Annotated in this window: 95 protein-coding genes and 2 tRNA genes (1 of these 97 running past the window's edge); 54 read left to right on the top strand and 43 right to left on the bottom strand. The window is 33.5% G+C overall.

The genetic code is table 11. The features are described from left to right. Window positions 1–18 precede the first annotated feature (18 nt). The 4 genes from GWR14_RS01840 (at window position 19) to GWR14_RS01825 (ending at window position 3426) form a co-directional block, all read left to right on the top strand. Window positions 19–384 (top strand): response regulator transcription factor, encoded by a 366-nt coding sequence (locus GWR14_RS01840; protein WP_163407242.1) that lies wholly within the window; start codon window positions 19–21, stop codon window positions 382–384. Between the two features lie 36 nt (window positions 385–420). Beyond that, window positions 421–1242: a hypothetical protein gene (locus tag GWR14_RS01835; RefSeq protein ID WP_163407241.1), complete on the top strand. Its 822-nt coding sequence runs from the start codon at window positions 421–423 to the stop codon at window positions 1240–1242. 38 nt (window positions 1243–1280) lie between these two features. Then, the gene (locus GWR14_RS01830; protein WP_394367932.1) at window positions 1281–2693 is read left to right on the top strand and encodes a glycosyltransferase family 2 protein; all 1413 of its coding nucleotides are present in this window, start codon (window positions 1281–1283) and stop codon (window positions 2691–2693) included. A gap of 103 nt (window positions 2694–2796) precedes the next feature. Further along, entirely contained in the window at window positions 2797–3426 is a 630-nt protein-coding gene (locus GWR14_RS01825; RefSeq protein WP_163407239.1) for a response regulator, read from the top strand. Here the strand turns inward: GWR14_RS01825 and GWR14_RS01820 are convergent. Further along, window positions 3423–6446, bottom strand: a complete 3024-nt coding sequence (locus tag GWR14_RS01820; RefSeq protein ID WP_163407238.1) for a ligand-binding sensor domain-containing protein — start codon at window positions 6444–6446, stop codon at window positions 3423–3425. The genes GWR14_RS01825 and GWR14_RS01820 overlap by 4 nt on opposite strands. Before the next feature lie 192 nt (window positions 6447–6638). Here GWR14_RS01820 and GWR14_RS01815 point away from each other — a divergent pair, with 192 nt between their 5' ends. Beyond that, window positions 6639–7193, top strand: a complete 555-nt coding sequence (locus GWR14_RS01815; RefSeq protein ID WP_163407237.1) for an NAD(P)-binding domain-containing protein — start codon at window positions 6639–6641, stop codon at window positions 7191–7193. A 692-nt stretch (window positions 7194–7885) separates the two neighbouring features. After that, window positions 7886–9580: a phospholipase D-like domain-containing protein gene (locus GWR14_RS01810; protein WP_163407236.1), complete on the top strand. Its 1695-nt coding sequence runs from the start codon at window positions 7886–7888 to the stop codon at window positions 9578–9580. Between the two features lie 133 nt (window positions 9581–9713). Here GWR14_RS01810 and GWR14_RS23830 read toward each other — a convergent pair whose 3' ends face one another. From GWR14_RS23830 to GWR14_RS01790, 5 genes are all read right to left on the bottom strand, one after another. Further along, window positions 9714–10127, bottom strand: a complete 414-nt coding sequence (locus tag GWR14_RS23830) for a Rossmann-fold NAD(P)-binding domain-containing protein (protein WP_246236258.1) — start codon at window positions 10125–10127, stop codon at window positions 9714–9716. After that, complete coding sequence (locus tag GWR14_RS23825; protein WP_246236257.1) at window positions 10093–10353, bottom strand: Rossmann-fold NAD(P)-binding domain-containing protein; 261 nt, start codon at window positions 10351–10353, stop codon at window positions 10093–10095. Before GWR14_RS23825 ends, GWR14_RS23830 begins: the two co-directional genes overlap by 35 nt. 376 nt (window positions 10354–10729) lie before the next feature. Further along, window positions 10730–12115: a T9SS type A sorting domain-containing protein gene (locus GWR14_RS01800; protein ID WP_163407235.1), complete on the bottom strand. Its 1386-nt coding sequence runs from the start codon at window positions 12113–12115 to the stop codon at window positions 10730–10732. Between the two features lie 398 nt (window positions 12116–12513). Further along, window positions 12514–13302, bottom strand: coding sequence for an anti-sigma factor (locus GWR14_RS01795; RefSeq protein WP_163407234.1), 789 nt, complete (start codon window positions 13300–13302; stop codon window positions 12514–12516). Beyond that, window positions 13302–13832: an RNA polymerase sigma factor gene (locus GWR14_RS01790; protein ID WP_163407233.1), complete on the bottom strand. Its 531-nt coding sequence runs from the start codon at window positions 13830–13832 to the stop codon at window positions 13302–13304. Before GWR14_RS01790 ends, GWR14_RS01795 begins: the two co-directional genes overlap by 1 nt. A 767-nt stretch (window positions 13833–14599) precedes the next feature. Between GWR14_RS01790 and GWR14_RS01785 the strand changes: the two genes are divergently transcribed. Further along, on the top strand, window positions 14600–15184 hold the full coding sequence (locus tag GWR14_RS01785; RefSeq protein WP_163407232.1) for a glutathione peroxidase: 585 nt from the start codon (window positions 14600–14602) through the stop codon (window positions 15182–15184). 49 nt (window positions 15185–15233) lie between these two features. Here GWR14_RS01785 and GWR14_RS01780 read toward each other — a convergent pair whose 3' ends face one another. From GWR14_RS01780 to GWR14_RS01770, 3 genes are all read right to left on the bottom strand, one after another. Beyond that, the gene (locus GWR14_RS01780) at window positions 15234–16181 is read right to left on the bottom strand and encodes a tRNA dihydrouridine synthase (protein ID WP_163407231.1); all 948 of its coding nucleotides are present in this window, start codon (window positions 16179–16181) and stop codon (window positions 15234–15236) included. A 67-nt stretch (window positions 16182–16248) separates the two neighbouring features. Then, window positions 16249–16746 carry a GNAT family N-acetyltransferase gene (locus GWR14_RS01775; RefSeq protein ID WP_163407230.1) on the bottom strand — a complete coding sequence of 166 codons (498 nt, stop codon included), beginning with the start codon at window positions 16744–16746 and terminating at the stop codon, window positions 16249–16251. A gap of 13 nt (window positions 16747–16759) precedes the next feature. Beyond that, window positions 16760–17935: a thioredoxin family protein gene (locus GWR14_RS01770; protein WP_163407229.1), complete on the bottom strand. Its 1176-nt coding sequence runs from the start codon at window positions 17933–17935 to the stop codon at window positions 16760–16762. Window positions 17936–18111: 176 nt separating this feature from the next. Between GWR14_RS01770 and menD the strand changes: the two genes are divergently transcribed. Both menD and GWR14_RS01760 read left to right on the top strand, forming a co-directional pair. Next, window positions 18112–19773, top strand: coding sequence for a 2-succinyl-5-enolpyruvyl-6-hydroxy-3-cyclohexene-1-carboxylic-acid synthase (gene menD, locus GWR14_RS01765; RefSeq protein WP_163407228.1), 1662 nt, complete (start codon window positions 18112–18114; stop codon window positions 19771–19773). Window positions 19774–19886: 113 nt separating this feature from the next. Beyond that, window positions 19887–20741, top strand: coding sequence for a CvfB family protein (locus GWR14_RS01760; protein WP_163407227.1), 855 nt, complete (start codon window positions 19887–19889; stop codon window positions 20739–20741). A 50-nt stretch (window positions 20742–20791) separates the two neighbouring features. Here the strand turns inward: GWR14_RS01760 and GWR14_RS01755 are convergent, their stop codons facing one another. Further along, window positions 20792–21664, bottom strand: a complete 873-nt coding sequence (locus GWR14_RS01755) for a lysophospholipid acyltransferase family protein (protein WP_163407226.1) — start codon at window positions 21662–21664, stop codon at window positions 20792–20794. Between the two features lie 112 nt (window positions 21665–21776). On the opposite strand from GWR14_RS01755, the gene GWR14_RS01750 reads away from it, so the two are divergent. Then, window positions 21777–22415: a rhomboid family intramembrane serine protease gene (locus tag GWR14_RS01750; RefSeq protein WP_163407225.1), complete on the top strand. Its 639-nt coding sequence runs from the start codon at window positions 21777–21779 to the stop codon at window positions 22413–22415. Between the two features lie 52 nt (window positions 22416–22467). Beyond that, a complete protein-coding gene (locus GWR14_RS01745) occupies window positions 22468–23160 on the top strand; it encodes an SIMPL domain-containing protein (protein WP_163407224.1) in 693 nt (230 codons plus the stop codon). A 131-nt stretch (window positions 23161–23291) separates the two neighbouring features. On the opposite strand, the gene GWR14_RS01740 is transcribed toward GWR14_RS01745, so the two are convergent. From GWR14_RS01740 to GWR14_RS01730, 3 genes are all read right to left on the bottom strand, one after another. Next, window positions 23292–25391: a T9SS type A sorting domain-containing protein gene (locus GWR14_RS01740; RefSeq protein ID WP_163407223.1), complete on the bottom strand. Its 2100-nt coding sequence runs from the start codon at window positions 25389–25391 to the stop codon at window positions 23292–23294. Window positions 25392–25493: 102 nt separating this feature from the next. Continuing rightward, the gene (locus GWR14_RS01735; RefSeq protein ID WP_163407222.1) at window positions 25494–26144 is read right to left on the bottom strand and encodes a response regulator transcription factor; all 651 of its coding nucleotides are present in this window, start codon (window positions 26142–26144) and stop codon (window positions 25494–25496) included. Next, window positions 26131–27765 (bottom strand): sensor histidine kinase, encoded by a 1635-nt coding sequence (locus tag GWR14_RS01730; RefSeq protein WP_163407221.1) that lies wholly within the window; start codon window positions 27763–27765, stop codon window positions 26131–26133. Before GWR14_RS01730 ends, GWR14_RS01735 begins: the two co-directional genes overlap by 14 nt. Before the next feature lie 421 nt (window positions 27766–28186). On the opposite strand from GWR14_RS01730, the gene GWR14_RS01725 reads away from it, so the two are divergent. Further along, the gene (locus GWR14_RS01725; protein ID WP_163407220.1) at window positions 28187–29149 is read left to right on the top strand and encodes a YheT family hydrolase; all 963 of its coding nucleotides are present in this window, start codon (window positions 28187–28189) and stop codon (window positions 29147–29149) included. Window positions 29150–29169: 20 nt separating this feature from the next. Here the strand turns inward: GWR14_RS01725 and GWR14_RS01720 are convergent, their stop codons facing one another. Genes GWR14_RS01720 through GWR14_RS01690 form a run of 7 tightly spaced genes read right to left on the bottom strand, consistent with a single transcriptional unit; the run spans window position 29170 to window position 34530 of the window. Then, window positions 29170–29673 carry a 4'-phosphopantetheinyl transferase family protein gene (locus GWR14_RS01720; protein ID WP_163407219.1) on the bottom strand — a complete coding sequence of 168 codons (504 nt, stop codon included), beginning with the start codon at window positions 29671–29673 and terminating at the stop codon, window positions 29170–29172. Further along, a complete protein-coding gene (locus GWR14_RS01715; RefSeq protein WP_163407218.1) occupies window positions 29670–29924 on the bottom strand; it encodes an acyl carrier protein in 255 nt (84 codons plus the stop codon). The genes GWR14_RS01720 and GWR14_RS01715 overlap by 4 nt, the downstream gene beginning before the upstream one ends. A gap of 1 nt (window position 29925) precedes the next feature. Then, window positions 29926–31194 (bottom strand): beta-ketoacyl-[acyl-carrier-protein] synthase family protein, encoded by a 1269-nt coding sequence (locus GWR14_RS01710; RefSeq protein WP_163407217.1) that lies wholly within the window; start codon window positions 31192–31194, stop codon window positions 29926–29928. After that, the gene (locus GWR14_RS01705; RefSeq protein ID WP_163407216.1) at window positions 31191–31628 is read right to left on the bottom strand and encodes a 3-hydroxyacyl-ACP dehydratase FabZ family protein; all 438 of its coding nucleotides are present in this window, start codon (window positions 31626–31628) and stop codon (window positions 31191–31193) included. The genes GWR14_RS01710 and GWR14_RS01705 overlap by 4 nt, the downstream gene beginning before the upstream one ends. 12 nt (window positions 31629–31640) lie before the next feature. Continuing rightward, the gene (locus GWR14_RS01700; protein WP_163407215.1) at window positions 31641–32693 is read right to left on the bottom strand and encodes a type III polyketide synthase; all 1053 of its coding nucleotides are present in this window, start codon (window positions 32691–32693) and stop codon (window positions 31641–31643) included. Beyond that, window positions 32690–33403, bottom strand: coding sequence for a methyltransferase domain-containing protein (locus GWR14_RS01695; RefSeq protein ID WP_163407214.1), 714 nt, complete (start codon window positions 33401–33403; stop codon window positions 32690–32692). Before GWR14_RS01695 ends, GWR14_RS01700 begins: the two co-directional genes overlap by 4 nt. Further along, on the bottom strand, window positions 33400–34530 hold the full coding sequence (locus tag GWR14_RS01690; RefSeq protein ID WP_163407213.1) for an NAD(P)/FAD-dependent oxidoreductase: 1131 nt from the start codon (window positions 34528–34530) through the stop codon (window positions 33400–33402). The genes GWR14_RS01695 and GWR14_RS01690 overlap by 4 nt, the downstream gene beginning before the upstream one ends. A 168-nt stretch (window positions 34531–34698) precedes the next feature. On the opposite strand from GWR14_RS01690, the gene GWR14_RS24000 reads away from it, so the two are divergent. The 3 genes from GWR14_RS24000 (at window position 34699) to GWR14_RS01680 (ending at window position 36894) form a co-directional block, all read left to right on the top strand. After that, on the top strand, window positions 34699–35274 hold the full coding sequence (locus tag GWR14_RS24000; RefSeq protein WP_223150948.1) for a DUF1593 domain-containing protein: 576 nt from the start codon (window positions 34699–34701) through the stop codon (window positions 35272–35274). Window positions 35275–35317: 43 nt separating this feature from the next. After that, window positions 35318–36151 carry a nucleoside hydrolase-like domain-containing protein gene (locus tag GWR14_RS23995; RefSeq protein ID WP_262888202.1) on the top strand — a complete coding sequence of 278 codons (834 nt, stop codon included), beginning with the start codon at window positions 35318–35320 and terminating at the stop codon, window positions 36149–36151. Between the two features lie 416 nt (window positions 36152–36567). Next, a complete protein-coding gene (locus GWR14_RS01680; protein WP_163407212.1) occupies window positions 36568–36894 on the top strand; it encodes a hypothetical protein in 327 nt (108 codons plus the stop codon). A gap of 113 nt (window positions 36895–37007) precedes the next feature. Here the strand turns inward: GWR14_RS01680 and GWR14_RS01675 are convergent, their stop codons facing one another. The 10 genes from GWR14_RS01675 to GWR14_RS01630 all read right to left on the bottom strand — a co-directional run bounded on the left by GWR14_RS01675 (window position 37008) and on the right by GWR14_RS01630 (window position 48116). Next, on the bottom strand, window positions 37008–38507 hold the full coding sequence (locus GWR14_RS01675; RefSeq protein WP_163407211.1) for an FGGY family carbohydrate kinase: 1500 nt from the start codon (window positions 38505–38507) through the stop codon (window positions 37008–37010). A 32-nt stretch (window positions 38508–38539) separates the two neighbouring features. Next, entirely contained in the window at window positions 38540–39829 is a 1290-nt protein-coding gene (locus tag GWR14_RS01670) for a nucleoside hydrolase-like domain-containing protein (RefSeq protein ID WP_163407210.1), read from the bottom strand. Between the two features lie 238 nt (window positions 39830–40067). Continuing rightward, the gene (locus GWR14_RS01665; RefSeq protein ID WP_163407209.1) at window positions 40068–41042 is read right to left on the bottom strand and encodes an ABC transporter permease; all 975 of its coding nucleotides are present in this window, start codon (window positions 41040–41042) and stop codon (window positions 40068–40070) included. 14 nt (window positions 41043–41056) lie between these two features. After that, window positions 41057–42547 carry a sugar ABC transporter ATP-binding protein gene (locus GWR14_RS01660; protein ID WP_163407208.1) on the bottom strand — a complete coding sequence of 497 codons (1491 nt, stop codon included), beginning with the start codon at window positions 42545–42547 and terminating at the stop codon, window positions 41057–41059. A 1-nt stretch (window position 42548) separates the two neighbouring features. Then, complete coding sequence (locus GWR14_RS01655; protein WP_163407207.1) at window positions 42549–43163, bottom strand: DUF2291 domain-containing protein; 615 nt, start codon at window positions 43161–43163, stop codon at window positions 42549–42551. A 2-nt stretch (window positions 43164–43165) separates the two neighbouring features. Further along, window positions 43166–44086: a D-ribose ABC transporter substrate-binding protein gene (locus GWR14_RS01650; RefSeq protein WP_163407206.1), complete on the bottom strand. Its 921-nt coding sequence runs from the start codon at window positions 44084–44086 to the stop codon at window positions 43166–43168. Then, window positions 44083–45039 carry a transketolase family protein gene (locus tag GWR14_RS01645; RefSeq protein WP_163407205.1) on the bottom strand — a complete coding sequence of 319 codons (957 nt, stop codon included), beginning with the start codon at window positions 45037–45039 and terminating at the stop codon, window positions 44083–44085. The genes GWR14_RS01650 and GWR14_RS01645 overlap by 4 nt, the downstream gene beginning before the upstream one ends. Then, on the bottom strand, window positions 45039–45878 hold the full coding sequence (locus GWR14_RS01640; protein ID WP_163407204.1) for a transketolase: 840 nt from the start codon (window positions 45876–45878) through the stop codon (window positions 45039–45041). Before GWR14_RS01640 ends, GWR14_RS01645 begins: the two co-directional genes overlap by 1 nt. Window positions 45879–45929: 51 nt before the next feature. Further along, window positions 45930–47333 carry an L-fucose/L-arabinose isomerase family protein gene (locus tag GWR14_RS01635; protein WP_163407203.1) on the bottom strand — a complete coding sequence of 468 codons (1404 nt, stop codon included), beginning with the start codon at window positions 47331–47333 and terminating at the stop codon, window positions 45930–45932. Window positions 47334–47354: 21 nt separating this feature from the next. Then, window positions 47355–48116 (bottom strand): DeoR/GlpR family DNA-binding transcription regulator, encoded by a 762-nt coding sequence (locus GWR14_RS01630; RefSeq protein ID WP_163407202.1) that lies wholly within the window; start codon window positions 48114–48116, stop codon window positions 47355–47357. Between the two features lie 508 nt (window positions 48117–48624). On the opposite strand from GWR14_RS01630, the gene GWR14_RS01625 reads away from it, so the two are divergent. The 6 genes from GWR14_RS01625 to GWR14_RS01600 all read left to right on the top strand — a co-directional run bounded on the left by GWR14_RS01625 (window position 48625) and on the right by GWR14_RS01600 (window position 57263). Then, complete coding sequence (locus GWR14_RS01625; protein ID WP_163407201.1) at window positions 48625–52002, top strand: pectinesterase family protein; 3378 nt, start codon at window positions 48625–48627, stop codon at window positions 52000–52002. Between the two features lie 240 nt (window positions 52003–52242). Further along, window positions 52243–52941 carry a DUF1826 domain-containing protein gene (locus tag GWR14_RS01620; RefSeq protein WP_163407200.1) on the top strand — a complete coding sequence of 233 codons (699 nt, stop codon included), beginning with the start codon at window positions 52243–52245 and terminating at the stop codon, window positions 52939–52941. 102 nt (window positions 52942–53043) lie between these two features. Then, the gene (locus GWR14_RS01615) at window positions 53044–54471 is read left to right on the top strand and encodes an amino acid permease (RefSeq protein ID WP_163407199.1); all 1428 of its coding nucleotides are present in this window, start codon (window positions 53044–53046) and stop codon (window positions 54469–54471) included. A gap of 58 nt (window positions 54472–54529) precedes the next feature. Continuing rightward, window positions 54530–55207 (top strand): hypothetical protein, encoded by a 678-nt coding sequence (locus GWR14_RS01610; protein ID WP_163407198.1) that lies wholly within the window; start codon window positions 54530–54532, stop codon window positions 55205–55207. Window positions 55208–55544: 337 nt separating this feature from the next. Continuing rightward, entirely contained in the window at window positions 55545–55988 is a 444-nt protein-coding gene (locus tag GWR14_RS01605; RefSeq protein WP_163407197.1) for a hypothetical protein, read from the top strand. A 261-nt stretch (window positions 55989–56249) separates the two neighbouring features. Next, the gene (locus GWR14_RS01600) at window positions 56250–57263 is read left to right on the top strand and encodes a hypothetical protein (RefSeq protein ID WP_163407196.1); all 1014 of its coding nucleotides are present in this window, start codon (window positions 56250–56252) and stop codon (window positions 57261–57263) included. 145 nt (window positions 57264–57408) lie between these two features. On the opposite strand, the gene GWR14_RS01595 is transcribed toward GWR14_RS01600, so the two are convergent. Next, complete coding sequence (locus GWR14_RS01595) at window positions 57409–57816, bottom strand: helix-turn-helix domain-containing protein (protein ID WP_163407195.1); 408 nt, start codon at window positions 57814–57816, stop codon at window positions 57409–57411. Between the two features lie 229 nt (window positions 57817–58045). On the opposite strand from GWR14_RS01595, the gene GWR14_RS01590 reads away from it, so the two are divergent. Beyond that, window positions 58046–58606: a hypothetical protein gene (locus GWR14_RS01590; RefSeq protein ID WP_163407194.1), complete on the top strand. Its 561-nt coding sequence runs from the start codon at window positions 58046–58048 to the stop codon at window positions 58604–58606. A 134-nt stretch (window positions 58607–58740) separates the two neighbouring features. Here the strand turns inward: GWR14_RS01590 and GWR14_RS01585 are convergent, their stop codons facing one another. Next, the gene (locus GWR14_RS01585) at window positions 58741–58983 is read right to left on the bottom strand and encodes a hypothetical protein (RefSeq protein ID WP_163407193.1); all 243 of its coding nucleotides are present in this window, start codon (window positions 58981–58983) and stop codon (window positions 58741–58743) included. Window positions 58984–59639: 656 nt separating this feature from the next. Here GWR14_RS01585 and GWR14_RS01580 point away from each other — a divergent pair. The 12 genes from GWR14_RS01580 (at window position 59640) to GWR14_RS01525 (ending at window position 83131) form a co-directional block, all read left to right on the top strand. Next, the gene (locus GWR14_RS01580; protein WP_246236256.1) at window positions 59640–63842 is read left to right on the top strand and encodes a hybrid sensor histidine kinase/response regulator transcription factor; all 4203 of its coding nucleotides are present in this window, start codon (window positions 59640–59642) and stop codon (window positions 63840–63842) included. A gap of 423 nt (window positions 63843–64265) precedes the next feature. Then, window positions 64266–67457, top strand: a complete 3192-nt coding sequence (locus GWR14_RS01575) for a SusC/RagA family TonB-linked outer membrane protein (protein ID WP_246236255.1) — start codon at window positions 64266–64268, stop codon at window positions 67455–67457. Between the two features lie 17 nt (window positions 67458–67474). Continuing rightward, window positions 67475–69253, top strand: a complete 1779-nt coding sequence (locus tag GWR14_RS01570; protein WP_163407192.1) for a RagB/SusD family nutrient uptake outer membrane protein — start codon at window positions 67475–67477, stop codon at window positions 69251–69253. A 25-nt stretch (window positions 69254–69278) separates the two neighbouring features. Then, window positions 69279–70451 carry an IPT/TIG domain-containing protein gene (locus GWR14_RS01565; protein ID WP_163407191.1) on the top strand — a complete coding sequence of 391 codons (1173 nt, stop codon included), beginning with the start codon at window positions 69279–69281 and terminating at the stop codon, window positions 70449–70451. Window positions 70452–70521: 70 nt separating this feature from the next. Next, entirely contained in the window at window positions 70522–71799 is a 1278-nt protein-coding gene (locus GWR14_RS01560) for an alginate lyase family protein (RefSeq protein ID WP_163407190.1), read from the top strand. A gap of 244 nt (window positions 71800–72043) precedes the next feature. Continuing rightward, window positions 72044–73447, top strand: coding sequence for a DUF1593 domain-containing protein (locus tag GWR14_RS01555; RefSeq protein WP_163407189.1), 1404 nt, complete (start codon window positions 72044–72046; stop codon window positions 73445–73447). Window positions 73448–73714: 267 nt separating this feature from the next. Next, window positions 73715–75160 (top strand): glycosyl hydrolase family 28 protein, encoded by a 1446-nt coding sequence (locus tag GWR14_RS01550; protein WP_163407188.1) that lies wholly within the window; start codon window positions 73715–73717, stop codon window positions 75158–75160. A gap of 11 nt (window positions 75161–75171) precedes the next feature. Continuing rightward, the gene (locus GWR14_RS01545; RefSeq protein WP_163407187.1) at window positions 75172–76368 is read left to right on the top strand and encodes a DUF4861 family protein; all 1197 of its coding nucleotides are present in this window, start codon (window positions 75172–75174) and stop codon (window positions 76366–76368) included. A gap of 24 nt (window positions 76369–76392) precedes the next feature. Beyond that, entirely contained in the window at window positions 76393–78042 is a 1650-nt protein-coding gene (locus GWR14_RS01540) for a glycoside hydrolase family 43 protein (RefSeq protein WP_163407186.1), read from the top strand. A 59-nt stretch (window positions 78043–78101) separates the two neighbouring features. Then, entirely contained in the window at window positions 78102–79523 is a 1422-nt protein-coding gene (locus tag GWR14_RS01535) for a hypothetical protein (RefSeq protein WP_163407185.1), read from the top strand. A 42-nt stretch (window positions 79524–79565) separates the two neighbouring features. Beyond that, on the top strand, window positions 79566–81170 hold the full coding sequence (locus GWR14_RS01530) for a hypothetical protein (RefSeq protein ID WP_163407184.1): 1605 nt from the start codon (window positions 79566–79568) through the stop codon (window positions 81168–81170). Between the two features lie 2 nt (window positions 81171–81172). Then, window positions 81173–83131 carry a glycoside hydrolase family 97 protein gene (locus GWR14_RS01525; protein WP_163407183.1) on the top strand — a complete coding sequence of 653 codons (1959 nt, stop codon included), beginning with the start codon at window positions 81173–81175 and terminating at the stop codon, window positions 83129–83131. 166 nt (window positions 83132–83297) lie between these two features. Here the strand turns inward: GWR14_RS01525 and GWR14_RS01520 are convergent, their stop codons facing one another. Then, window positions 83298–84185 (bottom strand): T9SS type A sorting domain-containing protein, encoded by an 888-nt coding sequence (locus GWR14_RS01520; protein WP_163407182.1) that lies wholly within the window; start codon window positions 84183–84185, stop codon window positions 83298–83300. A 601-nt stretch (window positions 84186–84786) separates the two neighbouring features. Between GWR14_RS01520 and GWR14_RS01515 the strand changes: the two genes are divergently transcribed. From GWR14_RS01515 to GWR14_RS01480, 8 genes are all read left to right on the top strand, one after another. Next, on the top strand, window positions 84787–86724 hold the full coding sequence (locus tag GWR14_RS01515) for a glycoside hydrolase family 127 protein (protein WP_163407181.1): 1938 nt from the start codon (window positions 84787–84789) through the stop codon (window positions 86722–86724). After that, window positions 86724–87986 (top strand): glycoside hydrolase family 88 protein, encoded by a 1263-nt coding sequence (locus GWR14_RS01510; protein ID WP_246236254.1) that lies wholly within the window; start codon window positions 86724–86726, stop codon window positions 87984–87986. Before GWR14_RS01515 ends, GWR14_RS01510 begins: the two co-directional genes overlap by 1 nt. A 35-nt stretch (window positions 87987–88021) precedes the next feature. Beyond that, entirely contained in the window at window positions 88022–89395 is a 1374-nt protein-coding gene (locus GWR14_RS01505) for a sugar porter family MFS transporter (protein WP_163407180.1), read from the top strand. Continuing rightward, a complete protein-coding gene (locus GWR14_RS01500) occupies window positions 89382–90164 on the top strand; it encodes a gluconate 5-dehydrogenase (protein ID WP_187356518.1) in 783 nt (260 codons plus the stop codon). Before GWR14_RS01505 ends, GWR14_RS01500 begins: the two co-directional genes overlap by 14 nt. Before the next feature lie 394 nt (window positions 90165–90558). Beyond that, on the top strand, window positions 90559–92841 hold the full coding sequence (locus GWR14_RS01495) for a heparinase II/III domain-containing protein (protein ID WP_163407179.1): 2283 nt from the start codon (window positions 90559–90561) through the stop codon (window positions 92839–92841). A 575-nt stretch (window positions 92842–93416) separates the two neighbouring features. Beyond that, the gene (locus GWR14_RS01490; RefSeq protein WP_163407178.1) at window positions 93417–94292 is read left to right on the top strand and encodes a helix-turn-helix domain-containing protein; all 876 of its coding nucleotides are present in this window, start codon (window positions 93417–93419) and stop codon (window positions 94290–94292) included. 319 nt (window positions 94293–94611) lie between these two features. Next, window positions 94612–95277 carry a hypothetical protein gene (locus GWR14_RS01485; protein WP_163407177.1) on the top strand — a complete coding sequence of 222 codons (666 nt, stop codon included), beginning with the start codon at window positions 94612–94614 and terminating at the stop codon, window positions 95275–95277. 186 nt (window positions 95278–95463) lie between these two features. Further along, window positions 95464–95811, top strand: a complete 348-nt coding sequence (locus GWR14_RS01480; protein ID WP_163407176.1) for a hypothetical protein — start codon at window positions 95464–95466, stop codon at window positions 95809–95811. A gap of 268 nt (window positions 95812–96079) precedes the next feature. On the opposite strand, the gene GWR14_RS01475 is transcribed toward GWR14_RS01480, so the two are convergent. Continuing rightward, window positions 96080–96160 (bottom strand) — tRNA-Tyr (locus GWR14_RS01475). A 648-nt stretch (window positions 96161–96808) separates the two neighbouring features. Between GWR14_RS01475 and GWR14_RS01470 the strand changes: the two genes are divergently transcribed. The 6 genes from GWR14_RS01470 to GWR14_RS01445 all read left to right on the top strand — a co-directional run bounded on the left by GWR14_RS01470 (window position 96809) and on the right by GWR14_RS01445 (window position 103995). After that, on the top strand, window positions 96809–97717 hold the full coding sequence (locus GWR14_RS01470) for a LamG domain-containing protein (RefSeq protein ID WP_163407175.1): 909 nt from the start codon (window positions 96809–96811) through the stop codon (window positions 97715–97717). A gap of 698 nt (window positions 97718–98415) precedes the next feature. Beyond that, a complete protein-coding gene (locus tag GWR14_RS01465; protein WP_163407174.1) occupies window positions 98416–99249 on the top strand; it encodes a 1,4-dihydroxy-2-naphthoyl-CoA synthase in 834 nt (277 codons plus the stop codon). A gap of 123 nt (window positions 99250–99372) precedes the next feature. Continuing rightward, window positions 99373–100335, top strand: a complete 963-nt coding sequence (gene menA / locus GWR14_RS01460) for a 1,4-dihydroxy-2-naphthoate octaprenyltransferase (RefSeq protein WP_163407173.1) — start codon at window positions 99373–99375, stop codon at window positions 100333–100335. A 25-nt stretch (window positions 100336–100360) separates the two neighbouring features. Continuing rightward, on the top strand, window positions 100361–101038 hold the full coding sequence (locus GWR14_RS01455; protein ID WP_163407172.1) for a metal-dependent hydrolase: 678 nt from the start codon (window positions 100361–100363) through the stop codon (window positions 101036–101038). A 171-nt stretch (window positions 101039–101209) separates the two neighbouring features. After that, entirely contained in the window at window positions 101210–102547 is a 1338-nt protein-coding gene (locus tag GWR14_RS01450; protein WP_163407171.1) for a DEAD/DEAH box helicase, read from the top strand. Between the two features lie 185 nt (window positions 102548–102732). Beyond that, window positions 102733–103995, top strand: coding sequence for an NAD(P)/FAD-dependent oxidoreductase (locus GWR14_RS01445; RefSeq protein WP_163407170.1), 1263 nt, complete (start codon window positions 102733–102735; stop codon window positions 103993–103995). 63 nt (window positions 103996–104058) lie between these two features. On the opposite strand, the gene GWR14_RS01440 is transcribed toward GWR14_RS01445, so the two are convergent. Next, on the bottom strand, window positions 104059–104349 hold the full coding sequence (locus GWR14_RS01440) for a hypothetical protein (protein WP_163407169.1): 291 nt from the start codon (window positions 104347–104349) through the stop codon (window positions 104059–104061). A 231-nt stretch (window positions 104350–104580) separates the two neighbouring features. Next, window positions 104581–105792, bottom strand: coding sequence for a multidrug effflux MFS transporter (locus tag GWR14_RS01435; RefSeq protein ID WP_163407168.1), 1212 nt, complete (start codon window positions 105790–105792; stop codon window positions 104581–104583). Between the two features lie 417 nt (window positions 105793–106209). On the opposite strand from GWR14_RS01435, the gene GWR14_RS01430 reads away from it, so the two are divergent. Further along, complete coding sequence (locus GWR14_RS01430; RefSeq protein ID WP_163407167.1) at window positions 106210–108126, top strand: DUF294 nucleotidyltransferase-like domain-containing protein; 1917 nt, start codon at window positions 106210–106212, stop codon at window positions 108124–108126. A gap of 2 nt (window positions 108127–108128) precedes the next feature. Then, a complete protein-coding gene (locus GWR14_RS01425) occupies window positions 108129–108725 on the top strand; it encodes a 3'-5' exonuclease (protein WP_163407166.1) in 597 nt (198 codons plus the stop codon). A 39-nt stretch (window positions 108726–108764) separates the two neighbouring features. Here GWR14_RS01425 and GWR14_RS01420 read toward each other — a convergent pair whose 3' ends face one another. Beyond that, window positions 108765–109277, bottom strand: a complete 513-nt coding sequence (locus GWR14_RS01420; protein WP_163407165.1) for an adenine phosphoribosyltransferase — start codon at window positions 109275–109277, stop codon at window positions 108765–108767. A 114-nt stretch (window positions 109278–109391) separates the two neighbouring features. On the opposite strand from GWR14_RS01420, the gene GWR14_RS01415 reads away from it, so the two are divergent. After that, a tRNA-Arg gene (locus GWR14_RS01415) sits at window positions 109392–109465 on the top strand. On the opposite strand, the gene GWR14_RS01410 is transcribed toward GWR14_RS01415, so the two are convergent. The 5 genes from GWR14_RS01410 to GWR14_RS01400 form a co-directional block, all read right to left on the bottom strand. Beyond that, entirely contained in the window at window positions 109463–110980 is a 1518-nt protein-coding gene (locus tag GWR14_RS01410) for a recombinase family protein (protein ID WP_246236253.1), read from the bottom strand. The genes GWR14_RS01415 and GWR14_RS01410 overlap by 3 nt on opposite strands. Next, window positions 110977–111141 carry a hypothetical protein gene (locus GWR14_RS23700; RefSeq protein WP_187356517.1) on the bottom strand — a complete coding sequence of 55 codons (165 nt, stop codon included), beginning with the start codon at window positions 111139–111141 and terminating at the stop codon, window positions 110977–110979. The genes GWR14_RS01410 and GWR14_RS23700 overlap by 4 nt, the downstream gene beginning before the upstream one ends. A gap of 73 nt (window positions 111142–111214) precedes the next feature. Beyond that, a complete protein-coding gene (locus GWR14_RS23820) occupies window positions 111215–111502 on the bottom strand; it encodes a hypothetical protein (protein WP_246236252.1) in 288 nt (95 codons plus the stop codon). 10 nt (window positions 111503–111512) lie between these two features. Then, window positions 111513–112571 (bottom strand): hypothetical protein, encoded by a 1059-nt coding sequence (locus GWR14_RS01405; protein ID WP_163407164.1) that lies wholly within the window; start codon window positions 112569–112571, stop codon window positions 111513–111515. 26 nt (window positions 112572–112597) lie between these two features. Then, window positions 112598–112768: a hypothetical protein gene (locus GWR14_RS01400; RefSeq protein ID WP_163407163.1), complete on the bottom strand. Its 171-nt coding sequence runs from the start codon at window positions 112766–112768 to the stop codon at window positions 112598–112600. A gap of 39 nt (window positions 112769–112807) precedes the next feature. Here GWR14_RS01400 and GWR14_RS01395 point away from each other — a divergent pair, with 39 nt between their 5' ends. From GWR14_RS01395 to GWR14_RS01385, 3 genes are read left to right on the top strand one after another with little or no spacing between them, the layout of a single operon-like run. Beyond that, entirely contained in the window at window positions 112808–113353 is a 546-nt protein-coding gene (locus GWR14_RS01395) for a hypothetical protein (protein ID WP_163407162.1), read from the top strand. Then, entirely contained in the window at window positions 113350–114063 is a 714-nt protein-coding gene (locus GWR14_RS01390) for a PRTRC system protein B (protein WP_163407161.1), read from the top strand. The genes GWR14_RS01395 and GWR14_RS01390 overlap by 4 nt, the downstream gene beginning before the upstream one ends. After that, window positions 114060–114863: a PRTRC system ThiF family protein gene (locus GWR14_RS01385; RefSeq protein WP_163407160.1), complete on the top strand. Its 804-nt coding sequence runs from the start codon at window positions 114060–114062 to the stop codon at window positions 114861–114863. Before GWR14_RS01390 ends, GWR14_RS01385 begins: the two co-directional genes overlap by 4 nt. 239 nt (window positions 114864–115102) lie before the next feature. Here the strand turns inward: GWR14_RS01385 and GWR14_RS01380 are convergent, their stop codons facing one another. Next, window positions 115103–115343, bottom strand: partial view of a hypothetical protein gene (locus tag GWR14_RS01380; RefSeq protein WP_163407159.1) — the final stretch only. Its footprint extends 266 nt past the window's final position; only the last 241 of its 507 coding nucleotides appear in the window; its start codon lies off the right edge, out of view; it ends in the stop codon at window positions 115103–115105.

Genomic DNA, 115343 nt, shown 5'->3' with positions numbered 1-115343 from the left:
TCAAAAAATACAATACCGATGAGAATAATTTTAGCAGAAGATAATGATATCTTACGCAAATCATTGTCTTTTTTTTTAGAATCCAAAGGATTTAAAGTAGATCAGTTTTCAGATGGCAAAGATGCACTGGAGGCTATTGAAAGCGATAACTATGACCTGGTTTTAACAGATATTAACATGCCAGGTGTAAGTGGCATGGAAATCACACAATATATCAGGCAGACTCTTAATTCTGAAATTCCTATTATTATATTTACTTCATCAAGTGTAGAACAGACAGAACTTGATTCTTTTGATTTAGGCGCTAACGAATTTATGTCAAAGCCTGTAAGCCCTGCTGTACTTTTAGTAAGGATTAACAAACTACTAAATACACGTGTTTAATGAAGATTTCATGTTCCTTTAAAAGATTCTAAATTTATGACAAAGATATGGGAGCTTTATAGAGATAAGCATTGGGTAGAGCCCTTCCTTATTTTTTCAATTTGTTTTTTTGTGGGCGTATCAATCGTTTTATATCTTTTTATTATTGGCAGCAGAAATAAAAATATAAAACGGGAGAAGCTTAGGAAAGAACACGACCAACAGATTGCAGAATTAATATTTTTGGTAGTTTTTGAGGATACTCCTTTCGCTGAAATAAAGAAAAGACAAGAATATATGATGCTATTTGGATCTCTTTTATTTCGAAAAGTCTTAATAGAATCAGTCATAAATCTTCATAAAAATTATGATGGTGTTTATGCAAAAAAACTTGAACATTTTTATAAAGAATCAGGATTGATTAATGATTCTTTCAAAATGCTCAAAAGCATGAAATGGGAGGTGAAATGCAAAGGAATTACTGAGCTTGCTGAAATGAATATTACAGATTCATTTGAAAAAATCCTGACATTTTCTAAAGCACGAAACAAAACTTTGAAAATTACAGCAATAAATGCCTGCATCAAACTGGCAGGAACAGAAGGTATAACACATCTTAAAGCACATCCTTACCCGATTGACGACTGGACACAGCTAAATATTATTGCAGCATTTAAAAAACATGATATTGGTGACACAAAAGGGGTTGAACACTTACTTGAATCACATAACACAACCGTTGTTACACTTGGTCTTAAACTCATAAAAGAACTTAAACTAACACAAAAAGTCCCTTATGTAGCACAATTGGCAGAGCGAACTCCCAATGCATTGATACAATATGAGGCACAAAACGTATTACAGGAATTAACAGTTTAACTTTACTTTACAGACAAATGGCTTTTTTAAATGAGGAAATGATATGGTTTATAGATGTCTACTTATATCTTATACTTGGTTACGCCATATTAATCATGTCTTCTTATCTTATTTTAGCTTATCTCTCCATGAAAGAGCTGAGAAGCTATCTCAAAAAAAACAGTTTTGTAGATTATGAAGTGCTTCTTACAAGTGAATTTGCTCCTAAACTTTCCTTAATTGCACCTGCTTATAATGAAGGTTTTACTATTGAAGAAAATGTAAAATCGCTGCTTTCTTTAAATTATAACAATTATCAGGTCATTGTAGTAAATGACGGGAGTAAGGATAACTCTATGGAAATCCTTATTAAAACTTACGATCTCGTTTTAACCGAGCTTGATATCCATTCTAAAATTGAAACAAAAAAGGTTAAAGGAATTTATACTTCCAGAAATGCAGCTTTTAAAAAATTAATCGTAGTCGACAAGGAAAACGGAGGAAAAGCCGATGCATTGAATGTTGGGCTTAATATTGCACAAAATCCTTATGTAGTTTGCATAGACGTTGATTGTATCCTTGACAAAGATTCACTTTTGAAACTGGCCAAACCTTTTTTAGAGTCTCATGGTAAACGCGTTATTGCTACCGGAGGTGTTGTCAGGATTGCCAATCAGTGTATCATAAAAAATGGACGTTTGGTTGAAGTAAATATTCCAGACGCCATAATTCCGAGGATTCAGGTTTTAGAATACTTAAGAGCCTTTCTGTTGGGAAGGATGGCGTGGGGCCGACTTGATGGTCTGCTGCTTATAAGCGGAGCCTTTGGTGCTTTTGACAGAGAAATTGCAATATTGGCCGGTGGTTACAATATAAAAACAGTAGGAGAGGACATGGAGCTGGTCGTACGCATGCGTCGTTATATGCTCGAAAACAAACTACCTTACACGGTAAGTTATATTCCAGATCCTCTTTGCTGGACAGAAGCTCCGGAAGATTTTAAGATATTCAAAAAACAAAGAAGCCGTTGGATGAGAGGGACAATTGAAACATTGAGCTTTCACAAAAAAATGTTCCTGAACCCTAAATATAAACTTCTGGGTATGATTAGCGTACCTTACTGGACTTTATTTGAATTTCTTGCTCCGGGAATAGAATTTACAGGACTTATAATTACAATTTTATTTATCATTTTCGGTTTATTAAACTGGCATTTCTTTATTTTACTTGTTCTTTTTGTTTATACATTTGCTGTTTTCTTTTCGGTTATCGCTCTTTTGAGTGAAGAACGTACTTTTCATAAATACCCTAAACAAACCGATTTTTTCAAGTTGTTATTAGCTGCTTTTATAGAACCAGTTTACTTTCATCCATTAGCTGTATATGCTGCTTTGATTGGATATAAAGAAAAAATTAAAGGAACTCATGGATGGGGCGAAATGACGAGAAAAGGATTTACCAAAAAAGAATAATTTTTTTATTTGACTATTCTGAGCTAAAATTTATTAAAAAATAAGATATCAAAATTTAAAATGTTTCAATTTTAGTCCGTTATTTTGTAGTAATTAATTTACTATGACTAAGAAAATTTTAATAGTTGATGATCATTTAGTTGTGCGAAACGGAGTCGCAATGGTTTTAGAAAAACAATTTGAAGATGTCTCAATTTCAAATGCAGAAAATTTCTTTGAAGCCATTGTACTTTTAAAAAACATTTCTTTTGACCTGGTCATTCTGGATATTAATATTCCGGGGGGAAGAAGTACAGAAATGATTACCAGTATAAGGGAGATTCAGCCTGAAATTAAAATACTTGTTTTTTCAGCCCATGAAGAAGAGCAATATGCTTTAAAATACATTTCTTCTGGTGCCAATGGTTATCTGAACAAACTATGCAGTGAAGAAAAAATGATGTTTGCTATAAGTTCAATTCTTGAATCCGGAACTTATGCTTCTCCTGAACTCGTTAACAAACTGCTTGAAATTCAAACAGGCAGAAAAGCTGTAAATCCATTGGGTGTTTTATCAAAAAGAGAACTTCAAATTGTTGAATTACTCATCAACGGCAACGGCAATCTTGAAATTTCAAATCAACTAAACCTTCACATGTCTACTGTAAGTACTTATAAAGCCAGGGTGTTTGAAAAACTTAAAATTAGCAATATAGTCGAGCTTATTAATCTCTGTAAAACTTCTGAAAACTAATTATATTCTACCATTATTTCAATAGTTGTCCCTTCATTAATTGCGCTTGCAATATTGATATTTCCTTTAATAATAATAAGAAGTTCTATAATCATGTGTAAGCCTAAGTGATAGTTTTTTACAATAGGCTTTTTATAAAAATCAAGATAATAATCAATAAGTTCCTGGCTCATCCCTTTTCCATTATCGATAATCTTTAGCGTAAGAATGTTTTTTTGAGTTGAACAAAGCAGTTCTATTGTTCCGTTTTTTGTATTTTTTATAGCATTGTCTATCAGGTTATGAATGATAATTGACAGTGCTTTTTTATTTGTTCTGATATCCAGATTTGGATTTATATTATTAAGGATCTGAATGTTTTCTGCCTCTGCAATTTTTTCAAAAATCTGAATCTTTTGTTCAATCAGATCATATAAAAAATAACTTTTATCCTCAAGTTTTTTTCCTTCCATAAAAATAGAAGAATATTTTATCAGGTTTTCAACAAATTCATAGAGCTGCTGCGTTGAAGCCTGTATTGTTTCTACCTTTTGTTTTAGTTTGATATTATCCTGGATCGTTTCATTTATAAACAAATGGTTTATAGAAGCAGAAAGGAATTTTAAAGGGCTTTTTATATCATGACTCATACTTTTCACCAACGTTTCATGCTGTTTAATTTCCTGTTTTAAATCGTTTTCAGCTATTTCCAGCTTGTGAATTGCAGTTGCTAATTTTTTAGTTTTTTTAGCAATAATATACTCCAGTTTCTTTCTTTTTAATTTGATATAATGCAATCTTACATACCAGATAAATATTATAAATAAAATAAACAGAATAACACAAAAAATAGCAAACCAAATGGTCTGATAAAATTTTGCCGGAACAATCAGTACTACTTTTTTGTATATATAATTGGTATCAAACCCACACAGACTTCGAATAGTCAGATTATATTCTCCCGGGGGAAGAGTAGTAAAAGATATCGATTTTTCATCTTTAATCCGTTCCCAGCGATCAAGCCCAATTTTGTCCATTTTTGCTTCAATCGTCATGTTTTCAGGATTTCCATAATAAGGATAAGCAAGTAAAAAGCTTACCCTTTGAAAATTGTTTTCGAGCACAATCGTATCTTTTGGAACGAGTACTTTTTGGTCTAAGATAACCTTGTCAATAAAAAGTTCTTTGCCAGGCAGTATTGTTGAGACATTATAGGGATTAAAAAAAACAAAACCATTCATTGATGGAAAAACAATATAATTATTTTTAAGCAAATTACCGCTTGGCTGGCATCCGCCATTGAATTCATTGGTTAAAAAGCCATCCTGTTTATTGTATTGATGATAATAGATATTGCCTTTTTTATTTTTGCTATAATTAAGTAATACTTTTCGGGATACCTGGAAAAGACCTTTATTGGTAGGAATCCAGAAGAATCCTTTTTTATCTTCTATAATGCAATGTGAAGAATTGAGGTAATGATCTTCATCAGCAGGGAAACTATTTAAATGGTTATTATCGTAGAGAAAAAATCCTTTTTCGTAAGTTGTCAGCCATACCTTTTTTTCACTGTCAACAAAAATACCCCTGATATTTATTTTTTCGGATTTTTTTACAAAATATATTTTCCCTGTATTTTTGCTAAACCTTAATAAACCTTTTTCTGTTCCTAAATAAAGTGTATTCTGATCATATTCTGCTATAAAATTGATATTATTGTTAGAAATTGCAGCAAGAGAAATTATGCTGTTTTTTATAGAATATAATTTAGCTTTATGAAATTCATCTTCTCCCATACTTATCCATATCGTGTTGCTATGATCTTTGAATAACGTTTTTGGATTTTGACTAAAATGATAGGTTTTATATTTTTTGTAACCGAATTTTTTTAAATAGCAATATACTTTACGTCTTCTGCCTAGCCATATATTATTGTCATCATCCTTAACAATACTTAGTTTTTCCTCTAAAAAATCACTTTTTACAAAAGAAATACTATCAATAACTTTTCTGTTGTTTAAAATTAGTCCTTCTGTTGTAACAATTGTACTGTCATTAAATGCGGTGGCACCATAATAAACCTCATTTTTCTCAGGATCTTTTTTAACAGTTTTGAATTCAGGAAAAGAAATTATACACAGCCCGTTTGTACTGCTTCCTAAATATAACTTTAGGTTTTTACGATCATAATAAATAGAAATAATATTACTTTTCTCAAATTCTCTGAATTCGACAATTGGTTCTGCAGTCAACTGATTGTTAGCTCCGGATAAAAAGTAAAGTTTGTTTTGTACTAGTAAGAAAACCTGACCTGTAGTGATATTCCAATATAACTTATATTTCCCTTTGTTTACAGGCAGTTTTAATTTTCCTGAAGATTTTCTCCCTTTAGTAAAATAATCGTAATTCCCATTATCATAGAGATAAAAAAGAGTATTATTTAGTGAAAAAAAATTAAAAACACTATTGTGCTTAAAAGCATGTTTATAAATGCTTCGCAATTTCACATCGCATAATTCTATTTTTTGAGTGTCAATAAAAAATAGATTTCCATTTGCCAATCTAACGTAATAAGGCTCAAATGAATTGATAGTGTAATTGGAAGGCAGACCATCATGAAAGAAAAAACGTTTTTTGTTACGGATAATCTTATAGACCGGTTGATCTTTTTTTAAAACCTGCACCTTTCCTTTTTTAATGAGTACAAGTTCTTTTTTACTTTCGTTAAAGCTTGACAAACTATCTTTTTGGATGTTTCCAAAAATATCAGTGAAACGACTATGTTTTAAATTTGTTGTAGATGCATTAAAAGGAAGGAAATTATTGCCATCGTAACGAACCAGCCCATTTTCGGTAGTCATCCATATAAAATTGTATTTATCCTGAACGATTGCTTTTACACTGCTCTGAGGTAATTCATTATTATCAGCTGTAAACCATCTCGCAATATAATTTTGCTGGCAAATTCCTTTTACTGTTGTCATCAATATCAAAAAACAACAGTAATAATGAAAAGAAAAGAAAACTCTTGTTTTTGACATTTGACTAATTTTAAACGCGCAAACTTAACAAACATAAATTATAATTTGCAATTTGTAGTTTTAAATCTACACATATGTAGGTTTATTTGGTAAAGCTTTATATGCTTCTAGATATTCTATACTGCTATATTTGTTTTTAAATCAATTTACGAAAACGATTGAATTTTAATACATCAAAAGTAGATTAATAATATGAGAATAGGAATTATAGGTATATGCAGTCTTACTATAGATTTTGCTTACAGAGCTGCTAAGTCGGGACATCAGGTGCTAATTAGTCATTCCCGGGAGAATTCTCATTTAAAAGATCTTATACAAAAAATGGGGCCTAAGATAAAACTGGTTGCAAAAAATGAAGCTGCAAAAGCAGGAATACTCATATTATTTATCCCACGGGAAGATCTTCAGCTGTTTTTGACTGATCTACCCGATATGACTGAAAAAATATTAATACATGCCAGTAATCCTATTTTTAGTTTAGAATGTTTGGAACCAAATTCAAAAGTAAAATCATCAAGTGAAATAATAGCCTCACTTTTACCTGAAGCCCATGTGATAAAAATTCTTAACATAGCAAATCAGGACATGCTTTCGTTCTTAAAGCAAAATGAAAATGAAATTTTTTTTACAGGAACAAACAGTCAGGCTAAAAATAAAGTAAAAACTTTTTTTAAAACTCTTGAACTTACAGGGGTTGATTTTGAAGAACTCTATCTGCCACCTATATTGACTTATTCGGCAAATTAAATGATTTAGAAAATTATATGACAGTTGATCGAAATTCATAAAACTTATTTCTATTAATCAATTTTCATACAATACATTTGTTGTTTTAACCAGCCCCAAGGATAAGACAACTATATTAGGGACACTTCTGAGGGAGTGCCCCTTTTATATATTATCTATAATAAGAAATAAAGAGATAAATTTAAAAAACACAAAATAATAATATTTTATTATTAAAAATACAAATTAAATAATTAAAAACTATTAAATAAAACTTTAATAATTGCGATTTAGGACCTGTTTTATTATTTTTCGATACATTAATCACTTTTTGAATTATCTTTCTTTAAAAGGCTTAATATTTATTATTTAAATTTTCAAAATAAAAAAACTAATTAAGATTAAAAAAACAGATTTATTTTTATTCCACTTAAATTAATACTTATAAAAAATACTGTTCATCTATTACATCAAAGTTTAGTCACAAAATCAGAACTTTAGATTGTATCATATTAAATTTGTGTTACTAAAAGAAAAACACGTAAAACTACTCATTGTCAGTATTTTATAGTTGCGTAATTTAGAGTTTCTGTATTACTGCAGCGTTTTTTTACTGTACGCCTTAGACCTTTTTTACTCACATACCACATTCTTCCCATTATATATTTTAAGTTTAAGTTAAAGTATTGATTTAATTAATAAAAAATAAAAAAATGCGCAAAAGAGCAAAACAAAACGGACTGGAAATAACGGCAGTAATTGGCACTTCAGCTGTTCTGCTTTCCTTTGAAATGGAAAAAAGCCTGACTGAAGGACTTCTTGGATTTGCGATCGAAAGAGAAGATCATACAGAGAATGAAAAATATTATCTCAAGGGATTTAAATATTTTGAAGAAACTGCCGACAATACCCATGAAGGTCAGCTTTACAGTACTTATGAACATCCGGTACAGTCATTTTTGTGGGAAGATTTCAGTGTAAAATGTAATCATGATTATTCTTATATCGTTACCCCTGTCTACGGAAAACCTAAATATCTTATTTATAAAGAACCATGCTTTATAAGATTCACAACACCTACGGAAGATACAGGAGAACATTCAGTTTATTTTAACAGAGGGGTTGCAGGAAGCCTTGCTTATGCCAGAAGGTTCAAAAATAAAAGACCCGGTTCGAATGATATGACCGAAACAGAGACTGCAGAAGCATTAAAATGGCTTTCTAGAGGTCTGGAGGAGGCTTTACTCGGTTTTATTGATAAGGCAGAGGATAGTTCATATAAGCTTCGGGCAGCTTTTTATGAATTTGAGTATCTGCCAGTATTGGAAAGTTTTAAAGCAGCATGTGAGGAGCGGGGAGTTGATGTCAAAATAATTTATGACTCCAGAGGAGAAGAAGAAGCTAATAACACTGCCATAAATGAAGCCGGTTTGCTAAGAAAAATTATGATTCCACGTAAAGCAGAAACTGAAAAAAAATATATTGCGCATAATAAATTTATTATTTTATTAAAAGATGATCAGCCAATTGAAGTTTGGACCGGGTCAACAAATATTACTCCTAAAGGAATTTTTGGGCAGTGCAACGTTGGACATATAATACGAAACACAAAAATTGCAGAAAAATATTTTAAATATTGGGAAGAATTGGTAGAGGATCCTTTGAATGATATCCTTGACAAAAAAACAGTCCGTATTCAGCCAGATCTTGATTATGACGAAATTCCTAAAAATAGTGTGACTGTTTTCTTTAGTCCACGTGAAAAGAAAAATATTCTACAGACTTACGCCGATTATATGGATGCATCCAAACAACTGATATGTGGTATGTTTCCCTTCTCTTTCAGCAAGAAAATGAAAGAAGTAATTATCGATACCACAGATAATCTAAAGTATATCATAATTGATAAAAAAGATAAAAATACAAGTCTGGTAACAAACGATTTTGATAATGTGATTGTTTACGGAACATACCTCAAAGACGGACTCTATGACTGGCTGGAAGAAACTCATGCGGGATTTCTATTAAACTCAAAGCCAGGAAATATAGGAACTAATTTTATCCATAACAAAATCCTTCTTATTGATCCACTTAGTGAAGACCCTATAGTTATTACCGGTTCTGCGAATTTTAGTGATAATTCTATTGCTAATAATGATGAAAATACACTTGTTATTAGAGGAAATAAAGAAGTTTCTGATTTGTACTTTACAGAATTCATTCGAATATTCAATCATTACTATGCAAGATATACAGCTCTAAAAATGTCTGAAAAACCTGGTACCGAGAATCCCATACATTTAAAAACCGAATCTTCTAAATGGGTGTCTTCATTTTATAACCCAAATGGACTCAAATATAAAAGAAAAAAAATGTTTATAGATATGAAAACCGATGACATAGAATAAAATCAAAAAACTTTAATTAAAAATTGAAATATCCCTATTTAAAACACTAAAAAACAACAAGTTTTAGATATTAAATATATTTAAAACACTGGTTTTATCAAGCCATTATTCGACAATAAATCAAAAATCAACATCAAAACCTGAAGATATTATCTAATTCTATTATATGTTTTCCGGACTGTAAAATTTTGGGAGACTTCGCTAATTTTTCTGCGAGTAGAGAAGTTGGCATTGGCTGAAATTTACGGATTAAACCTAATACATTTAAAAATTTTAGTACCAATGCACTTATGCGTTCACCCATTCGGTTTGTGTCTTTACGAAGCAGTAGTCCGGGTCTGAAAATAATATAAGAATTAAAAGCCAGGCTGGCAATCTTGTCTTCCAATTCTCCTTTTATCCTGGAGTAAAATACATTGCTTGTAGAGGAAGCTCCGTATGCGGACAATAAAACTGCTTTCAAAACACCGTTAGCTTTTGCTATTTCTGCAAATTTCAACGGAATTTCATAATCAATATGCCGCTGATTTTCTTTTGTGCCCGCCACTTTTAGCGTAGTTCCTAAACAAGAAAAAAAAAACATCTCCATTAATGAATGATGATACTTCTTCCAGTTTATCAAAATCGGTTAAAACCTCAGTCAATTTTGGGTGTTTTATTCCACTATGGCGTCGAACAAAAAGCACAATCTCTTTATAATCAGAATCCTGCAGCATAACGTTTACAAGGTCTTTTCCTGTAGCACCTGTGGCCCCAATGACTAATGCTTTCATATATTGGTTTTTAATGAATAATAAAAATAAGCATTTTTTATCACCTAAAGGATCCGTTCAGAGAGTTAGGAAAATAGATTTTTTCCTCTTTAAATTATCTAATCTTTTTCGTAATCCAAAACTTTGAACTTTATTTGAACAAAACCAAATAACCTACACGCCTGATTAATACTGAATTGACCGATGGAATTTATTAGTCTCAGGTTTGGGTTTAAAACCCTTCAATTTATTGCAGCACTTTAGTACACAATAAAATATAATCTTTGATTTTTTATCATTGATAAAAGTTTTCAAAATTGAAATACTTTCAGTCATTCACCAAAAAAACCACCCTGTACTTTCAGTTCAGAGTGGTTTAATTATTGATAGTTTAAAACTAATTTTTTAAAACCTTAAAAGTTTTAACTCTGTTATCAATTTGAACTTTACATACATAAATTCCTGTAGAAAGGTTTGCAACATTTAATTCTAATTTCTCATTAGCTGTTACACTTTTTGAAAGGGTTAAAACTTTGCTTCCGTTTGAAGAAAATATATCAACAACAGCTTTACCATTTTCTATACTTGAAAATTCGATGTTTAGAACATTATCTAAAACAGTTGGGTAAATTTTAACTTCTAAATTAGCTTCATTATTATCAACTCCTAAATTTGTATCACAACCTGAAGATATTACACCAGTAGCTGTAACCTGCAGTGTAGCACCTGCACCGCAATTAGCATTTCCTACGTAAGTTGCTACATCCTCAACATTATCAAACGTAGTGTAGACATAAGATGGTTTTGAAATAGTTTTGCCATAACTTGGATTTACAGCTACAGATGGTATTCCTTTTACACAATCAACAGCAGTTAGTCCTACATTTGTAGGATCCGTACCCTCAGAAACAGGGCTTGATAGCGTTGCTATCTGCGCAAAGTCACAACCTTCTACATAACAGGTAGTACCATTATTTCCTGCACCAAGACCAATTGCTTTAGCACTTGAAACGGATGTTTTGTAATAACAGTTTAATAGGTGTAATTCTGCATTTCTGGCCCTAGGCATTCTCTCTTTGCAACCGTCAGCCCAATAACAGTTTTTAAAGGTAACACTAAATCTTCCATCTGTTGTTGGGGCATCAGTAACACTTGATCCTACTAAATCTGAAAAACGGTGATCAGCAGAACCTCCAGAACCTCCAGCTGTCGGAGCTTTAAGATAAGTAAATTTACACCACGAAACAGTTATATTATCAGCTGCTCCTTTAATATCAAAATTACCATCCATTCCATCCTGAAATTCACAGTGGTCAACCCATACATTTGTGCCTTCGTTAGTAAGATTATCTTCACCATCAACATCATAGGCACCAGGGCCTTGAAAAATAATATTTCTAATAATAACATTGTCAGAAGTTTTTTGGATATAAAGGATTCCGGAAACGGCTTTTGACGCTGGGGAATCGCCAACGATAATCTGAGTATTTTGGAATCTTGCTCCTGGTAGCCCTATTATTGTTTTGTTAGAAAGTGTAACTTTATATAATTTAGGAAAAATGATAGTGCCAGAGACCAAAATTACTGAATTAGCAGTTGTTTTGGAGCTAAGAGCGGCTGTTAATTGATCGTAATTAGTAACAGTAACAGTATTAGCAGCAGTTGGAGTTCCGCCTCCGGTTGCAGCAGCACCAAAACCTTCAGGTGCAGACATGTAGTAATTCTGAGCAAAAATGCCCGAAAAACTAAGTAGGAAAAGAATTAGGGGTAGTGTTTTTTTCATTGTTAAAAAATAAATTTTAGATTGTTTTAATTTGTTTACAAGTGGTTAATGTAATCGATTGCACAAATTTAATTCTAATAAAATTTATAATAAATATTTTTATAAAATAATTATGATTGCAAAGTACAGTTTTGAGTTAATATATGGTTAACTCAAATATTTATAAGAATAAATTAATTTTAGATAACCTTTTTTCGAAAAGCTACAAAAAATGGGTAAGGTACTGATAGCCGAGAAAATAATATTCACTTTGCTTAAACGATTTAATTAATTTTTAAATCATTTTGGAAAATTGGGAATCTCAAAAACACCTTTGATTGAACAAAGATTTTTTCTAAATAAAAAATCCCCAAACTTTTCAATTTGAGGATTAATTAAAGACTTTATTTTTTCTAAAATTATACTTTTCCTAAAGTATATAATTGTTCCATTGTTGGACTGGCACTTCCGCCTTCGGGTTCCAGTGTAATACCAAAAGCTTCTGCATAAACAGTCTGATCTACAGCAAATATTTTTTGGTTATTACTGTCAAAATTACTCAGTAAACCAATACTAGTTGGTGTTAGTACCGGGCTTAATTTAAGCGCCCAAACCTGATAAACCTTTCCTTTTGGAGGTTTTGGCAGACCGGCAGCGTCAATATAGGTAGTTTTTGTGTCTTTATTCCAATATACTTTTGCAAAAGATGTTGGAGAAACAGCCTGACCTCCTAATGTTACTCCTGTGTTTTTAATATCTCTAACGATTGTCAGATTTTTTTCGGTTTCTTTATTTTGTTTATCTAAATAAGCAAATTCCCGTTCAATTTTGTTTTTTTCATTGCCAACAGTTGCAATAACGCCCTTAGTTTTTGTCAGCTCTAAAGTCTGATAACCTAATCCTAACAATAATAATACTGCTGCAGCCCAGCCGATATATTGTGTTCGGCTTGAAGTTGGCTTGATTTCGACAACTTTACCATGTTTCAATTCTAATCGGGCTTTTATTTTTTCAAAATTCGCTACCGAATGGAAAGGTGAAAAACTGGATGACAAGGCTACTATAGCTTTTTCAATCGAAATAATTTCGTTATCAACTTCGGTATTATTCTTTGCCATTTCGGCTATTTCCAGATTTTCAGTTTCGGTCAATAAACCATATACATAAAGTTCCAGAATTCCTGATTCTATATATTCTTGTGCTTCCATTATATTTTTAGATAATTACGTAAATCATTAATACAGTTTCTGTTTTGTGTTTTGATAGTTCCCAGTGGCATTGCCAATTCTTCTGAAGCTTCTTGCTGGGTATATCCTTTAAAGAACAACAAATCAATAATCTCAATGCATTTTGGTTTTAGTTTTTTTACAAATTCCTGAATTCCAATAATGTCAATTTTATTATTGATTTTGTTATTGTCGTCTAACAGATGTACGAAATTATCTGAGGAAAGGTTTTTTTGTGAGTTATTAAAATTTTTAGACCTGAGTTTGTCGATAGCAGTATTTCGGGCAATGTTAAGAATCCAGGTGTAAAAACGCCCTTTTCCTTCATTATAAGTATCTATGTTTTTCCAGATTTTTACAAAAACTTCCTGCAAAACATCTTCGGCTTCTTCACGGTTTTTTATTAAAACGTTGATGACCGAAAACAAACTTTTCGAATACATATCATACAAGTGGGTAAAAGCCCTTTCGTCTTTCTTGTAGATTAAAGCTAATAATTCTTCCTGACTCATAAAATTTAGATTTAAAGTTTTAACAAAGTTTAATTTACTTTTTACTGACTCATTATAAAGATAATTTATTTTTTCTGTTATTTTTTATTTTTTTTATCGCTTAAAAGCCCTGTGAAATAAGGGATATTGAAAAAAACGAGATTTTTTTTACTTTTTTTAAAACCAAAAACAAACCTTTTACGTAAATGCTATTACAACATAGATTTTAATATTGACCTTAATAGCAGACTAAATTAATTGAATGCAAAAAAAACTGTGGAGGAATATAAAATTGTTTCAATAAATATATTTTATACCTATAAGTTTTAAAAGATTTTATTTTAAGCAATAAAGCCTTAGTTGATGTCTTCGGACTCCAATGAAAAGTTATAATAATGAATAAGGCATGTGTTGATAAATTGGGTATTTGCCAAATACCACTTATGTAAATCACCTGAATACAAATGTCTCAGTTATAATAATTTTTAACATCCGAAGCATCAACTATAAGAAAGTTTATAAAATTAAAAAAAATAAAAATTTTGGGGACGGGAGCAGAACAGTTCAGTTTAATGAGTAGTGCTGGACTGTTTAGTCTTCCGTAATTAAGAATATTTATTATGTACTTAGTAATAATAAATTTAATTTCATGGTTTGATTTGTTTGTAAGTAAAGCCTAACGCCTGATTAACGTTAGGCTTTACTTTTTTAATCTTTCTACATTAAAAAATGAATATTAGGGTTCTTGATTTCAGTTAGAATTGATTAATTTTATAAAAAAATAAGTGATGAATAAAATAGCATTTTTAGTTTGTAGTGCAGTCTTTTTAATAGCAGCACAAGTTCAGGCTCAAACAAGTATCAAAAAACCTAACACAGAAAAAGTTATGGGAAAACAAACCATTTATCAATTTAAAGTACAGGATTTATCAGGTGATACTTTTGATTTTTCTTCTCTAAAAGGAAAAAAAATCATGATTGTAAACACGGCTTCAAAATGTGGATTGACTCCTCAATATAAAGAATTAGAAGCTTTGTATAAAGAATATCAATCCAAAGGTTTTGTAATTGTAGGTTTTCCTGCTAATAATTTTGCTTCTCAGGAGCCGGGAACAAACAAGGAAATCGCAGCTTTTTGCCAGCAAAATTATGGTGTAACTTTTCCAATGATGGATAAAGTTTCTGTAAAAGGTGATGATATGTGTGAAATTTATAAATTCCTGACACATAAATCACAAAACGGCCTGCAGGATTCTGAAGTAGAGTGGAACTTTCAGAAATATTTAATAAACGAAAAAGGTGAATTGGTAAAAGTGATTAAACCAAGAACGTTGCCTACAGATCCTGAAATCGTGAATTGGATAAAAGGATAATATTTAAGGAAAAATAATTTGAAATGAGATTTTTAGGAAACTGAAAATCTCATTTTTCGTTTTTGAAAATAGAAGCAACAGCTGCTTCGTAATTTCGAAAGCTTTTGGCTTTTTTTATTAGTTTCAATACTTTATGCGGATTTGAAAAAGTTTCGGCAAAATATTCCCATAAATGATACATCTTCAATAGAATATGGGTTTGTCCGGATAATGATTCACCGTAAATAGCATATAGTGTATCATGAAACTCACTGAATAATTCCATTTTGTTTTGAGGATATTCAAATGTGTTATTTTTGATCATACCAGGTAAAAAAGGATCAGAAATCAAACCACGCCCTATCATCCAATAATCTATGGTTGGAAAACGTTCCTGCATTTCATGAAATTTTGCTACAGAAGTAATATCTCCGTTATAATACAATTTATGCTTTGTATTGTCGATACATTGCTGAAATGCATCCAGATGTACACCACCTCTATATAATTGTTTGCCAATTCGTGCATGAATAGCAATATTCTTAATTGGATAAGTGTCTAAAATTGGCAAGACATCCAGAATTTCTTCCGTTGTATCATATCCTAAACGCATTTTCATGGATACAATAATATCAGTTTCTGAGTGTGCTCTGTCTAGAATATGATTGATCTGGTCTGTATTTTTAATTAAACCCGAACCCATTCCTGATTTGGTGACCATTGGGTAGGGACAGCCCAAATTCCAGTTTAACTCTTTATAACCTAATTCGCGGACATATTTTGCTACAAATAAAAATTCATCTGCATCATTTGTTATTACCTGCGGAATTACCTCTAAACCAATATTGTTTTCGGGAAGTAGATCTCTTTCATAAGATGATTTTATAACCAACTTTCCATTCAGACGAATATAAGGAGAGTAAAAAGTATCAATTCCACCAAAAATTTTGTTTTGGGCATTTCTGAAACGAAAATCGGTAAATCCTTGTAAAGGCGAAGAGAGCAGGGTAAAGTCCATAATATTTGCAAAGGTGCGAAGATACTATTTGTTAAGCGTTTATTATTTATTTAAAAATTGAAATTAATTATTCTAAAATTAATTGCATAAAAACAAGGTCAAGCCAATGATCAAATTTATAACCGACTTCACGAATTGTTCCGGTAGTGACAAATCCGAATCTTTCATGAAAAGCAATGCTTCCGGCGTTGTCTGCATCTATAGCCCCAATCATAACGTGATAACCTTGTTTTTTCGCCAGGCTGATTAATTCAGTTAAGAGTTTTGAACCGATACCTTTTCCAATTACATGATCTACTACATAAACAGAATGTTCTACTGTATATTGATACCCAATTTTTTCGCGGAATTGCCCATAACTTCCAAAACCTACAACTTCTCCGTCTAAATCAGCTACAATAACAGGGAGATTTTTAACCAGTTTGTCTTCAAACCATTTAGTCTGGACTTCAATAGTCTGAATGTCATAACTATAATTTGCTGTGGTATGTAAAATCGAATGATTAACAATTTCAAGAATTTTTTCTAAATCTTTGTTTTCTGCAGGTCTAAGTTTCAGGTTCATTTTTTAGTGTAGTTTATTTTGCGTTTAATTCTGTCAGTAGAGTGTCAACATCCTTGGTATTCCAGCCCATTTCTTTACCAATTGCTTTGGCGTCTTTTGCATATTTCAAAGCTGATTTTTTGTCTTTAATTTTATTATAAAGTTGGGCGGCCAGTAGATTTCCATCGTATGAATTATTTAATTCTAAAGAATGTTTGATCCACAAAATAGATTTCTTAAGACTTTCAGTATCACTAATATGTTTTAAATAGGTTTGACCGATTTCTTTTAGGAAACTGGTATCATTCCAAACCAGTTTTTCAGTATTTTCAAGAGTTGTTTTTTTATAAAAATCCCAGTTATTTGTGCGTTCAGCAAGTGTTACGTCAAATTTAAAAACTAATGAATCTGTTTTTTGAAGACGGATTGATTTTGCAACCTCTCTTTGTTTGTAGTAGTTTATGGTATCTAAATTATCTACAAGAGGGCGAAGCAGTTCGTTTACAATATTTTCATTTTTTTTATCAATACGATTTTGAGATGCTACTGCAGCAAATTCTTTCTGATGTTTTAAAACATACTGAAATTCACGTGAATTAATATCTGTAACACCATTTGCAATAGCGCGCCAGTTTGTTTCACTTATCAATTGCTGATCAGATTGGGTATTAAGGTAAATATGAGTTGGAGCAGACAATTCTGTTCTTTCTTTCCCTTTTTTTAATGTATTCAGATAAGTAAAGAACTTTGTTGAATTGCCTGAGTCAGCCAAGAACTCTTTTTCTAAATATGGCAGCTGAAATTTAGGATTCAAAGCATAATTTGCTTCGGCTAAAAATTCAGGTGTTTTCATTTCGCCTTTTAATGCATATAAAAGTGTTTCATTAGAATTTAAAAACAAAAAAGCAGGAAGAGATTTGGTACTGAATTTATTTTTAAGAGCACTACCTTCTTCTTTTTCGATGTTTTTCCAGATGCATATGTAATTTTTATTTAAAAAGTTCATAACATTCGAATCGCTGAAAACTTCTTTTTTCATCTGATTGCAATGTGGACACCAGTCAGCGTATAGCATAACAAAAATTGGTTTGTTCTCTTTTTTAGCATTTTCTAAAGCAATTTTATAGGATAGCCCATCAGTATTAAATTGATTTTGAGCAGTTATAACCTGTAGAGAAACAAAAAGAAAAAGTAGATATAAGAAACGCATAAAGTGTTTATTTTAACAGAGAAAATTCAATTTTACAAATATATTCCGTTTTTCTAAAAACAGTCTTAATATCTTGCTAAGATATAAGTTAAATCAGGCGTTAAGTTTGTAACTTTGTGTTCAGAAAAAAGAAAATTTCAGTAGTTGGTTTTCTTAAATAATAATATGTCATTAGAATGATTTACCCCAAAATACCGCTTGCTCAAAGTATTATCGAAATTTGTTCAGCAAAAGGAATCCATAATATCATAATTTCTCCGGGATCCCGAAATGCTCCTTTAACAATTGGTTTTGCACAAAATGATGCTTTTAAATGCTACAGTATAGCAGATGAGCGTTGTGCTGCATTTTTTGCATTGGGAATTGCCCAGCAAACTAAAAAACCAACGGCAATTGTCTGTACTTCAGGATCTGCATTATTAAATTATTATCCGGCCATAGCCGAAGCATTTTACAGCCAGATTCCGCTAATTGTAATTTCGGCAGACCGCCCGCAAAGTAAGATTGATGTTGGTGATGGACAGACAATCCGTCAACAAAATGTTTTTCAGAATCATTCGGTTTTCAATGCCAATTTAACAGAAGAAGCTTCTAAGGAAAATGATTTAAAAATAAACGAAGCCATAGAAACAGCCATTCTTCAAAAAGGACCTGTTCATATCAATGCTCCTTTTGAAGAACCTTTATATGAAACAACAGAAACGCTTTCTGTTAACCCGAAAATTATCAGTTTAGAAAAAATTGCAGAGACAAAAACAATCGAAAATATTGATGAATTTGTTTCTGTATGGAACACCGCTAAACGAAAACTTATTTTAGTTGGTGTAAATGAAGCAGACTTAATTGATGAAGAAATAATAGAAAATCTGGCAAAAGACCCGTCTGTAGTGGTGCTTACAGAAACGACTTCTAATTTGTATCATCCTAATTTTGTTAATAGTATCGATACTTTAATTACACCTTTTGATGATGCTGATTTTAAGGAGTTTGAACCTGAAATTTTAGTGACTTTCGGTGGAATGGTAGTGTCAAAACGTATTAAAGCTTTTTTACGAAAATACAAGCCGCAACACCATTGGCATATAGATACTTTACGTGCCTACGATACATTTAATGCATTGACAAAACATATTTTAATGCAGCCAAATAATTTCTTCAAAGATTTATTTTCTAAAACTATTTTGACAGAAAGTGATTATTTTGAGCAAATTAATGCCATTTATAAGCAGCGAAAAATTAAAAAGAAAAAGTATTTAGATAAAATTCCGTTTTCCGACTTTAAAGTATTCGAAAAGGTAATTGAATCTTTGCCAAAAAACAGTCAACTTCAGATAAGTAACAGTTCTGCCATTCGGTATGCACAATTAATTGATATAGATTCGTCTATAGAAGTTTTTTGCAACAGAGGAACCAGCGGAATTGATGGTAGTACATCGACAGCAGTAGGAGCAGCGGTGGGAAGTTCAAAACAAACTGTTTTTATTACCGGTGATATTAGTTTTCTATACGATAGCAATGCTTTGTGGAACGCTTATATTCCTAAAAACTTCAAAATTATCCTTATCAATAATGGAGGAGGGGGTATTTTCAGGATTTTACCGGGTCATGAAGAAAAACCTGTTTTTAATATTTATTTCGAAACTTCACATCAGTTAACGGCAGAACATCTGGCAAAAATGTATCAAATAAATTATTTTACAGCCACAGATGCAGCTTCATTAGAGAAAAATATAAAATCTTTATATGCAGCTAATGATGCTCCGGGCATATTAGAAATCTTTACCCCAACTGCTGAAAATGATGTTATCCTTAAACAGTTTTTTAAAGAACTGATTTAAGTTTATATAAAAATAATTTATAGTGTTTAGTCAGGAATAACTTTTTTGGCTAAACACTTTCAAACTTCGTACCTTTGCAGCTTAAAGACTTAGTTGTTTAGCACTCAAAATATATGATTGAAATAGGAAAATATAATACACTTACCATTTTACGTGATACCAAAGTTGGTTTATTTTTAGGAAATCCTGAAAAAGACCCTGAAGGAATTCATGATGTTCTATTACCTAATAAATATGTTCCGAATGAATTTGAAATAGGAGAGGAACTTGTCGTTTTTATATATCTGGACCATGAACAGCGCCCGGTTGCTACTACGCTTGAACCGTATATTTTACTAAATGAATTTGCTCTTTTAAGAGTGAATTATATCAATCAGGTGGGGGCTTTTATGGATTGGGGAATGGAAAAGGATATTCTGGTTCCTTTTAAAGAGCAGGCTCGTCCAATGGAAAAGGGAAAACGTTATCTGGTTTATCTTTATATGGATGAAAAGACAAAACGTTTAGTAGCTTCCAGCAAAACCAATCAGTTTTTGAGTAATGATAACTTGACGGTTGAAAAAGGAGAAGAAGTTGATTTGATCGTTTCGCATATTACTGAAATAGGAATCAATGTTATCATCAATGAACAACACAAAGGATTGTTGTATAAAGATGAAGTATATGATGATTCGATAAGAACCGGTGATAGAATGCGCGGTTACATCAAAAACATTCGTCCTGATCATAAAATAGATGTTGCTTTACAAATTCAGGGATACCAAAGTATTGAACCAAATGCAGAGAAAATTTTAGATGAATTAAGAGCTAGCCGTGGTTTTTTACGTTTAAATGACAATTCGCATCCTGAAGACATTAAGACAGTTTTGAAAATGAGTAAAAAAACGTTCAAAAAAGCAATTGGAGCTTTATACAAAGAAAAACTCATCGAAATAAAAGAGGATGGAATTTATTTGGTAAAAGAATAAGTTAACTCCATAAAAAAAGCTCAAAAGTCATATTAACTTTTGAGCTTTTTTTATTTTTTTCGGTGTTTCCACCTTTTGTGCGTCCATAAATAATATTCAGGTGCCTCATAAATTTGTTTTTCGACTTCTTTTATATACATTTCTGTAATTTTAAAATCTTCAAAATCTTTTGGGTTGTCGGCAAGAGAAAGAAAAGTAGCTTCATAATAACCTCTCTTTACTTTTTTTACTTTAACCATTATGACGCTTAAATCATATTTTTTAGCAAGCATTTCAGCACCGGTATGAACAGGAACTTCAATTCCCATAAAATCATTTGAATGAAAAATGCGGTCCAGTTTAGGAGACTGATCACTTGCTAATCCGTATAAACTCAATTTTCCTTCACGCTGATTTTGTGCCATCAGCGGAATTGCATTTTTTGTTGGAATCAATTCGGTATTGTATTTTGAACGGATTTTTCGAACCAGTTTATCAAAATAAGGATTGGCAAGTTTTTTATAAACAGCAATTCCCTGGAAACCAATTTTTGGATTAATTGTCAAAAGCCATTCGTAACTTGCATAATGAGAAGCTACCAATATAACGCTTTTCCCTTTTTTTGCATAATCTAATATCAGGTCAACATTAGTGACATGAAATCTTTTTTCCATCTCCTCAGACGAAATACTCATTGTTTTGATCATTTCTAAAAACATGTCGCACATATGCTGATAAAATTTCTTTTCAATCTTTTTTCTTTCAGCATCATTCAAATGAGGCAAGGCTAGAGCCAGATTCTCGCGTACTACTTTTTTTCTATAGCCAATAATATAATACACCAGAAAATAGACACAATCTGAAAACCAGTAAAATATTCTAAAAGGGAGTATGGAAATAAGCCAGAGAAAAGGGAAGGCTAAAATATAAACAAGAAATTGCATGTAAATTTTTTTCACAAATATAAAGTAAAAATGAATAGCCTGTGATATTTTGGCTTGTTGCTAACTTCTGTTTAAGAATGATTATATTTACATTTCACAATAAATATTTTTTATGAATACCATTTTAGTCGGAATTATAGTTGCCAATGTCCTTGTAAGTTACAAAGGTTTTAATGATTATGCTTTTTTCAGAAAATACGAATTTCATGTCGGAAGTATTCGCTCGGGTGAGCAGTTAAGGATGCTTACATCCGGATTTTTGCATGTTGATATGATGCACTTAATTTTTAATATGCTGACTCTTTGGTTTTTTGCTCCAACAGTTATTGCTTATTTAGGAAATTTTTCATTCATTTTAGTTTATTTTGGAAGTTTGATTTTCGGAAGTTTACTTACTATGATATTTCATAAAAACGATTATAGTTACAGAGCTGTTGGCGCTTCAGGAGCTGTAACAGGAGTTTTGTATTCGGCTATTTTGCTTCAACCAAATTCAAGTGTAGATTTATATTTTATTATAAGGATGCCAGCTTATGTTTTCGGAATAGCATATTTACTATATTCTATTTATGGTATGAAAGCCAAGAATGACAATATTGGTCATACGGCGCATTTTGGAGGAGCTGTAGGAGGGTATTTGATTACTTTGATAAAAGAGCCGTCATTGATGGCAGATCATAGTTTGATGACAATTTTACTCGCAATTCCTATTTTGATACTTTTTGTAATGGCGAAATTAGGCAAATTGTAATGCTGGCATAACTTTTGGAATGCCCTTATCAATAATTTAAAATATAACAAAAATGAAAAAACTAGTATTATTTTTAACAATCATGTTTATGACTATGTCTTACGGCCAGGAAAACAAACAAATTCCTCTTATCAATGTTAATGGGGAAGGAAAAGTAAAAGTAGCACCAGATCAGGTTTGTATTTCGGCTACGATTGAAACTAAAGGAAATAATGCTAAGGACGTCAAAAAACAAAATGACGAAAAAATGGACGCCGTCTTGAAATTCATTAAAAAGATGAATATTCCAACAGCTGATTTTAAAACCAAACAAGTTGCGCTTAATCCGCAATATGATTACGAAAAAAAGAAAACAAGCTATAATGCAGTACAGACTGTAGAAATTGTGGTAAAAGATTTGTCTAAATATGATGAATTAATGGAAGGTTTGGTTCAACAGGGAATTAACCGTATTGACCGCGTATCTTTTGAATCGTCCAAAGAATTACAATTGCAGTCAGAAGCCAGAAAATTAGCAATGAAAGATGCTAAGGCAAAAGCAGAAGATTATGTTTCTGTATTAGGCCAGAAAGTTGGAAAAGCCTTTGTTATTTCAGACAATTCACAAGTATATCACCCACAGCCAATGTACGCATCTATGAGAATGAAAGAAAGCGCAGACGCATTGGGAGCTTCAAATGAAACGCTTGCTATTGGAGAAATAGAAATTACAGCAAATGTTAGTGTGAGCTTTATTTTGGATTAAAAACTTAAAATCCCAATATCAAAAAACCCAAATTCCAAGATATTATAATTGGAATTTGGATTTTTTTAGTTTAAAAGATTTACAAATCCGGCTGAAAAACAGCTAATCGATTTTGGGATTTTACGAAGTATTTAATCTTTAATGAACTTAACTTTTTTCGCATCATTTTGTGTAAAAACTTGAATTAGATAGATTCCTTTTGACAGGGATTGAACATTGATTTTATCATCACCATTCAAAGCTTTTTCAAACAATCTTTTTCCATTTATGTCAAAAACAACAACTTTGTCAATTTCATTTTCAGTATTAAAATACAAGACATCTTTTACAGGATTTGGGTACAACGTTAATACTACATCAGATTTTTCAGTTTCATTAATAGACAAAAGAGGGTTATAAGCTCTTATAGCCAACGGAACCGGAGATTCACAACTGCCAAGAGTTTGTGTAGCATAATATATTGTATTGTTGATAATTGTAGTATTTAATGGCAGTTCATCATTATGATTAGCTGCATTTTGTGCTGTGGCATACCATTTAATATTTTGGCCATTCACAATCAATACACTCAGATTATCTCCTGAATTAAAACTCTGAACAAGATCTCCAGTTGGAGAATCTACTTCATTTTGAATGGTTAATGTTGCAATATTTGAAGTTGCTTTAGGATCACAGGATCCGGAGGCTATTAATCTATATTTATAATTGTTTAACAACGTTGTTGTTTCGTTGATAGTCAAGGTTGTTGTCGTTGCACCTGAATACGGTTCAATGTCTGATACATCGATAAAACCTGAACCCGGGTTTACCTGCCATTGATAACCTGATGCATTGCTGGCTGTAGCTGTCAAAGTGGTACTGGCTCCGTTGCATATTGTTTTGGATACTGGCTGAGCAGTAATTTTTGGAGTTGGATTTACAGTTATGGTAAATGTTTTTGAAGCACCTGAGCAAGTGCCTCCATTAGTATATTTAGGTGTAACTGTTATAGTAGCTATAATAGGCAAGGTAGTGGAATTAGTGGCTACAAAAGAGGGAATATTACCTGTACCGGAAGAAGCTAATCCAATTAATGTATTGCTATTAGTCCAGGTATAAGTAATTGGAGTGCTATAATTTAACTGTACTTTTAGGTTTTTTGGAGTGCCGCTGCAAGGGTCTCCAAAATTGGCATTAGTAGCATCAAGACTAAACGAATTTTTCCCTACAGCAGCTGCTGATACTACACTGACACTATTAGATGAATTGCATGAGCCTAAAATAAAACTGCCGCAACTGCCTGTAGCATTTCCATAACTGGCAAACGGTACATTAGTAAATATGGAACCCGAAGGCGCATTAAGACTTAGAGAGCCACCTTCATTGACATCACCGCATATTGTTCCTGTAAAAGCAGGACTGCTAAAATTAATCGTACTTACTGAAGAACCATTACAGAGCGTTTGGTTGCTTATAGCGTTAACGGCCGGTATTGGATTTACAAAAACATTGTTTGTTTGTGAAGCCGTGACAGTTCCATTACTTGCTGTTACGGTGTAAAGACCTGAATTAACAGGTGAGGCATTACTTATACTCGGATTTTTAAGTGATGAAGTGAAACCGTTAGGACCTGTCCAGTTATAGGTAACACCGCTGGTCAATCCTGCAAAATCTGAGGTTAGGTTTAATTGGCTTCCTTCACAAGGAGAATTGGCTGTCGTAAATAGTGGCAATATTTCTACTCTAAAACCCCAGGCACCATTTCCTGAATTTTGTATTTTCAAAGAAGTGATACCAGGCTGTGTAATGGTTATTGTGCCGCAGCCATTAATTAAATTCCCTCCTGATATACTGCCCTGTGTGGTTCTGCTAGTTCCATTGCACGAACTCCCATGAGAATTTGGGGATAGGTTAGAGGCCTGCAAATTATAAGGGTTACCATTTATTGAGACTGCCACATTATTTGTATACCCGGGAATGGGATCCCAATTTACACCATAAATGCGCACACCTGCAACAGGTACATCGAAAGTAAAGGTGAAATATGCATTATTCTTTTCTGTCCAGTTTACCCCCCAACAGCCTCCCAGACCAGCATCTCCAGAATAAGTAAATCCAACGTTGACATTACCTATCATATATGTTCCTATGGTGTTCCATTGCGGGAGCGCGTAATAAGGCTGAGCATGTGTTTTATGAACAAAAAGGGCAATAAATACAATTATTAAAATAAAAGAGTATTGTTTTTTCATAGAAGTATAGTCTTAGTTTTATTTGTAGGTTTAAAACTAATAACTTTGTCCCTCAATTAATAAAAGATGTTCTGAAACACCTTTTTTTTGTTCTAAATAATATTAAAATTTTTTAGAAATCTTAAAAATCCTATCTTCAATAAACAATTTATCGTTTACAATTTTTGAGATGTGATAAGGATTTACACCAACACTCCGGTTAATTCTTTTGAAATGTTTGGACGGAAAAATCTCTTCCAGATAGGTCATCGTTGTTCTCAGAATCTGATTTTTACCGGATTTTAAATGTATTTCAACATACACATGATCAGCTTCGGCAAAAAGAAAATCTTTTGCCTGAAAATAATAGATTTGCTTTCCAATCTCAATTTTAAAAATCATGTCTTCATTCGCCAAAGCGAGCTTTATCGCAGTAATCAGGTTAACGCTTTCAACAGGTTTAGAAAGATAGGCTGATGGTCTCAAATTTGTTATTTTTTCGAGAGTTCCTTTGTCGGTTAATGCAGTTGTAAAAATAAAAGGAATCGAAATATTGGTATTAATAAAATTAGCCAAATCAAGCCCCGTTTTATCTCCGGAAAGGGAAATATCTATCAGAACAAGATCAAAGGGTTTATGTGACAGCAGAATTTTGGCTTCTTCATAATCATGGGCAATTTCAGAAAAGAAATCTTTATCCAGCATTTTCTTTAATGAGAATGCTATTAAAACTTCGTCTTCTACAATCAATATTCTACTCTTATTTTCTGACATTCGGAAATATTATTTTATAGTTTGCTTTTTCTCTTGTATAACTTCCTTTTAACTGTTTAACCATTCCTTCAATAATCAAAAGTCCCAAAGAGTTGTTATTATTCTCAAAATTAAAAACCGTTCCGTTATCGGAATAATTTAATTCAACTTCATTATTTATTTTTCTAAGTTCAAGAAGTATAACAAGCTGTTCATCTTCTGGTTGGGCATGTTTTATAGAATTTGTAACCAATTCATTTATTAGTAATCCAAGAGAGAGAATTTTATCAACATTAAAATAAACCGGTTCAATATCATTTATATATCTAAATGTTCTTAATGTGCTGTTTTGATGAGATTCAATGATTTTATTGATGTAATTCGAAGCTTCAATCAAATCATTATCGTTATAATTCACACTATACGAATAAAATTCGTGGGCGATGGTTATTGTCTTAATACGCTGATGCAGATCGTCAAATATACTTTTATAATTTTCATTTTTTGCCTGATCTTTTTGAAAATCAATCAGGCTTAAAATCACTGCCAGATTGTTTTTAACCCGGTGATTCAACTCCTGAACAAGAAATTGTTTTTCTTCTACATTGGTTTTTAGGGTAATGTTATTCTCGGCGATTTTTTGTTTTTGAATCTCGATTTTTCTTTTGTTTTTAGTAATCTGCCAAGCAAAGAAAGCTAAAATCAGAACCAATATAAAAAGTGTCACATTTAAGATTCTTGTGGTTTTAATATCTTTTTTGAGTAATTGCTTTTCAGACTTTTCTTTGTCAAAATTATATTCAATTTCAAGTTCCCTGACTTTTAGGTCGCGCTGTTCGCCATTGTATTGTCGGTACAATTCTGAAGCAATTTTATAGTAATACAACGCAGAATCAGCTCTGTTTTGTTTTTCTAAAATATTGCTTTTGGTCTGAAAAACATCAGCTTTATAATTTAAAACACTTGATTTTGATGAAATAGCAATAGCCGAATCAATATAGGTATTAGCCATTTTGTATTCCCTTCCTGATAAATAAAAACAACTCAAATTGGAGTACATTGAAATAACTGCTTCGTAATGATTCAGCTGCTTGTATAAATAAAGTGCGCGATTGTAATGCCGTAATTCTGCTTCAGAATTTGTTTTTCGGTTGCCAAGTCCTAAAATCAGTTCTACAACAGGCATGTTTACTTTATCGTTAACAGATTCTGCATATTTTTTTGCCTGTAGAGCAAGCTCGTATGCCTTTTTTGAAAAGCCATTAACCCTGTAATAAGAGGATTTTCGGATAAGGAAATTAGTGTAATTTTTAATTTTAAATTCTGGGTGTTTTAAAAGTATTGCTTCGGCTTTTTTTAATTCTGAAAAGCAGGATTTATCTACATCGTTTATTTCATAAATAAGTGCCCTTTCTACATGAATTTTTAGTTTTTGCTCTTCTGTAATTCCAGGGTTATCTATCAGATTTTGAGAGAGTTTAAAGGCTTCATCATAGAGACCGAATTCGGTTAGAATTTTTGTTTTTATAACATCCAGATCGTTTTTTTTCAAATCGTCATAATGCTCTCTGTTCTTGTTAATAATGTCTAAAGCAGATTTAAAATCAGAATACACTATTTTATGTTCAAGATCTTTTTTCAACAATTGAAAAGAAATTTGACCAAAACAGAAAACCTGTATAAAAATCAGAAAAAAACTAAAATACATTCTCATTGTTTATAAAGATCGGATAAATCCACTTTAATTTATTTAGTAGATTATTGTTCATGATAATTCAAATATAGTAGTTTCACAAATCTCTAAATTAAAAAGGTTCTGAATTATTCATTTTTTGTTCTGAATTAAAGTGAATAAAACCAATTAGATTTTCTTTAAATTCCCAATATTGTAAAATCCAAATTCCAATTAATGTTGGTATTTGGATTTATTTTGCTCTGATATTTTATCTTTTGGCTTAAAATTTCATTAATATCTATTTTAAATTTAAAATTAAAAGATAGTTTTTAATTATATATTGCCCGATTTCTTAGATTTGTATTAAGCACCATAAAACTCTTTTTTTATGCCAATAATTGAACAATCAGAGTATAATCTTCCTTCTATTCTTCATCGTAACAGGCACATTTCTACTATTTATGCAGCTTTGTTTAAAAAGTTTGAAGTTCCTGATTATACAAGAGAAAAACATGAATTAAACGATGGAGATTTTATCAATATTGATTTTGTTGTAAATGATTCTAAAAAAGCAGTTATTTTATGCCATGGTTTAGAAGGTGATTCCCGAAGAACTTATAACAATAGCTGTGCGGCTTATTTTCAGCAGAAAGGGTTTTCAGTTTTCGCATGGAACAATCGTACTTGTGGAGGAGAAATGAATCGTCTTCCTAGGCTTTATCATCACGGAGCAGTTGATGATTTAGATGAAGTGGTTCAGTTCGTTTTGAAAAAAGGATTTGAAGATGTTTACTTGATTGGGTATTCAATGGGCGGTGTTCAGCTTCTTAATTATTTAGGCTGGACAAAAATAGATAAACGTATAAAGGCTGCAGTTTCGATTTCAGTACCGACTCATATTGCAACAAGTGCGGCTATACTTAAGCAAGGTTTTAACAGAGTCTATTTAAAGAATTTTACAATTGATATTAAAAGGAAGTTAAAATACAAAGCAGAGCAGTTTCCTGATTTTATAAACCGTGATCAGATTGATAAAATTTCTTCTTTTGATGAAGTAGACCAGTATTTTACAGCACCGCTACATGGTTTTGCAAGTAGGGAAGACTATTATGAGCGTGTCTCCCCGGAATTTTCCCTTCAAAACATTACCATTCCGGTTTTAATTATTAATTCGCTGGATGACCCTTTTTTAGGTGAAAGATGTTATCCAAGGTCGATAGCTCAAAACAGCATCTATGTTTATTTGGAAACCCCAAAATATGGAGGGCATTGTGCTTTTCCATTGCGGGATTCAACGTATTCATATGCAGAAAAAAGAGCATATAATTTTTTTGAATCTGTAATTTACTGAGCTGCTAAAGATTGATATTGTTAATTTTCTGCTATCCTGATAACCCGTTCAAAACGCCCGTGATTACTTATTGAAACCTCTTTAAATGTATTTTCATTAGAAACATACAGATACGGAATACCGTTTTCGGTTTTTATGATTCCCTTTCTTTCTATCTCAATTATATTATTAAGGTCTTCAGAAGTCGAAGCAGCTACAGTGTGAATATTTTCAGACGTTATTAAAGTTTTAGTATAATATTTGTTTCCATTGCAAATCACGAAACCCTGAATATACGGGACTAATTTGATTATCGAACATGACAGTTTTTTAGGAATGTATTCCCGTATTTTAGTCTGACGATTGTAGATTTTATATGCTGCTTCTTTCATGCTCCATAAAAGCCACACCATTATTTCAGGATTATGGTAGTCTTTTATAAGTTGCTTTTCTGTATCAGTAAAAAGTTTTTCGATAAATCCTTTACGTTGCCAGTTACTTTCTATTCGAGACTGCCGAAGATCTATAACATCGTTACCAATCATTTAGCTGCAAGTTTGGTTTCAATAATTTCTACAGCAGTTTTTACATCAAGCATACGCTCCATATCCGTATTTTCAATTACGACGTCAAACTGTTCCTCAATATCAAGTACAATGTCAACCAGATTAGCAGAATTGATTTTCAAATCTTTTATAAAATCTGTTTCTTCAGTTAAGTTTTCGTAAGCATCTTTATCTGCAGCATACGGTTTTATAATGTTTTTTAGTTTTTGGGTAAGTTCTTTTCTCTCCATTTTATTTTTCAAATTTTTTAAATATTACACATGCGTTTACATCACCAAAACCAAAACTGGCTTTAGCAATTATATTAAGATTAGTATTAATGGTTTTTAATGGGACTTTAGAATGATCTATTAGCGCAGCAATTTCAGGATGAAGGTCTTCACAGTTTATGTTTCCAAATAAGAAATTCTCATGAAGCTGTAAGACCGATGCCACACTTTCAATACTCCCTGAGGCGCTTAAACAATGTCCGGTAAGACTTTTTAAAGAATTGATATAAGGGAAATCAGTACCGCTTCGCTGCAGTGCTTTTGTCCAGTTTTCAATTTCCAGACTGTCTTTTGTTGTTGCCGTAAGATGACCGTTTATGGCATCAATTTCATTTGGATGTATACCTGAATTAGTAATTGCATTTTTGATGCATTGCTGTACTGCAGTACTGTTTGGTGCTGTCATACTACCGCCATCTCGCTGTCCGCCTGAATTGATATTTCCGCCTAGTACCTCGGCATAAATTACCGCTCCGCGTTCCAGAGCGCTTTCTAAATCTTCAACAACCAATGCACCGGCACCGCTTCCGGGAACAAATCCTGCAGCTGAAGCACTCATAGGTCTTGAACCTTCTTTTGGATTTTCGTTATATTTTGAAGGACAAACTCTAAGCGCATCAAATCCGGCCCAAATATACGGACCGCTGTCTGAAGTGCTTCCGGCAAGAATTCGTTTTGCCTGACCTGACTGTATCCTGTCATAAGCCATTAAGATCGCTTCGGTTCCTGTTGTGCAGGCAGATGAATTTGTGGTTACCTGATTTCCTAATCCGATTTTTCCTCCAAGATAAGCACTTATACCGCTGTTCATGGTTTGTGCTACAACGGTACTGCCTAGTCTGCGGGTTTGTAAATCATCAATTTTGTAAATGCTTTCGCGAAATTTATCAATACCGGAAGTACCCGATCCAAAAATAGCACCGCTGTCCCAATCAGGACTTTCATTTATTGGTAGTCCGGCATTGGTCCAGGCTTCCATACCTGCAATCACACCGTATAAAATTCCACTGCTGTTAAATCCCCGAAGTTCAAGCTCGGTAAAATATTTCGATTTTAATTCTTCTGATATTTCAGGCTCCCCGCTAATCTGACATGAAAATTGTAATTCTTCAAGCTGCAAGTTATGACGAATGCCTGAGACACTATTTTTAAGCGCTTGCGTAAATTCCGGAATTCCAACACCGCTTGGTGCGGCTACGCCAAGACCTGTTATTACAATTCGTTTTTTCATAATTTCTGAGTTATCATTCCGGCCAGAATACCACGGCAGACTTCCTGTCCTGTTTCATTTTTCATTACAGCACTGCATTTTAGTTTGCCAAAGCGAAAGAAAATTTTCTGCGAACTCACGGTTACTTTTTCACCGGGATATACAGGCTTTAAAAATTCCATATCGGCAGAAGTAAACGCAATTACAGTAGCTCCTTTAAGATCTCCGCCTAATAAATATATTCCGAGGCAAACCAGGCCGATCTGTGCCATCGTTTCAGTTAAAATAACCCCCGGCGTCACAGGATTATCCTTAAAATGGCCTTTATAAAAATCAAGTTCTTTTTTAAATGTAAAAGTTCCCGTTACACCATTTTCGTCTGCATGCAGAAGTTCATCCGCAAATAAAAAAGGTTCACTATAAGGAAGTTTTTTTATAATAGCTGTTAATTCCATAATTTCTAAATATTACCATTCCAATAAAACCCGCTGTGCCGAAAATCCGGGACCAAAGCTCAGCATAACTCCTTTTTCGCCTTTTTTAGGATTACGATTCATAATTCGTTCTAATACATATAACACAGTAGCGCTTGACATATTTCCGTACTGTCTGAGAACTTCTTTTGTATCATCAATATTTTTTCCTAATCCAGAGAAAAGTTCTTCAACAGTGTTGACGATTTTTTTTCCGCCGGGATGAAATATCAGGTGGTCAATATCTTTAATATCAAGGTTGTTCTGTTTCAAAAACGGATGTATGATATTTTCGAAATGATCAGCAATGGTATCGGGTACTTCTATATCCAGAACCATTTTCAGCCCATTATTAGTTAGCTTAAATCCCATCATATGTTCAGCATCGTAGAAATGATACATTTCTTCATCCAGAATTTCAGGTCCGGTATCTTTTTCATCGGACGAAAGCAGACAGCATGCCGCACCATCCCCAAAAATTGCAGCGCTTACAATATTAGGCATCGAAAAATCATTCAGCTGAAACGTAGCAGTAGGAGATTCTACAGCAATTACAGCAGCACGTTTTTCCGGATTTGATTTCAGGAAATTCTTTGCATAAATAATTCCTGATATTCCTGCGGCACAGCCCATTTCTGTTACAGGCAGACGCACAATATCCTGACGCAGTTTCATTTTATTAATCAAATAAGCATCTAATGACGGAATCATAATACCTGTACAGCTCACCGTAATAATATAATCCAGGCTCTGTGGATCCCAGCTGGCTTTTTCAAGTGCTTTTTCCAACACCTGATGCCCCAGAAGAATCATTTCACGGCTGTAAATATCATTTTTTTCTTCAAATGAAGTTGCCGTAAAAACTTCAGAAGGTTCCATTACAGAGTAGCGTTTATCTACTGCTGCACCTTCAAATATTTTTTTTACTTTTTTTATAAAACGCTCTTCCTGACCTTCGAGCCAGACATCCAAAAAAGGAATTATATCTTTGGTCTCCCGTGAATATTGCGGAAGCTGTTTTACAGCTGTGATTATCTTTACACTCATATTTTTGTAATTATCCACTGGTAACGGAACGCCCATTTCCAGCTTATGGCATAGTTTTTAAAATTTAGTTTTTCGGAGAAATGCTCCAGTTCTTTTTTCTTAAACCCTCTTAAAATAGAAACCAGTCCGTCCTTACGTGACATATCATTCAGATTAAAAACATCACAAATCAGTTTAAACAATCTGTAAGCAGTTTTGCTTCGATGCAGATCATTTACCACAATTCCTTTTGAAGTATTATGATAAATATGTTTCAAAATATCTTTGATTTGCGTACTTGAAAAATGGTGTAGGGTAAGGGTACATAAGGCAATATCATATTTAAGGGAGTCAAAATCAGGACTGAAAATATCTATACATTTAAACTCTATATTTTCAAATTCTTTAGAAAGATCTTCTGCATAACGTATTGTAAAAGGATTGGCATCTATACCAATTAATTTAAAATTAAGACCTTTTTTTTTACCATATAGTGCCAGCATTCGAAGCATATCCCCATTACCGCAGCCAATATCTGCTATTAACAAAGGCTTAACAGCATCAGTTTTTCTCAATAACTTTTTTAATCCATGAAGCGTTAATTTATTACCTCCTAACAGCTGATTGATTTTGGCTATCTGATCTAATGCTTCAGTTAATTCTGCACCCTCAAGCGTAAAATCGTCCATTATCTCAGTTTCTTCTGTTCTATATTTGGTGCACAGTTTCATTCGTTGATATTTATAGGACTTCCGTGCGTCTGCCTGATTATTGCTGAAAGCAAAAAAGGCATTGATGCAGCCATAGAAGTCATTATAGATGTAAAAGTTTTATAAGTTAAAGCTTTGGCTAAAAACCTTCCCATAATCAGTCTGTTTTTAAAATGCTTATTCCATTCTGTTCTATATTTTTTTTCTAATAATGCATGCGATTCTATCTTTCCGCTGTAAAAATCCAGCACTAATTCTGAAGCGATTTTGGCACTGTGAATTGCCATCGCCATTCCGTTGCCACACATAGGATGTATGAGTCCGGCGGTGTCTCCAATCATTAAAACATGATTTTCTACAGGATTTTTTTTATCAAATGAAATCTGGCTGATGGTAAGCGGTTTTTCAAAAATAGGAGTAGAGTTTTCAAAAACAGCTTTTAGATTTTGGTTTTTATAAAGTACTTCTTTTTGATAATCGTCTATGTTTTTGTATTTCTTAAAAGTTTCGTAATCGGCCAGATAGCAGATGTTTATAATGTTTTTTTCCACAACAGAAACACCGCAGTAACCTCCCTGAAAATTATGCAACGCAACAAGGCTATTATCAAATTCGCCGTTGTAATGCCCTTTTACAGCTAGCCATGGGGATTTTTTAGCAATAAAATCCCGTGCGAGTAACTGATCAATATTTGACCTTTTTCCATAAGCACCCAGCACAATTTTGGATATGAAAATCTGCTGTGAAGTTGTTACTGTAAATGCATTGTTTTCAAAAGAAACCCCAATTACAGAATCTGTAATTACAGTACAGTCGTTTTGTACTGCCTTTTCATATAAAAAATTATCCAGTGCAAAACGACTGACCCCGAAACCACCTAATGGAAGTTTTGTATGAGCGATTCTACCATTCTGAGCTGAAAATTCAAAATTTGAAATGTGAGTAGGCTGAAGTTCAGAAACATTTACGCCAAGCCATTGCAGGTAAGGTAAAATTTCATTAGAAATATATTCCCCGCAGACTTTATGCCTGGGATAAGCCGCTTTTTCAATCACAATAACACTGAGTCCTTTTTTAGATAAATGCAAAGCACTTGCCAGACCGGCAAGACCACCTCCAATTATCAGTACATCCGGATTTGTTCTCATACTACCAATTTAGTCATAAAATATTAAATCATCTTACAGGATTATAAGAAAATTGAGAATAAATGATTTTGCAGTGCCTACGGTATTTTGTTTCTTTTATTTGTTTTTATTTTCTTTTGTTTGCTTTTTGTATATTCGCAGTGCACTATTCTAAAATAATAACTGATTATGGATCATTCGAAAAGAACAAAACAGAAGATTAATTTAAGCTATTTTTCTCCGTTTAAAATATTCATTGGACTGTTTTTAGTTACAACTTTTGTCACTGCTCAGATCAAACCAAGAGTTTTTGTACTCACTGATATAGAAAATGAGCCTGATGATGCGATGTCACTGGTTCGGTTTTTAGTGTATGCCAATAATTATGATATTGAAGGAATTACAGCAACGACTTCGATTCATCAAAAAGAAAAGGTTGCAAAATACCGTGTGGAGGAAATTGTTGAAGCTTATACCAAAGTAAGAGATAATCTGGAAAAACATGAAACAGGTTTTCCAACCGGTGATTATTTGAAGTCTGTTATTACAGAAGGATTACCAAAATATGGAATGCAGGCTATCGGAAAAGGACATGATTCGCCTGCTTCAGAATTATTAATTCAGTCTGTTGATAAAAATGATGCGAGGCCATTATGGGTTCCGGTTTGGGGAGGGCCAAATGTATTAGGGCAGGCATTATGGAAAGTAAAACAGACACGTTCTGCAAAAGAATTAGAAAAGTTCGTATCAAAATTGAGGGTGTGATCAGGACGATAGCGGACCGTGGATTCGTAAGGAATTTTCAAATTTGTTTTATATAGTAAGTCCTGGATTTAATCAGGGTGGTGCTTATCATCATGCTACCTGGAGTGGTATTAGTGGTGATTTTTTTCACGCCCGATGTGATGGTGCCGATTTTACTATTGTTTCGAACGAATGGCTGGGTAAAAATATAAGATCTAAAGGCCCTCTGGGAGCCCAATATCCCTTTTGGGAATTTTTGATGGAAGGTGATACTCCGTCATTTTTGTCATTAATTAACAACGGATTAAATGTTTCTGAGCATCCCGAATATGGAGGCTGGGGAGGCCGTTATGAATTATACACGCCAAGAAAACAAAAATGGCATCTGCTAGCCGAAAGTCGTCCGATATGGACCGATGCAGAAGATGAAGTATTAGGTAATGATGGTCGCTGGCATGAAGGAAACCATGAAACAATATGGAGATGGAGAGAGGCTTTTCAGAATGATTTTGCAGCAAGAATGGACTGGACCATTAAAGATTATAAAAAGGCCAACCATCCGCCTGTTGTAAAATTAGAACATGATAGCTATATCAATGCTAAAAAAGGGGATTTGATTAAATTAAGTGCCAAAGGCTCCAATGATCCTGATGGAGATGCGCTTTCATACAATTGGTTCTTTTACTCCGAAGCAGGAACTTTTCCGGTTTCAAGCGGAAAAAGCGGGCAGCCGATTGAAATACAAAACTTTGATCAGCAGGAAGCTTCTTTTGTAGTTCCTGCTAAGCGGGTTATGGAACCAGGTCTCGGAACTATGCATATCATTCTGGCAGTCACTGATCATGGTTTTCCTCGTTTGACGAGATATCAAAGAGTTATTGTTACAGTTAAAGAATAATCAATAGTTCAATCTGTAATTTTTTTGTTTAAATAAGTTTTGTTTAGAAGGGAAGAGGGCAATCAATTTTCTTTTGATGATTGTAATCTTTTGGGTTATTTTTGAGGAAACATACAACGAAAAAATTTCGCATACGTTCATTAAATAGAATAAATGAAAACAAATCATTCTATAAAATCTGAATGGAGAATTAGCTAATATTATTGCGATTTTTTCAATAGCGAAATTAAATGTAAGGCACAGCATACAACAACACATTAGCGTAATTGCAGCTTTTTAATCATCAGGAATTTCTAATTTCTAAAAAGCATTATCTTAGCAGAAAGAACTCAATCGGATTTTAACAACTGACGCAAGTCTAAGGAATATTTAGCAATTACTCTGAAGAATCAGAATAGTATACAATTATCTGAAACATGACATTAACAGAACTAATAAATTATTTTAGAACAAAAGGAAATAAGGAAGAATTTTTTAGAAATAAATCTCTAAATATTGAATCTGAAGTTGTGGAAATTTATATGCAAAAACCTTTTAATATAAACAACGGAATAGAATTTTTCGAAATAGAAAAGACGGAAGGTAAAATTGAATTTGAATTTCAGAATGTTAAGTATTATAATTTGACTGATTTTTATTATTTTTTTGACTTCATTGAAGATTCAAAAAACAAAATGAATGAAAATTTAACAGACTTAAATCTAGCTGAAATATTATTAAATTATTGCATTAATGACGCATAAATACTAAAAGAAAAACACATGAAAGAAAAGCTTCTACAGGTGTTTAATTAAGGATATTTGTCTAAATAATCTGTATCTATTATTTAGGACTAGTAACACAATTTTAATTCTGTTTAAACCTGTTTTATTTTCTCTTTCCATCCCAGATATCCATTTGCCGGCAATTCATTTGACAGATCGGCAAAAACCTGTTCAGTTTGGTTTTTAATAAGATTCGAAAGTTGTTCGATACTGCTGTAAACACCACTTTTTAAGCCGGATAAATAAGCGGCTCCCAAAGCAGAAACATCCGGGTTTCGCTGCTTGTTTAACGGAATTCTTAATAAATCGGCTAAATAATGAATGACAAATTGGTTTTGAGTCAAGCCTCCGTTTACCGAAATAGATTTTAAAGGAGCTTGCATATCTTTTGCCATGGCTTCAACTACATCTTTTATTTGGTAGGGAATACTTTCCAAAGCTGCCCTGACAATATGATTTTTAGTCGTTCCGAAAGTCATTCCTTCAATAGATGCTTTTCGGCTCATTTGCCAGTGTGGTGCGCCTAATCCGCTAAAAGCAGGAATCAGATAAACGCCTGCGTTGTCAGCAATAGACGTTGCCATAACTGCTGTTTCGGCCACATTGGAGAATAATTGCAATTCGTTCTTTAGCCATTCGATAGTAGAACCACAGGAAACGATTGCACCTTCGAGTGCATAATCTACCCGGTTTTCTGTACTCCAGCAAATGGTGGTGAGCATTCCGGAATTGGATAAAACGGCTCCATTTCCAATATTCATCATAATGGAACTTCCTGTTCCCAGTGTAACTTTGGCAGTACCTTTTTCAAAACAGCCTTCTCCAAAAGTAGCGGCATGAGAGTCGCCAATTAAAGCTGTAATTGGAATAGAAATAGTAGTATTATCATTTAAAATCTGACTCAAATCAAATGTTCCAAAATCATGCGAAGAAGGGCAGGCGAGAGGCAGGTTTAGATGGCGTAATCCCCATTTTTCAAGAATTTCAGTATCCCATTTTAGCGTATGAATATTGAAAAGCAGGGTTCTGGAAGCGTTGGTATAATCAGTTTTGAAATGGGTTCCATTGGTTAATTTGTACAAAAGCCAGCAATCGACCGTTCCAAAATAAACTTCTCCGTTTTCTGTTTTCTTTTTTAATTCGGCATCATGTTGTATCAGCCAAAGCAATTTAGTCCCCGAAAAATAAGGATCTAAAAGTAAACCGGTTTTTTGTTTGATAAAATCATTTTGTCCTTTTTCAATTAAATCGGTACAGATATCAATAGAACGTTTGCAAGCCCAGACTACTGCCGGAGTCAATGCTTTTCCATTTTTGTCCCAAAGCACAAATGTTTCTCTTTGGTTGCTAATGCCGCAGGAAACAATATCTGTAAGCTGAAATCCCTGATTGCTAAAATTGTTCAGACAAAGGCGAACAGAATCGAGAACATTTTGATAAATATCTTCAGGATTTTGTTCTACAAAACCATTGTCAAAATAATTGGTTTTTAGATCCACGCTGCCTTTTGCAACAGCCTGTCCTAATTCGTCAAAAATAATGGTTTTAGTACTGCTTGTACCCTGATCAATGGCAAGAATATATTTTTTCATTTATCTTTTTACAGTAAAAATTTGTTTATTTATTATCGAAGCCATTCCCAACGTTTAGCCCAGTCTAACAGAACATCGCTTCTCCATTTTAAAACTGTTTTTCCGCCTTGCCAGATTCCATCATACAGTTCAGGATTTGGTCGGTCTGTGTACCAGTTTTTGCCTAAACTGTAGTCTGTTACATTGGATTTTCCAGGCCATAGATTGCTTACAAGAAAAGTTCCGGTCTGTGTTTCAAATCCCGGAATGTCCGAAGTAACTTTATAAGTCAGTTTTTCAGGGCGCTTTGGAGAGTATCTGACGATATAATTTCCATCACCTGTGTAGAATCCGTCCCATTTTTGTTCTCCGATTTCTGCCTGTACGGTCATTGTAATGCAAGCTGAATCTTTAGGAATATTTACAACAGGACCTTTAAAGTGAAATTCTACAATCGAAAAGATTGGCACTGTGTCCTGTGCTGATGTATTTCTTTTAAATACAATTCTGGGAGTTTGCTGAAACTTAATGTAACTGCCTCCCCAGCTTTCTTTTTTTGGATTATTAGGGTCTCCATCCATCATATATAGTAACGATGGTGTATCGCCCATTTTAAGCCTGCCTTTATAGCGGTTCTCTTTATAGTCTTTACCTAAAAAACCAGCTTCGTTGATATAGTTTTTATAGTAATTTTTTCCGTTCAAATTCTCGGCTACATTATCTGAGAAAAATCCATAGTAGGATGAATTGGATTCTATAAACCAGAGAGCCGGGAAATTCATTGCTATGTATGCGTAACTGTTTGCGCTCCATTTTTTGTTTGGGCCGCCTATCCAGAATACCTTTATATTTTTTTGGATTTCAGGCTTGTCATGTAGTGCCTGTGCTAAATCTTCGAGACCTCCCCAAACCAGTATCCAAAGAGGCTCTTTGCTTTTTTTAAGAGCACATTTGATAATCCAGTCAGAACCTTCCGTTGGTGTTGTAAAACCCTCCAATGGAGCAGCTCCCTTTCTTCCTTGTTTTGTTATAGAACGTAAATATTTAGGAGATGCTAATCCCTGGACGTGTGTTTTTAGTTTTGGTAAATCTTTTTCGTAGAGATCAATAGTTCTGAGTATTTCTTCTTTGTTGCCCTCACCGAATGAAGGAGAAGAAACAAGTCCTTCGATAGTAAACTTCTCATTATACATCAAAAGATGTATCATAGATTGATTGTCATCGGGGTCTGTACCGCCAATATCTGTACTTACCAGAATACGAGGCTTGACAGGTACTGGCTGTTGCGCAATTACTGTTTTAGAAACAATACAAAATAGAATCGTTAAAATCAGTTTATTCATTTTTTAATTATAGTTACTTGTTTTGGAAGTTATCTTTTAAAATAGATAATGAAGTTATTTAAACTTTTTCCAATTGGCTACAAAATGGTTTTTTTACCCCATATTTTAGCTGTTTTTTTACTCCGTAGCGCTGCTATGCAGTGCAAAAAAGCTAAAATCTGAAGCAAAAATCCCTATTTTTCGCTTCAATCAAAAAAGTTTAAATCACTTCAATATCAACAAGTTCAGTAAAGGGTTATTATTTGTTTTTTTGATTCATTTTATCAATAATCACGGCCAATAAAATAACAAATCCTTTTACTACCTGCTGCCAAAAAGGCGAGACATCCAGTAAAACCAATCCATTATTCAATACACCAATAATAACGGCACCGATTACAGTTCCTGTAACAGTACCAATGCCACCTGAAAGCGATGTTCCGCCAATAACTACCGCTGCGATTGAATCCAGTTCGTAACTTGTACCGGCATTTGGCTGTGCTGAGTTTAGTCTTGAAGTGACCAAAACACCACCAACAGCCGCCATCATTCCGGCAATTCCGTAAACGGCCAGTTTGATTTTATTGATGTTGATTCCGGATAAAAATGCCGCTTTTTCATTGCCTCCAATAGCATAAATATATCTTCCGAAAGTTGTTTTATTCGTTAAGAAAACTACAATTAGTACCATGAATATGGAAATCCATACAGGTACCGGAATTCCTAACATCCATCCGGAACCAATAAATTCAAATTCAGTACCTAAATTAGAAATAGGAATACCTGCAGTATAAAGCATTGTTAAGCCACGGGCAATGGTTAACATCGCCAGTGTTGCTACAAAAGGAGGGATGGAGAACTTCGTAATTACCCAGCCGTTGAAGAGCCCTAAGACGAGGCCAATTAGTACTGATACTAAAATGGCGCCTAAAACAGTAAAGCCTACAAATAAATCCATCGTCTCAAATGCGAGCCCGTTTTTTAATAAACCGGCACAGACTGCTGCAGTAAAACCTAAGACAGAACCTACCGAAAGATCAATACCGGCCATCAGAACAACTAATGTCATTCCAACAGAAATACAAACATTAACAGAGATTTGTCTTAATACATTCCAAAGATTGGCGCTGGTCATAAATTTATCAGACAATAAGCTGATAAACAGACATAAAAGAAACAACGCAATTAAAGATTGCGACTTTTTGACAAGAGGGTGGTTTAAGGAGATAGTCATAGTTATAGTTAGAATTATTCCGGTAAAGCCGATTTTAATAATTTATCTTCATTCGCTTCAGCAGCTAAATAGGAAGCTTTAATTTTTCCTTCAGCCATTACTAAAATCCGATCCGAAAGGGCAAGTATTTCTGGGATTTCAGAAGAAACTAATATAATACTCATGTGGTCAGCAGCGAGTTCTTTTATTAGATTGTAAATTTCATTTTTAGCATTAATATCAATTCCGCGCGTAGGTTCATCCATCATTAAGATTTTGGGATTGGTCGTAAGCCATTTTGCCAGAACTACTTTTTGTTGATTTCCACCGCTTAAATTTTGACACAACTGCATTTCAGAGGGTGTTTTGATGCGTAACTTTTCAATGTAATCTTTTGAAGCGCTTTTATCTTTTGACGGTTTCAAAAGCCCAAAGGTGGGAAGGTTTGTCAAACTGATATTGGATGAAATATCCATTCCTAAAACCAGTCCTTCTGTTTTACGATCTTCGGTTACAAAAGCTAATCTGTTTTCAATAGCATCTTTTGGTTTTTTATGAAAAGTGTTTTTCTGATCAATTTCTAAATCATAAGCACTATTCGTTGGATGCATACCAAATAAGGTCTCCAAAAGTTCTGTTCTGCCGGCGCCCATCAGACCAAATATGCCCAGAATTTCTCCTTTTTTTAATTCGAAAGAAATATCATGAAGGAGTTTTCTTTTTTTATCGTTTGGATTGATCAGATTAAGGTTGTCTACTTTTAAAATAGTATTTTGAAATTCAGTATTAGTATTTTTTTTCTCTATCAAAACATCACGGCCTACCATTTTCCGAATTAATTCCTGTTCGGTAGTATTTTTCATTTCTCCCTCATCTATACTGTTTCCGTCTCTTAAAACAGTATAGTTTTCGGCAATTTTGAATAATTCATCCATTTTATGAGAAATGTAAACAATGGTTTTGTCTTCTTTTTTTAACTCATAAATAATGCGGTGCAGGTTGTCTATTTCTTTGTCACTAAGGGCAGAAGTAGGCTCATCCATCAAAATAACATCAGCATTACAAAGCAGTGCTTTTGCGATTTCGATCAATTGCTGTTCACCCACTTTTAAATGCTGTACCAGGGTTTTTGGTGAAACGTTCAATTGAATTTTTTCAAAAAGACGTTTTGCTTCTGCTTCCATTTTTGAAAAATCCAGAAGTCCGAGGGAAGTTTTAATTTCTCTACCCAGAAATAAATTTTCGGTTACACTAAGTTCCGGAATCAGGTTTAATTCCTGATGGATAATCGCAATTCCGGCATTTTGTGCTTCTTTTATACTCGAAAATGAAACTGTTTCTCCGTTTAACTGAATTTCACCATCATACTGGGTATAAACGCCTGTCAAAATTTTTAACAAGGTAGATTTTCCCGCTCCGTTTTCTCCCAAAATGGCATTGACTTTCCCAGGATAAAATTTAAAATTTACCTGATTAAGTGCTTTTACTCCCGGGAATTCTTTTGATATGTTTATTGCCTGTAACAATTTACTGAAGTTTAATTTGTGACGGAATAATTAAAAGGTCAGTAAACAAAGTCTGTTTCTTATTTAATTTGATGGCTCCAGAAAATGAAATACTATCACCTAATTTTACATTTTTAGTTTCTTTAGGGATAATTTCATTTCGGACAATCTCATTTAAACTCTCAGATACTTTGTTAAATTGAGCATTAGTTTTAAAATCAGTTAGTTTCACTAGACCTGAGGCATCTCTTAAATCATTTCCGAAGATGTATTTGGTGTCAATGAAAACCACACCGTTTTTTTTATCAGCAATCGTGTAAATACCATCTTTGATATCGATTATTTTTCCGGTGCTTTTGATCATAAAATAAGCTGAATTCCCTATACCTAACCTGTTACCATGTTTTTTAAAGGCGGCTTCCTGATTTGCTCTTATTGAAGCGATCAGATCAGTCAAAGCAATCGTCTTTTTGCTTTTCAAAATGCCTTTGTAATAAATTGAATCAGCGAATGCTTTAAAGTCAAAGGATTCCTTTTTTACTTTTTTTATATCACTCAGTTTTTTAAAATAAACAGAATTGTACCCTAAAATGGCTATTATAAGAAAGGCTAAAATATAAATATACTTTTTTTTCATCTTTAATAGTCTTTTATATTTGATGCATTGATCAGTTCAACTTCTACCGGAACTCTTTGAGGAAATACTTTTCTTCCTTTAAAATATTCATCTGCATATTGAGCTGCTGTCTTAGCCATTACTTTAGGAAACTGCATGCCTGTAGCGACAATTTTCTTTTCCCTGATTTTCTCCACTACATCACCAGCGCCATCAAACCCAAAAATTTTCACTTTATATTCCTTTCCCGAAGCTTGTAAAGCCTGAAAAGCTCCCATTGCCATAGCATCATTGCCACAAAAAACAGCATCGATATCAGGATTTGCCTGCATAATCGTTTCTAAAACTTCCATAGCTTTAGTCCGGTCAAAATTGCCGCTTTGTTGTGCCACCATTTTTAGGTTGGGAAAGTTATCCACAACTGAATGAAACCCTTTTGATCTCGCCCACGTATTATTGTCGCCTACAAGTCCTAAGATTTCAACATACTTTCCCTTTTCTTTTAATTCTTTTACAAATTCGATTCCGATAGCAACACAACCCGAATAGTTGTCAGAAAGAATCTGGCTTGTTGCTGCATCATCGACGTTTACTTCTCTGTCCATACAAAAAACAGGAATTCCTGCCGTTTTAGCTTTTAAGATACTCGAAATTGAGCCGTCTGAATCTGTTGGGTTTAAAAGAATGGCATCATAACCCGAAGAAATAAGATTTTCAAAATTATCTGATTCGACAGCGGGATTGTTTTGTGAATCAAATATTTTGGCTTCATATCCTAATTTTCGGGCATTTTCAGCTGCTGATTCTGCCAGCATCACAAACCACGGATTATTTAATGTAGAAACCACGACTGCAATTTTAGGTTTCTCAGCTTTTTCTTTTGAAGAGCAGCCTAAAACTAAAATAAATGCTATAAGCACTAAGGAAAAGTGTTTTATCTTCATAGGTTTAACAGGTTTAAAGCGGTATTTTTTAATCCATCAGCTGATATGCCATAATGATTGAAAATTTCAGTTTGCGAACCCGAAACGGTATGATCATCCGGCAATCCTACGATTTTAAATTTATTAGTGCATTCATTTTGGAATAATAAAGAAGCAACGGCTTCGCCTAATCCTCCATTGATGGAATGTTCTTCGACAGTAATAATAGGCTTTTTATTTTCGGCTGCAGCCAATAATAATTCTGTATCCAAAGGTTTAATGGTGTGCAGACTGATTATTTTACAGCTAATATTATATTCTTTTCCCAGAAGTTTAGCGGCTTCAACACAAGGAAGTACAGCTTCACCTGTGGCGATAAACGTTAAATCACTTCCTTCCTGAATGATACGTCCTTTGCCAATTTTAAAATCTGTTCTGTTTGGATTAAGATTTGCAGGCATCACTTTTTTACCAAAACGCAGGTATATGGGACTTTGCATTTTGGCTGCCTGTTTGATGGCTTCAGCAGTTTCAAAATTGTCTGCAGGTGCTACAATAGCAATGTTATTGATTGCTCTCAATACCGCATAATCATGTAAACTGTGGTGTGTGGTTCCTAGAGCACCATAACTAACTCCGGCACTTATACCAATTAATTTTACAGCATTGTCAGAATAAGCAACATCATTCTTAATTTGTTCTAATGCCCGCGCTGTAAGAAAACAGGCTGGGGAGACGGCAAATGCTTTTTTACCCATACTGGCTAATCCCGTAGCAACACCTACAAGATTTTGTTCGGCAATACCCACTTCAACAATTTGTTCAGGATATTTTTGACCAAATGGCACGAGCTTTCCAGAGCCACGAGAATCACTTGTGACAACTGTAATATCCCTGTCTGTTGCTGCTAATGACTGAAGAACTTCAGAAAAAACTTCGAGGTTCGCGGCATCAGTTCTTTTTATTTCTTCCATTATTTTAAAACAGTTTCGAGTTCTTGTAATTGTTTGTCTAATTCTTCAATAGCCAGGTCGTATTGTTCTTTTGAAGGAACGCCATGGTGCCATTTCAATACGTTTTCCATATAACTGATTCCTTTTCCTTTAGTGGTATGCGCTATAATAAAAGTTGGTTTTCCACTTACTAAGGGTAAATTATTAAGCGTTTGCGAAAGTTCTTCCAAATTATGACCATCGACATGAGTTACTGCCCAGCCAAAAGCTTCGAGTTTTTTATCTATTGGTTCTAAGCCCATGACGTCAGCATTTGGAGCTGTAATTTGAAGTTTATTATAGTCTAAAATAGCACAGAGATTATCTAATTTGTAGTGCGAGGCAAACATCATAGCTTCCCAGTTTGAACCTTCTGCCATTTCACCGTCACCTAAAACAGTAAACACTTTTACTCCTGAGCAGTCTCTTTTTGCTGCTAAAGCGGCTCCTGCACAAATAGGCAAACCATGTCCTAATCCGCCGGTATTTTGTTCAATGCCGGGAATAGATTTGGTTGGATGTCCTATGTATGGGGAATTATATTTGCAGAGTGATAATAAATCTTCTTCAGGGAAAAAACCTTTATCAGCTAAAACTACATATAATGCTTCAACACAATGTCCTTTGCTTTGAACAAATACATCTCTGGTTTTAGATTTGAAATTCTCCGGAGAAACGTTCATGACATTGTTGTACAATACATTCAGAATATCTATAATAGACAAACTTCCTCCTGTATGACCTGCTTTGGCATTATAGATATATTTGAGTATTTTTTTTCTACTCTCTATTGACTTTCGTTTTAATTCTGCAATGTGCATTTTAATTTATTTAGTGTTTGTAAACTTCGTAAACTATATAATTAATCCAGTTTAGTGTCTGTAAACTTCCCAACCCATATAATTTCCTAAAGCTTCTTCTAAGATTGCTGCTGTTTTTGAGGCATTCATTACTACGTGGTGTTCAAATCCGTTTTTACAAACGTATTGCATTAATCCTTGTAAGTCTGGTATTTGAGCTACGGCTCTGTTTCCAAAAGTATTAAGGGGATCATCAGTAAGTTCGCCTTCACCAATATATACTTTAATAATTCCTTTTGGGTCATCAGTGCTGATTCTTCCGTAAGTAAGCGGCATTGCCGGTGTTCTTCCGTCCAGGGCACCATAAGTATTTTCAACTCCCACAGTAGTTCCTAAAATAGGGGCGTTGCTTAACTGGATGTCCGGAAGAAATGACTTAGCCCAATTCCCACAGTGGAATAAAACACATTTTTCAGGATCATCAGCATAGTTGTTATTCCAGTCTACCAATGCACTTGGTGAACCTGAAGCTAGTTGCATGGCGTACATACTCAAAGTTCCTGTTACATCAACCTCGCAGGCACTTGGAAGCATATTTTCGCTCATGATACTCATACTTGTACACACATTACAGCCATAATTTTGCTGTAGTGAAGTCCAGCATTGAATAGCAGTGGCGTCCAAAGCGTGTTCTTCCATGAAATCTTTCAATACAACATCTAATTTTGCTATTTGAAGCATAGCTTCATCAGGAGCTTTGCTATTAGGAACGTAAGCATTTATAGATTCTAAATGTTTTTTAACCGATTCGTCTTCTATAGTTAATTTATTTGCTTTTCCTAAGATTTCAGATAAGTCAGCTGTAGTTACCGTAATGCCATTTCTTTGTAATATCTTTTCAGAATAACGAACCGTATTAAATGCTCCCGGTCTTGCGCCGATAGCACCGATACGCACGTTGCGCATTCCTTTTACAACCCGACAAACTGCTGTGAAATCTAATAAGTCTTTGTGAAAGACAGGATCAGACGGACTCATAACGTGTTGACTTGTGAGCGAGTATTTTATTCCGTACTGATATAAATTATTGCAGACTGAAATTTTTCCACACCAGGAATCACGTCTGTTGACTACATTCATTTTGGTTAATTCATCAGGGTATGCCTGAATTAGAACAGGAACATTTAAATTAGCCAGTTTTAAAGTATCTGCTACACCTTTTTCATCTCCGAAATTAGGCAGCAATACTAAAACTCCCATAATTTCATCCTGGTGTTTTTTGAATAAATCAGCGCATTTTTGTGCTTCTTTATACGTTTCTACACCACCAAGTTTGGTGTCAGTGCTGTCTAATAAAATAGGCTTAATATTTAATTGGGCAAAAACTTCGATAATTTCAAACCTGGCTTTTTCTACTAAACTATCTGGAAAAAAATCTCTGTTTCCAATGATTACTCCTAATGTTGATGTTGTCATTTATTATTAATTAAAAATTTTCTATGCTACTATTACTTCAATTTCGTTTTCTCTAAATACTTCTTTATGTTTTTCCTCTATATTATCATCCGTAATGATGTAATCAATTAGCGATAAGGCTCCTAGACTAGCTAATGCACTTTTACCCATTTTAGTACTATCGGCTACCAGATACGTTACTTCTGCGGCTTCGATCATTGCTTTTTTTACAACCAAATCACTAATACTAGGGTAGGTTAGTCCTGCTTTTAATGAAATTCCTGCCGTGGCCAAAAATAATTTCTGAACATTTAATCCTTTAAAAAAGTCAGCAGCTTTTTGTCCGGTGAGCGATAATGTTGGCGGTTTGAATTCGCCTCCGGTCATAATGACTTCGATATCGGGATCTGCTCCCAGTAATAATGCTATGTTTAATGCATTAGTAATCACGGTTAATTGTTTAAGACCTTTTAATCTTTTTGCAATTTCTGTTGTTGTTGATCCGGAATCCAGAATAATAGTATCTCCATTTTCTATGAATTCAAGGCATTTCTGGGCAATAGCCGATTTTTGCTCGAGATTTTCCTGTCGCTGTAAAGAAAAACTTCGCACCTGATCTTCAACATTTTTTATACTTGCACCTCCATGTTCTTTTAGAATTAATCCTTCGCTTTCTAATTTTTCGAGGTCCTGACGTACGGTTACCTCTGTAACTTTAAATAAGCGGGCCAAATCGTTTACTTTGGCAAAACCATCCTCTTTTAAAAGATCCAGTATTTTTTCTCTTCGTTGATTTGCTAACATGCTATTTGTTTTATTTGTGAATAACAAATATAAAATAAAAACAAAATGAATTAAACTGAATGCAAAACAAGTATTAAGCAAATGTAAAAGAAAATAAAAGAAAAACAAAACAAAGTAAAAGAAAATAAAGGAAAATTATGTTATTCGGTTATTAGATTTCTTGAAACAAGAAAAAATAAAAGTAATTTTTAAAATTGTTATTGAATTACTGATAATTATAAGAAATAATGATTGTTTTTAAGTGTAAATAACTTTCTATTTGGATTTTAATAGTTTTTTCTTTTTTGTTGTTTTATTTATTAAATTAAAAAATCGCTTTAATTAATTGTATAAATTATATAGCAGATTTTAATTGTTTGATTTGTAAATAATTAAAAAGAATATTTTTTACCCCCTGTTTAATAGTAATATGTCTACTTTTTTGGTATTTGTTTTTTATAATTTTGTTTTAACAGGAAAAGTACTTACTGTAAAACTATTAACTAACCCTAACCAAAACCAAAAAAGTATGAAACAAAAAATTTTACTATTAACTTTTTTAGCTTTCTTTTCGATAAAACTGAAAGCACAGACCTATGATATTGTAGTTGCCAAGGATGGTACAGGAAATTATACTACTGTACAGGCTGCTGTCAATGCAGCTCCTGCTAATAGTTCGGCCAGAACTACAATTTATATTAAAAATGGTTCTTATTACGAAGTAATCACTGTTCCTTCAAATAAAACCAATCTGACCTTTATAGGGCAAAGTTCAACCGGAACGATTTTAACCTATAATAATTATGCATCCAAAATTAATCCTGCTACAGGAGCTGCTTACGGAACCTCGAATTCAGCAAGCACTTTCATCAATGGTGCAGGATTTTATGCATTGAACCTTACATTTGCTAATTCATCCGGACCGGTTGGACAGGCTGTAGCAGTTCGCTCTACTGCTGATAAGGCTGTTTTTAAGAACTGTCGTTTTTTAGGAGATCAGGATACGTATTATCCTCACAGTGGGAGATCTTATCATGAAAATTGCTATTTTGAAGGTACTACAGACTTTATCTTTGGAGGAGCCATTGCTTATTTTCAAAACTGCCAGATTTACACTAAAGGAGGAAGCTCTTTAACTGCTGCTAATACCGCATCGCATCTTGCGTATGGTTTTGTATTCAATAATTGTCAGATTACAGGTTCGGGAAGTAATATTACTGATCTTGGACGTCCATGGGGAGGTTATGCATCGGTTACTTATATGAACACCAGTATGACAAATGCGATTAAGGCAGTAGGATGGAATGACTGGGGTAACGCTGCCAATCAGACTACAGCACGTTTTGCAGAATATAATAACTCAGGAGCAGGGTATGTTCCGTCTTCAAGAGTTTCATGGGCAAAAATTTTGACAGCTACTCAGGCAGCTTCTTATTCAAAATTGAATGTTTTAAAAGCAACTAATGCCAATCCACAGGTTACTGATAACTGGAATCCGGACACGATCATTAATTCTGTCACATTAGGAGCTGCATTAATAAAGCACGGAGCTGGAGGTTCTAGTCAAACTGTAGCAATAAATACTGCAATTACAGGTTTTTATTATAATTGGGAAAATGCTACTACAGTAACTGTATCAGGATTGCCATCCGGAATAAATGCGGCTATAGATAATACTGCAAAAAGCATAACCTTTAGCGGAAAACCAACTGTGAGCGGAACATTTAACTATACAATTACCACAGTTGGAGGTAGTCCAAATGCAACAAAATCAGGGACTTTAACAGTAACTGCAGCGACTCAAAAAGTTGCTGCTGCTCAGGCGATTACTTCGCCTGCATTTCCGGGTGCTGAAGGTTTTGGACGTTATACCAGTGGTGGTCGTGGCGGACAGGTAATCTATGTTACCAATCTAAACGATTCAGGTGCAGGAAGTTTAAGAGCAGCTGTTACGGCAACAGGAGCGAGAACAGTAATGTTTAAGGTATCCGGAATCATTGCACTTAATTCAGATCTGAAAATTAACAATGGAGATATTACCATAGCCGGTCAGACTGCCCCGGGTGACGGAATTTGTCTGAAAAATTATTCAGTAAATGTAAACGCTGATAATGTTATTATCCGATATCTTCGTTTTCGTATGGGCGATCAGGCACAGCATGAAGGAGATGCCATTGGTGGCAGAAATCATAAAAACATTATCATTGATCACTGCTCTATGAGCTGGAGTACAGATGAATGTGCTTCATTTTATGACAATGAGAATTTTACTTTGCAATGGTGTATGATGTCTGAAAGTTTACGTGTATCGATTCACGATAAGGGAACTCATGGTTATGGTGGAATCTGGGGAGGAAAAAAAGCTTCGTTTCATCACAATATGTTAGCTCATCATGATAGTCGAAATGCCCGTTTTTGCGGAAGCAGATATTCGGCGCTTCCTAATCTGGAAATGGTTGATTTTAGAAATAATGTTATTTATAACTGGGGCGGCAACAGTGCTTATGCTGCCGAAGGAGGATCGTACAATCTTACCAATAATTATTATAAATCCGGACCAGCAACAGGTTCAGGAGTAAATGACCGAATTATTTCTCCAAGTGCGGACGATGGTTCTAACTCACAGCCTGCAGGTGTTTGGGGTAGTTTTTATGTCAATGGAAATTATACCACTGCAAATTCAACTACTTCAGGTGATAACTGGAATGGTGTAGATCCTAATCCGTCTTCAAAAAGTAAAACAGAGCTTCGTGTAAATACTGAATATAGTTTTGGAGATATGACCACACATTCTGCGGCAAATGCCTACAACAGAGTATTAGCATACGTAGGAGCAAGCCTTAAGCGTGATGCCGTGGACAGCAGAATAGTATCAGAAGCTACTAATGGAACCTTTACTTATACCGGATCAAATGGAAGTACTAAAGGTCTGATTGATACACAATCTGATGTTGGAGGATGGCCATCCTACAATTCCACTACAGCACCTACGGATACGGATAATGACGGAATGCCGGATAGCTGGGAAAGTGCTAATGGTTTGAATAGCAACAATATTTCAGACGGAACAGCCTACACACTTAACTCTGTATATACTAATTTAGAAGTATATATTAATGGATTAGTAGCGACAATTACTGCCAATCAAAATCAAACAGGAACTGCTAACTATACAGATCCGGTTGCAACAAGTAGTGAAATTTCTATCAATGAAAATGAAACTGGATTCTGTTTTGTAGAAGGTACGATAGATAGTGATAATGCCGGATTCCAGGGTGTTGGTTTTGCTAATTCAAATAACGCAGTTGGTGCAGGAATTCAATGGTCTGTGAATACTTCTTCCGGAAGTTATATACTTCGATGGAGATATTCTAATGGAGGCACTACTGCAAGAGGTGCTAAAGTAATTGTAGATGGCGTTACCGTAGCTACTGCAGCTTTTAATGCTACGACTAATTGGACAACCTGGGCCGAAAATTCCAGCTCTTTAGTTACAGTATCGCTTTCTGCCGGTACTCATACCATCAGATTAGAAGCTACGACATCATCAGGATTGGCTAATATTGATAAAATAGAGGTAGAAGGAATTAATCCTACCGCAGTTAGTTGCGGCAGTACATCCAAAAATGATGCTTCTGACAGTACACTTGATGTAGCTGTTGAAGAGGTTAAATCTGAAGTAAAAATATATCCTGTACCATTTAAAAATGAATTTTACATTGATCTTGGTACTATTGGAAAGGCTAAACAGATTTTAGTATTCAATATGCTTGGACAGCAAATTTACACATTAAACGAAATTACGGATACAATTGTAAAAATGAATATCAATACAAGTGCGGGGACATATATAGTTAAAATATTGACAGATAAGGGAGTTATAAATAAAACCATTATCAAAGAATAAGTTTTATAAGCTTAAGTACTTTTTATGTTAAACCCTATTAGAAGTTAAAATTTCTGATAGGGTTTTTATCTTTACTATATTTAGAATCTAACCTGTAAAATCTTTATTTTGCTAATGTTTTGTTTTTGAATAGTAACAGACATGAATGTGTCACAAATCTAAATTTAAAAATGCCGCAACTGACGACTATTACATATTTTTGTAATTTATGAATAACTAATCTCTTAATATCATAATGCAATGAGTGATACATTTTCTGCCAGCAATCAAATTAGTATAGTATCTACTTTCTCTGAGCTTGTACATACAGATTTCAAGGGAGAAGTAAATGCATTGTGCTGGTACAGAAATTTAGATGGCGATTTTAAAGAAATTGTGAATAAATTAAGTTTAAAGGAGAACATAACAGAAGTTTCTCCAAAAGATTTAATGACACTTCAACTATCAGAAAAAGGGAATATAGCAAGGGAAATAATTTTAAATGATTTACAGTTACTGACAGATTTTGGAGCCTCGCCGGTTCTTAATTTACTAAAATGCTATGAGCGTGATAATGAATTTGATTTTATATCTACAGATGTATATTCATTTCATGTCGATCGATCTCCCATTGCAACAGATACTTTTTTATGTACCTATCATGGAGCGGCAAGTGATATTGTATCCAATTCGCAGGCAGAACAGAAAATTTTAATTCCGGAAATCCGGGTAAAGCTAAAAGAACTCCATGATGGAGAAGAGGCAGAGTTTGAAGACTTTTTAAAAGAAAATTACTTTGATTTACATTATCAGCTGCATGAAGATGCAGAGCCCATTAATTTAGGACAAATGCATCTTTGGCGTCTGGCTGTAGACCATCCAAAACAACAAGTTCTGCCTTGTATTCATAGAGCACCAAAAGAAAACTATGGCGAATATCGATTGCTGTTGATTTGCTAATGAAGAGAAGTCACAAAACGAAGCTTTGTACGATTCCTTTTTTAACTTATCTTCGCTGTTTATACATTTCTGAATACACCTAACTCCTTTAAAACCTAATTTGTGAAACAAAAAAATGAAGCCGTAGAAGAGAATCAGCTTAAACGCGAGCTAACTAACCGACACATTCAGTTAATTGCCTTAGGCGGATCTATAGGGACAGGTCTTTTCCTTGGCATTGGTCCGGCGGCTGTATTAGCAGGGCCGTCTGTTATTTTAGGATATGCTATTGCCGGAATTATCGCTTTTTTTATTATGAGACAACTCGGCGAAATGGTTGTCGAAGAACCTGTATCAGGAAGCTTTAGCTATTTTGCCTACAAGTATTGTGGCTCATTTGCAGGTTTTGCATCTGGCTGGAATTATTGGATTTTGTATATTCTCGTTAGTATGGCCGAACTTACGGCTATTGGGGTTTATGTGCAGTTTTGGTGGCCTGAAGTTCCACTTTGGGTATCCAGTTTATTTTTCTTTCTGGTTATTAATGCTTTGAATTTTGCCTCTGTAAAAGTGTATGGAGAAACCGAATTTTGGTTTTCTATCATAAAAGTGGTTGCGATTATTGCGATGATTCTTTTTGGAACTTATTTACTGGTAAGCGGAACAGGAGGAGAGTACGCAACGATTCATAATTTGTATAACGATGGAGGTTTCTTTCCAAAAGGTTTCTTTGAAAAAACAGCAACTGGAGATTTTCAGGGTTTATTGTCTGCAATGGCGTTGATTATGTTTTCTTTTGGAGGTTTAGAACTTATTGGAATTACCGCTGCCGAAGCAGAAAATCCGGAAAAAAACATTCCAAAAGCAACCAATCAGGTTATTTACAGAATCCTTATATTTTATGTAGGTGCATTGGTTATTTTATTTGCTTTGTCGCCCTGGAGACAAATTACGACAGACAGCAGTCCGTTTGTAATGGTTTTTCAAAATTTAAACGGAATGGAGTTTACGTTATTTGGACAGAAAATATTTTTTACAAAGCTTATCGCTAATGTGCTTAACTTAATTGTTTTAACTGCTGCTCTATCAGTTTATAACAGCAGTGTTTATAGCAACTCACGCATGTTATTTGGTTTAGCAGATCAGGGTAGTGCACCAAAGTTTTTAAAGAAACTGAACAAACACTCGGTGCCTGTTAATGCCATTTTAATTTCTTCTTGTTTTGCTGCGATCTGTATTTTAATCAATAAAGTAATTCCAGAAGAAGCTTTTGGTATTTTAATGTCTTTAGTAGTGTCTTGCTTAGTGATTAATTGGGTTATGATTTCGTATACGCATTTAAAATTTAGACAAACAAAAGACAAGGAAAACACCAAAACTAAGTTTGCATCTATATTTTATCCCGTAAGCAATTATATCTGTTTTGCCTTTTTATTGGGTATTTTAGCCATTATGTGGATGACAAATATGAAGATATCTGTAGAATTAATTCCGATTTGGCTAGGGATTCTTTTTGTGTTTTATAAGGTTTTTAAAAAGAAAGATAAATAGGTCTTTCCTAAATTATTTGTACGCCGAAACAAAGATTCAACATTAATTAAATAAAAAAATGAAACAAAAAAGAACATTTCTAATTCTATGTATAACTCTACTGTTTAATTTTAGCTATTCTCAAAATCCTGAAAAGAAAAAACTGGGTATAATTTTTAATATAAATGGGCCTTACAGAATTACAAGACAAGTAATGTCTAATACTGTTGAAATTTCAAACGTAGAAAAAAAGGATATGTTTTCTGGTGCTTATAAATTTTTAGAAACAGGAAAAGGAAACCCGACTGAAAGAATAATTAATGCCTATTTAAAAAATTTAGCTTTATTAAATGTTGAAATTATTCAAATAAAAGATACAATTAGTAAGGCAAATGATCCAATTTTCGTTTGGACAAAACGAGAATACATAAACGATGATTTAAAAAAAACAAAAGTGAAATACAATTTAGACTATTTGTTTATTGTTGATGGGTATTTTGGAATAGAATTTGAAAAAGCAGGAGTCTTTAATGGAGATAAAAGAACAAATATATTTTTGAATAACGATTTACTAAATTTAGAAACGAACGAAGTAGTTTCAGATTTTAATGTTGGGAATATTAGCAATGTAAAAAAGAAAAATATACTAAGTCCTCCAAATTTTCCCAATTTTGATGAAAGCATGAATAATCTTTTAAATGATAAAGTATTGCCTGAAATTGAACGTAAAATTAAACGAAAAATAGTTATTCCTTAGAAACCGGATTTTGAGCAGGATATACGACAGCAAATCCCCGTTGGCGCGAGCGTCTCGCTCGTGCGCTCAATGCACAAAATTAATTTAAATTATTTCTATTAATAATTATTGTAAACCTAACTTACGCTCACGAGCGAGACGCTCGCGCCAGCGGGAGTATGAAGTAGCAACCTTTCGCGCAATTCAAAATTCATTTGACGAAAAATTGCATAAACCCAATTTAAGATTAATTAGAAGAGAAATTAAAAAAGAAAAAGTAATTTTAAGTTATAATAAGTTTTTTGGATATCTGTGATATTATAATCTTTATGCTTATCAACAAACTAAATTGTGCCACATGAAATATATCATTTTAATTTTATTAGTGTTTTCATTAAATGCTTGTTCACAGAATAAGACAACTACTAAAGAACCTAAAGAAAATGAAAAAGAGGAGGGTATTCCTTTCCATGAATTTAATATTTCAATAATTAAATTAATTTCAACTCCTGAAAAATATGACGGAAAACAAGTTCAAGTTATCGGATATTTGAATTTGGAGTTTGAAGGAAATGCAATTTATTTACATAAAGAAGATTATTCAAAAGGTATATCTCAGAATGGTTTTTGGGTAAATTTTTCAAAAGAAACTACTGAAAAGAAAAATTTAAAGAACTATAATAAAAAGTATGTTATAATCGTGGGAACTTTTGACATGAATGCTAGAGGCCATATGGGAATGTTTGGAGGGACAATAAAAAACATTACCAGGCTGGATTTATGGGATTTTGATTATAAGTAAATATTTTGCTCTCCTGTTTCGTCCTGAAAAAAGTTTGCATATCATTATCGTGAACACATTTCTATATTAAAAAGCTTGCGTTCACGAGCGAGACGCTCGCGCCAGCGAGGGGATTATTTTTTTGGAAAAGTGATTTTTAAAGAAATCTGGAAATAAGTAGTTACAAATAATTTTTGAATATAAAACTTATTTTCACGACTGAAACGCTCGCTTCAGCGGGTATATTTTATTGATTTTTTATTATTAGCTATAATTCTATCTATGACAATTATTAGTAATATTTCAACAGCATTAACTACAACATTAAAAGATTCAGATTTACAAGGTGTAACAACTGAATTTTCAGAAATATTTCTTGACACATTTTTAGCTGAAGGTGTTTTAAAAGATATTCCAATAATAAATTCAATTATTTCAATTGGTAAAGCTGGTGCAAAAGTAAGCGATGCTCTTTTTATGAAGAAAATATTGTATTTCCTTACTCAATTAAGTGATGTGCCAGCAGATGAACGGGAAAAAGTTATAAATGAAATTGATGATTCTAAAAAGTATCGAATTAAAATAGGGGAAAAACTTTTGTATATTTTAGATAAATGTGATGACCACGAAAAAGCTGAGTTAGTAGGCATTTTATTTAAAGGTTTTTTGCAAAATCAAATTGAATATAGTGATTTTTTGTTGTGCAATTTAGTTATTGAAAAATGCATGATAAATGATTTAGAAGTTTTTGTGTTAGACGAGGTAATTGACTATAATATTGAAGAGTATTCAGAATATCTTAATTGGGGTTTAGTAAATTTCGCACCATACAATATCGAAATTCAAAGAAAAAATAATTACACCCATGAACCGGAATTTGAGTTACGAGGTAGTGATTTGACTTTGACTACAAGTAATGCTGGCGACATGATTAGATTTGTTTTAAAGAAACATGTTACTAATCATGTTTTAGGAGAAAACTTATGTGATTTACGATCAGAAGAAATAGAAATTTATATTGATAAAATTATAGGGAAATATGAGGAAGATTTTAATTACAGTATGTTATGGCAAATTAGAATGCTTATTGTTGCTCAGCTATGTCGAAACAGTAAAATTAGTGATGATGAATTTAATAAATTTGCAAATAAAATAATACAAAAAGGAAATGGTGGACCTCCGCATTATGAAAAATTTATAGGGAAATATCAAAATCGAATGGAAAAAGAAAATGTGCCATTTAACAAAGAAAGGTGGAGAAAATTTTATCAAAACCAATTTAAACCAAGACTTTAGTATAATTCAATATATTTTTTAACATTCTTAATCCTAATGATTTATTTTAGAAAATCTGTATAAAGGTATCGTAACTTCTTATCTGTAATATTTTCAAAACAAAAAAAGAGACCCAAAAGTCTCTTTCTAATATACTTGCAATTAATTACTTCCCAATCAACTTCTCAAGCCTAACCATCATCTCATCTTTCTCCTTCAACATCCTTTCGTACAAAGCAATTTTTTCTTCATGAAGTTTTAAGACCTCTCTTATGGGATTAAAAGTTGGTTGAATATTAATTGCCGAAGCACCATCTTTAAAATCTGAAAAAGTATTAGAAATAATATTTATCGCCTGTTCCTCATCAAAATTCTGAAAAGCTTCAACAGGAATTTTCAATACAGCAGAGATTTGTTTCAGTAGGCTGTCTTCAATTACATCTTTCTGCTCGAGCATAGAAATTTTCTTTTGGTTCCAGTCTTCGCCCAGATCATAAGCCAAAGCTTCCTGCTTTATGTTAAGCATTTCTCTAAAACGTTTTACGTTTCTTCCCTGATGTATTTTCTGTTCCATAATGAGTGTGTCAATTTTCTAAAAGCTCAAAGATAAAGCCATTTGAATTAAAAATCCTGAGTTTCAAAGATAGAAAAATATCCCATAAAACGTTATTTCTTTTTGTAAGATATTATACTGTTTTTATTTGTGTTTTAGTCCAATACTTTCTGGTATAATATCTGCTTTTCGAATAGATTATCCTTTTGAAAGAATGCAATTTCGCATGAGTATTTTAAAGCTACTTACTATGAAAAAGAATAAAATATTCTTAGAAACCGGATTTTGGACAGGATATACGGCAGGAAATCCGTTTAAGGCAATTAATGCTTTTTTTGACTTTGCAGATCTTGATTATTACAAACATAATTTAAGCGAAGCGGTAATGTATTGCCATAAAGCAAAAGTCTACAGACAAGACAATCCATTTGATATTTTTGTCCTGTATACTGCTTTCAGTTTTTTTATTAAAGTATGTTACTGTCTGCAAAAGAAAAACAAAAAATGGAAGGTAGGAGCATCTTCACGCTCTGAAACCATTTTTCATCTTTCTTCTCTAACAAAAGAAGAATACGAAAATCCTTTTATGGTATTTCAAAAAGCATTTGATGAAAAAACTCTTGAAGAATTTGAATTATTTCTATATCAAATCATGGAACTTTCATTGTCTCCTCAGGCAGGAGATTCTTATTCTGACCTCACAATACCCTATATTCATTTAATTAAAATGCTCGATGCAGCAGAACTTATGAGAGAAAGAGGTGTGGAGAAAATCAGCAAAAAGAATCAGATTGATTGTACAACGGAATAAAATATTCTTTATTCAAACTTAAATTAAAATAAATATAATTCAATACCTCTTTATTTTTAATCAACAACTCGTTTATGCAATCGAACAAAAAAGGACATAATATTACTCACAAACTGTGTTAAAGCAGTCGGAAATTAGTTCCGGCAGATCTTGTTAATAAAGCTTTCGTCTGTAGTTTCGTCCAGCGTAATGAGATTAATATCCGAAAGGAAAATTAATATATTCATTACGCGGGTCTGGTAGGCTTTTTCGGCAGAAAAAATTTCAAAAGAAAAAACAGCTTCGTTTCCCAGAGTGTAAAGAAAAAGACACAGCTCCTGAAAAGGTACGGAACGGCCATCGTTGATAGCAAGATATTTGTATATGGCGGATGGCATATGGTATGAATTTGCAGTCATGATTCGTTTTTATCCTATATACGTAATCTACCCGGAATTAGGTTTGAGGTTTTTTGAAAAGATTGAAAACTTTAATTTTCGCTTCTATTGTCTTTTTTGCGGGAAGAGCAGGATTCGAATCTTAAGTCCGTAAACTGAATATCGCTATCATCAAAAGTAGGGCTATGATATTGATATGTCATTTTAGCAAAAATTAAGATCAGGAAACTTGAAAGAACATGCAATGAAAACAAATCATCCTGCCTACTGAAACAAAACTGTCTTAGCTTTTGTAGCAAAATTGAGACACTCCAAAAAAGTGATTGAAGATTTATTACAGGAATTTTATAAAGATCGATTGCATAGTTTTATGGAAATTTTATAGCTAAATGGTTCATATTTTATAGTAATTGATTGATAATTTAAAAGCATTTACATCGCTTTTATTTAAAATTGTAGCGTAGAGGGCATTTAGCTTTTTTTATACGGATGCTTGCTTTCTTAAATAAATTTTATGTCTTTTGCTTTGTACAGCTAATATGATGGTATAAAAATGGTTAAAAAGATTAGGTATGTTTTTTTACTTAGTTAAAAAGACAGTAAAAATGGAATTAATATAATCCTAAATAATGTTGTGTTTACAGGATAATACTATAATGAATGTGAGAATAAAAGATTTAATACTAAGTGCTTTATTAATAGTAAGTTTTAATAGTAATGCACAATTTTCAAATTTGAAGTTTGAGAATTTTGATACCAGCAAAGGGTTGTCCAGTAGTACTTGTGTCGAAATATTTCAGGATAAAGAAGGTTTTTTGTGGTTTGGTACCATTGACGGTTTAAATAAGTATAATGGCTACGAATTTGAAATTTTCAGACCAATAGTTAATGATAAGTATTCGATTAGTAACAATCGTATAAATGCCATTACGGAAGATCATTTAGGATACCTATGGATAGGAACGAGTAATGGTTTGAATGTCTTTGATAAAAAAGCGCAGAGATTCTACAAAATTAATCTGGACAGAAATATTATCGATAAGACTAATCCGAGAGAGGAAATCAATTGTCTAAAATTTGATACTCTAAAAAAAATACTGTGGGTTGGTACCAAAAATGGTTTGATTAAAATTGATCTTTCAATTTTTTCAAATAACTTCCAGAGTTTAAAATCAGTTCGTTATACTGCCAGTTCTAAAAACAGTAATGCATTAGATAATAATAATGTCTCTAATTTAATATTAGATAAAAAAGGACAACTTTGGATTGGAACGGCAGGAAATAATTTGCATAAGTACAATTTCAAAACCAATGCATTTGAGCGTCAAAATATAAATTTTGAGACCAATCAGTTTTTAGATCATTTGCCTAAACAAATTATACTTGATAATAAAGGCGAATTTTGGATTGGGAATGATTTAGGGCATTTGTATGTCTATAATTCGACTACCAAACAGCATAAAAAAATTAGTCAAGATAGTTTCTCAGTACCAATTTTTCATTTGTATCAGGATAGTAAAGGTTTAATTTGGGTTGCTACAGATGGAGAGGGTTTATACTTATTGGATAAAGAAAAAGGATTGATAAAACATCTCGTTCAAAATCCGGATGATCCATTTTCATTACCCAACAATCAACCGTCAAAAGTACTGCAGGATAAAGAAGGAACGTATTGGATAGCCACTTATAACAAAGGAGTAAGCAAATTAGCTTTGTTTAAATCATCATTTGGACATCATTTCTACAAAGCTCAAACTTCAAATAGTTTAAGTACAAAAATTGCACAGTCAGTATTTCAGGATAGTCGTCAACGTATCTGGATTGGAACAGATGGAGGAGGTCTTGATATGTATGATGATACAAAAGAAACGTATAAACACTATAAAAATATTCCGGGTAATTCAAATTCATTGAGTTCCAATAAAATTCTATATGTAATTGAGGGCAATAATAATGAGTTATGGGTGTGTACCTGGGATAGAGGTCTTAATAAATTTAATACAGAGACTGGTCATGTAAAACGGTTTTTAAATGATCCGAATAATGTTTTTTCAATAGGTCAAAATACGGTTTGGTGTGCTGCCAAAGACAAACAAGAAAGACTTTGGCTGGGTACATCTCTAGCAGGACTAAATTTATTTGATACCCAAACAGAACGTTTTTATCAGTTTAAGAACAGTCCTAATTCACCCAAAAGTATCATCAGTAATTTTGTCTTTTCACTTTTTGTAGATTCAAAAAATAGACTTTGGGCAGGAACATCTATAGGTCTTTGTTATGTCAATCTTGATAAATTGGATGCCAGAATACCAAAGAAAATCCAGTTTGAAGAAATTAAAATTAAAAATGTCCAGGGTAATCGCGTAAACCAGGTAATCGAAGATTATAAAGGGAATATTTGGATTGGTACAGATATGGGCTTGTTTCAATTAGATAAGCATTTACAATTGAGAAAATCCTATTCTTCATCAAGTGGTCTTCCAAATAATTTAGTGGTTGGCTTACAGGAAGATAATAATAAAAATATATGGATTAGTACAAAGAGTGGTCTGTCTCTATTAAGTCCTAAATCAGGTAAGATTATTAATTTTAATGTTCATGATGGCTTGCAAGGTCTCGAATTTCAAAGTAAATCAATAGCCAAAACTTTTGATGGACGTATAATAGCTGGAGGAATAAATGGATTTAATTTATTTAATCCTAACGATATTGTATTGAATTCAGACAAAGTAAAACCTATTCTGTCTGGTATAAAATTGTTCAATCAAAGAGTTAATGCCGGCGATACGATTAATAATAGAGTTTTGTTTGAAAATAATCTTAATAGTTTAGATAAATTAAAACTGGCTTATAATGAAGGTCATATATCAATAAGCTTTGTAGCCTTAAATTATCAGAATCCAGAGCGTGTCAAATATGCTTATAAAATGTCTGGTCTGGATAAAGAATATATCAATGCAGATAATAATCGTATTGCAAATTATGCAAATCTGCCACCTGGTTCCTATACTTTTGAAGTAATGGCCGCTATTGATGGTCAATGGGAAAATGCTGGTAAAACAAGTATTGAGATTAATGTTTCTCCTCCTTTTTGGAAATCATGGTGGGCCTATATTTTCTATATGATTGCAGGTGCAGCTATGATCTGGTTTGGATTAAAGTATTATACTCGAAGATTAAATGAGGAGAAAGAACAAGAATTGGATCAATTAAAACTAAAATTCTTTATTAATGTTTCCCATGAGTTCAGAACACCTTTGACCCTGATTTTAAATCCCGTTGAAAAAATATTGACTCACTTTAATGATCCTGATGAAGTAAAAAGATCTGCAGCTATAATTCAAAAAAGCAGTAAGCGTTTACTTTATTTGGTGGACCAATTATTGGATCTTAGAAAAATGGATTTAGGTAAATCTAATTTAGAAATTGCTAATCTGGATATTGTGAAATTTAGCAAGGAAACTTTTTTCTTGTTTGAAGATTTAGCTAAATCGAAAAATATTCGTTTTGTTTTTGAATCAGAATTTGATCAATATTATGGAAATTTTGATGCTGACAAAATTGAAAAAATACTAGCAAATCTTTTGTCTAATGCAATTAAGTTTACAGATAATGGAGGAATTATTACGTTGACATTATCTGAAATTTTTGTAGACAGTATAGGATATAAATGGAATTATTTGAGGCCTTCGATTAATCGAAAAATGATTCAGATTAATGTTTCTGATACTGGAATAGGTTTTAAAAAGAAACAGCTTAAAGAAGTCTTTCAGCGTTTTTTTCATGCCGATGCATCTAAAGCGGGAACAGGTATTGGGCTGAATTTTACGAAGAGCCTTGTTGAACTCCACAAAGGAATGATTTTGGTTGAAAGTAAATATAAACAAGGCACAACTTTTAGTGTACGATTGCCGGCGGATTTAAAAGAAGACGGTAAAAAGATTATAGAAGCAGAAACTATAACATCCCAAGGCAAAAATATGAATGCGCTTTCATCTGCAGATTATGAAATTTCGATAGCTGATGAAAATATAAATTCGGATGTAGTGGCTTCAGATGCAGATAAAAAAAGGCCATTAGTACTTTTAATTGAAGATAATAAAGTGCTTCGAAGTCATCTTAAAACAGAACTCAATGAACAGTTTAGAGTTAAAGAAGCAGTCAATGGAGTGGCTGGTTTAGAAAAAATAAGAAAGTATTTTCCAGACATCATAATCAGTGATGTAATGATGCCAAAAATGGATGGTTTCGAATTATGTCAACAGCTTAAAAGTGATTTCGAAATTAGTCATATACCTATTTTACTGCTTACTGCCCGCAGTTTAGATGAAGATCTGGCAATGGGTTATGAAAAAGGTGCTGATGCCTATTTGTCAAAACCATTCAGTATTAATGTACTTAAGGCACGAGTTAATAATCTGTTGGAAGCACGTAAGCGTTCCCGCGAGCGATTTGCGGCTGTAGGTGGAATTATTCCGGCATCTGATATAACGATTAATTCACTCGATGAGAAATTTTTGGACAAAGCCACAAAAGCAGTCGTAGATAATGTAACTAACGTCGATTTTTCTTTAGATGATTTACTTAAGGCTTTAAATATGGGACGTTCTCAATTTTATCGAAAGATTAGTTCCTTGACGGGACAAAATCCAAGTAATTTTATTCGAACCATAAAATTAAAATATGCTGCCGAACTGCTGATTAGTGATTCATATTCGATTAAAGAAGTAGCTCATAATTGCGGATTTAATTCAACGGCATATTTTACGAAGACTTTTAAGGAAGTTTTTAATGTAACGCCTTCCCAATATATAGAAGAAAATAAAACAAGAAAAAATGAAGATAAGTCTATTGACTAAAAACAGCTGAGAGCTTTATTTAAATCCGATTTAGTTTCAAATCGGATTTTTTTATTGTCTTAAAAATTGAGATTAATCTCCATAATTATTTTAAAAGGGAGTGACATAATAAACAGCTTTAGTTTTTTATTATTATCACGAAAGATAGTAGTGTAAAAGTGTTTAAACTCCCCAAATATATAGGTTATTACATGATATTGAAATATAATTTATACTCTTTGAATCATGGTTTATATGCTCTGGATCGTCAATTTTTTAATATTGCATTGTTCGATTTTGTCGATTTAGTAATTATTTCGATTTAAAATTACGAGTATCAAAATTATTAACCGTAAAAAAATGTATTTATGAAATGCAAACCAGCTTAAAGATCATAGTGTTAACAAACTTAAACTAAATTATCAACGACCAAAACAAATAAAAATGAATAAACTTGTTTTAAATAAAACAAATTCAATTAATCGATTAAAGCCTGTACTGCTTTGTTCGATGTTAGTTTGCATTTCTTCTCATGCATTTGCCTTAGAAAAGGGAAAGATTGGAATGATGGAAACAGTTGAATTGAATATTACAACTCAGCAGATAATAATAAAGGGAAAGGTAGTAACTGCAGAAGACAATTTAGGTTGTCCTGGAGCTAACGTTATGATTAAAGGAACCAATCAAGGTACAATCACAGACTTTGATGGTAATTTTACTATTAGTGTACCTTCTTCTGATGCCATTTTAGTTTTTAGCTTTATTGGATACCAGGACCAGGAAATTTCAGTTGCCGGTAAATCAGTAATTAATGTAGCATTAGTTGCTGACCAAAAGAAATTAGATGAGGTAATTGTGGTAGCTTATGGTACACAAAAGAAAATGACTGCTACAGGATCTATTGAGACAGTATCAGCTAAGGCTTTTCAGGACAGAGCCGTTACGAACCCGGCTTTGTCATTACAAGGTCAGACACCAGGTTTAGTGGTTACCCGTAATTCATCCAGACCGGGTCGTGAAGGTATTAATCTCCAAATTCGTGGAGCAAGTTCTATTAATGGTGGTTCTCCATTAATCGTGATTGATGGAACTCCAGCTATAAATAATGAGGCTTTTTATAATATGAACCCAGACGACATCCAGTCGGTAACAGTATTAAAGGATGCTTCTGCTGCCTTATATGGTTCTCGATCTTCTAATGGTGTAATTATGGTTACTACCAAAAAAGGAAAGTCCGGTAAAATGAAAATTGATTTGTCTACGACTACAAGAGTAAACACCTTAGGTATTCGACCACAATCACCAACAATGCAGCAATATGCTACAGTTTGGCTGGAGGCAGCTGAACAAGATGGTGCTCAGGCTAATTATTGGGGATGGCAGTCTAAAGAAAATTTACAATTAATGCAAACAGGTTATGCCGGTATTTACCCAACATTGTATTGGGGAGATATTTACATTTCTAATTCGCCTCGCTACGATGAAATGTTTGGTACATCGGTTTCTACTTACCACAATGGAAGTATTTCAGGAGGTACTGATAATTCTAATTATCGTGTGTCTTATGGTTACTCTGAAGATCTTGGAGCACTTCAAACAGCTTATGATGGTAAAAAACAATATAATGTTAGATTAAACTATGATTTTAACGTTAATAAATGGTTGAAGTTAGAAACAAATGTTTCTTATTTAAAGTATGACCTTTCTTCTCCATCATCTGGTTTGGATGGCTCGGTATCACAAGATCCTCCGTTCTTTCCATCAAGAAATCCATACGGTCAATGGTATGCCAACTTTAACATTGCGGGTAATAGAAATCACGTAGCAGCAACTGTGGATGGCGGTAGAGATATAACTACCAGAGATCAGATTATGATGAATTTGGCAGCTACTTTTACCCTCGCTAAGGGTTTAACCTTCCAAACGAAAGTAGCTTATAATAAAGATTTTTTTAATAATCTAAATTATATTATAACAGTTCCTCAATATTCCTGGTATGGTGATTTGGCTCCTGAATCGGTTAATTCGGTTTCTTCAATTAGACAGGAAAACAAACAAATTACCTATCAGAATTATGGAGGGTTCTTAAACTATGAAAAAGGATTAGGCAATCACAATTTTTCAGCTCTTTTAGGAATGACTGCTGAAAAAACCCAAGATACCAGATTGTATGGATACAGATTAGGTTTTGTAGACAACGGTGTTTATGATATCAATATGGGATCTATTGATAATAAGGTAGAAGCTACAGGAGGTAAAGGTCAAAATGGGTTATATTCTTATTTAGTAAGGTTTAATTATTCTTATAATAATAAATATTTATTAGAAGTAAGTGGAAGACGTGATGGTTCATCACAATTCGGGCCCGGGAATAAATGGAATAATTTCGGTGGTGTACAAGCCGGATGGGTTGTATCTGAAGAAGGTTTTATGAAAAAAATTAAACCATTAAGCTATTTGAAATTAAGATACTCTTATGCTGAAATGGGTTCGCAATCAGGTATTTCAAATTATAGTTATGTTTCTAATATAACTAATACCAGTGCAGTTTTCGGTACTACTCCGGCTTTACAAACAGCCAGTTATGTAAATGGTATTACTTCTAATGATATTTCATGGGAAAGAGTAGCTATGAAAACCTATGGTGTAGATTTTAGTTTTTTTAATAAAAAGCTGTTCGGATCATTTGATGGCTACACCAAAAAGAATGTTGGTATGTTAACTAATATCATATATCCTGATGTATTGGGGGGGACTGCTCCAAAAACTAATGCGGGTGAATTAGAAACTAAAGGATGGGAAGCAACATTGGGTTACAGAGGTCAAATTGGTAAGTTAAAATATACTGTTTCGGCTAATATGGGTGATAGTAGAAATATTTTACTTAAGAAAGAAAATGCTACAGCTATTACAAATGGGGTAAATACAAATGGTGTTGTAGGATTTCCTTTAAATGCTGTTTTCTTATACCAAACAACTAATTTGTTCCAAAGTCAGGATGAAGTTGATACTTATTATGCTAATACTAATGGTAACGGATCACTTCCTTCAGGAGTTAATGTATTACGCCCTGGTGATACACAAAGAGTAGATTTAAATAGTGATGGCGTTATTGATGTGAAGGATGTGAAATTTATGGGAGATACGCAAGCACATTATGTTTATGGTATTAATCTAAGTGCAACTTACGGTAAGTTTGATGTTTCTACTTTCTTTCAGGGACTTTTAGAGCAAAATGTTCTTAGAACAGGTTACTTATCGTATCCTTTCAATACTTTATTTGGTAGTCAAACATCAGCTTACATTGGTAAAACCTGGACTGAAACAAATACAGATGCAGACTATCCAAGAATGACTGCTAATACTACCAGAGCAGCCTGGAACTGGAAAGACAATGACTTTATGTTGCAAGATAACCGTTATATTAGATTAAAATCTTTAATCGTGGGTTATACTATGAATGATTTTAAAATTGGAAAGTTTCCGTTAGATAAATTCAGAGTGTATTTCTCAGGTAATGATCTGTTTGAGTTTTCAAAAGTAAAAGATGGGTATGATCCGGAATTTGGAGATAGTTCAAATGTTATTTATCCATTTACAAGAACCTATTCGCTAGGATTAAACGTATCCTTTTAATTGTTAAAAAGAATAATATGAAAAATATAGTAACAACCTTAGTACTGTCTTCAGTATTGTTATTTTCTAGTTGTCAGAGTGATTTTTTAGATTTAGATCCTCTTGATGTGCAAACAGAAGCAGCTTATTTTAAAACACCGGCTGATTTTAAAGCTGCCTCTAATGATTTTTATAATAAAATGGTAAGTTGGAAAGCTATTAATAGTAGTAATATTTACAATTTTATGGATTTCGGTACCGATTTAACTTCTTTAGCTCAGGAAGAAGGTAGAGGTAATATCGTTGCAACTAATTCAGATATATATTGGACAAATCCTTATAAATATATTCGTGCGAATAATATTTTATTGAAAGCAGCTGAAAATTATTCAGGGGATAAAACAGCCATTGCACAATATGTAGCAGCTGCAAAATTCTTTAGAGCATGGCACCATTTCTTTTTATTAAAGAGATTCGGTGGGGTACCAATTGTAACTACAGTAATTGATGTAAATTCTGAGGTTTTATACGGAAAGCGCAGTAGTCGTTATGAAGTAATGAAACAAATCCTAAAAGACTTATCAGAAGCCATTCCGGATTTGCCTGTAGAACAAAATATTTCAGCTGCAGATAAAGGACACCTTAGCAAATGGGCTGCTGAAGCTTTTAAAGCCAGAGTATTATTATATGAAGCAACCTGGGAAAAATATGTGGGAGTATCTACTGATGGAGACGGAGTAACTACAGGAGCTGGTTCTGCTGAAGCTGCTTCAAATACTACAGCTTATTTACAGGAAGCTATTGCATTAGTTAAAGATGTAATTAGTAATGGTGGTTATGAATTATGGAACTATAATTCAGTATTGAATAACATGAGTATGTGCTATTTATTTAACCTTGAAGATTCGGGTTCTAATCCGGCTGGTTTAGATAAATCTACTAATAAAGAGTTTATTTTATATAACAAATACGACTATGGGCTATTGCAGGGAGGAATTAATTTGAGTCATACCGTAGCTTCAAGATTGGCTCCTTCCAGAAAATTCATGGATATGTTTTTATGTACTGATGGTTTACCGGTAGACAAATCACCTTTATTTCAGGGTTATGTTCACGTACAGGATGAATACAAAAATCGTGATTATAGATTGACTTCTTATTTTGTAGATATAGCCACTGATGCTGTTCCTGCTCAGGGTGCAATCAAATTATTAGGACCTGGCGGGGATAGCGGTTCCGGATATGCAAACAGAAAATTCAGATCCTATAAATACGGAACTTATCGTGCAGCAAATACAGAATCTCCGGATTATCCTCAACTTCGTTTAGCTGAAGTATACCTTATCTATGCAGAAGCCTTGTATGAATTGAATGGAGCTATTACTGATGCTGAATTAAACCAATCCATTAATTTGATTAGAGGCAGAGCGGGTCTTCCTGCATTAACAAATGCCTTTGTAGCTGCAAACAATATGAATATGCTAAATGAAATCAGAAGAGAAAGAGCGATTGAGTTGTTTGGTGAAAATACACGTTTTGATGATTTAAAACGTTGGGGAATTGCAGAAGAAACCTTAAATGAACCAATTTTAGGTTCTGTTATTCAGGGTACTGATTACGAAGGGAACTCTACCATTTATAAACCGGCTTTATATCCTTATGGAGAAATGGCAGTAGCTACGGGTAAAGGTAGTTTGAGAGCTTTGTTGTTAGACCCGACAGCAAACAGAAACTTTCAACGTAAACATTATTTATTTCCTATTCCTTTAACGCAAATACAATTGAATGGGAAATTGGTACAGAATCCAAGTTATTAATTAGGAACTTCTAAATGTATTCAAAATGAAGCAAATTATAAAAAACAATATAAAAGCAGTCACAGCATTCGTAAGTATACTATTTATTACTTCTTGCAGTGATCAGGAAAAAGACTTTGTGGGAGAACCTCTGGTTACTTATCCTGCCGTTACGGTATCCTCAGTTTCTCCTTCTGAAGGAACTTCCGGAAATGTTATTACGCTAACAGGTACTAATTTCGGGCAATATGTTAAAGCTGCAAAAATTTATTTTAATGGTATTCTTGCAGATGAGATTTTAACCTATAACGATACTTCGGTTACTGTAAGAGTGCCACAGGATGCAGGAACTGGTCCTATTACTGTAAAAGTTTGGACAAATAAAGTTATCACAGCAGATTTTACCTATTTAACAGGAGCTACTATTTCAGGTCTTTCACCAACTTCTGCCAATGTTGGTGAATTAGTAACAATTAGTGGTCAGGGATTTGGAACTGACTTATCAAAAGTTCAGGTAACTTTTACAGACGGAATAATAAAATATGACGCCAAATATGCTAAAGTTATCTCAGTTTCAGATAAAGAGATAAGAGCGATAGTACCTAAAGATGCTGTAACTGGGAGAATAAGAGTATGGTTAGCAAATCAGATAATTACAGGTCCGGAACTTAAAATTATTGCACCTCCAAAAGGAAAATATATTTTTGAATTTGATGACCCGACAGATATTCAATGGTTACCGGCTCAAAATGCAACGTACAAGATTGAAGATAGTAAATTGAAAGTGACTTTTGATCCTACTTTATTGGGTACTTCTGCGAGTAAACGTCGTGCCGATTTGTATAATATAATAAGTGGAATCTTTCCATCTCCATCAGGAACTGCTAAAGCCAAATGGGTACAGTCTCCTACTTATCCTATTCTGGCTATGAAAATTGCCTTTGTTGCAACTGGTAGTCATAAACCGGTTTCTGGTAATATTATTCTTGATCCTGCAGTTTCAGGAGGTATTAATTCGGGTAATAACAAATACAAAACAGACTTTGTTGCTCAAAATGTGATTTACTATGATTTATCAGCAGACTATTTAACAGAAACTGAATTATCAACAAGGCAGTTTAAAATTGCCGATATCGTAGGTTCTGAAACAGGATATGAAGTAGATTGGATTCGTACTTTTAAAAGTAAAGCTGAACTTCAAGCATTCCTTGGATTGTAATTAAGTAATTTTTAGACCGGGAATTCCATTAATTCCTGGTCTATAATTAGCAAATAAAAAAATAAATAAAATGAGAAATATTAAAACTAAAATAGCAATTGCAGTAATAAGTTCTTTAACATTTATTGCTTGTAGTTATGATTATGGATTACCACAGAGCACAGCCGATAGTGATACTACAACAACTGAAGATATTACAGTACCTTCAAATTTTGTTTTCGCTCATCCCGGATTATTGCATTCTCAGGAAGATTTTGATCGTATGAAAACAAATGTTCAGAATAATGTGGATCCATGGATCTCAGGTTATAACAAAATGATTTCTAATAGCCATGCTTCGGCTACTTATGCGATGAAAGGGCCTGTGGTTACACTTATCAGAGGGGGTGGGTCAGTAGAAGAACCTTTGCCGGATAATTACAGTACTGCCTTTAATGATGCTCATGCTGCTTATTTAACGGCTATTCGTTGGAAAATTACAGGAGATGTAGCTTATGCTAATAAGTCGATTCAGATTTTAAATGCCTGGGCTGCCACTTGTACTTCTATTAGTGGAGATTCTAATAAAGCATTAGGTGCTGGTATTTATGGGTACCAATTTGCCAACGCCGCTGAAATTATGCGTGATTATTCGGGTTGGAATGCTACTGATCTGGAAAAATTCAAAAAATGGATGTTGGATGTATTTTACCCGGTAAATTATAATTTCCTGCAAACGCATTACAAAACATGTAACTCTCATTATTGGGCCAACTGGGATCTATGTAATCTGGCTTCTATTATGTCTATTGCAGTTTTAAATGACGATGTAGCTAAATATACTTATGTGATTAATTACTTAATGAAAGGTGCTGGAAATGGGCAACTAAAAAAAGCAATCAATTATATTCATCCTAAAACGTCCAATGATGATATTGATTTGGGACAAATTCAGGAATCAGGAAGAGACCAGGGACACGCCCTGATGGTTATTGGTTTACTGGGATCAATTGCTCAAATGTCTTATACACAAGGATTGGATGTCTATGGCTATAATGATAATATGATTTTAAAAGCAGCTGAGTATGAAGCAAAATTTAATGCAGCAAAATTAGCAGTACCATTTACAGCCTATACCAATTGTAATAATATAACACATACGAAAGCGGCTGATGATGCTGCCAGAGGAAGTCTTAGACCTATTTGGGAAAGAGTTTATAATCATTATACAGTAAAAAAAGGTATTAAAGCCCGCTATATTAAAATGGCTAGAGATATTGTCTATCCCGAAGGTGGAAGTGGAGAATATGATGTTAATAGTGGAGGTTACGATGATTTAGGTTTTGGTACATTACTGTATTCAAGATAAGAACTATAGAAAAGCCCGTAAGCTACATCTCGTTCCTTACGGGTTTTATATAGCAGCGTACAGTAACTATAGCTTCATTGGGGATTAAGATTACGGTTTTTGTCTTTTTTTAGTATTGATTATGATTTTGAATTTAAGGCTTTAAACCCGATCAAAACAAAAACTGTTCAGAATAAAAAATTCTTGGATTTCTATCTGCAGCTGGCTTTCTTGAAGTTGTAGAATATTTAATAAATCTCATTTTATGAATAAATTTTTTTTAATCCTTTTTACCATCATTCAATTTGGAGAGATCCATGCTCAGGAAACTTTGCACAAACAGCAAGTTTTGATTTTGACTGATATTGAAAATGAGCCCGATGATACACAATCTCTTATACGATTTCTCCTGTATTCAAATCAATGGGATATATTAGGAATCATAGCGACAACTTCTACACATCTTAGGGATAGGATAGCACCACAGCGTATCAAGGAAGTTATCAAGGAATATGGTAAGGTTCAACAGAATCTTTTAAAACATGAAAAAGGTTTTCCAGAAATGGATAAGTTATTAAATATAGTTAAATCAGGGCTTCCTGTTTATGGCATGCAAGGTGTTGGTGCCGGTAAAGATTCTGAAGGTTCTGAATGGATTATCAAGATGGTTGATCAGAGTGAAAAGCAGCCCGTTTGGATTTGCAGCTGGGGAGGAACTAATTGTCTTGCCCAGGCCCTATGGAAAGTCAGTATGAGTCGAAGTTTTGACGAAATCGAAACATTTCTTTCTAAAATTAGAATATATACCATTTCAGATCAGGATGATTCCGGACCATGGATAAGAACCAATTTTCCAAATCTTTTTTACATAGTAAGTCCAGGGTATTATGAAAAAGGAGCTTATCATTATGCGACTTGGTGCGGTATAAGCGGTGATCAGAGACATTCCTTCTCTGGTCCGGATTTTTCAATTGTCGATAATCCATGGCTAGATAAAAATATTAGGGAAGGACATGGTGCTTTAGGAGCAAAATACCCTAAAACGGAATTTATAATGGAAGGTGACACTCCTTCATTTCTTTATTTAATTCCAAATGGACTTAACGAACCAGAACACCCTGATTGGGGAAGCTGGGGTGGGCGTTATGAATTATACACGCCAAGATATAGAAAATGGTTTTATCAAAATGAAACAAGACCAATATGGACTGACACAGAAGATGAAGTAACAGGAAATGATGGTAATACCTACATCAGTAACAAAGCAACAGTATGGCGTTGGAGAACAGCGTATCAAAATGATTTTGCTGCAAGAATGGACTGGACAATCAAAAGTTATAAAGAAGCGAACCACCAGCCTATAGTAATATTAAATCATTTAAATAATATTAAAGCTAAAAGTGGGGATGTTATTCATTTAAATGCAGAGAAGTCAACGGATCCCGATGGTGATACGCTTACTTATAAATGGGAACACTATCGCGAACCTGGTACTTTTGGAACAACACGTTTACCTTTGGAAATAAGTGATAGCAATCAACAAAAAGCTTATTTTATTGCACCTAAAGTTTTTAAACCAGAAACAATCCATATTATTTTGAGTGTTACCGATAATGGAGTGCCTCCATTAACAAGGTATCAAAGAGTGATAATAACTGTTTATCCGTAAATCTGAACCATTCTAAAATAGACTTGTTTTGGCAGAAAATGATTCGTGAGATCTATAAATGGCACCATTAATTTAAAAAGAAAAAGTGATTTTTTTAAGATTGGACATAAAGCGTTCTGACGATATTTAGAGAATAGTGAGGGATATGGATCATTATTTATACCCTTTGATAATTAAGTAATAAAGCAAGTTCCTATTTCTAATTAACATTGAAAAACGGCAATAACAAACAACAACTAGTCTTCAGTGCCACTTAAAACTAATTACATGAGTCAGATTTTAAAACATAAAATAAGATTAACACTTTTTTTCTTTTTGGTTGCAGTACAATTATTTGCTATCACTAAAGACAGCTTAGTGGTTTATCCTGTACCTGATAAAGTAAACAAAAATTCAGATTTCATTGTAAAAGTCAGAAAATCGGGAGGAAAATGGCTGGATGTTTTTGTACAAAATGTAAAAGTAGATCAGGTGGTCGGTGCAGGGCATTCGGTACAAACTGCGGCACTAGCTTCTTTTGACTTTTCTGGTACTGTTGAGGTGCAGGTAACAGTTTTAAAAGCTAAAATTGATCAATCCAGAATTAGGCCTTTAGCTCTTGATATACCATCAAAAGTAAAAGGAAATATAATCAATTTTGTTCTGAATAATCCAGCCAATTTATCTATTGAAATCAATAATGATATTTTCCACAATTTGCATCTTTTTGCCAATCCACTAGAGGTAAACCCTCCCAAACAGAATGATTCCAATGTAATTTACTTTGGTCCGGGAGTTCATGAAATTCCAAATCAAAAATTAAATGTTCAGTCCAATAAAATAATCTATCTGGCTGGTGGAGCTATCCTTAAAGGACAAATACGTTTAGATAGTGTGTCCAATGTTACTATTTGTGGCCGTGGTATGGTAGATCAGGAAATAAAGCTGGGTATTCATATTGCAAACTCTAAGAACATTAAAGTAGAAGGTGTTTTTGCTTCACAATGTTTAACAGGAGGATCTGATGAGGTGAATATTGAAAATGTAAAAACAATCAGTTTTTTTGGCTGGGGCGATGGAATGAATGTTATGGCTAGTAATAATGTCCAGTTTGATAAGGTTTTCATTCGTTCATCGGACGATTGTACAACTGTATATGGCACCAGAAAAGATTTCAAAGGAGGCTGTAAAAATATTACCATGAAAAACAGCACGCTTTGGGCAGATGTAGGCCATCCTATTTTGATTGGCACACATGGAAACAGTAACAATCCGGAACTGCTTGAAAATCTAACTTACAGCAATATTGATATTCTCGATCACAAAGAAAAACAACAAGATTATCAAGGCTGTTTAAGTATTAATGTAGGAGATAATAATACGGCTAAAAATGTTCTTTTTGATACTATAAGAATAGAAGATTTTAGAGAAGGACAGTTATTAAATCTTCGGGTTTTTTATAATACAAAATATTGTACGGCTCCTGGTAGTGGCATCGAAAATGTCGTTTTTCGAAATATTGATTATGTAGGTAAAAATGCCGGCACTTCAATTATTGCAGGTTATAATGAACAGCGTAAAATAAAGAATATAGTATTCGAAAATCTTAAAATAAATGGTGTTTTGATACATGATGATATGCAGGAAAAGCCTAAATGGTATAAAACAGCGGATATGGCTGGCTTTTTTGTTGGCGAACATGTTGAAGAACTTTCCTTTAAACTAAAAAAGTAATTATTTAAAATATGAAAATACGTAATCAATTAAAAATAATATTCAACTGTTGCTTTACAGTTATCTTCTTCACAGCCTGTATTTCCACAAATAAATCGGATGAAACTCAAGTAACAGTTAGAAATAGCTTGAATTTTGACAGAAAAGAAATTGTTACAGTAAAGCGTAGTCAGATTGAAAAAGTATTAAAGAACAATTCAGAAAAAAATGTTCGTGTCAAATTAAAAGGAACAGATAAGTTTCTAACTACCCAGTGGGTTGATTATGATAAAGATGGTAAAGGTGATGAATTGCTTTTTCAGGCTGAGGTACAAGCAAAAAGCGTAGCAGATTTTGTGGTAATGATTGATACAGTAAAAGAATTACAATCAAATGCAGTGGCCTATTCTCGTTTCGTCCCGGAACGTATCGATGATTATGCCTGGGAAAATAATAGAGTAGCTTTTAGAGCTTATGGACCAGTAGCGCAGCAGTTAGTTGAAGAAGGCAAAGAAGGAGGTACACTTTCAAGCGGAATCGATCTTTGGCTTAAAAAAGTAGATTATTCTATTATTGATGATTGGTATGCTAAAAATGTGAAAGAAGCAGGTTATTATCACATCGATCATGGAGAAGGATATGATCCTTACCATGTAGGAGCTAGTCGCGGTACAGGCGGAGCAGGAGTCTGGGTTAACGATAGTTTACAAGTAGGTAAAAATTATACTAGTTATAAAATGATAGCTAAAGGACCGCTGCGTACTATTTTCGAATTAGATTATGCTCCTTGGAGTCAATATCAAATTAAGGAAACTAAACTTATTTCATTAGATTTGGGTAGTAATTTTTCAAAATTTGATATTATTTTAAAGGCTAAAGAGCAGTTTCCAAATTATGCTATTGGAATTACATTGCACGATAAGAAAGGAGAAATTAATATCAACAAAACAAAAGGATGGTTCCGTCATTGGGAACCTATTGATAAAACTTTTCTAGGTGAAGGAATTGTACTGAATCCGGAATTAGTTACTCAGGCATTTGCTAACAACTCAACAACCCCTGACCAAAGTAATTTGTTAATTGTTACCAATCCATCGCAAAAAATTACTTTTTATGCGGGTTTTGTCTGGACAGGAAGTAAACAGGTAAATGAGGTTACACAATGGGATGAAATGCTTAACAAACAAGCTGAAATAATTCAAAATCCTTTGCAGGTAACAGTGAATTAATTACAAATACCTTAGATTATTATAATGCAAAATTTAAAATACAGTACTTTTTTATTGATGTTTCTTTTCGCTGTAAAAGCAGATGCTCAAAAAGAGAGTGCGATACAAAATCAAAAAACGTATGTTTCTCAGGTTTGGCAATCCGATAAAGGAGATGGGACTTATGCCAATCCTATTTTATATGCCGATTATTCCGATCCGGATGTGATTCGGGTAGGAAACCATTATTATATGACAGCCAGTAGTTTTAATTGCACACCTGGTCTGCCTATTTTGCATTCTACAGATTTAGTCAATTGGGAGATCATTAATTTTGCATTGCAAAAACAAGTACCTGAAGAAGTATTTAATATACCGCAACACAGTAAAGGGGTTTGGGCTCCGGCAATTTGTTTTCATAAAAATCAATTCTACATTTATTGGGGAGATCCTGATTATGGTATCTATATGGTCAAAACCAAAGATATTTACGGAAAATGGGACGAACCTATTTTGGTTATGGAAGGTAAAGGAATTATTGACCCTTGTCCATTGTGGGAAAATGACAATGCTTATTTAATACATGCTTGGGCAGTCAGTCGCGCAGGTATCAATAGTGTGTTGACCATTAATAAAATGAATTCAGAAGGAACTAAGGTTATTGATGAAGGTAAAAATGTATTCGATGGTCACGATAAGCACCATACGATGGAAGGTCCTAAATTATATAAAAAAGCAGGATACTATTATATTTTAGCTCCGGCAGGAGGTGTTGAAAACGGCTGGCAGGTCGCAATGCGTTCCAAAAACATTTATGGGCCTTATGAAGATAAGGTGGTTCTGGAGCAGGGCAGTACAAAAATAAATGGCCCACATCAAGGAGCCTGGGTTACAAGTCCTGATGACAATTCCTGGTTCTTACATTTTCAGGATCAAGGAGTTTATGGCAGGGTTTTACATTTACAGCCTATGAGCTGGAAAGACAATTGGCCTGTAATGGGAAAAGACTTTGATGGTAATGGTATTGGTGAACCTGTAGCAAGTTATAGCAAACCTCTTTCTAAAGTGCAATCTACTATAATTAATCCGGCAGAAAGTGACGAGTTCAATGATGGTAAACCGGGTTTGCAATGGCAGTGGTATGCGAACGGTTCTATAAAATGGAGTGCACAGATTCCAGGAACCAATTACCTGCGATTGTTTGCAATGAGTTTAAAGAATGAGACAAATTTATGGAATGTACCTAACTTACTTTTACAAAAATTACCAGCACCAAATTTTACAGCTACAACCAAAGTAAAGTTGACTACAGAATGGAATACAGCGGGTAAAAAAGCAGGATTATTACTTATGGGGCAGTCGTACTCTTATGTGGCTATTGCTTTCCATGATGATAGATATTGGGTGCAGCAGGTTATTGCAGAGAATGCGGTAAATGGTGAACAAGAGAAAATTATAGAAGAAAAACCGTTACTTTCGAATGAAGTGCAATTGCGAATGAAAGTAACAGCACCTGATGCTCATTGTCAATTTAGCTATAGTGAAAATGGAATTGATTTTATTGAAATTGGCAAACCGGCAAAAGCGCAAAAAGACTTATGGATAGCGGCTAAAATCGGAATCTTTGCGACAAGTTTAAATAATGTCCGTATGGGCGGTTACGCCGATTTTGACTGGTTCAGAATAACAAAATAAATAACAAAGGATATAGCGGGTAGTTATGCTTGCTAAGATTCAAAAAAGATAGAAATACAATGAGGAATTTCAAATCACTTTTAACGACAGTAGTATTAGTATTTACTGCAGTTATGGCACAAGCCGAAAATAAGGTAAAACAAGTTGAAACACTCGAAGCCTTAGAACAGTCTGCCAAAGGGAATGGTCAAAATATTCAGATGAAACCGGGAGTTTATTCACTTACAGATTATTTAACGAAAGTCAGGATAACTAAATTATTATCAGAACTTCCGGAAGCAACAGAACAGCAAAAGCGTCCTCCTCGTTGGTTTTTACGTTTTAAAGGCAATAACAACACCTTTGATTTTACAGGAGTTACCTTCGAAATCAATACCGAATTATATAAAATTCTACCCTACGGTTATATGCGCTGTATTTTTATTGATGGAAATGGTAATACCATAAAAGGTTTAACCATTAAAAATACCGGACCTAAAAACATAGGAAGTAATGGCAATATACTTTCAATTTTTGGAGATAATACCTTATTGGAAGATGTCAAATTATATGTAAGCGGTTCAACTTATGGATATGGAGATTTGTTTGGAAAAGGAGGTCCAAATTTGACCAGTCTTCAGAAACAAAGCGGAATCATGATTGCAGGTAAAAACAATACAATTAAACGATGTAAAGTTTTTAGTCGTGCGTTTGGACACTGTTTTTATATCCAGACACAGGGACATAACACTGATAATGTAGTTTTGGAAGATTGTTATGCTGAAGGTGAAATGCGTACGACCAATGATATATTGGCGGAATCAGGAGGTCTGGCAGAAAAATTAAAATATCAAAGCGTATATCAAAATCGCGACGGTCGTTATATGATTAGTCCGGGATACACAAAAGCACTCTGTGAAGATGGTTTTCGTACGTATGGCGGAGTAGGTAAAGTTACGCTTCGTAATTGTACCTCAAAAAACACCCGTTCAGGTTTTGAAATCGGAGGGACAGATGATGCTAAAAATCAAACGCTATTACAAGGCTGTCAGGCTTTTGGAACAGAAAGAGGTTTTTTAATCGGGTCTAATGTAGTAGTGCGTGATTGCAGGGCAGACATACAATTTGGACCATTATTATATCTTAGAGAAAATACGGTAGGTGCTGATGTAGAATTAGAATTAGTTTCAGGCATGCCAAAATCATTGGTACACACTATCGCTACTATTGCGGGGAAAAACCATCGGGTAAGGCTTTATGCAAATGATACTCAAACAGTAATGCCAGTCTTACCCATCATGCTGGGATTTGGTATGCCGGCTCACGCAGAAATGAGTTCTCCTATTTTACCAATGCCAACAGAAAATATTGTATTAATTAATGATTTAGAACACAGTCTGATCATAAAAAATGATGATGCTAAAAATCTTGAAATTAAATCGAATCTGCCACAGTTAACGAATACCGAAACTCAAACCATGAATGGTAAAGGTAAATGGTAAAAGTGAAGTCGTGATGCTGATAAAATTGAAAATTGAATAAGAATGAGCACTAAATTCAGATTACTAATTTTTATAAGCTTTTTAAATTTAAGTGGTTATAGTCAGATATGGCAATGGAGTGTAAAAGTAAATACAACTATTTCAGCAGAAACAAATGACCATCCGCAAGCTTTTTTATGGATTCCCGAAAATTGCAAACAGGTAAAAGGGATTGTTTTTGGGCAGCATAATATGGTTGAAGAAGGAATCCTTGAACACACTTATTTTAGAAAAGTACTAGCGGAGTTGGGTTTTGCTGAGGTTTGGGTTACTCCCGTAATAAGCTGGATATACGATACTGCTAAAAATGAGGATAAAATAATTGAAAGCGTATTTCAGTCCTTAGCAGAAGTTTCCGGATATAAGGAGTTGGCTCATGTACCAATTGTGCCCATTGGACATTCTGCTATGGCAAGTTTTCCATGGAATTATGCAGCGTTTAATCCGCAACGTACCTTAGCTTTAGTTTCCATTCATGGCGATGCACCCCAAAGTACTTTAACAGGAAGCAGTAAGCCTAATCCTGATTGGGGTAATCGAAATATAGATGGTATTCCGGCTTTGTTTATTATGGGTGAATACGAATGGTGGAAAGCCAGAATTCAGCCCGCATATAAGTACATAGCCAAACATCCCAAAAGTGTGATCACACTATTTGCGGATGCCGGGCATGGTCATTTTGATTATTCGGATGAGCTGGTAAAATATATGGCCAATTATATAAAAGCGGCAGGTATGCACAGACTTCCTTCAAAGCAGGAAATTAGTAGTTTTACTACATTAAAAGAAGTAGAACCAAGTTCGGGCTGGCTGATGGATAAATGGCGAAAAGATTCGATCCCTCAGGCTGTTCCTGCTTCTTTTGATAAATTCAACGGTAATCGGGCAACAAGTTCCTGGGTTTTTGATAAAAAAATGGCAATGGCCACTGAATCATTTTATGCCAGAGCGAGAGGAAAAAAACAACAATTTATTGGGTTTAAGCAAAACAGTAAAATTGTAGAATCATTAAAGAACCATGCTAATTTTCAGCCCAAATTTGTACCTAAAGCAGATGGAGTAACTTTTAATTTAAGTGCTTTTTTTTCCGATTCCACACATACTAAATCTGCTTCGTCGCATGCCGTTACAAAACTCCAATTGGATAGAATTTGCGGACCAGTTAAAAAGGTAAATGATACAACCTTTCAAATTAGTTTTGATAAGCTGGGTTTTAATAATGCAAAACGAAGCTGTGATATTTGGTTGTTAGCACATAATGAAGGTGATAAGAATTACAAAAGTGCTGTACAGCAGATAAACATAAAATTTCCACTTTTTAACAAATCTGGCAGACAACAAACAATTAAATTTGATGCACTGAGAGATGTTACTGCAATAGTAAAAACAGTACCATTAAAAGCTGTTTCCGACCAAAATACAACAGTGCAATTTTATGTTAAAGAAGGGCCGGCTTTCATCAGCGGAAACACTTTGTATTTTTCGAAAATACCACCTAAATCGAAGTTTCCAATAAAAGTTACAGTAGTGGCTTGGCAATATGGAAATCAAACAGGTTTACAATCAGCGACACCAGTAGAAAATCATTTTTTTATTAAAAAAGAATAAACATGAAAATCATAAATCAAAAATATAGTTTAATGCTCTTATTAGTATTCTTTATACAGATAGGAGTCTTTGCACAAAAAATTGTAAATGAAACACTTCAGAAGTTAAAGTCACCAGACGGGAACTATGAATTTACCTTTTATCAAAAAGAAAAGGGAGTAACCGCTAAGCAATTGTATTATTCGCTTGCTTTCAAAGGAAAACCTGTAGTCTTAGAATCAGAATTAGGGGTGTTGGTTGAAAATCAAACTTTCGAATCTGCTTTAGGCATACCTAATGATACGTGTAAAGTATGGGGAGAGAATCTTAATTTTACAGGAGTACTTAAAAATACCGTAAATCAAACCTGGAAACCGATCTATGGAGAGAAGACTTTGATTACAGACCATTATAATGAATTGACTCTTACATTTCGTAAAGGGCAAGAAACTCCCACAAATTTGACAGACGGTTACGATAAGAATAAAAGTTACTTTATGAATGTTGTAGTCCGTGCGTATAATCAAGGTGTAGCATTTCGTTATTATTTTCCTGAACCTACCAACGGTCTTTTTCTGCATATTGTTGGAGAGCAAACGCAGTTTACAATGCCCGAAGGTACTTTGGCTTATTATGAACCCTGGGCACAAGGACCTTATGATTTACTGCCTCTTAAAAACTGGAAAGGACAAAGCGAACGTCCTTTAACCATGAAATTATCCAACAAACTTACCGTCGCTGTTACAGAAGCACAGATGGTGGATTATTCGCGAATGAAATTGAGTTTAAATCCAACGAAACCCAATGCAATTCAGGCCACTTTGTATGGAAGTGTTGATGTAATTCCGGCTTATGCAACTCCTTGGCGTGTCATCATGGTCGCTGACAAAGCAACAGATTTAATTACAAATAATGACATCATACTGAATCTAAACCCGGAAAATCAAATAAAAAATACGGCTTTTATCAAACCGGGCAAAGTAATTCGTGTTGCAAAACTAACTCAGGCCGATGCTAAAAAATGTATTGATTTTGCAGTAGACAGAGGTTTACAGTACATTCATTTAGACGCGGGTTGGTATGGTCCGGAAATGAAAATGAGTTCTGATGCTACTACGGTTTCAGAAATCAAAGATTTCAATATGCAAGAGTTAACGGCTTATGCTTCATCAAAAGGAATAGGAGTTTGGGTATATGTGAATCAAAGAGCTTTAGTGCAACAGCTCGATAGTATTTTACCATTGTATAAAAAATGGGGAATTAAAGGTATTAAATTCGGATTTGTACAAGTTGGAAATCAGCGTTGGTCAAACTGGCTACATGAAGCAATTAAAAAATGTGCCGAATATGAAATGATGGTAGACATACATGACGAATACCGTCCTACAGGATTCAGTCGTACCTATCCCAATTTAATGACACAAGAAGGGATCCGTGGTAATGAAGAAATGCCGGATGCTAACCACAACACCATTTTACCTTTTACCCGTTTCTTAGCTGGCCCAGCTGATTATACTATTGCTTATTACAATAATCGTATTAAAAATACTCATGCACATCAGTTGGCTTTATCAGTGGTGTATTATAGTCCAATCCAATTCTTCTATTGGTATGATCAGCCTGCATTTTACCAAGGAGAGCCGGAAATTGAATTTTTTGATAAAGTCCATACGGTATGGGATGAAACAAAGGTTATTAATGGTGAAGTAGGAGAGTTTATTACAGTAGCTCGTAAAAAAGGAAATGATTGGTTTATTGGAGCAATCACAAACAATCAATCACGTCAAATTACAATTCCTACCGATTTTTTAGCTAAAGGCAAAAAATACAGCATTAAAACGTTTCAGGATGATGATACAATTCAAACGCGAACCAAAGTTGCTGTTAAAGAACAAATCATAAAAGGAGGAGAAATACTTTCTTTTAATTTAAAAGCAAGTGGAGGAGTAGTGATTATAATCAGCGAAGTGTCTAAAAAATAATACCCTGAGAATTAATTTATATTAGGCTGTGTTAAGCGTTTTTACTTAGCAGCTACATAAAAAAATACCCACTTGCAGTTCTTATGGTATGCAAAGTGGGTATTCTTTTCTTGTCTAAAGTGATGTCAAATTTTAGCGCATTGCAATAGAGCGCTACAACGTTAGCTTAATTCACAATCAACTTAGTAGTCGTCTGATGATTTATTTGTACAAGATAAACTCCTTTAGGCAGGTTGTGTTTTACTTCTATAGTTGAACTGGAATTTTTATAAGTTTCTTCTTTCAATAAAACTCCGGTCAAACTGTATATTTCAATATTAACATCTTCACTTGAACTTTCCGTATTCAATTGTAAACTAAAATAATTTTCTTTACTAGGATTCGGATAGAGTTGAATTCCAGAAGTCCCTTTTTCTGCTTTTGATAGTCCTAAAGTAGCATAAGTCTGAATGGATGCAGTATCAGAAAAAGTAGCTATCCAATCTACTTGATACGAGGTACTAACCACAGCATCAGCAACTAAAATATGGATTCGTCTATAAGTCAAATCACCACCAGTAAAATCAGCATCTTTAGTTAACTGAAAATAATATATAGTATCTCCGTTAGAAGTTGTAACGCTTCCATCTGCCGATCCGCCAAGCCATGCGGTATTATCCCAAACCAAAGTTCCTCCACTGGTTACACGTTGCATCTCTAATTTTATTGCCCCATCTGGTCTACTCCCTTTAAATTTGATAGCAAGGTAAGCATGATTTGTTGAATTTAATATAATATCATTTGCTGCCAAATTGCTATAATTGTACCAAATATCTCCTCGATATTTACTATTTGATTGTATGGTCATAGTTGTATTAAGATAACCGCCACTGACAGTACCACTTCCCCCATTCTGTACGCTCCATTCTCCAAAAACGTTATCTGTATTAAAACTTCCGTCTAAATTGCTCCCCACTTTTTGTTGGGCTTGTAAATTAGCATAGCTTGTTAATGTAATTGTAGTCATTAGTAGTTTTGTAAATAACGAATTTTTGAAGTGTAATTTTCTTTTCATAAGAATTTGATTTTTAGATTAGTGAATAGGTGTAAAATTAGATGTAAATAAAATCGTAGTCTGTAACTCATTGTACAAAAGCTATAAAATATGGTGCGTTTTAAACAGTAGTTCGCTTAATTTTAATAATAAAACGAGCTATACATTAAAACAGTAAAGGATAATGAGGTGACTTATAATATTGAGAGAGGTTTGAAAAAAGAATAAGTTTTAGAATAAACTTTAAATTCCGGTTAGTAAAATTTTAGCTGAGCCAGTGTAGTTGAAATTTAGATTCCAGAAGTATTATTGCGAGCTGTTATGGGGCAATTTTTATAGAAGAAAATTAGGCTTTAATTCCGTTGATTTTTAAAGTGCTTTTTTGGTAAAAAATTGCTTACAAGTGTATTAAGTTTTTATTTAGGCTAATAAACTTCATAATTTATACTTTTTGAACTATAATTTATCTTCCTTAAAAGTAAAAGTGCCTAATATTGAAATTGTATTCAGATGTTATTTTGGATAAGCACATAATATATTATTGTATAGACAAATTAAAGTAGTAAAGTTTCAAATTATATAAAGTATTTGAAAAGAATGAAAAAGTAGATTTTAAAGTAAAATGAAGTATTTAAACAATTCGAAGTATATCGTATTTTCCTTGATAACCACTATAACGGCATCTGCGCAGTCTCATTATCCCGGACAGCATCAATCAAAAATAAAAGTTGGAGATACTAAAAATATCCAATTAACAGCTTTTGATCTTCAGGATGTGAAATTATTAGACAGTCCTTTTAAGGATAATATGATTCGGGAGAGCAAATGGATTATGGATATTAGTGCCAGTCGTTTGCTGCATAGTTTTCGTAATAATGCCGGAATATACAGTGGTAATGAAGGAGGTTATTTTGCCATGAAGAAATTAGGGGGCTGGGAATCCTTAGATTGTGAGTTGCGAGGCCACAGTACTGGACATATACTTTCTGGTTTAGCTTTACTGTATGCTTCTACTGGTGACAATAAATATAAAGTGAAATCTGATAGTATTGTATCTGGTTTAGCAGAAATACAAAAAGTACTCAACCAAAAAGGTTATCTCAGCGCTTTTCCCGAAAATTTAATTGATAGAGCTATAAAAGGGCAAAAAGTTTGGGCGCCTTGGTATACACAACATAAGTTATTCTCAGGTCTTATTGATCAGTATTTGTATTGCAATAGTAATGAAGCTTTTGAAGTGGTTAAAGGAATGGCCGATTGGGCTTATCAAAAATTAAAACCTCTTACTCAGGAAGAACGCAAAACGATGCTAGGCAATGAATTTGGAGGGATGAACGACTCCTTTTATGCTTTATATCAAATTACAGCAAATCCAAATTATAAGTTCCTCGAAGAGTTCTTTTATCACGACGATGCTTTAAATCCATTGATTGATAAGGAAGACAATCTGAACAAAAAGCATGCGAATACTTATATTCCGAAATTGATTGGTATTTCTCGTGCTTATGAATTAGAAGGAACAAATAAATATCGTGAAATATCTGAGTTCTTTTGGAATACCGTAGTAGATCATCATTCATTTATTACTGGCAGTAATAGTGATAAAGAAAAATTTTTTGAACCTGATCACCAATCAGAACATTTGAGCGGATACACTGGCGAATCGTGTAATGTATATAACATGCTTAAACTGACGCGTCACTTATTTGCCTATGATCCTAAAATTAAATACGTTGATTTTTACGAAAAGGCTTTATATAACCACATTTTAGGACAGCAGGATCCACAATCAGGAATGGTTGCATATTTCCTGCCTATGAAACCAGGTGCTCATAAAGTATACAGCACGCCGGAAGATTCCTTTTGGTGTTGTGTAGGAAGCGGTTTTGAAAATCAGGCCAAATATGGAGAATTTATTTATTATCATGATAAGAAGAATCTATTTGTCAATCTTTTCATTCCATCTCAATTAGTTTGGAAAGAGAAAGGATTAACGATTAAACAAGAAACGACTTTTCCAAATCAAAATAATATCAAATTAACCATTAATACAGCAGGTTCAGAAGCTGTTCCTATAAATATTAGATATCCGAATTGGGCAACTGAAGGTGCTAAGCTTTCAATAAATGGCGAGCAGCAAAAAATTACTGTAAAACCGGGTAATTATATCATACTCAATCGTAAGTGGAAAAATGGAGATACTATCGAAGTGGCATTTGATTTACCATTAAAGATTACACCTACTCCGGACAATCCAAAGGTAGTAGCAGTAACTTATGGACCAATTGTCTTGGCGGCCGAATTAGGTACTACCGATATGATAGAGCCGGCTCCCTTTAGTAATCCTAAATTATACAATGATTATTATACCTACGATTATCATGTTCCAGCTTCGATTACAAATAAGCTGAACTATTCATCTAAGGAATTACTAAAGAATATTTCCAAAGTAAACAATAGTGATTTGTTGTTTAAGATTAAAGGAAATGATGAAGTACTAAAACCAATTTCTGATATACATAGGCAGCGATATACTATTTATTGGGAACTAAATAAATAATGAATTACAGTAATAAGATTATGATTCTAGACAAACAAGTAACAGTTATATTGGGAGTATTTATGCTGCTTGCCGGCTGTGGTAAACAGTTGGTTCAAACTCCGGCAGAAAGTGATTTCAATGTAGATGCCGAATTGAATTATTGTGTAAAGCAAACTTCAAAAGCTTTAGCTCAAATTCCAGATAATGGTTTGATACCGAGAAATATTGCACCTGATACCGTTCAATGGCGGATGGTAGATTACACCGATTGGACCAGTGGTTTTTGGCCAGGAGAATTATGGTATCTTTTTGAGGTAACTACAGACAGTAAGTGGAAAAAAGTTGCAGATAAATACACGGAGTATTTAAAACCACTTTCTGTTTCTTCAGCCACAGATCACGATTTAGGTTTTCAGGTATTTAGTAGTTATGGTAATGGGTATCGTTTAACCAAGGATCCGGAATATAAATCAGTATTACTAAAAACTGCTGATACATTGGCCACTTTATTTAACCCAAAAGTAGGTACTATTTTATCCTGGCCTCGTGATGTACCAAACATGGAATGGCCTCAACACAATACCATTATGGATAATATGATTAATTTGGAATTATTATTCTGGGCTTCCAAAAATGGCGGATCAAAACAATTATACGATATGGCAGTTAGCCATGCAGCAGTAACCATGAATAACCATTTTAGACCCGATTATACTTCCTATCACGCAGTAGTTTATGATAAAGAAACGGGTAAAAAAATAAAAGGAGTTACGCATCAGGGGTATAGCGACAGCAGTATGTGGGCACGTGGACAGGCTTGGGCAATTTACGGATATACAATGGTATATCGCGAAACGAAGGATCTTAAATTCCTTGATTTTGCTCACAAAGTAACCCGTGTTTATTTAGATCGTTTACCAAAAGATCTAATTCCATATTGGGACTTTGATGATCCTGCAATTCCAAACTCACCTCGTGATGCATCAGCTGCAGCTGTCGTTGCCTCTGCATTATTAGAATTGGCTGTTTATACAACGGATAATAATCTGGCTAATGAGTACAATGAAAAAGCCTTGGGGATGTTAAAAGAATTATCTGCAAACTATCAGAGCAAAAATCATAATTCAGCACTTTTATTGCATTCTACAGGACATAAACCCGCTGGTTCTGAGATTGATTATTCCATTATCTACGCCGATTATTATTATGTAGAAGCATTATTGCGCTACAAAAAAATTGCTCAGGGGCAAAAGCCATTACTTACTTATAAACTTAACTAATTATAAAACCAAAATTTTAATTGCCTTTTTTAAAAATGAAAAATAAAAAAATCATTTACTGGTCGGTCGTTGTGGCCCTGGCTGGTTTTCTTTTCGGCTTTGATACCGTTGTCATTTCGGGAGCCGATAAACAATTACAAACATTATGGAATTCTTCTGATTTGTTTCATGGTTTGGTAGTGATGTCTTCTGCACTTTGGGGAACTGTATTAGGAGCTGTTTTTGGAGCATTGCCTACCAACAAATTAGGTCGTAAAAACACCTTGATTTTGATAGGAGTATTGTTCTTTTTGTCAGCAGTTGGAACAGCTTTTGCGAATTCCCCAATTGTCTTTTCGATTTTCCGCTTTTTAGGAGGTTTAGGTATTGGAGCCTCAACTATTGCTGCCCCAACCTATGTATCCGAAATTGCTCCGGCTAAAGACCGTGGTAAGTTAGTGGCACTATATCAATTTAACATTGTATTCGGTATTCTGATTGCTTTTCTTTCCAATTATTTATTACAGGATATAGGAGAAAATTCATGGCGTTGGATGTTAGGCGTGCAGGCAGCTCCTGCATTAATTTACACACTTTTGGTTTTGGGCATTCCAGAAAGTCCTCGTTACATTTTTGATTATAAAAAAGATGTAGCTAAAGCAAAAGAAATTCTTTTACTGGTTAATACTCCCGAAGAAGCAGAGTTGGAATTAGAAGCTATGTCTAATGAAAAAATAAAAGAAAAAGTAGACGAATCCATCTTTATGAAAAAATACAGAAAGCCGTTAATGTTGGCTTTCTTTATTGCCTTATTCAATCAGTTTTCGGGTATCAATGCATTTTTATATTATGCACCAAGGATTTTTGAATTGGCAGGTCTTGAAAAATCAGCTTCTTTTTTTAGCAGTATCGGAATCGGAATCGTAAACTTAGTATTTACACTGATAGGAATTTCATTAATAGACAAATATGGTCGTAAAACTTTGATGTATTTGGGCTCTGCTGGATATATTGTTTCCTTAGCTTTAGTGACTATAGCATTCTATTTTGAATGGAAAGGAATGGCAGTTCCTTTATTTTTCTTTTTATTCATTGCTTCTCACGCAGTAGGACAAGGCTCGGTAATTTGGGTCTTTATTTCAGAATTGTTCCCAAATAAATTACGTGCGGCAGGTACTGCTTTTGGAACTTCGGTGCATTGGGTATTGGCGGCATTAATTCCATCTTTTATCCCTTTTCTTTTTAAAGAAATTGGTGCTACCACGGTGTTCTCTATTTTCTGTCTAATGATGGTTTGGCAATTACTATGGGTATTCTTTCAAATGCCTGAAACTAAAGGCAGAACGCTAGAAGAACTTTCAAAAAGTTTAGCAGCAGAATCATCTATTAAACAAAATTCTAATAAAAAAGTTGAAAATGAATTCATTTAGTTTACAGGGCAAAACAGCCTTAATTACAGGAGCTACACATGGTTTAGGAATGGCTATGGCAGTTGGCCTAGCTCAGGCAGGTGCCGAATTAATTATAACAAATAACACAAAAGAACCCTTGGATGCGGCTATTGAGCAGTATAAGGATTTAGGATTTAAAGCTTCAGGTTATGTGTTTGATGTAACCGACGAAGTAGAAGCAGAGAAACAAGTGACCCTTATTGAGAAAAATCACGGCAAAATTGATATTTTGGTGAACAATGCCGGAATTATTCTAAGAGTATTAGCTTTAGATATGCCTGTCGCCGATTTTCGAAAAGTGGTTGATGTAGATCTTATTGGCCCTTTTATAATGTCCAAATTAGTGGCTAAAAATATGATTGAGCGCCGCTCAGGTAAAATCATCAATATTTGCTCTATGATGAGTGAGTTGGGACGAGATAATGTAAGCGCTTATGCCTCAGCTAAAGGAGGACTTAAAATGTTAACCCGCAGTTTAGCAACAGAATGGGCTAAGTATAATGTACAGGTTAATGCTATTGGTCCTGGATATTTTGCCACTTCACAAACGGCTCCAATTCGTGTAGATGGACATCCATTTAATGATTTCATCATCAGCCGTACACCCGCTGGGCGTTGGGGAGAGCCTGAAGATCTTGCCGGTACTGCCGTATTTCTGGCTTCAGAAGCGAGCAATTTTATTAATGGACAGGTAATTTATGTAGATGGCGGTATATTAGCTACAATTGGTAAACCTTCAAACGAATAGATTTTAATACTCTATAATTTATTGTTCTCAAAAATAGTTGAAAGTATGCGCTTTAGTGCATTTAGCTTTCAGCTTCTAAAAAGTTTTTAACCGTAAATTTGCTTCGCCTATTCACTATCATTCGGGGCGCAATTGACACAAATTAATTTGTGGAAATTTATGCAATTTGCAATTGAAATTAAGCTTTACGACCTCGCAAACTTTAAGTCTGCCAATCAAACTTATGGATTTTAAGTCCATAGTGGTTTATTAGTGGTTTATTTATGCCCCAGATAAAGTTATAGTTAATCATTAAATGAGTTAGTAGATTAGGCTGTTATCTTGTATAGCAGCCTATTTTTGCAAATATTGCTGATATTATAGATGGGGCAAACAATTTTTTAAAAATTGGAATATGAAAAAAATATTTATAACGACTTTTATAATAGTTTCTAATCTGTTATGGTCACAAGAAATACAACATCCAGCTTTACTTTTAACTTCAGAGAGAGTTGACTACGCAAAAAAAATGGTGGGTAGTGATCCAAAATTAAAGGAAGCATGGAAAATCATTAAAAAACAAGCAGATGATGCGCTTTCTAAAAATGATTTACTAAAGACAGATTATTTGGCTTTAGCTTATTTAATGTCTAATGATAAAAAATATGCCGAAAAAGCAAAAGAAATATTATTGAATTCAGTAAGAGGTAAGCAATGGAGTAGTACCGATGAAATGATGTTGCGCAAACCCGCTTGGCGTGCAGATTTAGGATTTTCTCATAAATGCCGTATTAGTGCTATTGCCTATGATGGAATTTACAATATGCTTTCAGAAACAGAAAGAAAAGAAATTACAGAGGGCTTATTCAATTATGGAGTCGTACCTGGTTTAGGTGATTGGTTTTTAGAACCAACCCGAATTCATTCGCTCAATTCTATGGGACACAATTGGTGGACATCTTGTGCCAGTATGTCTGCATTGTTAGCATTGAGTATTGCAAACGAAGTACCTCAGGCAGCTACTGCAGCAGCAAAGTTTTATGAACAGTTACCAGAATGGTTTGCTTTTGCTGGTGATGAACTTCAAAACAAACCCAAAAGTTTCGATAAAAACGGAGGAATGTACGAAAGTATTAATTACGCCAATTTTGGTATATCAGAAGCTTTATTATATATGCTGGCTTGGAAAAATGCATATCCCAATACGAAACCATTAGAAATACCGGAATTAAAAAATACTCCCGATTTTTTTATGTATTGCGCCTATCAGGGAGATAATAAAATACAAAGCCTCAATTTTGGTGATAGCAGGGCAGAAATAACAGCAGAAAATGTGATGCTACTTCTCTATGCTTTAGGTCAAAAAGAGGATAATATGTTATGGTACTTAAAGCAAACAGAAACAGGTAACAACAGAGAAGGACTTTATAGAAATACACCTTTAGGATTTTTGTATTATCCGGATACTAATAAGGCTCCCAAAGAACCAAACTTAAAAAACTCACAGTTATTTGCAGATTTTGGCTGGGCTACTTTGCGAAATGCATGGAAACCTGATGCGACAATGTTAGCTGTAAAAAGCGGTCATACCTGGAATCACTCGCATGCTGATGCTAATTCATTTTTAGTGTACCATAAAGGTGAAAATCTTATTGCAGATGGTGGTCACTGTTGGTATCCAAATCCTGCTTACCGCGACTATTTTTTTCAAAGTCAGGCACATAATGTAGTCTTGTTCAATGGAGAAGGTCAGCCTGTTAATCAGCAATACGAAGGATCTATGCTGGATGGTAAACTTACTAATTTGTTAGATGCCGGTACCATAAAATATGTTTTAGCCAATGCAACTGGTCCTACCTCTAATAATTTCATTCGCAATTTTAGACATTTTTTATGGATCGATAATATCATTTATATTGTTGATGATTTAAAAACCTACAAAGAAGGAAATTTCGAATGGCTATGGCATTTAGAAGGTGAAGTAAAAAAGAATGGAGTAGATATTAATGTAAAACACAACGAAGCAGCACTAACTATTCGTCCTATATATCCTGAATATATTACTCCATCCAATTTTGTACATGATTATCCAACCTTTTCACGTTTTGAAGAACGTAAAGCTCCTTCTGAAGATTTAAAAGGAGAAACGACCTATTATTCTGTTAAATCCCCAGTAGCTGCTAGAAAGATTAAGGGATTAACTGCGATTGTTCTAAAAGAAAAAGAAACTGATAAAATGCCTAAAATAGAGAAAATTGAAGGCAAAGACTGGATAGGAATACGTGTGCATAATAATGGTGAGATTACGGATATCATTATCAATCAATTAGCCGATGGTACTTTGATGCATTCCAATTCCTGGATATGGGCTGACGGCTGGGAAACTGATGCTTATATGTTCGCAGTAACTTATGATGAAAACAGTAAACCAGAAGATGCAGCAGAAATTTGTATAATATATGGCAGTGCACTTCGCCGTAACAACAAAGCCTATTTTGGTTCCTTATCAAAATTAAATGTGATTCAAAAATTAGAAAAAAATACAATGTCAGTCACAATTGATGGGCAACCCTTGATTAATGCATCATTTTATGCGCCAAAACAGCTTGATACTTTATTAGTGAATGGAGAAAAATCAACTTTTGACTTAGATAATGAATATTTGAGTTTTAAATTGGACAACCGTGTTAAAGAATAAGTAAAAAATAAATAAAATTTAACCCGTTGGATGAAATTGATTAAAAAAATTGATTTGATTATAAAAATATAAAATCGGTAGTGAAACATAATTTATAACTCAGGGAATTGATGTCATCCTGAGCGGAGTCGAAGGCTTTTGAATACTAAAGAGCTTCGACTAAGTTTATCCTGAACGAAGCCGAATGGACTCAGCCTGATACTTATTTTTAATTTCACCCAACGGGTTAAAATTTATTAGCTTTTAAATTTTAACCTCCCTTTTTGTTATATAAATATTGTAGGAGTCTCTTAGAAACTTTAAGCGTTTCATCCTTCTTTTTTTAAGACTTCCGGGAAATACTACCTAAACCTTTAGTTGCATAAAAGGGACCAATTCCAACTTTAGATCATTGCTATCATGACAACTATTAATTAATTCCTTAAGCTCAATTACCGCTGCACAATCTGGGTTTAAATAACTATTTTTATCGTCTTGTATTAGATTTGCATTGAGAGTTCTTCAGTAAGATGAAATGATCAGCTTTCACTGAATTTTTATACAACATTGCCTAATTAATGGAGAAATAAGTAAACATGAAAACATTTAAATTCTTAAAAAATAAATATAATGTTGAGCTCCTAATCGATATAGGTAGCTATAATGACATTCCCTATTATTTTTTTGAAAGTGAAATTCATCATACAGATTTTTATGAACTTATATTTTTCTCTAAAGGAAACGGCTATTTAGAACTTGATCAGCAAAGAATTGAAATTTCAGATAATACAATCATTTTTATTTCCCCATTTCAAAAAAGAAGATGGTTTTTGGACAAAACTAAAGTTGACAGTTATTTCCTATTTTTTCAGAACAGCTTTTTGTCTAGTTTCTTCTCAGATAAACTATTTTCTTTCAAATTGCAGTTTTTCTACAACAAAACCAAACCTCTATACTTAAAGGTTAATAATGAGTTCTTTTTGCAATTGGTAAATACAATTCAGGAGCTTCTTAGTGAGATAAAAACATTTCGATCTGACAGTGAACATATCATAAGAGCATTGTTATACTTTGTGCTAATCAAACTCAATCGAGCCTATGCGCAACATTACCTGTTGTCTTCAGAAACAGAAAATAACAGTATTGCATTTATGTTTAAAGAGCTTCTACAAAATGAAGTCTGCAAAATAAGAAACATCGACCATTACGCCCAAAAGTTGGGTATCAGTAGAATAACACTAAATAAATGCATCAAAAAACAATTCAAGGTTACTGCTTCTGAAATGATAAATGAATTCATTCTCTTTGAAATAAAATCTCTGTTATCTTATACAAATCATAATATAAATGAAATTTCATACCTGTTACAATTCTCACAGGCAAATCATTTGACGCGTTTCTTCAAGGCTCAAACAGGAATTTCTCCAAAAGAATTCAGAAAGGCTTATCAAAATGGTAGTTCTGTTATCTAAAGGGGAATTATTCTGCCTACATAAATGATAATTTTGTTCCTGAGAATGTTTTAAAAATACAGCAAAACATACTTTATCTAAACCATTTAAAAACATTATTCGCTGATGTATCGGCATAAAGTTTTTGGATAAAAAGGATATGATTTTAAAAGAAAAAATAGATCAAACGAAAAATAATAAGAATCAAAAGACTGATGCAGTATCTATTTGGACTGTCTAGAACTGATCTGGCAAATCAAAAAACTATTCATAATCTGCTTTTTATAAAAACCTAACCAGTTGATTTAAAAAAAACTTACTGTTAATAGATTTAAAAAACATGAAAAAAAGAATAAAATTCACATATCTTTTTATTTTGATCCTGCTCCCTTTGTTTCTATTAGGCCAGCATCAACAAGTCATTCAACTCGCCAGTCTGTATAAAAAAGGAAAACTGAAATCCGTAAATAGAGAAATTAAAATTGTTTCGAGTTATAGTGGAGATTATGTGAAAATATTGGAAAGTACGAATGAGGGTATTATATGGTTACCTTTTAGGAGCTTTAAAAAAGGTACAATTGAAATTGAAATGAGAGGGAAAGACGTTTTACAGCGAAGTTTTATTGGGATTGCCTTTCACGGTCTCGATGATATGAATTATGATGCCGTCTATTGTCGTCCTTTTAATTTTTTTGCCAAAGACTCCGTTAGGAGAATTCATGCTGTGCAATACATTTCGCATCCAAGTTTTACTTGGGAAAAATTGAGAAATGAAAGGAATGCGATTTTTGAGAAAGAAATTATCAATCCGCCTCGTCCTGATGAATGGTTTACAATGAAATTAGTAATTGACAACACCAATGTTGAAGTCTATATTAACGATGCAGTCCAGCCTTCGCTGATTATCCAAAAACTCAACAATCGAACATCGGGAAAAGTTGGATTGTTTACAGCAGACAGAAGTGGAGGAGACTTTAAAATCATTAGGATAAATTATCGAAAATAAAGCCATTACTAAATCGTTATTGATAAAAATTATTGTTCTATAAATCAGATTATTAATTAACTATCTAAGTCTTTTCTATATCATAATTAAGATAGATTTTCATAATTACGCTATTATGAAATAACTCTGTTTTTTAATAAAGAAAATATTAAACATTGAATTAATAATAAATGAACTTATGATCTCATGATAAAAAGAGTACTATTAATTATGCTGCTTTCTATTCCACTTTTTGCAGCTCAATCATCGAATGAAACTTATACCATCTGGGGAAGGGTTGTGGATCATGGATTTAGTCCTATTGAATCATTTTCGATTAAGGTTTTTGAATTTAATATCATTACAAATCAAAAAAAAATAATTCAGGATTTTAAAGTCATGGATAATAATGGAGAATTTTTAATAAAAAATCTTAAATCAGAAACTTATCTTATTGAGCTTACAGTTCAAAATTACACGAGATACAACATTATAAAAACAGTTGGAAACAAAAATGAATCAGTTGGAGAAATCGTTTTACAAAATACTTGGTAAAATTATGGAAAAGATTCTTTTAATATTTGAAATTGTTCCTGAATTTATTAGAAACAATATCGAAAGAAAATTTAAAATGACCACTTTGCAAATATGACTATTCTTAATTAAAAAAATATATGATAAATTTTTGAGCGGTTTTAAAAAATCTGAAAAGCACTCTAAAATAAAAAAGCCTGCAAATCATTAAATTTGCAGGCTTTATCACATTTTTCGGGTTTTTGAAAAGATTGAAAAACTTTCGTTTTGGCTTCTTTTACCCTTTTCGTGGGGAGAGCAGGATTCGAACCTGCGAAGTTTTCACAGCAGATTTACAGTCTGCCCTCGTTGGCCGCTTGAGTATCTCCCCGAATCTCTAAGCGTTGTGCTTTGTTGTTCTAAGCGGTTGCAAAGATAGGAACTCTTTCTACATTTCCAAACAAAAAAAGCACTTAATTTTGAGTTATTTTTTAATTAATTGGTAGTGAATAAAATAAAGATGAGTCTTTTATTAAATATTTTTTCTTTTTTAGATGATGGAGGTAAATTTTCATTGTTTTTATAAAATTGACCGAATGTAGAATAATGAATTAATTCAATTTTGCTGTAATTTTTCATCTTAACCTGAACTCAGGTTAAGATGAAAAATTACAGCAAAATAAAATAGTAAGCTGTGCATGGCGTAGTTTTTATATTGTTTTGATTAATTTTTAAAAGCTTTCTGAAGTAAGCTTCGGAAAGCTTTTGTTTAAATTTTTAATTATATTTTTTCCAAGCTTAAACGAAAGTTAATTTGTTTGATTTGTTGTATTTATTTATAAAAAAATAACTTAATAATTAGTAAATAAACAGATATTTAATAAATATTTCGATTAATTTTGAAAATATATACTGAATAAAATATTTTTAAACGTTCATTTTGTCGGTTATTTAAGTATTTCATCGAATAAATTTCTTTAAAAATCGGTTTGAATATATTTTAGTAATATTAAAATGATAAAATGCCCCAAAAAGTGTCATGAAAAAACTACTACTAACCCTAACTGTTGCCATTTCTTTAGAAGTGTGCGCTCAGACTCCCATTCATGAATTTAATTTTAACGGTAACTTACATAATACTGATAACACCATCTCGTTTATGGGAACCGAAAATTATGTGGCTGATCGGACAGGAAAAGAAAAAAGCGCACAACGACTGACAAACAAAGCATTAGAAGCTGTAATTGATAATCTTCCTCAAAAAGATAATGCAAGAACTATAGTTGCTTGGATTAAAATGAATGATATTTCTTTGGCAAATTATATCTGGGGATATGGCGAGGCTTCAAGTACCCAGTATTTTGGGCTCTTGCAACAAGGTACGACAACACCTAATTCTGATTTAAGTCTGGCCGCCTGGGGGACTTCAAATGATATTATAGTAAATGTTCCTTTAGAAAAGGAGATATGGTATCAATACAGTATTACATTTGATGGGAATGTTTCAAAGATATACAGAAACGGAGAATTACTTAAATCTGAGAAAGTTTCATCACTCAATACAGAAGGAAATATTTTCAGATTAGGTGAAATTCACACCAAGATTGGTATTAATGCTGATTTTGATGATTTGAAAATTTATAATATAGCTTTATCTGAAAAGGAAATTCGTACTTTATATAATGCTGAAAAACAAATTCTTCCTTTTGTTGCAGCAGCAAATGTAAAGACTGAAACAGTTACAAACAAAGATGCCGTACAAAACAATACAAATACGGTGGCTATTGTAAAGCCAAATTCACTGGATGTGAAAAAAATAGAGATATTTTCTCAAGGAAAGAAGGTAATGGGTAATGAAACAAAGGAAATAAAACTAAATGAACTTCAGGAAGGTATTTATTTGTTAAAAATTACAAGTCCTCCTTCTAAAAAAACAACATCTAAATAACAAGAAAGGCCATTCATTATGAATAGCCTTTCTCTTTTTATTCTAGTTTTAAAAAATTGTAATTAAAAAAAAACAGAAATAAAATAATTTTTAAAATATTTTTTAAAGTAAAACTTTTACGAATTTTTTGAATTACTTTTTTTGGTGTATGTCTTTTAAACAATTCAATCCATTTGTCTTAATAACAACAAATTAATTTCACGGCTTACCCTTTGGTTTGGTGTATCTCTTATAGAAAGTTTTCAATTTTAACATCCTTAATCATAAATCCTTTTGATAAACTGATAAAACAATTCTAGTGTTTAACCTTCGGTGTTACTCTTCTTTTTCCTGTAGTTGAAACATATGAATAAATCATTTGCTCATTATTTTGTGTTTTATAATTCAAAACCATCAAAAAATGAGCGACAAAATTTTTAAATTTTCTCAAAAAATGTCATTTTTTAGGTTAATAAATCAGTGAAAGAAAATCAATCTTTAAATCAATAAAAAAAATGTATCTCATTGATTTCTAGGTTGTAAAATTAGTTCTTTTTTTTAAAAATCAAATGTTAAAAAGTGTTATTTTTTATTTTATGAGGATAATTATTTCTTACAAACATTTTAATTAGAACAAACTAAGTATAGGACAGGAATAGGTAAAAATGTAAAAATGATTTATTTTTACACTATAATTTTTAAAAATAAAACAACAGAAAATGGATTGGATAACTGCCAGAGAATTTGAAGATATAACATATAAAAAATGCAATGGTGTTGCAAGGATAGCTTTTAACAGGCCAAATGTCAGAAATGCATTTCGACCAAAAACGACCTCAGAGCTCTATCAGGCTTTTTATGATGCTCAGGAAGATACTTCGATAGGAGTGGTTTTGCTTTCTGCAGAAGGTCCTTCTACAAAAGACGGGATTTATTCTTTTTGTAGCGGAGGAGATCAAAACGCACGTGGACACCAGGGATATGTTGGTGATGATGGACAGCACCGTTTGAATATTCTTGAAGTGCAGCGTTTAATCCGTTTTATGCCAAAAGTTGTAATTGCCGTTGTGCCTGGCTGGGCAGTTGGTGGCGGGCACAGTCTTCACGTAGTTTGCGATATGACACTTGCCAGTAAAGAACATGCTATTTTCAAACAGACTGATGCCGATGTTACCAGTTTTGACGGAGGTTACGGATCTGCTTATTTAGCAAAAATGGTGGGACAGAAAAAAGCACGTGAAATTTTCTTTTTAGGAAGAAATTATTCGGCCCAGGAGGCTTTTGAAATGGGAATGGTAAATGCTGTTATTCCGCATGAAGAACTTGAAGCTACTGCTTACGAATGGGCGCAGGAGATTCTTCAAAAATCTCCAACTTCAATAAAAATGCTAAAATTTGCCATGAACCTTACTGATGACGGAATGGTTGGACAACAGGTTTTTGCAGGCGAAGCAACACGTCTGGCTTATATGACCGAAGAGGCAAAAGAAGGAAGAAATGCCTTTTTAGAAAAAAGAAAGCCTAATTTTGGTGAAAATAAATGGTTGCCATAAAAATTAATAATTATATATAGCCAGCCATAAGGATCAAATAAACGATTCAACAACTAAACGATTCAACAACTAAACGATTCAACAACTAAACGATTCAACAACTAAACGAATAAACAATAAATAATGAAACATTGGATTGAAGCCGCGAGATTGCGCACATTACCTTTATCAGTTTCCGGAATTATAGTAGGAAGTATTTATGCTTTATCTAATCCAACAGAAACCATCAACACGCCAACTGAAGTGTTTAGCTGGAAAGTCTTTGGTTTTGCACTTCTAACAACATTAGGTTTACAGGTTTTATCTAACTTTGCCAATGATTATGGTGATGGTATCAAAGGCACCGATAACGCAGATAGGGTAGGTCCACAGAGAGCAATTCAGAGTGGCGTTATTACTCCACAGGCTATGAAAAAAGCCATTATCATTACTTCTTTATTGACATTGTTATCTGCAATCATCTTAATCTATTTTGCTTTCGGAAAAACTAATTTTGTTTATTCTTTATTTTTCTTAGTACTCGGAATCGCTGCAATTGCTTCGGCAATTCGTTATACAGTTGGTAATTCAGCTTATGGATATAAAGGATTTGGAGATGTATTCGTATTCGTTTTCTTCGGACTTGTAAGTACGTTGGGAGTGAATTTTTTACATACAAAAGAAATTGACCCGCTTTTAATTTTACCGGCTATCTCAATTGGTTTGTTAAGTGTAGGGGTTTTAAACCTGAATAACATGCGTGATGAGGAATCAGACCGAAAGTCAGGAAAAAACACAATCGTAGTTCAGATCGGCGGTGAGAAAGCGAAAATTTATCACTTTTCAATAATTATTACAGCAATGATTTTAGTAGTTATTTTTGCTGTTTTAAACGATTACAGATTTGATCAATATCTTTTTTTATTGGCTTATATACCTTTAACTAAACATTTAATTACGGTTTATAAAAATCAGAATCCTAAGCTTTTGGATCCCGAATTAAAGAAACTCGCACTAAGTACTTTTTTACTTTCTGTATTACTTACAGTATGTATGATTTCATTAATTTCAGACATTATTGTAAATCTCTTTTTAGGAGGAAGATAATTGTTTCACTTTAAAATTTTATAAAATGAAAATTACATATTTTGGCCACGCATCTTTAGGAATTGAAGTAGGAGGGAAGCATATTATAGTTGATCCCTTTATCACAGGAAATCCTCTGGCATCAGCAATTGATATAAATACATTAAAAGCAGATTATATTTTACTTACTCACGCACATGGCGATCACATTTTGGATGTTGAAGCTATTGCAAACCGAACACAGGCAACTATTGTTTCAAATGCTGAAATTGCCAGTTATTATGCGAAACTGGGTTTCGCAGCACATCCGATGAATCATGGCGGAAGCTGGAATTTTGACTTCGGAAAAGTGAAATACGTAAACGCTGTACATTCAAGTTCGTTTCCGGATGGAAGCAATGGCGGAAACCCTGGTGGTTTTGTTATCGAAAGTGAGCACAAAAACATTTACATTGCCGGAGATACTGCTTTGACACTGGACATGAAACTTATTCCAATGCGCACCAAACTGGATTTAGCAATTTTTCCAATCGGAAACAATTTTACGATGGATGTTGAAGACGCCATAATTGCATCAGATTTTGTAGAATGTGACAAAGTACTTGGTTATCATTATGATACATTTGGTTATATCGAAATCAGTCATGAAGAATCAATCCGTAAATTTTTCGACAAAGGAAAAGATTTGATGTTGCTTGAAATTGGTGAATCAATAGAACTTTAACCTTAAAGTATAATAATCAGGAGCTATTTCCTGCTGTACACTGTATCTTTTATGCCGAACCCCGGCATAAAAGGATGCCGTTTCCATCAGGGCTAGGCCTTTTTTCATAAGAAGCTAATTCTTAAAATAGCCACAAATAAGTGGCGAATTCAAAAATCTAAAATAAAAACAATGTCTAAGCAATTTGCATCATTAGGAATTTCAACACCAATTTTAAAAGCATCAAGCGAACTGAACATTGTTGAACCAACCGAAATTCAGCAAAAAACAATTCCACTACTTTTATCTGAAACTCATGATTTAGTTGGCTTAGCCAAAACAGGAACCGGAAAAACAGCTGCTTTCGGATTACCATTATTACAATTAATAAATACTGAATCTCCGGTCGTACAGGCAGTAATTTTAGCGCCAACCAGAGAACTCGGCCAACAGATTTTTAAGAATCTGGAAGATTTTTCAAAATATATTCAAAATATTTCTATTGCATCTGCTTGCGGCGGAATCCCAATAAAACCTCAAATTGAAAGGCTTACAAAGTCAACGCATATTGTTGTAGCAACTCCAGGACGTTTAATCGATCTGATTCAGCGAAAAGCAATAGATTTAAAACAAGCCCAATATTTAGTTTTAGACGAAGCGGACGAAATGGTAGTAATTCTAAAAGAAAGTTTAGACGAAATCATTGCAGAACTCCCTAAAAAGCATCGTACAATATTATTTTCTGCAACTTTACCGGGAACCATCAAACAGCTAATTCAGAATTACTTAAACAAAAATGTAGTTCAGATTAGCGCCAACATGGAAACGGTTGGAAACCAGGGCATCGATCATGAATATATTGTAGTTGATCCTATTGAAAAATTAGAGGTTTTGATGCATTTCTTAAACTCAAAAGAAGGAGAACGCGGAATTATTTTCTGTAAAACCAAAGCGGCAGTTAACAAATTAGCCAAAAATCTTGCTATAAATCGTTTTTCGTCAGGAGCACTGCATGGTAGTTTGTCACAAGGAATTCGTGACAGGATTATGGAGCAGTTCCGTGAAGGTCATATCAATATTTTAGTTGCAACCGATCTGGCTGCAAGAGGAATTGATGTAAAAGAAATCTCTTATGTAGTAAATTATCATTTACCGGATGTTTACGAAACTTACGTTCACAGAAGCGGAAGAACTGCAAGGGCTGGAGCAAAAGGACTTTCATTAACTGTTTTACAAGAGGAAGAAGTTATTGAAATCCCAGATTTTGAAAGGGAATTAGGTTTAAAATTTACTGAATTTAAAAAGCCTTCGTCAGTAAGTATTGAAGAAAACAATACACTTTTATGGGCTAAGCAAATCTTTAAAGCCAAACCTAATCACGATATTTCATCAGATTTAAAAACTAAGGTTAAAACGGTTTTTCATCATCTTACTAAAGACGAACTAATTGAAAAACTGCTGGCGAATTATGTTTTACAAAACAAAGTTGAGATAAGCGAAAAAGACGGTAAAAAGCCTAAACGTAAATAATTATTTGATAGGTTTTCAAAAAGATTAAGGCTTTAAAAGAAAACCTTAAGATACATTTTAACAATATCGTTGTAGTTTCAAAATCTGTTAAAAAAAACAAAAAGAAACGTTTTTAGCGATTTGCATTTCTAATTATTGTCGTACTTTTAAAAGGTATTTTACAACCTACATAACAATATTAATATATGAACATAGTCATCATTGGAGGAGGTTTTGCAGGATTGAATCTGGCAAAAGAACTTGTAAATCATCCTCAGATACAAGTAACACTTGTAGATAAAAACAACTATAATTTCTTTCCACCCCTTATATATCAGGTTGCAACAGCTTTTTTAGAACCATCCAGTATTAGTTATCCTTTCAGGAAATTTTTTGCAGGCAAAAAGAACCTTCAATTTCGTTTAGGTGAATTGTTGTCTGTTGTTCCTGCTGAAAATAAAGTAATTTTGAGCAATGGCGAACTAACATATGACCATTTGGTTTTTGCTACAGGAGCTGAAACTAGTTACTTTGGTATGGAAAACGTAATGAAAAACGCTATTCCGATGAAGACCTTAAATGATGCCATCGTAATGCGAAATACATTACTTAAAAATCTGGAAAAAGCAGCTATTTGTAAAGAAATCCGTAAGCGCCGTAAATTATTAACGATCGTTGTTGCTGGTGGAGGCCCTACAGGAGTGGAGGTTTCAGGTATGTTTGCAGAAATGCGAAAAAATATCCTTTTAAAAGAATATCCTGAACTGGCAACTACAGCCAGTAATATTTATTTAGTTGATGGAGGAGATGCTTTGCTTGCACCTATGAGCGAAGCTTCTCAAAAAGACACTCTAGACGCTCTTACCAAATTAGGTGTTGTAGTTAAATTAAACAGTAAAGTTACAGATTATGTTGATGATACTGTTTATTTTGAAAATGGCGAAACTATAAAAACCAAAAACTTAATTTGGGCTGCAGGAGTTTCTGCTAAAATATTCGAAGGTATGCCTGCCGAAAGTTATGGTCGTGGAAGAAGAATGGCAACAGACGCTTTCAGTAAAGTGAATGCTACAGAAAATATCTATGCTATTGGTGATACAGCTATTTTAACAGCTGATGCAAATTTTCCAAACGGGCACCCTCAGGTAGCACAGGTTGCTATTCAGCAAGGTATAAATTTAGCTAAAAATTTTAAAGCTTCACTACAAAATAAACCGCTTAAACCATTTGTTTACAACGATAAAGGTTCTATGGCTATTATCGGCAAAAACAAAGCTGTAGTTGATTTACCAAGTCCAAAAATGCATTTTAAAGGATTTTTTGCATGGTTTATATGGTTGTTTGTACATTTGATTTCGTTGATCACTTACAGAAACCGATTAAATACATTTTATAATTGGATGGTCGCTTATTTTGCGAGAGATCAGTCTCTGAGAATGATAATCAGGCCAGATAAAAAACAACAATAAAAAAAATCCGGAATTCTAAATTCCGGATTTTTTTAAAAGCTGATAGTAAAATAATTAGTTTTACTAACTACTCATTTCTATATACATATCTGAATAATTCATTTCAAAATATTCATATAGTGAAGTGTGTTCTGCATTTACAAAATTCCAATCAGGAGGATAATTCCTCTGATTTTGAATCATTGCATCATCATCTTCCGTCATTATTGCATCTAAAGGCCTGTACCCAGTCGAATCTCCGCCAAAAACTTCAATAATATCTCCTACATTTACATCAAATGATCCATATGCAATACTATTACCAGGTGCATTTGTCCAAGGGAGTTTTGTTATTCCGTTTACAGAGATAGACATTCCAGCATATCCAATTACGGCCCATCTTATAGTACGTACCTGAGCTGATAATTGAGTAAAACTAAAGCAAAAAACTAAAATCAAAAGAGTGGTTAATTTTTTCATTTTTTTTGGTTAATTGGGTTAAATAATATTTTATAGTTGTCATATTGAGTTACAACTATTTCAAATATATAAAAAATTAACACATATATTCTTTGTTTTAAAATTTTAATGCTGAGTTATATAATACTATTCATTAGAAGATATTTCTATTTTCTGTTTGATGAAACGTTTCCCAACATTCAAAATAATGAAAGCCAAAATGGTGGTTATAGTCATTATGATTACCATTGGAACAACAGAATCTTTAACAAAAACACCAATTGTAAAAGATACAAAAGCGCCTATACCTAACTGAATTGCCCCCATTAAAGCAGATGCACTACCTGCATTTTTAGCAAAAGGAGCAATAGTAAGCCCAGCAGTATTTGGGTTTGAGATTCCAAGACAGCCTAAAAACAAAAACAACATACCGATTGTTTCATATAAACCTAAAAGATTATTCAAAGAAAGAATCAAAAAAAGAATACTTATAACAGATTGTGCAATTAAAGCGCCAAAAATCATTTGTTCGCTGGAAAATCGCTTCAATAAAACTGAATTTAACTGACTTGATCCAATAAAACTAACAGATAATAAGGCAAAAATCCAACCGTAAGTTTTGGCATCAACATTATAAATATCCATAAAAATAATTGGAGAAGCGGCTACATAAGAAAACAATCCCGAAAAAGCGATTGAACCTGTGAAGGCATAAGTATAAAATTGTGGTTCTTTTATTATTTTTAAAAAATTAGAGATAATTGGTTTTGGTTTTAAAGAAATCGAAGTATCAGGTTTATAGGTATTTGGCAATCCTAAATGTGAAGCTGCTAAAATTGCAATTCCCATACACATTAGTATCAAAAATACCATGTGCCATCCATAATCTTCAGTGACATAACCACCAATTGTTGGCGCAAGCATTGGTGAAAGCCCGAGAACCAACATCAATAAAGAAAAGACTTTTGGAATATCTTTTACGGGAAATAAATCCCGTACCATAGCTACTGAAGCCACCGTTGCAGCACAACTTCCGATAGCCTGAATAAATCTCAGGAATATAAAGGTATCAATATCTGCAACATATATACAGCCTAAGGATGCTAAAATATAAACCATTAGCCCAATAAAAAGTGGTTTTTTTCGGCCAAATCGATCTAATAACGGACCATAAAGTAATTGACCTGCAGAAATTCCAATAAAATAACTTGACAAACTCATGGAAACTTTTGAAACAGTTGTATTTAAATCTGCTGCAATTCCTGAAAATCCAGGCAAATACATATCAATTGAAAACGGTCCAAGTGCGGTTAAAGATCCTAAAATCAGGATTAATTTAAAATATTTTTTATTTGTCATTTATATTTAAAAAATTCTTTACAAAGATAAACTCTTAGCAAAGAATTTAAAAAATGGGAAATATGGGTAACTATAAAAGATGTAAAAACATTGAAGTATTAAAATCTAATTCATTGGAATAATTCTAAACTAAGTTTCATAGTTATTATTTTGAACTATAATTTATATTATGTAAAATAGAATTTTCTTAAATGTTGATTATTTTTTTTTAATCATTGAATATTTTATCCTATGTTTTTTTAGAGTAAAAATATTTTAATCAATAGATAATGAGTAATATAAGTTTTAAAAGAGATATAATTTATTTATTCTTTTCTTAAAAAAAAAATGAATTTAAAAATAATTTGTTTTAGCCAGCAATTTGAAATAGTGATTTATTATTTTATTATTTTTACATTTGACTATATTAAATTTACTATGAACACAATTGCTGAACATATAGCGGATTTTTTGAAAGAATATCCGCCCTTTAACAATTTGACTTTTCAGGAGCTATTTGATATTGCGACTAATATACGTGTAATAAATTTAGAAAAACATGCCGTATTGTTTCAAAATAACGATGTACTTCATGATAGTTTTTATGTTGTGTCTTCGGGAATTATCAATCTTACTACAATTGCAGATGCTGAAGAAACCATAATTAACAAATGCCATGAAGGTGATATTTTTGGTCTGCGTCCTTTTTTTGCGAAGAATAATTATATGATGACGGCCAAAGCACGTGAAGAAAGTATTGTGTACGCAATTCCCATTGCTGTTTTTAGACCTTTTGTAGCAAATAATTCAGATGTTTTAAATTTTTTACTGGAAAGTTTTGCTACAAATTCACGTCATACAAAAGATAATGTAAATTCAGGCAGTAAATCGGTTTCTGATAGTGTTTTTTATGCAGATCCTCAATCACAAATGCAATATATTCAGTCTTTAACCTATAACAATTCACCTCTTACAACCACTGGTGATAAAATAGTTAAGGATGTTGCTATTTTAATGACAGACTCAATGGTTGATAATATTGTCGTTTGTGAAAATAATAATCCAATTGGTATTTTGACTGACGCCGATTTATCTTCAAAAATTGCTACTGGTCGTTATCCGATTACGGAAAGAATTGATAAAATCATGTCTTCTCCCGTAGTTACTGTTATTGAAAATGTTTCTTTAGCGGAAGCTCAATTATTAATGCTAAAACACAATGTAACTCATTTGTGTGTTACTAAAGACGGCACTAATAAATCGGTAGTAAAAGGAATTATTTCTGAACACGATTTGATTGTTGCTCAGGCCAGTAACCCAGGTGTTTTGATTAAAGAGATTAAGCGTTCGCAACTGCCTAAAGATTTAAAACAGATCCGTGAGCGATTATCAGATTTGATTCAGAATTCAATTCAAAAAAATATTCCGATTTCACATATTTGTAATGTTGCGAATGAAATAAACCTTGCACTTATAAAACGTGCTGTTGAGTTAACAATATTAGATTTAGGCTCCCCTCCTGCTCGCTTTGCATGGTTAAGCATTGGTAGTCAGGGAAGAAAAGAGCAGCTTTTACTTACGGATCAGGATAGTATTTTGATTTTTGAGGATGTCACTCCTGAAAAATACAGAGAAGTAAAAGATTATTTTTTAAGACTTGCTAAAAGAACAACTTCGCTATTAGAGAAAGTTGGCTATGAATTTTGCCCAAACGGTCACATGGGAAGCAATATGTTATGGTGTAAATCATTGTCTGACTGGGTAAAACAATACAACAGCTGGATGAATACTCCAGGTGAAAATAGTAATGACCTAAGCAGTATTTTCTTTGATTATGAAATTGTTTTTGGAGAACCTAAAATAGAAGAGGCTATTGAAAATGTAATTTTTAAAAATGCAATAAATAATCCATTATTTTTTGATTTTTTAGGAAATGATGCTTTAAAGAAAAATTCACCTTTGAGCTTTTTTAAGAAATTCATTCTTGAAGAAGAAGGTCCTCATAAAATGAAATTTGATATTAAAACCAGAGCCTTAATGCCTTTGATTGATGGCGCAAGACTGTTAATATTGAATGCAAATATTAAGGGAATTAATAACACCTATCTCAGATTTAAACAACTTGCGATTTCTGATTCAAAAAATGCAGAGATATATTTAAGCTGTGCAGAAGCATTTTTAACATTGTTAAAATTCAGAACGGTTGAAGGGATAAAAAATGATGATTCGGGTCAATATATCAACATAAAAGAGTTGTCTAAAACAGATAAAGAAAAATTAAAAAATGCGCTGGCTCCAATGCGTGATCTTGAAGAGTTAATCAAAAGCAAATTTCAACTTACACAATTTTCATAAGTATGCTGGACTGGCTGAAAAATATTAATAAAGAATATCCTGATTTTTGGAAAAACTATCTGAGTAAGTTTGAAACCAAACCAAATCGCTTCGTAGTTATATGTACAGAAACATCAGGATTGAATCCTGTAAAAGATGTGATATTGTCTATTGGGGCTTTTGCAGTTGTTAATGACAGTATAATTATTCAGGATAATTTTGAAGCAGTTTTGTTACAGTATAAATATTTACATGACAATGGATTATCTAATGAATTTATAATTGAAAGTAAAATGACAAAGCTCCAGGAAGCTGAAGCTCTTCAAAAATTTATAGATTATTTAGGTAATGCTGTTTTAGTTGGTCATCATATTAATTTTGATATTGAAATGATAAATGCTTCATTGGAGCGATTAGATTGTGGCAGGTTAAAAAACGAAGCTTTAGATATTGATATGATGTACAGAAAACTGACAGATATTAATGATAAGCAATTTTCACTCGATGATTTGTCTGAAATATATAAAATTCCAAAAAGTGATAGAAATTCATCAGCAGAAGATGCTTATACAATCGCTTTGTTATTTTTAAAATTAAAATCCAGACTAGGAATCAAATAATATTTTGTATTATTTAATAAACATAGTCTGGATAACATGCTAATATGTAATTGCAGCAAATATAGAGTTGTCTTTTATTTTATCTCTTCCGTTTAAAAAAGAAAGTTCAATTAAGAAATTTACCTGAATAATTATACCTCCAAGATTAGTAACTAATTCTGTGAGTGCTTTAGCCGTTCCACCGGTTGCGAGGACATCATCATGAATTAAGACTCTGTCACCTTTTTTGATGGCATCAGTATGTATTTCCAATGAGTCTGTGCCATATTCTAAATTATAAGATGCAGAAATTGTTTCGAAAGGCAGTTTATTAGGTTTTCGTACAGGTACAAAACCTGCATTTAACCGATCAGCCAAAAGCATTCCAAAGAAAAAACCACGACTTTCTGCTCCTATTACTTTATCAATCTTTTGTCCGTTTAAAGAATTCAGTAATATTTTGAGACATTCTTCCCTTCCATTTGGATCATTTAAAAGAGGAGTGATATCTTTAAATAAAATTCCTTTTTTAAGAAAGTCCTGAATATCAAGTATATATTTTTCAATCTTCATTTTTTTTTATTTTTATCGTATTTTATGTTTGTATATCTCACATTTATGTCTATCTTTGCACCCGCAATAAGCAATCAACAAAGCTACAAAAAATCAGCTAATTGATAACAAAAAGGCCTCGTGGCGCAACTGAATAGCGCATCTGATTACGGCTCAGAAGGTTACAGGTTTGAATCCTGTCGAGGTCACTCTTCGGGACAAAAGATTAAAATCATCTTTTGTCCCGTTTTTTTATCTCCTAACTCCTTGTTTACCAAATAGATAGTACTTGCAATTTCATTGACCCGAGCGGTTTGGAATTGATTATTTCTAAATGTAAAATTTTCGGGGTAAATTAAACCAATTAAATCACGAGCCTCCGCCAGACTAGCTTTTTCAAAAGCATAATTTAATTGCGTAAGCTTTTCAATTCCCATATTTACTAATCCTTCTAAACTATATTTGTCATCAGTAATATTGTTAAGCTTTACTTCAAGTTCATTAATTATTTTTCCGTATTCCATTTTCATTTTTTGATAATCATCAGCATCAATTTGTTCAGTTACCAAAAGTTCTCTGGCTGTTGACAATCTCTTTTCATAATTAGATAACTGACTTACAATTTGAGTTTTTTCTAATCTAGCTGCAGATGTATGCCCGTTATAAACTTCTAGTATAACTTTTGAATACAATTTAACTACAGGTTCTAACGGCATGTAAGCTTTCAGATTATTAATGAAAATAGAATTTGCGGTTTCTGAGTTAATTCTATATTTACAGCTGTTTTCACAATGATAATAGTAGTAGAACTTATTTCTTCCTTTACACTTACTTGCAGTAAGTTTCTTTGAACACTTTGGACAGAGAAAAAATCCACGCAGAGGAAATTCGTTTATAGTTACTATTTTAGGCCTGTATACTCTTGATCTAGCATTTAACACATCTTGAACTTCGTTAAATAATTCCTCAGAAATAATAGCTTCATGTTGTCCTGTTACAAAACAGCTATTCTCGTCCTTATACTTTGGCACAAATATTTTTCCGCAATACAACGGATTTTTTATCATAATCCAAAAGCCACTTTTAGTTAGAGTGAGCCCTTTTTTCTTTGCAAGAAAATATATGGACTCAGTATTAAAAGCCTTTTTAGCAATTTCTTGAAATGCCCATCTAATGACAGTAGCCTGCTTCTCATTTATTGCTATATACTTCTTCCCGTCCTCTGTACTCTTGTGTACATAACCAAATGGTGCAGTACCCATGTATCTACCTTCTTTTCTCGCTCTTCGCATACCATGCATAGTATTTAGAGCTCGCCTGTCATTTTCAACTTCAGGCGCAGCTAAATAAAAGGCAAGCATCATTTTATTTTCTGGAATACTTAAATCTAATGGCTGCTCAATGGCTTGTGGTTCAACTCCCATTTTTCGGAGAAGATTTATCATTTGATAGGCATCCCCAGCATTTCTACTAAATCTGTCCCATTTTGTAAATAAAACCAGATCCGTTTTATTTTTATATCTTTTTAAATTCAATAAAATCTTCTTCCATTGTGGTCTGTTAAAAGTTTTTGCTGAGAAGTCTTCATAAACCACATCGCGTACTTCAATATTATTTAGGAGGCAATACTTTCTTAGCATCTCTTCTTGATTTCTTTGGGAATACCCTTTATCTGCCTGTTCATCGGTGCTAACACGTACATATAAGTCTGCTTTCTTTGTCATTTTTCTAAATATTTGATAACCGCTATATTAGCTAATTTTCGTAAGAAATACAATATATCTTTCGCCTCTTGCAACGTCACTTCCATCCCTTCTTCTTTTAGCATCTTTTGTGCCTTTTCAGGAGTAATTCTTGTTTCTACATCATCATGCTCATCTTCCATCTTCATTGTATTTTAAAAATAAAAAAAGCCCTTTAAAGGGCTATACTCACTAAACAACTTCCATTAAATATTATCAACTCTCAAAAAAGTAAATCTTACTGCCTTGCGTCTTCTTAAAAGACGGTTCATATTTTAAATACCCATATTCGCTTAACTCACGAATACATTTATGATATGTACGAGCCGATGATACTTTTGCTATGAATGTCACCTCATATCTGTATACCTCAATAGGATTTATAAAACCCTTATCTACCCGGCAGTGCAGCAGAGCGGCATATATTGCAATATGCGTGGTACTGACCCGGAAATCATTCTTAATGGCTGAAAAGAAATCCGATAAAGGTTTTAGATTTTCCATGACTTGTCTTTTATTTACTTATATGCATTTTTCGGGGATTAGAAACTTTAATTTTGTTATCATCATTATTATTAACTAATCGGTTTTCAGCTTTTATATTCTTAACTCCCAATACATTGCCTAAGTGCTGTTTTTTAAAATTCTCATCATAAATATTTATTGATTTAAATTGAGGGTTTGCCTCAATATAAAACTTATGCTCTGTTCCGTTTTTAATAACGGCTACTGCTTGAAGACAGCCTTGTTTTAAAGATGCCACCAGTTTAGAAGTTTCTGCTATACTGCGTAGCTCTCTCAATGGCAGATTCTTGATTTCTTTTTCAATATTATAACCATATGATGAATAAAATTCTTTTAAACGATAGCAGTCATTAGAGTCTTTATCATTTAGATCAAACTGCACCCAACCATTTTCTTTTTGAATTACTCTTCCTGATAACAAATTATAAGTTTGATCTAAATTGAGGTTATTAACCTGATCGTTTTTAAAATAGTGTTGTCTGCTTTCGTTAGGTTTCAATTCGTCTTTCAAAGTGGCTCTATATCCTTCAAATTGATACTGTCCTCTTTCATTCTTAGAAAAGTTCAGTTCAAAATCAAGTCTCTCCCTTTTATTAATGTAATTAGAAATAGGAACTATGAATTGGTCTTGTCCCTCCTTCATAAGCCGTTCCACTTTACTGCCTGCGGCTTGAAAACCTATTTGTCGTAATTGATCATGTAAAACCTGATTATTCCTTTCTAAATCTTTACTAAAACTTCGGATCATAATTGGCTCAGTAATAAATGCCTTAACAAAATTCCGTATTAACCGATCCAGCAGATTAGGATAAAGGTGTTTGCTTATCCTTTTCCTTTCGTTTTTAACTATTCGTAATGTAAAACGCTCATCAGTATTATTTGTCCCTTTATATTTTGCAGCGATGCTATCATAATAAGACAATTTCTCCTTGATAAATGATCTATTTACTGAATCAATAGAAGGGAACAATTTATTTAAACGTGCTTCTTTAGACTGCCAGTGCGTCAAATCCGCCTCTACTCTGTTAACAGGAAATAGATCACTCATAATTTAAGGGTTCAAAATATTAAACTCTAATTCAATGAATTAGACTGCTTCTTTTTTTTGGTTTTAGCATTATCATTCTGCTGAGAAGGCTTAGTATCGTTATCCTGCATCTGCTTGGTATCCTTTTGAACATTCTTTTGTTCAGGTTGGCTTTCTTTCTGATCTTTACTTTCCCGGTTATTGACTCTCTGTACCATATTGCAGGCATTCCCTATTACAGGGACGAGTATTCAGCCTTGGCATATCACTATCAATGTATCGGTGAATGGTTTTCTGAAGAATGGGAACAGGACGAAATAGAACAGCAGAACACTATGTGGACAGAACTCAATAAAGCCTCTCATTATGGCAATATAATTTTTAGGAAAATCTATAACCTCTACCATTTGAATTATTTTAAGCATCGTATTGACAGTTTTGCTTTAAGCGGAACTTTTGCGCAGGAATGCCTGAAAACTGCCATAAGATTTTTTGCAGTGATGCAGGATTATCCAAATTCGAACATCTTTCAAAACACCTTAAATGAACAGTTTGACCAAGAGGACGGCATCATAAGGGCAGAGCAGTACATATCCTTTATAGCCGACAATGAAGGTGTGCTTTATGAGAATATCGAAAGGGCGGTAAACGATGAATTTAACGAGTGTTGTGAAATGCAGCAGCCCGCAGTTTTTCGGATTTACGATAAAGAAAATAATCCGTCTCAGGCAGGACTTGATTTTGAATACAGAATCTTCCCGCTTATAAATGACCTATGCACCCTTTTAAACCAAATACCATGAAAGATATAACAAATCATTTCGGAAAATTATACCACCCTGTAAAAGCTTTTGTGGTATATGAGCAGACTGTTGATAAAAACATTTATGTGGAGAGTTTCGATATCGATAAAAACGGGTTTGCCATAAATGCGCATCCGCTGTCCATTCGTGAAAGCACAGCCCTTGCCTCCGCCCTTGATACCTCTGAGGAATTAAAAAACGGCTTTTTTAAACCAAAAGGACTCCTCCCTGGGAATATTCTCTATATAAATCCTGACCGAAACGGTTTTGTCATCTGGCATACCCCTGCCCAAAATACAGAACTGTTTTTTGTCGGGTCTCTTGGCATCCCAAACGGCACGGCATCTGTTCCGCCCCTGCTGTGGAAAGCTTCCAAAAACACGCTTTGGCTTTACGCCTTGGATGATACTACAAACATCAGTAAAGAAACCTGCCTGTCAAATGCTCCCTTTTTTAATCTTTATCACGATGGAAAGGTCTGTATGGGAACGGTAAAAATAAATATCAGAACAGACTTCTCTCTGGAAGATTTTATCTCTGAATGGGAAAAATATTTCTTTAACAGCTATTTCAGCCACCTTATAGGAAATAAAAGTCCGGTTAAAGGAAATATTATACAGCTTTGGAAAAGCCTTATAAACACAAGAAAGAAATTCCCCTTAACCTCGCTTCTTAAAAACGGTTTAACTATCAAACAATTATTATCATGAACACGCTCAAAAAAATGCACTTTGCAGACAGCTATCTCATAAATCCGACCAATCCCATAACAGGAAGCCTTATTGGCGCAGGAGGAACAGGAAGCCGAATGCTCACTGAACTCGCACGAATGAACCACAGCCTGATCTCTCTTGGACATACAGGCCTGCAGGTTACTCTTTACGATGATGATACCATAACGCCTGCCAATCAGGGACGCCAGCTTTTTGCTGATGCCGAAGTGGGACTTTTCAAATCTGTGGCGCTCATTAACCGAACCAACCGCTTTTTCGGCACTTCTTGGAGAGCAGTTCCCGAGCAGTTCAACGCCCACAACCTTAAATCTCTTCCCTGTCATGGCAGAACAAACATATACGTCAGCTGTGTGGATACCATATTGGCACGATTTGAAATCGCTCAAATCCTTAAGGATTTGAATGATTCGCATACCTATCAGCGCAGTAAAGCCCTGTACTGGCTTGACATCGGAAATGCCCAAAATACAGGTCAGGCGGTACTCTCTACCATTGGGGAAATCAAACAGCCTGACTCGAAATTATACAATACTGTACCCAGTCTTGCCATGATTACAGATGAGTTTCAGGAAATATTAAAACAGCAGAACGACACAAACCAGCCAAGCTGTTCCCTTGCCGAGGCTCTGGAAAAACAGGATTTGTTTATAAACAGCTCCCTTGCCTCAATGGGGGCATCCCTGTTATGGAAACTCTTTCGGGAAGGAATGACCCCGTATCGGGGGTTCTTTTTCAGTCTTGCTCATTACAGGGCTGAACCCATACAGGCGGGCTGATGTCCGCCGCCCCGCAATTGCACCTTACTGCGTCAGGACAATTGCGGGGCGTTCTAAGCGGGTACGCCTCTATGCACAGAATACAGGGTTTCGCTGATTCATGCATAGCGGCGAGTTGTTTCATTATCAAAACACAATTAAGACGTAATAAATCATTCTTGTTCCTACTTTAAAAGGCTTTAAAAACAAACTTTGGCTGCCTTAGAATTTTCAGCTTCTAAAAAAATAGCAGATTAAAATTAATTCAGGTACTCGCAGAAAATATCTTTTTGTGCTGCCTGTCCTGCTTCATGCATAAAAGCATCAAGATAACGCTGGATGGATCTGCGGTAAAAAACACAAAAAAGGATCTCCGCAATCCTGTATCTGAACTTAAACCGATATTCGCAGCTGACCACCGTAAAACCCTGTTTGCTTTCGTTTTTGGAAAAATAATATTGGTACTCAATCCCGGACAATCCCATATAACTGCCGGTTTTA

It is taken from the genome of Flavobacterium ajazii, assembly GCF_010614725.1.
GTDB classification, from domain to species: domain Bacteria; phylum Bacteroidota; class Bacteroidia; order Flavobacteriales; family Flavobacteriaceae; genus Flavobacterium; species Flavobacterium ajazii.
The sequence above is the reverse complement of the archived record's forward strand: the minus strand, read 5'-3'. Positions and strand labels throughout refer to the sequence as shown.

Bases quoted from the DNA above. Each gene is read 5' to 3' on its own strand.
- GWR14_RS01565 (WP_163407191.1), top strand. From the start codon at position 69,279: ATGAAGCAAATTATAAAAAACAATATAAAAGCAGTCACAGCATTCGTA.
- GWR14_RS01440 (WP_163407169.1), bottom strand. From the start codon at position 104,349: ATGTCTATCTCTGTAAACGGAATAACAAAACTCCCTTGGACAAATGCA.
- menA (WP_163407173.1), top strand. From the start codon at position 99,373: ATGAAACATTGGATTGAAGCCGCGAGATTGCGCACATTACCTTTATCA.
- GWR14_RS01435 (WP_163407168.1), bottom strand. From the start codon at position 105,792: ATGACAAATAAAAAATATTTTAAATTAATCCTGATTTTAGGATCTTTA.
- GWR14_RS01385 (WP_163407160.1), top strand. From the start codon at position 114,060: ATGAACACGCTCAAAAAAATGCACTTTGCAGACAGCTATCTCATAAAT.
- GWR14_RS01770 (WP_163407229.1), bottom strand. From the start codon at position 17,935: ATGCGTTTCTTATATCTACTTTTTCTTTTTGTTTCTCTACAGGTTATA.
- GWR14_RS01405 (WP_163407164.1), bottom strand. From the start codon at position 112,571: ATGAGTGATCTATTTCCTGTTAACAGAGTAGAGGCGGATTTGACGCAC.
- GWR14_RS01580 (WP_246236256.1), top strand. From the start codon at position 59,640: ATGAATGTGAGAATAAAAGATTTAATACTAAGTGCTTTATTAATAGTA.
- GWR14_RS01775 (WP_163407230.1), bottom strand. From the start codon at position 16,746: ATGAACCTGAAACTTAGACCTGCAGAAAACAAAGATTTAGAAAAAATT.
- GWR14_RS01760 (WP_163407227.1), top strand. From the start codon at position 19,887: ATGATTGAAATAGGAAAATATAATACACTTACCATTTTACGTGATACC.
- GWR14_RS01545 (WP_163407187.1), top strand. From the start codon at position 75,172: ATGAAAATACGTAATCAATTAAAAATAATATTCAACTGTTGCTTTACA.
- GWR14_RS01620 (WP_163407200.1), top strand. From the start codon at position 52,243: ATGAGTGATACATTTTCTGCCAGCAATCAAATTAGTATAGTATCTACT.
- GWR14_RS01640 (WP_163407204.1), bottom strand. From the start codon at position 45,878: ATGCACATTGCAGAATTAAAACGAAAGTCAATAGAGAGTAGAAAAAAA.
- GWR14_RS01465 (WP_163407174.1), top strand. From the start codon at position 98,416: ATGGATTGGATAACTGCCAGAGAATTTGAAGATATAACATATAAAAAA.
- GWR14_RS01840 (WP_163407242.1), top strand. From the start codon at position 19: ATGAGAATAATTTTAGCAGAAGATAATGATATCTTACGCAAATCATTG.
- GWR14_RS01535 (WP_163407185.1), top strand. From the start codon at position 78,102: ATGAGGAATTTCAAATCACTTTTAACGACAGTAGTATTAGTATTTACT.
- GWR14_RS01625 (WP_163407201.1), top strand. From the start codon at position 48,625: ATGAAACAAAAAATTTTACTATTAACTTTTTTAGCTTTCTTTTCGATA.
- GWR14_RS01560 (WP_163407190.1), top strand. From the start codon at position 70,522: ATGAGAAATATTAAAACTAAAATAGCAATTGCAGTAATAAGTTCTTTA.
- GWR14_RS01575 (WP_246236255.1), top strand. From the start codon at position 64,266: ATGAATAAACTTGTTTTAAATAAAACAAATTCAATTAATCGATTAAAG.
- GWR14_RS01495 (WP_163407179.1), top strand. From the start codon at position 90,559: ATGAAAAAAATATTTATAACGACTTTTATAATAGTTTCTAATCTGTTA.
- GWR14_RS01700 (WP_163407215.1), bottom strand. From the start codon at position 32,693: ATGAGTGTAAAGATAATCACAGCTGTAAAACAGCTTCCGCAATATTCA.
- GWR14_RS01740 (WP_163407223.1), bottom strand. From the start codon at position 25,391: ATGAAAAAACAATACTCTTTTATTTTAATAATTGTATTTATTGCCCTT.
- GWR14_RS01510 (WP_246236254.1), top strand. From the start codon at position 86,724: ATGAATTACAGTAATAAGATTATGATTCTAGACAAACAAGTAACAGTT.
- GWR14_RS23825 (WP_246236257.1), bottom strand. From the start codon at position 10,353: ATGAAAGCATTAGTCATTGGGGCCACAGGTGCTACAGGAAAAGACCTT.
- GWR14_RS01705 (WP_163407216.1), bottom strand. From the start codon at position 31,628: ATGGAATTAACAGCTATTATAAAAAAACTTCCTTATAGTGAACCTTTT.
- GWR14_RS01530 (WP_163407184.1), top strand. From the start codon at position 79,566: ATGAGCACTAAATTCAGATTACTAATTTTTATAAGCTTTTTAAATTTA.
- GWR14_RS01835 (WP_163407241.1), top strand. From the start codon at position 421: ATGACAAAGATATGGGAGCTTTATAGAGATAAGCATTGGGTAGAGCCC.
- GWR14_RS01630 (WP_163407202.1), bottom strand. From the start codon at position 48,116: ATGTTAGCAAATCAACGAAGAGAAAAAATACTGGATCTTTTAAAAGAG.
- GWR14_RS23820 (WP_246236252.1), bottom strand. From the start codon at position 111,502: ATGGAAAATCTAAAACCTTTATCGGATTTCTTTTCAGCCATTAAGAAT.
- GWR14_RS01655 (WP_163407207.1), bottom strand. From the start codon at position 43,163: ATGAAAAAAAAGTATATTTATATTTTAGCCTTTCTTATAATAGCCATT.
- GWR14_RS01755 (WP_163407226.1), bottom strand. From the start codon at position 21,664: ATGCAATTTCTTGTTTATATTTTAGCCTTCCCTTTTCTCTGGCTTATT.
- GWR14_RS01540 (WP_163407186.1), top strand. From the start codon at position 76,393: ATGCAAAATTTAAAATACAGTACTTTTTTATTGATGTTTCTTTTCGCT.
- GWR14_RS01410 (WP_246236253.1), bottom strand. From the start codon at position 110,980: ATGACAAAGAAAGCAGACTTATATGTACGTGTTAGCACCGATGAACAG.
- GWR14_RS01665 (WP_163407209.1), bottom strand. From the start codon at position 41,042: ATGACTATCTCCTTAAACCACCCTCTTGTCAAAAAGTCGCAATCTTTA.
- GWR14_RS01525 (WP_163407183.1), top strand. From the start codon at position 81,173: ATGAAAATCATAAATCAAAAATATAGTTTAATGCTCTTATTAGTATTC.
- GWR14_RS01710 (WP_163407217.1), bottom strand. From the start codon at position 31,194: ATGAAAAAACGAATTGTAATAACAGGTCTTGGCGTAGCCGCACCAAGC.
- GWR14_RS01480 (WP_163407176.1), top strand. From the start codon at position 95,464: ATGATAAAAAGAGTACTATTAATTATGCTGCTTTCTATTCCACTTTTT.
- GWR14_RS24000 (WP_223150948.1), top strand. From the start codon at position 34,699: ATGGATCATTCGAAAAGAACAAAACAGAAGATTAATTTAAGCTATTTT.
- GWR14_RS01670 (WP_163407210.1), bottom strand. From the start codon at position 39,829: ATGAATAAACTGATTTTAACGATTCTATTTTGTATTGTTTCTAAAACA.
- GWR14_RS01610 (WP_163407198.1), top strand. From the start codon at position 54,530: ATGAAACAAAAAAGAACATTTCTAATTCTATGTATAACTCTACTGTTT.
- GWR14_RS01810 (WP_163407236.1), top strand. From the start codon at position 7,886: ATGCGCAAAAGAGCAAAACAAAACGGACTGGAAATAACGGCAGTAATT.
- GWR14_RS01390 (WP_163407161.1), top strand. From the start codon at position 113,350: ATGAAAGATATAACAAATCATTTCGGAAAATTATACCACCCTGTAAAA.
- GWR14_RS01820 (WP_163407238.1), bottom strand. From the start codon at position 6,446: ATGTCAAAAACAAGAGTTTTCTTTTCTTTTCATTATTACTGTTGTTTT.
- GWR14_RS01550 (WP_163407188.1), top strand. From the start codon at position 73,715: ATGAGTCAGATTTTAAAACATAAAATAAGATTAACACTTTTTTTCTTT.
- GWR14_RS01815 (WP_163407237.1), top strand. From the start codon at position 6,639: ATGAGAATAGGAATTATAGGTATATGCAGTCTTACTATAGATTTTGCT.
- GWR14_RS01780 (WP_163407231.1), bottom strand. From the start codon at position 16,181: ATGGACTTTACCCTGCTCTCTTCGCCTTTACAAGGATTTACCGATTTT.
- GWR14_RS01680 (WP_163407212.1), top strand. From the start codon at position 36,568: ATGACATTAACAGAACTAATAAATTATTTTAGAACAAAAGGAAATAAG.
- GWR14_RS01690 (WP_163407213.1), bottom strand. From the start codon at position 34,530: ATGAGAACAAATCCGGATGTACTGATAATTGGAGGTGGTCTTGCCGGT.
- GWR14_RS01595 (WP_163407195.1), bottom strand. From the start codon at position 57,816: ATGGAACAGAAAATACATCAGGGAAGAAACGTAAAACGTTTTAGAGAA.
- GWR14_RS01455 (WP_163407172.1), top strand. From the start codon at position 100,361: ATGAAAATTACATATTTTGGCCACGCATCTTTAGGAATTGAAGTAGGA.
- GWR14_RS01800 (WP_163407235.1), bottom strand. From the start codon at position 12,115: ATGAAAAAAACACTACCCCTAATTCTTTTCCTACTTAGTTTTTCGGGC.
- GWR14_RS01635 (WP_163407203.1), bottom strand. From the start codon at position 47,333: ATGACAACATCAACATTAGGAGTAATCATTGGAAACAGAGATTTTTTT.
- GWR14_RS01420 (WP_163407165.1), bottom strand. From the start codon at position 109,277: ATGAAGATTGAAAAATATATACTTGATATTCAGGACTTTCTTAAAAAA.
- GWR14_RS01555 (WP_163407189.1), top strand. From the start codon at position 72,044: ATGAATAAATTTTTTTTAATCCTTTTTACCATCATTCAATTTGGAGAG.
- GWR14_RS01590 (WP_163407194.1), top strand. From the start codon at position 58,046: ATGAAAAAGAATAAAATATTCTTAGAAACCGGATTTTGGACAGGATAT.
- GWR14_RS01470 (WP_163407175.1), top strand. From the start codon at position 96,809: ATGAAAAAACTACTACTAACCCTAACTGTTGCCATTTCTTTAGAAGTG.
- GWR14_RS01785 (WP_163407232.1), top strand. From the start codon at position 14,600: ATGAATAAAATAGCATTTTTAGTTTGTAGTGCAGTCTTTTTAATAGCA.
- GWR14_RS01400 (WP_163407163.1), bottom strand. From the start codon at position 112,768: ATGGTACAGAGAGTCAATAACCGGGAAAGTAAAGATCAGAAAGAAAGC.
- GWR14_RS01715 (WP_163407218.1), bottom strand. From the start codon at position 29,924: ATGGAGAGAAAAGAACTTACCCAAAAACTAAAAAACATTATAAAACCG.
- GWR14_RS01795 (WP_163407234.1), bottom strand. From the start codon at position 13,302: ATGGAAGCACAAGAATATATAGAATCAGGAATTCTGGAACTTTATGTA.
- GWR14_RS01825 (WP_163407239.1), top strand. From the start codon at position 2,797: ATGACTAAGAAAATTTTAATAGTTGATGATCATTTAGTTGTGCGAAAC.
- GWR14_RS01505 (WP_163407180.1), top strand. From the start codon at position 88,022: ATGAAAAATAAAAAAATCATTTACTGGTCGGTCGTTGTGGCCCTGGCT.
- GWR14_RS01735 (WP_163407222.1), bottom strand. From the start codon at position 26,144: ATGTCAGAAAATAAGAGTAGAATATTGATTGTAGAAGACGAAGTTTTA.
- GWR14_RS01520 (WP_163407182.1), bottom strand. From the start codon at position 84,185: ATGAAAAGAAAATTACACTTCAAAAATTCGTTATTTACAAAACTACTA.
- GWR14_RS01695 (WP_163407214.1), bottom strand. From the start codon at position 33,403: ATGAAACTGTGCACCAAATATAGAACAGAAGAAACTGAGATAATGGAC.
- GWR14_RS01790 (WP_163407233.1), bottom strand. From the start codon at position 13,832: ATGAGTCAGGAAGAATTATTAGCTTTAATCTACAAGAAAGACGAAAGG.
- GWR14_RS01830 (WP_394367932.1), top strand. From the start codon at position 1,281: ATGATATGGTTTATAGATGTCTACTTATATCTTATACTTGGTTACGCC.
- GWR14_RS01750 (WP_163407225.1), top strand. From the start codon at position 21,777: ATGAATACCATTTTAGTCGGAATTATAGTTGCCAATGTCCTTGTAAGT.
- GWR14_RS01570 (WP_163407192.1), top strand. From the start codon at position 67,475: ATGAAAAATATAGTAACAACCTTAGTACTGTCTTCAGTATTGTTATTT.
- GWR14_RS01650 (WP_163407206.1), bottom strand. From the start codon at position 44,086: ATGAAGATAAAACACTTTTCCTTAGTGCTTATAGCATTTATTTTAGTT.
- GWR14_RS01645 (WP_163407205.1), bottom strand. From the start codon at position 45,039: ATGGAAGAAATAAAAAGAACTGATGCCGCGAACCTCGAAGTTTTTTCT.
- GWR14_RS01425 (WP_163407166.1), top strand. From the start codon at position 108,129: ATGCTGGACTGGCTGAAAAATATTAATAAAGAATATCCTGATTTTTGG.
- GWR14_RS23700 (WP_187356517.1), bottom strand. From the start codon at position 111,141: ATGGAAGATGAGCATGATGATGTAGAAACAAGAATTACTCCTGAAAAG.
- GWR14_RS01485 (WP_163407177.1), top strand. From the start codon at position 94,612: ATGAAAAAAAGAATAAAATTCACATATCTTTTTATTTTGATCCTGCTC.
- GWR14_RS01515 (WP_163407181.1), top strand. From the start codon at position 84,787: ATGAAGTATTTAAACAATTCGAAGTATATCGTATTTTCCTTGATAACC.
- GWR14_RS01675 (WP_163407211.1), bottom strand. From the start codon at position 38,507: ATGAAAAAATATATTCTTGCCATTGATCAGGGTACAAGCAGTACTAAA.
- GWR14_RS01725 (WP_163407220.1), top strand. From the start codon at position 28,187: ATGCCAATAATTGAACAATCAGAGTATAATCTTCCTTCTATTCTTCAT.
- GWR14_RS01500 (WP_187356518.1), top strand. From the start codon at position 89,382: ATGAATTCATTTAGTTTACAGGGCAAAACAGCCTTAATTACAGGAGCT.
- menD (WP_163407228.1), top strand. From the start codon at position 18,112: ATGATTTACCCCAAAATACCGCTTGCTCAAAGTATTATCGAAATTTGT.
- GWR14_RS01445 (WP_163407170.1), top strand. From the start codon at position 102,733: ATGAACATAGTCATCATTGGAGGAGGTTTTGCAGGATTGAATCTGGCA.
- GWR14_RS01605 (WP_163407197.1), top strand. From the start codon at position 55,545: ATGAAATATATCATTTTAATTTTATTAGTGTTTTCATTAAATGCTTGT.
- GWR14_RS01490 (WP_163407178.1), top strand. From the start codon at position 93,417: ATGAAAACATTTAAATTCTTAAAAAATAAATATAATGTTGAGCTCCTA.
- GWR14_RS01430 (WP_163407167.1), top strand. From the start codon at position 106,210: ATGAACACAATTGCTGAACATATAGCGGATTTTTTGAAAGAATATCCG.
- GWR14_RS01720 (WP_163407219.1), bottom strand. From the start codon at position 29,673: ATGATTGGTAACGATGTTATAGATCTTCGGCAGTCTCGAATAGAAAGT.
- GWR14_RS01585 (WP_163407193.1), bottom strand. From the start codon at position 58,983: ATGCCATCCGCCATATACAAATATCTTGCTATCAACGATGGCCGTTCC.
- GWR14_RS01600 (WP_163407196.1), top strand. From the start codon at position 56,250: ATGACAATTATTAGTAATATTTCAACAGCATTAACTACAACATTAAAA.
- GWR14_RS01450 (WP_163407171.1), top strand. From the start codon at position 101,210: ATGTCTAAGCAATTTGCATCATTAGGAATTTCAACACCAATTTTAAAA.
- GWR14_RS01745 (WP_163407224.1), top strand. From the start codon at position 22,468: ATGAAAAAACTAGTATTATTTTTAACAATCATGTTTATGACTATGTCT.